The 90,760-nt window shown below is 52.1% G+C and carries 82 protein-coding genes, 1 tRNA gene and 1 other annotated feature; of the genes, 14 read left to right on the top strand and 69 right to left on the bottom strand.

What is annotated here, in order from left to right; genetic code table 11:
* The 27 genes from CFI03_RS23655 to CFI03_RS23525 form a co-directional block, all read right to left on the bottom strand.
* Nucleotides 1-1,325, bottom strand: a 1,325-nt coding sequence (locus CFI03_RS23655) for a LysM peptidoglycan-binding domain-containing protein (RefSeq protein ID WP_248760353.1), incomplete at its 3' end; no start/stop codon positions are given.
* Nucleotides 1,326-1,482: 157 nt separating this feature from the next.
* Nucleotides 1,483-2,355 (bottom strand): prephenate dehydratase, encoded by an 873-nt coding sequence (pheA, locus tag CFI03_RS23650; protein WP_248760351.1) that lies wholly within the window; start codon nucleotides 2,353-2,355, stop codon nucleotides 1,483-1,485.
* Nucleotides 2,352-3,326: a homoserine kinase gene (thrB, locus tag CFI03_RS23645; protein WP_248760349.1), complete on the bottom strand. Its 975-nt coding sequence runs from the start codon at nucleotides 3,324-3,326 to the stop codon at nucleotides 2,352-2,354. Before thrB ends, pheA begins: the two co-directional genes overlap by 4 nt.
* A gap of 58 nt (nucleotides 3,327-3,384) precedes the next feature.
* Complete coding sequence (locus tag CFI03_RS23640; RefSeq protein WP_248760346.1) at nucleotides 3,385-4,671, bottom strand: homoserine dehydrogenase; 1,287 nt, start codon at nucleotides 4,669-4,671, stop codon at nucleotides 3,385-3,387.
* A gap of 18 nt (nucleotides 4,672-4,689) precedes the next feature.
* Nucleotides 4,690-5,127, bottom strand: coding sequence for an ACT domain-containing protein (locus CFI03_RS23635; RefSeq protein WP_248760344.1), 438 nt, complete (start codon nucleotides 5,125-5,127; stop codon nucleotides 4,690-4,692).
* A 145-nt stretch (nucleotides 5,128-5,272) separates the two neighbouring features.
* Nucleotides 5,273-6,592: a GTPase ObgE gene (gene obgE, locus CFI03_RS23630; RefSeq protein WP_127494573.1), complete on the bottom strand. Its 1,320-nt coding sequence runs from the start codon at nucleotides 6,590-6,592 to the stop codon at nucleotides 5,273-5,275.
* 13 nt (nucleotides 6,593-6,605) lie between these two features.
* The gene (locus tag CFI03_RS23625) at nucleotides 6,606-7,343 is read right to left on the bottom strand and encodes a Spo0B domain-containing protein (RefSeq protein ID WP_248760342.1); all 738 of its coding nucleotides are present in this window, start codon (nucleotides 7,341-7,343) and stop codon (nucleotides 6,606-6,608) included.
* 165 nt (nucleotides 7,344-7,508) lie between these two features.
* Nucleotides 7,509-7,820: a 50S ribosomal protein L27 gene (gene rpmA, locus CFI03_RS23620; protein WP_015845972.1), complete on the bottom strand. Its 312-nt coding sequence runs from the start codon at nucleotides 7,818-7,820 to the stop codon at nucleotides 7,509-7,511.
* Nucleotides 7,821-7,837: 17 nt separating this feature from the next.
* Entirely contained in the window at nucleotides 7,838-8,173 is a 336-nt protein-coding gene (locus tag CFI03_RS23615; protein ID WP_127494577.1) for a ribosomal-processing cysteine protease Prp, read from the bottom strand.
* A 12-nt stretch (nucleotides 8,174-8,185) separates the two neighbouring features.
* Nucleotides 8,186-8,497, bottom strand: coding sequence for a 50S ribosomal protein L21 (rplU, locus tag CFI03_RS23610; protein WP_015845974.1), 312 nt, complete (start codon nucleotides 8,495-8,497; stop codon nucleotides 8,186-8,188).
* A 163-nt stretch (nucleotides 8,498-8,660) separates the two neighbouring features.
* Nucleotides 8,661-9,911: an Rne/Rng family ribonuclease gene (locus CFI03_RS23605; protein WP_248760340.1), complete on the bottom strand. Its 1,251-nt coding sequence runs from the start codon at nucleotides 9,909-9,911 to the stop codon at nucleotides 8,661-8,663.
* An 84-nt stretch (nucleotides 9,912-9,995) separates the two neighbouring features.
* Complete coding sequence (locus tag CFI03_RS23600; RefSeq protein ID WP_248760338.1) at nucleotides 9,996-10,877, bottom strand: M50 family metallopeptidase; 882 nt, start codon at nucleotides 10,875-10,877, stop codon at nucleotides 9,996-9,998.
* Nucleotides 10,870-11,853 (bottom strand): M23 family metallopeptidase, encoded by a 984-nt coding sequence (locus CFI03_RS23595; RefSeq protein WP_248760337.1) that lies wholly within the window; start codon nucleotides 11,851-11,853, stop codon nucleotides 10,870-10,872. The genes CFI03_RS23600 and CFI03_RS23595 overlap by 8 nt, the downstream gene beginning before the upstream one ends.
* Nucleotides 11,854-12,329: 476 nt before the next feature.
* Nucleotides 12,330-13,478: an FtsW/RodA/SpoVE family cell cycle protein gene (locus CFI03_RS23590; protein ID WP_201007625.1), complete on the bottom strand. Its 1,149-nt coding sequence runs from the start codon at nucleotides 13,476-13,478 to the stop codon at nucleotides 12,330-12,332.
* A 7-nt stretch (nucleotides 13,479-13,485) separates the two neighbouring features.
* A complete protein-coding gene (minD, locus tag CFI03_RS23585) occupies nucleotides 13,486-14,277 on the bottom strand; it encodes a septum site-determining protein MinD (RefSeq protein WP_127494587.1) in 792 nt (263 codons plus the stop codon).
* Nucleotides 14,278-14,290: 13 nt separating this feature from the next.
* Nucleotides 14,291-14,947, bottom strand: a complete 657-nt coding sequence (minC, locus tag CFI03_RS23580) for a septum site-determining protein MinC (protein ID WP_248760335.1) — start codon at nucleotides 14,945-14,947, stop codon at nucleotides 14,291-14,293.
* 66 nt (nucleotides 14,948-15,013) lie between these two features.
* The gene (gene mreD, locus CFI03_RS23575) at nucleotides 15,014-15,547 is read right to left on the bottom strand and encodes a rod shape-determining protein MreD (protein WP_201007624.1); all 534 of its coding nucleotides are present in this window, start codon (nucleotides 15,545-15,547) and stop codon (nucleotides 15,014-15,016) included.
* A 1-nt stretch (nucleotide 15,548) separates the two neighbouring features.
* Nucleotides 15,549-16,385, bottom strand: a complete 837-nt coding sequence (gene mreC / locus CFI03_RS23570) for a rod shape-determining protein MreC (protein ID WP_127494592.1) — start codon at nucleotides 16,383-16,385, stop codon at nucleotides 15,549-15,551.
* Between the two features lie 77 nt (nucleotides 16,386-16,462).
* Nucleotides 16,463-17,491, bottom strand: coding sequence for a rod shape-determining protein (locus tag CFI03_RS23565; protein ID WP_127494594.1), 1,029 nt, complete (start codon nucleotides 17,489-17,491; stop codon nucleotides 16,463-16,465).
* A 41-nt stretch (nucleotides 17,492-17,532) separates the two neighbouring features.
* Entirely contained in the window at nucleotides 17,533-18,219 is a 687-nt protein-coding gene (gene radC, locus CFI03_RS23560; RefSeq protein WP_127494597.1) for a RadC family protein, read from the bottom strand.
* Nucleotides 18,220-18,303: 84 nt separating this feature from the next.
* Nucleotides 18,304-18,951, bottom strand: coding sequence for a Maf family protein (locus tag CFI03_RS23555; RefSeq protein WP_127494600.1), 648 nt, complete (start codon nucleotides 18,949-18,951; stop codon nucleotides 18,304-18,306).
* 19 nt (nucleotides 18,952-18,970) lie between these two features.
* The gene (locus CFI03_RS23550) at nucleotides 18,971-19,213 is read right to left on the bottom strand and encodes a DUF4321 domain-containing protein (protein WP_015845986.1); all 243 of its coding nucleotides are present in this window, start codon (nucleotides 19,211-19,213) and stop codon (nucleotides 18,971-18,973) included.
* A 62-nt stretch (nucleotides 19,214-19,275) separates the two neighbouring features.
* Nucleotides 19,276-20,796: an SPOR domain-containing protein gene (locus CFI03_RS23545; RefSeq protein ID WP_248760333.1), complete on the bottom strand. Its 1,521-nt coding sequence runs from the start codon at nucleotides 20,794-20,796 to the stop codon at nucleotides 19,276-19,278.
* Nucleotides 20,797-20,948: 152 nt separating this feature from the next.
* A complete protein-coding gene (murC, locus tag CFI03_RS23540; protein WP_248760331.1) occupies nucleotides 20,949-22,337 on the bottom strand; it encodes a UDP-N-acetylmuramate--L-alanine ligase in 1,389 nt (462 codons plus the stop codon).
* Between the two features lie 7 nt (nucleotides 22,338-22,344).
* Nucleotides 22,345-23,721: a bifunctional folylpolyglutamate synthase/dihydrofolate synthase gene (locus CFI03_RS23535; protein ID WP_248760329.1), complete on the bottom strand. Its 1,377-nt coding sequence runs from the start codon at nucleotides 23,719-23,721 to the stop codon at nucleotides 22,345-22,347.
* 27 nt (nucleotides 23,722-23,748) lie between these two features.
* Nucleotides 23,749-26,400 carry a valine--tRNA ligase gene (locus CFI03_RS23530; protein WP_248760327.1) on the bottom strand — a complete coding sequence of 884 codons (2,652 nt, stop codon included), beginning with the start codon at nucleotides 26,398-26,400 and terminating at the stop codon, nucleotides 23,749-23,751.
* Between the two features lie 157 nt (nucleotides 26,401-26,557).
* Nucleotides 26,558-26,793: a binding site (T-box leader), on the bottom strand.
* Between the two features lie 72 nt (nucleotides 26,794-26,865).
* A complete protein-coding gene (locus CFI03_RS23525; protein ID WP_248760318.1) occupies nucleotides 26,866-28,359 on the bottom strand; it encodes an MDR family MFS transporter in 1,494 nt (497 codons plus the stop codon).
* A gap of 207 nt (nucleotides 28,360-28,566) precedes the next feature.
* On the opposite strand from CFI03_RS23525, the gene CFI03_RS23520 reads away from it, so the two are divergent.
* Nucleotides 28,567-29,169: a TetR/AcrR family transcriptional regulator gene (locus CFI03_RS23520; protein ID WP_248760316.1), complete on the top strand. Its 603-nt coding sequence runs from the start codon at nucleotides 28,567-28,569 to the stop codon at nucleotides 29,167-29,169.
* Between the two features lie 49 nt (nucleotides 29,170-29,218).
* Here CFI03_RS23520 and CFI03_RS31370 read toward each other — a convergent pair whose 3' ends face one another.
* From CFI03_RS31370 to CFI03_RS23425, 19 genes are all read right to left on the bottom strand, one after another.
* Nucleotides 29,219-30,625, bottom strand: a complete 1,407-nt coding sequence (locus tag CFI03_RS31370; protein WP_248760314.1) for a LysM peptidoglycan-binding domain-containing protein — start codon at nucleotides 30,623-30,625, stop codon at nucleotides 29,219-29,221.
* Nucleotides 30,626-30,732: 107 nt separating this feature from the next.
* The gene (locus tag CFI03_RS23510) at nucleotides 30,733-31,731 is read right to left on the bottom strand and encodes an RluA family pseudouridine synthase (RefSeq protein WP_248760307.1); all 999 of its coding nucleotides are present in this window, start codon (nucleotides 31,729-31,731) and stop codon (nucleotides 30,733-30,735) included.
* A 27-nt stretch (nucleotides 31,732-31,758) separates the two neighbouring features.
* Nucleotides 31,759-33,060 carry a glutamate-1-semialdehyde 2,1-aminomutase gene (hemL, locus tag CFI03_RS23505; protein WP_127494623.1) on the bottom strand — a complete coding sequence of 434 codons (1,302 nt, stop codon included), beginning with the start codon at nucleotides 33,058-33,060 and terminating at the stop codon, nucleotides 31,759-31,761.
* A gap of 6 nt (nucleotides 33,061-33,066) precedes the next feature.
* On the bottom strand, nucleotides 33,067-34,062 hold the full coding sequence (hemB, locus tag CFI03_RS23500) for a porphobilinogen synthase (RefSeq protein ID WP_248760305.1): 996 nt from the start codon (nucleotides 34,060-34,062) through the stop codon (nucleotides 33,067-33,069).
* 59 nt (nucleotides 34,063-34,121) lie between these two features.
* Complete coding sequence (cobA, locus tag CFI03_RS23495) at nucleotides 34,122-35,684, bottom strand: uroporphyrinogen-III C-methyltransferase (RefSeq protein WP_248760303.1); 1,563 nt, start codon at nucleotides 35,682-35,684, stop codon at nucleotides 34,122-34,124.
* Nucleotides 35,685-35,688: 4 nt separating this feature from the next.
* Nucleotides 35,689-36,663 (bottom strand): hydroxymethylbilane synthase, encoded by a 975-nt coding sequence (gene hemC / locus CFI03_RS23490; RefSeq protein WP_248760301.1) that lies wholly within the window; start codon nucleotides 36,661-36,663, stop codon nucleotides 35,689-35,691.
* Nucleotides 36,664-36,682: 19 nt separating this feature from the next.
* Nucleotides 36,683-37,321 (bottom strand): precorrin-2 dehydrogenase/sirohydrochlorin ferrochelatase family protein, encoded by a 639-nt coding sequence (locus CFI03_RS23485; protein ID WP_248760299.1) that lies wholly within the window; start codon nucleotides 37,319-37,321, stop codon nucleotides 36,683-36,685.
* A gap of 14 nt (nucleotides 37,322-37,335) precedes the next feature.
* Nucleotides 37,336-38,151 (bottom strand): cytochrome c biogenesis protein CcsA, encoded by an 816-nt coding sequence (gene ccsA / locus CFI03_RS23480; RefSeq protein ID WP_015846000.1) that lies wholly within the window; start codon nucleotides 38,149-38,151, stop codon nucleotides 37,336-37,338.
* Nucleotides 38,152-38,197: 46 nt separating this feature from the next.
* On the bottom strand, nucleotides 38,198-39,568 hold the full coding sequence (hemA, locus tag CFI03_RS23475) for a glutamyl-tRNA reductase (protein ID WP_248760297.1): 1,371 nt from the start codon (nucleotides 39,566-39,568) through the stop codon (nucleotides 38,198-38,200).
* A 195-nt stretch (nucleotides 39,569-39,763) separates the two neighbouring features.
* Complete coding sequence (gene speD / locus CFI03_RS23470) at nucleotides 39,764-40,162, bottom strand: adenosylmethionine decarboxylase (protein ID WP_015846002.1); 399 nt, start codon at nucleotides 40,160-40,162, stop codon at nucleotides 39,764-39,766.
* Nucleotides 40,163-40,524: 362 nt separating this feature from the next.
* Nucleotides 40,525-41,115, bottom strand: coding sequence for a non-ribosomal peptide synthetase module (locus tag CFI03_RS23465; RefSeq protein ID WP_127494635.1), 591 nt, complete (start codon nucleotides 41,113-41,115; stop codon nucleotides 40,525-40,527).
* Between the two features lie 181 nt (nucleotides 41,116-41,296).
* On the bottom strand, nucleotides 41,297-41,902 hold the full coding sequence (gene yihA, locus CFI03_RS23460; protein ID WP_015846005.1) for a ribosome biogenesis GTP-binding protein YihA/YsxC: 606 nt from the start codon (nucleotides 41,900-41,902) through the stop codon (nucleotides 41,297-41,299).
* On the bottom strand, nucleotides 41,899-44,409 hold the full coding sequence (lon, locus tag CFI03_RS23455; RefSeq protein WP_248760295.1) for an endopeptidase La: 2,511 nt from the start codon (nucleotides 44,407-44,409) through the stop codon (nucleotides 41,899-41,901). Before lon ends, yihA begins: the two co-directional genes overlap by 4 nt.
* Nucleotides 44,410-44,445: 36 nt before the next feature.
* On the bottom strand, nucleotides 44,446-46,149 hold the full coding sequence (gene lonB / locus CFI03_RS23450; RefSeq protein WP_127494639.1) for an ATP-dependent protease LonB: 1,704 nt from the start codon (nucleotides 46,147-46,149) through the stop codon (nucleotides 44,446-44,448).
* A gap of 171 nt (nucleotides 46,150-46,320) precedes the next feature.
* Nucleotides 46,321-47,430 (bottom strand): flavodoxin-dependent (E)-4-hydroxy-3-methylbut-2-enyl-diphosphate synthase, encoded by a 1,110-nt coding sequence (ispG, locus tag CFI03_RS23445; protein ID WP_127494641.1) that lies wholly within the window; start codon nucleotides 47,428-47,430, stop codon nucleotides 46,321-46,323.
* A gap of 91 nt (nucleotides 47,431-47,521) precedes the next feature.
* On the bottom strand, nucleotides 47,522-48,778 hold the full coding sequence (gene clpX, locus CFI03_RS23440) for an ATP-dependent protease ATP-binding subunit ClpX (RefSeq protein WP_015846009.1): 1,257 nt from the start codon (nucleotides 48,776-48,778) through the stop codon (nucleotides 47,522-47,524).
* A 27-nt stretch (nucleotides 48,779-48,805) separates the two neighbouring features.
* Entirely contained in the window at nucleotides 48,806-49,393 is a 588-nt protein-coding gene (gene clpP, locus CFI03_RS23435; RefSeq protein ID WP_127494642.1) for an ATP-dependent Clp endopeptidase proteolytic subunit ClpP, read from the bottom strand.
* Nucleotides 49,394-49,612: 219 nt separating this feature from the next.
* The gene (tig, locus tag CFI03_RS23430; protein WP_127494644.1) at nucleotides 49,613-50,917 is read right to left on the bottom strand and encodes a trigger factor; all 1,305 of its coding nucleotides are present in this window, start codon (nucleotides 50,915-50,917) and stop codon (nucleotides 49,613-49,615) included.
* A gap of 88 nt (nucleotides 50,918-51,005) precedes the next feature.
* Nucleotides 51,006-51,899, bottom strand: coding sequence for a hypothetical protein (locus tag CFI03_RS23425; protein ID WP_248760293.1), 894 nt, complete (start codon nucleotides 51,897-51,899; stop codon nucleotides 51,006-51,008).
* Between the two features lie 263 nt (nucleotides 51,900-52,162).
* Between CFI03_RS23425 and CFI03_RS23420 the strand changes: the two genes are divergently transcribed.
* Nucleotides 52,163-52,239: transfer RNA gene (locus CFI03_RS23420), tRNA-Arg, on the top strand.
* Nucleotides 52,240-52,347: 108 nt separating this feature from the next.
* Here the strand turns inward: CFI03_RS23420 and CFI03_RS23415 are convergent.
* Complete coding sequence (locus tag CFI03_RS23415; RefSeq protein ID WP_248760290.1) at nucleotides 52,348-52,749, bottom strand: winged helix-turn-helix transcriptional regulator; 402 nt, start codon at nucleotides 52,747-52,749, stop codon at nucleotides 52,348-52,350.
* 195 nt (nucleotides 52,750-52,944) lie between these two features.
* Here CFI03_RS23415 and CFI03_RS23410 point away from each other — a divergent pair, with 195 nt between their 5' ends.
* Nucleotides 52,945-53,634: an NAD(P)H-dependent oxidoreductase gene (locus CFI03_RS23410; RefSeq protein WP_248760288.1), complete on the top strand. Its 690-nt coding sequence runs from the start codon at nucleotides 52,945-52,947 to the stop codon at nucleotides 53,632-53,634.
* A 54-nt stretch (nucleotides 53,635-53,688) separates the two neighbouring features.
* Here the strand turns inward: CFI03_RS23410 and CFI03_RS23405 are convergent, their stop codons facing one another.
* Together CFI03_RS23405 and CFI03_RS23400 are read right to left on the bottom strand one after the other, a co-directional pair.
* Nucleotides 53,689-54,294 (bottom strand): P-loop nucleotide/nucleoside kinase family protein, encoded by a 606-nt coding sequence (locus CFI03_RS23405; RefSeq protein ID WP_127494653.1) that lies wholly within the window; start codon nucleotides 54,292-54,294, stop codon nucleotides 53,689-53,691.
* Between the two features lie 164 nt (nucleotides 54,295-54,458).
* Nucleotides 54,459-54,800 (bottom strand): hypothetical protein, encoded by a 342-nt coding sequence (locus tag CFI03_RS23400; RefSeq protein WP_127494655.1) that lies wholly within the window; start codon nucleotides 54,798-54,800, stop codon nucleotides 54,459-54,461.
* 132 nt (nucleotides 54,801-54,932) lie between these two features.
* Between CFI03_RS23400 and asnB the strand changes: the two genes are divergently transcribed.
* The gene (gene asnB / locus CFI03_RS23395) at nucleotides 54,933-56,777 is read left to right on the top strand and encodes an asparagine synthase (glutamine-hydrolyzing) (protein ID WP_127494657.1); all 1,845 of its coding nucleotides are present in this window, start codon (nucleotides 54,933-54,935) and stop codon (nucleotides 56,775-56,777) included.
* Between the two features lie 236 nt (nucleotides 56,778-57,013).
* Here the strand turns inward: asnB and rdgB are convergent, their stop codons facing one another.
* The 3 genes from rdgB to CFI03_RS23380 form a co-directional block, all read right to left on the bottom strand.
* Complete coding sequence (gene rdgB, locus CFI03_RS23390; protein WP_248760286.1) at nucleotides 57,014-57,646, bottom strand: RdgB/HAM1 family non-canonical purine NTP pyrophosphatase; 633 nt, start codon at nucleotides 57,644-57,646, stop codon at nucleotides 57,014-57,016.
* A gap of 4 nt (nucleotides 57,647-57,650) precedes the next feature.
* Nucleotides 57,651-58,388, bottom strand: coding sequence for a ribonuclease PH (gene rph / locus CFI03_RS23385; RefSeq protein ID WP_248760277.1), 738 nt, complete (start codon nucleotides 58,386-58,388; stop codon nucleotides 57,651-57,653).
* 160 nt (nucleotides 58,389-58,548) lie between these two features.
* Nucleotides 58,549-59,613, bottom strand: coding sequence for a GerMN domain-containing protein (locus CFI03_RS23380; RefSeq protein WP_248760274.1), 1,065 nt, complete (start codon nucleotides 59,611-59,613; stop codon nucleotides 58,549-58,551).
* Between the two features lie 132 nt (nucleotides 59,614-59,745).
* Between CFI03_RS23380 and CFI03_RS23375 the strand changes: the two genes are divergently transcribed.
* The 3 genes from CFI03_RS23375 (at nucleotide 59,746) to CFI03_RS23365 (ending at nucleotide 61,767) form a co-directional block, all read left to right on the top strand.
* Nucleotides 59,746-60,285 carry a phosphatidylglycerophosphatase A family protein gene (locus tag CFI03_RS23375; protein WP_127494665.1) on the top strand — a complete coding sequence of 180 codons (540 nt, stop codon included), beginning with the start codon at nucleotides 59,746-59,748 and terminating at the stop codon, nucleotides 60,283-60,285.
* Nucleotides 60,286-60,415: 130 nt separating this feature from the next.
* Nucleotides 60,416-61,051 (top strand): adenylyl-sulfate kinase, encoded by a 636-nt coding sequence (gene cysC, locus CFI03_RS23370; protein WP_248760272.1) that lies wholly within the window; start codon nucleotides 60,416-60,418, stop codon nucleotides 61,049-61,051.
* Entirely contained in the window at nucleotides 61,048-61,767 is a 720-nt protein-coding gene (locus CFI03_RS23365) for a sulfotransferase family 2 domain-containing protein (RefSeq protein ID WP_248760269.1), read from the top strand. The genes cysC and CFI03_RS23365 overlap by 4 nt, the downstream gene beginning before the upstream one ends.
* A 42-nt stretch (nucleotides 61,768-61,809) precedes the next feature.
* Here CFI03_RS23365 and CFI03_RS23360 read toward each other — a convergent pair whose 3' ends face one another.
* Complete coding sequence (locus CFI03_RS23360) at nucleotides 61,810-62,796, bottom strand: MBL fold metallo-hydrolase (protein WP_248760267.1); 987 nt, start codon at nucleotides 62,794-62,796, stop codon at nucleotides 61,810-61,812.
* A gap of 87 nt (nucleotides 62,797-62,883) precedes the next feature.
* Complete coding sequence (gene fni, locus CFI03_RS23355; RefSeq protein ID WP_248760265.1) at nucleotides 62,884-63,954, bottom strand: type 2 isopentenyl-diphosphate Delta-isomerase; 1,071 nt, start codon at nucleotides 63,952-63,954, stop codon at nucleotides 62,884-62,886.
* 260 nt (nucleotides 63,955-64,214) lie between these two features.
* On the opposite strand from fni, the gene nagB reads away from it, so the two are divergent.
* Nucleotides 64,215-64,940 (top strand): glucosamine-6-phosphate deaminase, encoded by a 726-nt coding sequence (gene nagB, locus CFI03_RS23350; protein ID WP_248760263.1) that lies wholly within the window; start codon nucleotides 64,215-64,217, stop codon nucleotides 64,938-64,940.
* Nucleotides 64,940-66,118: an N-acetylglucosamine-6-phosphate deacetylase gene (gene nagA / locus CFI03_RS23345; RefSeq protein ID WP_248760261.1), complete on the top strand. Its 1,179-nt coding sequence runs from the start codon at nucleotides 64,940-64,942 to the stop codon at nucleotides 66,116-66,118. Before nagB ends, nagA begins: the two co-directional genes overlap by 1 nt.
* Before the next feature lie 116 nt (nucleotides 66,119-66,234).
* Here nagA and CFI03_RS23340 read toward each other — a convergent pair whose 3' ends face one another.
* The 7 genes from CFI03_RS23340 to citZ form a co-directional block, all read right to left on the bottom strand.
* Nucleotides 66,235-67,032 carry a DeoR/GlpR family DNA-binding transcription regulator gene (locus CFI03_RS23340; RefSeq protein ID WP_248760259.1) on the bottom strand — a complete coding sequence of 266 codons (798 nt, stop codon included), beginning with the start codon at nucleotides 67,030-67,032 and terminating at the stop codon, nucleotides 66,235-66,237.
* Nucleotides 67,033-67,034: 2 nt separating this feature from the next.
* Complete coding sequence (locus CFI03_RS23335; protein WP_127494681.1) at nucleotides 67,035-67,991, bottom strand: sugar kinase; 957 nt, start codon at nucleotides 67,989-67,991, stop codon at nucleotides 67,035-67,037.
* Nucleotides 67,992-68,143: 152 nt separating this feature from the next.
* Nucleotides 68,144-68,569 carry a hypothetical protein gene (locus CFI03_RS23330; protein WP_248760257.1) on the bottom strand — a complete coding sequence of 142 codons (426 nt, stop codon included), beginning with the start codon at nucleotides 68,567-68,569 and terminating at the stop codon, nucleotides 68,144-68,146.
* Between the two features lie 112 nt (nucleotides 68,570-68,681).
* A complete protein-coding gene (gene recQ, locus CFI03_RS23325) occupies nucleotides 68,682-70,850 on the bottom strand; it encodes a DNA helicase RecQ (protein ID WP_248760255.1) in 2,169 nt (722 codons plus the stop codon).
* Nucleotides 70,851-70,943: 93 nt separating this feature from the next.
* Entirely contained in the window at nucleotides 70,944-71,885 is a 942-nt protein-coding gene (gene mdh, locus CFI03_RS23320) for a malate dehydrogenase (protein ID WP_248760252.1), read from the bottom strand.
* Nucleotides 71,886-72,021: 136 nt separating this feature from the next.
* Complete coding sequence (gene icd, locus CFI03_RS23315) at nucleotides 72,022-73,317, bottom strand: NADP-dependent isocitrate dehydrogenase (protein WP_127495444.1); 1,296 nt, start codon at nucleotides 73,315-73,317, stop codon at nucleotides 72,022-72,024.
* Between the two features lie 42 nt (nucleotides 73,318-73,359).
* Nucleotides 73,360-74,472, bottom strand: a complete 1,113-nt coding sequence (citZ, locus tag CFI03_RS23310; protein ID WP_248760250.1) for a citrate synthase — start codon at nucleotides 74,470-74,472, stop codon at nucleotides 73,360-73,362.
* Between the two features lie 275 nt (nucleotides 74,473-74,747).
* Between citZ and CFI03_RS23305 the strand changes: the two genes are divergently transcribed.
* Nucleotides 74,748-76,277 (top strand): Ppx/GppA phosphatase family protein, encoded by a 1,530-nt coding sequence (locus tag CFI03_RS23305; RefSeq protein ID WP_248760248.1) that lies wholly within the window; start codon nucleotides 74,748-74,750, stop codon nucleotides 76,275-76,277.
* Here CFI03_RS23305 and CFI03_RS23300 read toward each other — a convergent pair.
* The 8 genes from CFI03_RS23300 to CFI03_RS23265 form a co-directional block, all read right to left on the bottom strand.
* Entirely contained in the window at nucleotides 76,268-78,331 is a 2,064-nt protein-coding gene (locus CFI03_RS23300) for an RNA degradosome polyphosphate kinase (protein WP_248760246.1), read from the bottom strand. The two genes, CFI03_RS23305 and CFI03_RS23300, sit on opposite strands and share 10 nt — an antisense overlap.
* 110 nt (nucleotides 78,332-78,441) lie before the next feature.
* Nucleotides 78,442-78,909 carry an acyl-CoA thioesterase gene (locus CFI03_RS23295; RefSeq protein ID WP_248760244.1) on the bottom strand — a complete coding sequence of 156 codons (468 nt, stop codon included), beginning with the start codon at nucleotides 78,907-78,909 and terminating at the stop codon, nucleotides 78,442-78,444.
* Nucleotides 78,910-79,106: 197 nt separating this feature from the next.
* On the bottom strand, nucleotides 79,107-80,861 hold the full coding sequence (pyk, locus tag CFI03_RS23290) for a pyruvate kinase (protein WP_127495449.1): 1,755 nt from the start codon (nucleotides 80,859-80,861) through the stop codon (nucleotides 79,107-79,109).
* A 90-nt stretch (nucleotides 80,862-80,951) separates the two neighbouring features.
* Nucleotides 80,952-81,989: an acetyl-CoA carboxylase carboxyltransferase subunit alpha gene (locus CFI03_RS23285; protein WP_248760242.1), complete on the bottom strand. Its 1,038-nt coding sequence runs from the start codon at nucleotides 81,987-81,989 to the stop codon at nucleotides 80,952-80,954.
* On the bottom strand, nucleotides 81,979-82,851 hold the full coding sequence (gene accD, locus CFI03_RS23280) for an acetyl-CoA carboxylase, carboxyltransferase subunit beta (RefSeq protein WP_127495451.1): 873 nt from the start codon (nucleotides 82,849-82,851) through the stop codon (nucleotides 81,979-81,981). The genes CFI03_RS23285 and accD overlap by 11 nt, the downstream gene beginning before the upstream one ends.
* Nucleotides 82,852-82,887: 36 nt before the next feature.
* Nucleotides 82,888-83,076 (bottom strand): hypothetical protein, encoded by a 189-nt coding sequence (locus CFI03_RS23275; protein ID WP_015846041.1) that lies wholly within the window; start codon nucleotides 83,074-83,076, stop codon nucleotides 82,888-82,890.
* Nucleotides 83,077-83,172: 96 nt separating this feature from the next.
* Nucleotides 83,173-83,667, bottom strand: a complete 495-nt coding sequence (locus CFI03_RS23270) for a phosphatidylglycerophosphatase A family protein (RefSeq protein ID WP_015846042.1) — start codon at nucleotides 83,665-83,667, stop codon at nucleotides 83,173-83,175.
* Between the two features lie 127 nt (nucleotides 83,668-83,794).
* Nucleotides 83,795-87,457, bottom strand: a complete 3,663-nt coding sequence (locus CFI03_RS23265; RefSeq protein ID WP_248760240.1) for a DNA polymerase III subunit alpha — start codon at nucleotides 87,455-87,457, stop codon at nucleotides 83,795-83,797.
* Between the two features lie 124 nt (nucleotides 87,458-87,581).
* Here CFI03_RS23265 and CFI03_RS23260 point away from each other — a divergent pair, with 124 nt between their 5' ends.
* From CFI03_RS23260 to rsgA, 4 genes are all read left to right on the top strand, one after another.
* Nucleotides 87,582-87,908: a YtrH family sporulation protein gene (locus CFI03_RS23260; protein WP_127495453.1), complete on the top strand. Its 327-nt coding sequence runs from the start codon at nucleotides 87,582-87,584 to the stop codon at nucleotides 87,906-87,908.
* Between the two features lie 3 nt (nucleotides 87,909-87,911).
* Nucleotides 87,912-88,427: a sporulation membrane protein YtrI gene (locus CFI03_RS23255; RefSeq protein ID WP_127495454.1), complete on the top strand. Its 516-nt coding sequence runs from the start codon at nucleotides 87,912-87,914 to the stop codon at nucleotides 88,425-88,427.
* A gap of 76 nt (nucleotides 88,428-88,503) precedes the next feature.
* Nucleotides 88,504-88,800, top strand: a complete 297-nt coding sequence (locus CFI03_RS23250) for a YtpI family protein (protein ID WP_127495455.1) — start codon at nucleotides 88,504-88,506, stop codon at nucleotides 88,798-88,800.
* A gap of 526 nt (nucleotides 88,801-89,326) precedes the next feature.
* A complete protein-coding gene (gene rsgA, locus CFI03_RS23245; RefSeq protein WP_248760237.1) occupies nucleotides 89,327-90,439 on the top strand; it encodes a ribosome small subunit-dependent GTPase A in 1,113 nt (370 codons plus the stop codon).
* Nucleotides 90,440-90,760 lie beyond the last annotated feature (321 nt).

Genomic DNA, 90,760 nt, shown 5'->3' with positions numbered 1-90,760 from the left:
GGCCAGCCGTAACCAGGTCCCATCTCTGCCGGGGACACTGCCCCTGGCCAGCCGTAACCAGGTCCCATCTCTGCTGGGGACACTGCCGTTGGGCCGTAGCCGTAACCATGCTCTGGGCCGACATTTGCCGGAGATACAAAGCCGTAGCCTTGCGTTGGGCTGACTGCAGCAGGGCTTACATTAGTCGGAGCGGCATTGCTGCCCAGAGCCGCCGGTGCAGCATTATTCCCGGTTGCCGCTGGACTTACATTTTCCGCGCCAAGTACCGGAGACGCATTTTCGGAACCAAATACAGCCGGGGATACGTTACCCATGCCGTAACCGTAGCCAGGACCAGCCGCGATAGGCATCGTTCCGGGAGGGCACCATGGCCCTTCGCTTGCAGGGCTGACATTGGATCCTGGCCAACCGCCATGACCGTAACCAAAGCCGGGGCCAACTTGCAACGGAGATACCATTGGCGCCATATTGCCGTAGCCATGATGGGGCTGGGAAGCCGCTTCTACCGCAGGAATCCCGAATTGCTTGAACAGGTCCACGCTTGGCTGAAGCTTAGGCTCCGGCTTGGATTGCATGATTGGCGACACGTTTGGCTTCATATTAGGTTGAACGTTAGCTTCCATGGCAGGCTTCATATTCGGTTTCATGTTCGGCTTCACGTTTGCCGCTTCTTCAGCATGATTCGCTTTTTTACCCGGCGATTTCTGAATAGGCAGAGCTTTCTTTGCAGGCTGCTCTTTCGCTGCCGGGGCTACTGGAGTAACAATTGGCGCCGTTGGCGTTTTCTCGGTCGGAGCTACCGGGGCTATTGGAGCGGTTGGCGTTTTTTGAACCGGAGCTTGAGCTGCGGGCATCTGGCCTGTTGGCTTCTTGCCAACCCAATTCTGTACGCCATGCATCAGCGACATCGGATGAAGCGGATGATGCGCATTTCCTGTACCTTGCGCGGTTACACCGCCGCCGTTACCCTGTACTTCTGTTGGAGTAGCTGTTTTAGGTATGTTGACAATCTCGCCTGTCAGAAGCACATTCGGGTTCTTAAGCTGCGGATTCGCTTTAATCATGTCTGCCAGGGGCACTCCCCAAGCTTTCGACAGCTTCCAAAGCGTATCCCCTTGTTTCACTACATGTTGATGCATAATGTCCAGTCCTCCTGTTCCGCCGCCAACCTCGTTTGCCGATGGAACCTTCAGCTTCATTCCGACATCCAGCAAATCCGGGTTCGTAATGGAAGGGTTCAGCTTTAAAATGTCTTCAATCGATACATTATGTTTCTGGGCAATGAAATACAATGTATCGCCTTTCTTTACAACATGGATTTTCACTAGCGAAAAACCTCCTGTCACGTTCTTTGTATAACGGCACGGCGAATGCCTGCTATCAATCATTACATCCTATGCAGAACGTAGGCTGGTGTCTCCACCTTCACGCAAAAAAAATAGCGCTGCCCGCAAAAGGGCAACGCTATGGCTCGTCATTTCATTACAAAAGCTGCTCGTAAGTAAAGCTTGGATAGCTGCCGAGAATCCGCACCTGGCATCCAAGCGCTTCGATTTCTTCGAGCGCCGAAGGCAAAAGCACCGAATCCAGCGCCATGTCGATATCGATATAAAAATAATAATTGCCCAGCTTTTTCTTCGTCGGGCGGGACTCGATCTTCGACAGGTTGATCTTCCGCCAGGCAAACGCGGCAAGCACTTGATGCAAGGCACCGGGGTAATCCTCGGGCAGCGTAATCAGGATACTCGTCTTCTGCTTATCGGATTGCCGTGCCCTAAACGGCTCGCTCCCAACCAACAGGAAACGGGTATAGTTATTGTCGTGGTCCGTGATTCCCTGGCTTAGCACATCAAGCCCGTTGTTGCCGGCAGCGGTCATCGTGCCAATCGCCGCCCAGCCTTGGCCGGGATTTTCCTTCACGATTTTGACGCCCTCCGACGTGCTGCCCGCGGTCTCAATCTCCGCATGCGGGAGCTCGCTCCGCAAAAACTGGAGGCATTGCGCAATCGCAACCGGGTGGCTGATTACTTTCTTGATCTTGCTGAAGTCAATCGTGCCTTCTTCTCCGGCTGCTTCGGAGCCGCGTCCGATCAAATTCTGGATCGAAGGATACACCCATTCCGCCTGGATGGGCAGATCCACCTCATGAACCAGCCAGTCCACATGCAGATTAACGGAGCCTTCAATCGTATTCTCGATGGGAACAACGCTATAATCGCTTACACCGTTTACGGTCGACATGAACACGTCCGCAATCAGGCGGTGATGCTTCCAATTCATAGGTTCTCCGGCAAACAGCCGCTTCACTGCTTCATCCGATACGGAGCCGGCCGGAAGTACCGCAATCGTCTTCATCGGACAACCTCTCCTTTGATCCGTTCCATAAGAACTGGAGCAGGGGCTGCCGCATCCTCGACCGTAATAATCGGACCTGCTTCGCCTGGCTTCAGCCACATGGTCTCTGCTTCGATCCCCTCTTGCTTCAATGTGGCAAGCAGGAATTGCTCCAGCTCGGATTTGCTCTTGCTGTCAGCTTCAACAAACGCGATAAGAGTTGGCCCCGCTCCGCTAAGCGCAGCTCCAAGCGCGCCGTAATCGCAGGCCTGCTCCAGAATGGCCGACATGCCGGGAATAAGAGGTGCCCGGTATGGCTGATGCAGACGGTCACGCATCGCATGCCGGATCAGGCCAAGCTCGCCGCTAGCCAGCGCCGCAACAAGAAGGGAGCTGCGTCCGACATTAAATACGGCGTCAGCCATACTGATTTGCGAAGGCAGGGCATGACGGGCTTTTTCCGTTGCCAGCTGGAAAGCCGGGATCGCAACAAGCGTCTCCAGCTTTTCATGCGGCGCAAGTCTTACGTAATCCGCACGTTCCCCGTCCCAGGCGGATACAACAATGCCGCCAAACAAGGATGCTCCGACATTGTCCGGATGTCCCTCCAGCTTGGTCGCAAGCTGGAACAGCTTATGATCCGTCAGAGGACTGCCGATCAGCGCATTTGCCGCAGCCAGCGCGCCAACGATAGCGGAAGCGCTGCTTCCGAGGCCTCTCGCAAGCGGAATGTCGCTGTACATCGCAACATCCAGCTCCGGAACGCTCACGCCCGCTTCATCAAATACGAGCTGGGCTACTTTATATAACAGATTCGATTTATCGGTTGGGATGCCTTGCATTTGATCGCCGTACAGCCGGAAGGTTGTAGTCTCCGCTGCCGACATCTCGATCCACGCATAGAGTGAAAGCGCCATGCCAAGCGTATCAAAGCCAGGACCCAGATTCGCCGTGCTGGCCGGCACTTTCACGATTACTCGACGATTATTCATGACGGATAAAGCTCCTTTGTTTGCTTTTGCAATAAATCCTGCTTAAAGTACGGATGAATTAGCCTTCAACACGGTAAACGCTCTTCACCTTGCGAATAACGTCCAGAGACTCAAACTTCTGCAGAACTTTTTGGATGGCAGCTTTATTCGCATCATGCGTAATCACGATAATTTCGGCATCCGGATTATTCGGATTTGGCTGCTGGAGCACCGATTCGAGGCTTACTTCATACTCGGCGAAAATTTGCGTAATTTGCGCCAGTACGCCCGCGCGGTCATCCACATGCAGGAGCAGGAAATATTTCGAAGAGATCTGCTCGTCGGATTTGAGCTTCTTCTCCTTGTAAGTAAGTACGCCTTGCTTGCCGTTAACGCCAAGCTTCAGGTTTTTCACAACCGCCACAAGGTCGGAAACGATCGAGGTTGCTGTCGGCAGTTCGCCGGCGCCAGGGCCATAGAACATGGTCTCGCCTACCGCTTCGCCATACACGTAAACCGCGTTGTATACGCCGTTAACCGATGCGATCGGATGCGATTTCTTCACCATTGTCGGCTGTACGCTGATGCTGAACTGGTCATCTTGACGCTCGGCGATGCCAAGCAGCTTCACTTCGTAGCCAAGACGCTTCGCGTACAGGATATCCTCTTTCGATACCTTCGACATGCCTTGCACGGACACATCGTCAAGCGCTACCTTCGCGCGGAAGCCAAGCGTTGCGAGAATCGTCATCTTGCGCGCAGCATCCAGACCTTCTACGTCGGAGGTTGGATCCGCTTCAGCATAACCAAGCTCTTGGGCTTCTTTAAGCACATCGCCATAGGAAGCACCCTCAAGGCTCATCTTGGACAAAATGTAGTTCGTCGTCCCGTTCACGATACCCATAATCTTCGTAATCCGGTCGGAAGAGAAGCCCTCCACCAGCGTACGGATAATAGGAATACCTCCGGCAACGCTTGCTTCGTACAGGACGTCGCAGCCGTGCTCCTGCGCTTTTGCCAGAATCTCCGGGCCGTGCAGCGCCATCAGATCCTTATTTGCGGTTACGACATGCTTGCCGCGGGTGAGAGCTTCCATGATGTATTCTTTCGTAGATCCAATGCCGCCCATCACTTCAACGATAACGTCGATATCCGGATTGCTGATAATCTCCCAAGGATCTTCCGTCAGCTTGTTTGCGTCAATCGAAATGCTGCGAACTTTGCTTTTATTTTGCACGAGAATTTTCTCGATAACGATCGGGGAACCGACCTGGCTTTGCAAATCTTCCTGATGTCCTTCAACAATACGCACTACGCCAGTCCCGACTGTACCGAGACCAAGCAAACCTACCTTCACTGGCTTCATACAATTCCCTCCATCTAATCAACCTTGTCCGATAACGGCAGCTTTACGCACGCCTTCCTGGCTGCGAATGACTTCAATCAGCGTTGTTAGTTCCTCATTCAGCTGTGAAATATCTACGGATATAACGACATTGGCCAAACCCTGCAGCGGAATGCTCTGGTTCATCGTCAGCACATTCCCTTCAAGGCTTGCCACAAGAGCCAATACCTTTGATAATACACCGGATCGATGCTCCAAATCCATCGATATCGTCACGATCCGTTCTCTTTCCAGCTCCTGAAGCGCATATACGCCGTCTTTATACTTATAAAAGGCGCTTCGGCTAAGTCCTACTTTCTCTACCGCCTCATGCACCGTGGACGCCTCGCCCCGGTTAAGCATCTCTTTCACCTGGATCGTCTTCGCGATCGCCTCCGGGAGCATATCCTCACGAACGACATAATAACGGTGCGTCACTATTTCGTCCTCCCTACAAAGACAGTTGTTCTTCTATAATGGACATTATATCGGAATATAAGAGATGCGGCAATAGGTAACTGCGATGCTTTTCAACAAAAAAAGACGGCCATTGGCCGTCCTTCCGCATTTTTGCTATATTTCATTAACCATTATAATCGCTGCCCTCGAAGAATTCGAACGTAAAGTCCGCAATCTGAACCGTATCTCCGTCTCTTGCGCCTTCGCGTCGAAGCGCTGCGTCAACGCCCATTTTGCGCATCATTTGCGCAAAACGCATAATCGCGTCGTACGAGTTCATGTTCATGCGCTTCAGATAATTCTCGATTCTCGCGCCCTGCACGACAAAGATCTCGTCTTCGCGGTGAATCGTAAAGCTGTCATCCTCACGCTTCTCGAACGTGAACACTTTGCGTTCCGCGACATCCTTCACTTCTTCTACCGATACTTCTTCCGGAACCGAATCCAGCGTATCCGCCGCTTTGTACAGAAGCTCCTGCACGCCTTGCTTGGTCAGCGACGAGATCGGCACGATCAGATATTCCCGGTCGCCGCGAACCTCGTCCAGCTGCTGCTTGAACAGCTCCAGATTGTCGGCCGCCTCCGGCATATCCATCTTGTTCGCCGCAATGATCTGCGGACGTTCCGACAGCTTCTCGTTGTATTTCACGAGCTCTTCGTTAATTTTGACCCAATCCTCAAACGGATCGCGGCCTTCCGTGCCCGCCATGTCCACGACGTGCACAATAACCCTTGTGCGTTCAACATGCCGCAGGAATTCATGGCCTAGCCCTACGCCTTCATGAGCGCCTTCGATCAAGCCTGGAAGATCGGCCATAACAAAGCTGCGTCCGTCGCCAACGTCTACGACGCCAAGGTTAGGCGTAATCGTTGTGAAATGGTACGCTCCAATCTTGGGCTTGGCACCGGACACAACCGAGAGAAGCGTCGATTTGCCTACGCTCGGGAAGCCCACAAGACCCACGTCCGCCATCACTTTGAGCTCCAGCGTTACCCAGCGCTCTTGTCCTTCTTCGCCGTTCTCGCAAATATCCGGAGCAGGATTGTTAATCGTTGCGAACCGGATGTTGCCGCGGCCGCCGCGCCCGCCGCGCGCAACGACAACTTCTTGCCCGTGGCGCGTCATGTCGGCGATAATTTCCTGCGTATCGTCATCCACAATGACAGTTCCCGGAGGGATGCGGATGATCATGTCGTCCGCGCTGGCGCCATGCATCGATTTTACTTTGCCGCGCTCGCCTGCCGGTCCTTTGAAATGCTTCTGGTAACGGAAGTCCATCAGCGTTCTGAGGCCCTCGTCCACCCGGAAAATAACGTCGCCGCCATTTCCGCCGTCGCCGCCCGCAGGTCCGCCTTCAGGTACGTATTTCTCGCGGCGGTAAGACACGATACCGTTGCCCCCGTTGCCGCCTTTTACAAATATCTTCGCTTTATCGACAAACATGTTTTGCCCCCGTTCAAGCGCGCCATTCCGCTTTTAATACCAATTTCCGCTGCGGATGCTCCACATCGACCGGCAATAAAGACGCGCCTTCCAACTGCTGTTTTATTTTATCCGCAAGCTGTTGCTCGCTGGTTAAGTCGCCCTCGTAATAAAAATCTACAATCAGCATCTCCTCTTCGCGGGAGAGCTGCATAGTAAGCACTGCCGGATCGCCGTATCCCGTCTTCACCGAAAAACGGTAGGCGTTGATCAGATTGATCAAGGCTTCCGCAATAGGCTTACCCCCATCTTCCAGCTCGTTCAGGTAAATGCCTTCGTCCAGCTTCACCTGAAGCTGCATGGCATTGGTGAGGGTACGGAAGGATTGTATATAGCTGATCAGCGACGGAACGCCAAGCTTTGCGATTTGGCTCTCTTCCGTCATTCTAGCCCTTATTTTCTCCACGTATTCCACGGTTTTATCCAGCTTGTTCATCCGTATGTAACCAAACAATACTTGGAGATCGTTCATCCAATCGTGCCGGTGGTGATTCAGCGTCTTTACGCTGGCCGTTTGCAGCATATAGACGGTCCGTGCCAGCCTTTGTTCCTGTTCCTTGCGTTCTGTCCTGATCCAAAATACCGCAGCTGCTATTGTCCATAAGAGAAAAAGTGCAACCAGCCATACCGAAGAAGGCCAAATGAGCGCAGCCGCACCGGGCAGCACAACAGAAGCCGCTGCCGACTGTCTCGCCATTCTAATGCGATCCATCCTGATCGTTCCCACTTTCTGCTTGATTCCTAGCTAAACCAGTATAGCATGCGAATTCGGTAGCCGAAAGATCTAAAACCAAGGTGAAACATCTTCGCTTTCATAATACTCTTTGAATTAAACAAAAACCCCGGCCTGTTCATCAGGCCGGGGCACTTGGTGCTATTAAGCTTCTACTGCTGCGGCTACCGGAGCCAGATCAACAGGGTACACGCTCACTTTTTTGCGATCGCGTCCCAGACGTTCGAACTTCACTACGCCTTCAACCAGTGCGAACAGCGTGTCGTCTTTACCGATACCCACGTTAGTACCTGGGTGAATCTTCGTACCGCGTTGGCGGAACAAGATGCTGCCAGCGGATACGACTTGACCGTCAGCGCGTTTAGCGCCAAGACGTTTCGAATGGCTGTCGCGGCCGTTCTTAGTAGAACCTACACCTTTCTTCGATGCGAAAAGCTGAAGATCTAATTTCAACATGGTGTTTCCCTCCTTCTTTAAAGAAGTTGATCATGAATTACGACGTATTTGCCGTAAGTTTTTGCGATTGTGCCGAGCATAACGACCATCGATTCGAGCAACAGCTGCACTTTGTCGTCAATTTCCTTATCCGGCTGCTCCGGAATGTCCGATGATAGCCAGCCATCCTTCATCTTAGCGGGTAATTCCACTGTCGCCAAAGCCTCGATAGCGTTGACGGTTCCGACCGAAACGGCCGACACCCCGGCGCAGATAATATCCTTGCCGCGGTCTGCATATTTAGCGTGTCCGGAGATCGCGAAAGATACAATCCGTCTGTCAGCGGCTCTACGTTTCACTGTAACGGAAATCATAAGAAAGTCCTCTTACGCTTGGATTTTCTCGATTGTTACTTTAGTGAACGGTTGACGATGACCTTGCTTGCGGCGGTAGTTCTTTTTGGCTTTGTATTTGTAAACGATGATCTTTTGGCCTTTACCTTGTTTCTCGACTTTGCCGGAAACCGTAGCGCCGGAAACAACTGGAGTACCAGTTACGAGACCTTCGCCGTTAGATACTGCCAATACGCGATCAAACGTTACGCTTTCGCCTTCAGTTACGTTCAGTTTTTCGATGTAGATTACATCGCCCTCTTGAACTTTGTATTGCTTGCCGCCAGTTTCGATAATTGCGAACATGAGTTGCACCTCCTTATTGTCGAAGACTCGCCTAATCCAGGTGGCTGCAGCAAAAGCTGCGGCGCTTATACCCGATTGGAGCGGTTCATGCATGTCCACACAGTTATAGGATGAGACATACTAGAACATTCTATCACACTATGCCTAACCAATCAACTATTACCTAGGAATGAATTGAAGATTTCTTTCCCGTTCCTCCGCATGCCGGGCATCGCTCGGTTAATTGCCGCGCGGCATTGTCCCGGGCTTTCCGTCTAGTTAATTCAAGAAGTCCAAGTCTTGTCCAGCCGAACACCGTGCATTTGGTCCGATCCTTTTTCGCCCATTCCGACAGTCTGGACATAACCTTCTCCCGGTTGGACTCATTCTCCATATCAATAAAATCGATAACGATAATGCCGCCTACGTCACGAATCCGAAGCAGCCTTGCGATCTCGTCCGCCGCTTCCATGTTTGTCTTGAAAACCGTGTCCTCAAGTCCTGTAGCTCCAATGTACTTTGCCGTATTTACGTCAATGACGGTTAAGGCCTCCGTCTCATCCCAGACGAGGGATCCGCCGCTTTCCAGACGGATGCGGGACGAAAAAGCCGCCTCAATCTGATCGGTTACCCCAAACCGGTCGAATAAAGAAACCTTTTCCTTCCGGGCTTCAAACAGCTTCAACCGTCCGGCAAGATGCGGAGTCATCTCTTTCAGAAGCGAGACCGCTTCGCTGTAACGGGAAGGATCGTCCAGCCACACCTCATCCATATCGTCCGTCAGCGTATCTCTTACCGCCCGCCGCAGCAGCCCCGCTTCGCGGTGCAGCTCCGCAGGCGCCTTGGCATGTTCGGAGCGCTGCAGCACGCTTGTCCACAGCTGACGCAGCTGATCAACGTCGGCTCCAAGCGATTCCTCGCATTCGCCTTCCGCCGCGGTACGCATAATAATGCCTTCTTCGCCTTGCCTCAGCCGCTCGCCAATCATCCGGATCCGCGATCGTTCGCTTTCGGCCATAATTTTCTTCGATACTCCGACATAACCGGCAATCGGCATATAGACCAGCCAACGGCCAGGCAGCGTAAAATGCGTCGTTACGCGAGCGCCCTTGCTGCCCATCGGTTCCTTCATCACTTGCACAACAAGCTCTTGACCGGGCTTTACCAGCTCCGTAATGGAGGGTTTGTGCTCCGGCTGTTTCTCCAAATGCGGATGCAACAGATCATCTATGTATAGAAACGCGTTTTTTCCCAGACCAATATCTACGAAAGCGGCCTGCATGCCTGGCAGAACATTGACTACTCGTCCCTTGTATACATTACCGACTAATCCGCTGCTCTCCGACTGTTCCATAAAAAAATCGATAAGCCGACCGTCCATCAGCACGGCGGTCTGCAGCAGCTCGCCGTGTCCGTGCATTAACATCCGCTTCATTCCCGAATATCAACCGCCTTACTTTTTGTCATCTACTCTATTCTACACCAAGGCTCCTAAGCGAAAAAGTGGTCTATTTTACCTCTATCGAAAAAGTTCGATAACAGCCCGGTTCGGATCCGGCTCGGTCAAATAGCGGTCAACGATTTCTTTCTCGGGGACAACCTTGACGACTCGGCCTTCCAGTTCCATCAAATAATAGAGATGGTACTGTTCCCGCCATAATAGACGAACAGCGCCAATAATTGGTTGCTTTAAATTTACAATTATTGGTCGAGCCAGCGCGCCACGCGAGATGGCGCGCACGGCAACCTTGTCGCGGTGCATCAGGAAACGGACAAACAAATACGGCATGTTGCGGTAGTACGTCCAATTCGTCATCAGCAGGAACAAGCCAACGACAAGCAGATTAAGCTGGATTCCGGTATCCGGCCGGAATGCGGTGGACAATGCATAGCCAATCATCAGTATGCTAAGCCCAATGCTGATCCGGGAGGTCCATTTCATCATGGAATAATAATTAAAGCCATAGCTGAAGGCAGCCTGCATCAGCTTGCCTCCATCCAGGGGATAAATAGGCAGCAGGTTAAATAAGCCGATCATGAGATTTGCTTGCCACACGTAGGAAGCCCATTCCGGATCCCACAAGCCCAGCTGGCCGCAGCCCCAGGCGGCTAGTCCCATCCATACGTTTTGAAGAGGACCCGCGATGGCGATCAACGCATCCTGCTTGGCCGGGATGCTGCCCGCATCTTCGATCTCCGCAACGCCGCCAAAGGGAAGCAGCTTTACTTCCCGCACCGTCAAATCAAAGCCTCTTGCAACCACGACATGTCCAATTTCATGGACTAGCACAATCAGAAATAAAGTGAAGAGCTCGGCGAAATAGCCGGTCACAACAGAACCAATCATGACAAGCACAAACAGCGGATGAACGGACCAGCGGATGCCCTTCCATTTAATCAATCGGAATCACGCCCACGGGATCGACGTATTGGTTATTTTGCCGCACGGCAAAATAAAGAAGACTTGGCTCCTCGCTTGCCGTTTCTTTCAGCGTCCCGATTCCGTCGCCCGCTTCGACCCAATCATTTTGTTTAACGGTTGCGGCCCCCAGCTTGCCATACACCGAATCGCGGCCGTTCGCATGCTCGATTACAACCGTAACGCCGCTGCCGTTCTCCGCTTCGGATACGACCAGAACTCTGCCCGTCTCGATGGCCGATACCTGCTCCTTGGACGTGCCCGCCAGCTCAACCCCGTTCAGGAGCTCGGCAAAGGTGCGGACGATGGCACCGTCCGGAAGAGGAGACACAACGGGCAATTCCACTGAACCGTTCGCGGATTCCGCTTCTTTCGGATTATGGTTGAATATCGGAATAAAAGACGGCGCGCCGGCAAAAGTCTCCTTATACCACGTAGCGACAGCCGTAAAATCCATTTCATCCGTTAAAGCATTTTTGACGATGGCTTGCCCCTTCTGCGCAAGCGGCGATTCATTGTGAAAAACGCCCCAGATCCCTGCAAACAGAAGGGCTGCTACAATGACCTTCCATTTCAGTTCGCTGCGGAAAAAGGGCCTCTTGCCGCCTCCGTCACCCGACTCGTAGATTGAAGCGAAATCGCCTCCATAGCGGCCGCCTTTTCCGTCTCCGGACTCCCATCCAAGCCACGGATGCGGATTTGTTTTCCACAGCTTCTCCGGGTCAAGCTCGTCCCCGCCGCCCGTATCCATGTGATAGGGTACAGGTAAAAAAGACTTCTCCTCGAACCTTGCGTTCTGCTTCTCCCGGACCGGTCGATTTTTGGCCGGCATCACCTGATGCTTCTGCTCTTGCATACGCTCCTGCTGCTGCCACAGCTTGGCCTGCTTTTCCTGCTGCTCCAGCAGCTGTCTGATTTTCTCCTGTCGCCGCTCTCTTATACCGTCTTTTTTACTCATCGAATAGCCTCCCTCTCGCAAGACAAGCCGGCTGGCATTGGCGCAGCCCACATTTCCTTTCTACATAAATATGTGGCCAAGCTGACAAGTATGCGAGGGCGGCATAATCCAAAATGGCCCGAGCTTTGTCATTCCGCATTCGAATGTTCTTCCGATAGGTGCAATCCGCTTTAGCGAGCTGCTCCATTTCGGCTTAGCCTTAAAAACAAAAAAAAAGACCGAGCAGGTTATGTCTGCTCGGACATGGCGGTTTCTTCACGAGCTGGGCGAAAGGCTTCAGCTCTTTTTGAGTTGCAGGTTAAAGGCAAGGGCGGAGCATCAAATGATTCTGGAGAAACGTAGTGGTCGCTTTTGTGAGGGGATTCCAATCCTATTGGAATTGTTCAAGGAATCCCCGAGCAATGGCGATCGGAAGAACATTTGAGGCGCAGCGCGCGATCAATTAACCTACCCACCGCATACGAAAAAAAGCTGGCCTACTCGGCCAGCTCGTACTTCTCTTGGTGCGCGTTAATACTAAACAAAATACCGATACACAGCATGTTAAGCAGCAGCGAAGTACCGCCGTAGCTGATGAATGGCAGCGTAATACCGGTGATCGGCATAAGCCCAATCATCATGCCGATATTTTGGAAGATCTGAAAAACGTACATGGAGGCGATCCCGATTACGATAAACGCAGCCCGATTATCGTAACATCGGAAAGCGATTAGTATCATCCTATATATCAATAGGAAGTACAGTAATAGCAGGATCGCAGAACCCTGGAAGCCAAACTCCTCCCCGATTACGACAAAAATCGAATCGGAATAAGGATAAGGAATGAACTTCCCGTTAATCATATCGCCCTTTAAATACCCGTCGCCGCTGAGGCCGCCGGAACCGATCGCTATCTTGGCATTTTCCGATTGATGCTTATCATCGGATGAAGCCTGGCTTGGGTCCAGGAACGTGTTGATCCGTTTGTACCAGTGCTCCTTGTGATGGTCCTTCAGATAAGTTTCAATCTCTGAGTTAAACATCGTAAACAACGAGATAGACAATACGACCGCCGCAACAACCGCGGTCAAGCCAACCAGCACGTGGGTATATTTGACGTTGCCAATCCAAAGCATCCCCAAGACGATAACGATATAAATAATCGCGTTGCCAAGGTCAGGCTGGATCATGACGAGCAGGAACGGCAAAAACGCAAAGGCAGCGATGGGAAGCAAGTCCTCGATAAAGGTTAACCGATCCCCCTGTCGGCGGCCCATTATATAGGCAATACCGATAATAATAATAATCTTCATAATCTCGGCAGGCTGAAACAAGAAGCCGCCCGGCAGTTTGAACCAACCGGACGCGCCGTTAATGTTTGCCCCAAAGAAGAAGACCGCGATAAGCAGTGCGACTCCGATACCGTATAAAACGTACCAGCTTTTCAGTAATATGCGATAATCAAAGACGGTAGCCGTTATAGCTACTAAAAAACCGGCTATATAAAAAGCGACTGTTTTCACATCATAGTTGTGATAAAGCGGGTTGTTATGCGTAGCGCTTCTAACCAAAACGGTACTAATGCCCATCAGGCAGACCAAAATGGCTACGATGCCCCAGTCTATCTTTTTCAGCTTGTTTAGCACAAGGCAATCATCCTATTCCAAGAAACTTGCGGAAGCGTTTGAAGGCACCGGCCTTCTCATCGAGCAGCATAAGCGGAACCATATCCCCCAGTATCCGGCGAGCGATATTGCGGTAAGCGATAGCGGCACGCGAAGAGGGATCCATTACCGTTGGTTCTCCGGAATTGGCAGCCTTGATAACCTTCTCGTCATCAGGGACAATCCCAAGCAGATCAACGGCGAGCACTTGGCAAATTTCATCAATATCAAGCATTTCGCCGTTCTTCACCATGTTCTGGCGAATCCGGTTAATAATTATTTTGGATGGAATCTGCTCTTTCTCGAGCAGTCCGATAACACGGTCAGCATCCCGTACCGCGGCATTCTCGGGCGTTGTTACAACAATCGCGCGATCCGCTCCTGCAATCGCATTGCGGAAGCCATGCTCAATGCCTGCCGGACAATCAATGATCACGTAATCGAAATCCTTCTTGAGCTCGAGTACCATATCCCGGACTTGATCCGGCGATACGTCCTGCTTATCCTTGGTTTGGGCAGCAGGCAGCATGTACAGCTCTTCAAAGCGCTTGTCTTTAATCAAAGCCTGATTAAGCCGGCAGCGTCCTTCGGCTACATCAATCAGGTCATAAATAATTCGATTCTCAAGTCCCATTACAACATCCAAATTACGCAATCCGATGTCGGTATCGACCATACAAACCTTTTTGCCAAGCAAAGCAAGTGCCGTACCTAAATTAGCCGAGGTCGTCGTTTTACCGACTCCACCTTTGCCTGATGTTACAACAATCGCCTCTCCCATGCATGAACACCCCTTATACCTTAATCGGATTATTGCGTAAACGGAATAATTGCGTCATTTTGTCAATCTGCATGTTTCCCTCATGCAAATAAGCGAATTCCATGGCTGCATCCCCGGACATCCATTCCTCCGGAGGACGGCTGATGACATCGGCAATTCGAAGCTGGGTTGGACGCATAAGCGAAGCGGCGATAATGACATCCGTTCGGCCGTTTACGCCTGCATGGGCGACACCTCTCAGTGCGCCCATTACGTATATATCTCCGCTGCACAAGATTGTACCGCCCGGATTGACATCCCCAGCTAGCAGCAGGTCACCGTCATGCTCTATCGTTTGGCCGGAACGGATAATTCCCGTTATAACATGAGGGCCGGCGGGAGCCGTATTAGCTCCATCCTGCATCGCAGAGGACGATTCAATCGACTGAACCATTAAATTGCCCTGCGAGCGAATGACCGACTTGATCCGTTCCTTCTCATCCTCGCCAATTAGCCTTGTCCCAAGTTTCACATGCACGTGCACGAGCGGGCCGGTCAGCAGCTGCTGATGCGTTTTCTCAAGCTTATACTGCAGCTCGTCAAGCAAAACCGCAAATTCGCACTTATCGTCGAGAAGGAACACGAGACCTTCCTTGACACCTTTTATCATAATATGCTGCTTCTCGGTCACGTCTGTCCCTCCCCAACGTAATCCATTCTTTTCGCGGAGTGCAAATTCCTGCTTCCTGCCTATAAATTATTCTTCATCCGAATCCGGATTCAGCTTCAAATGGCTCTCGAAAAGACGCCTTGCCGGTACGTAGACCGCCAGCGCAAAGACAAGCTGAAGGAACAGGCTTGGCAAAATATGATCCATCAGCGCCCAGGCATACGTTTCTTTCGTAATCCGGAAAACCATATTTACGAAGTACACGATCGTGTCGTACAAAATAGAGCCGAGGCCAACCACGGACAACGCCGTGAGCAGCGTGCTGCGCCGGCGCTCCAGCAGTACGCCGGTATAGTATCCGATAAGTCCCATGGAAAAGGCGTTAACACCCATTAAATGTCCGAAGTAGACGACATCCTGCAGAAAGCCAAAGCTTATTCCGAAAAATAAAGCCCGGTGCCGACCACTGTACAAGGCTGCGAAAACAACAAAAACGAACATAAAATGAGGAACGATTCTTCCCGTCAGCTCAATCGGAATAAGCCAAGGCATGATAGCGCCCTCTATGATAAATAGGAGCAGCATGACAAGAATAAGCCGGTTGATGCCTTTGTCGCCCATCTTATTCATCTCCCGATTCCGTCGGCTGAACGACGAACACTTCGGTCAGATGATCGAACTTGGCTGCCATTTTAATCGTAGCGGTATGGGTAAGGCCAAAATCGCCGACCTGCCTTGTTTCTACCGTACCGATCACGAGACCGCGAGGGTAAACATTGCCGAGTCCGGATGTAATAACCGTATCGTCAACAATCATTTTATCGTTTTCGGCAATTTTGGTCATAATGAGGCGATCTGTTTCCTTATCATAGCTGCCGACAATGCCAAACGACTCGTTCTCTCTGCCGAGAACCGTTGCCGCAATGGCGTTTGACGTTGGAGAGGTGTCATCCAGTTCCGTAAGCGGAGTTACCGTTGCCGTGTACGGGCGGACATTGCTGACAAGTCCAACAAGCCCGTCAATTGTCGTTACGGCCATATTGGGCTTGATTCCGTTCTTTGAACCAAGGTTTATAACCATCGTATGATTGTATGGATCGTTATCAATTGCAATAACTTGGGCAATCAAATAATTGTATTTGTACATGTTCTTCTGTCGTTCCGTAAAATGCAGCTCTTTCTGCAGCCGCTCGTTCTCCTTCTGGACAAAATTGTAATTAATTTTGTCCCGCGCGTAAGCAGCAGCCGTCAGCTTCAGCTGTTCATTCTCCTCATGCAGCGTCTTGAGCTCGCGAATGTCCTCAAAGAAGCCCGCTACTAATCCAGCGGGCTTGTAGAACCATTGCTGCGCGAATCCAACAGAATCGCCGAGAAATTTCTCGGGCCAAGTCAGCTCCTTGCGGTCGCTTAGCGAGAAACCGATAACCGCAATGAACAGGATTAATCCGATCATAAGCATAAACAACCGCTTATTTCTTAGCAGCTTAAACAGTTTTAATCACCTGCCCGTTCCATATCCTAACCGCTCTGGTTCTCTTATCGTTTCGAGCGGGAAGATCCGCCTTTTTTGAACAAGTGAATGTGGTCAAGCGAACGGCCTGTACCAATAGCTACGCAATCAAGCGGATTATCCGCTACAATGACAGGCATTCCTGTCTCGCGTGCCAGCAGCTTGTCCAGGTTGCGAAGCAATGCTCCGCCGCCAGTAAGCACAATACCGCGGTCCATAATGTCGGCAGACAATTCAGGCGGGCATTTTTCCAGCGTGATTTTCACCGCGTCTACAATCGAGTTCACCGTGTCCATCAGCGCTTCCGTAACTTCTTCCGATGTAATAGGCAGCGTCTTAGGCAGGCCCGTTACGAGGTCGCGGCCGCGGATTTCGATCGATTCGGAAACATCGAACGGAAGCGCCGTACCAATCTCCATCTTCAGCTGCTCGGCTGTTCTTTCGCCAATCATAAGATTATAGAAACGTTTGATATATTGAATAATCGCTTCATCCATTTCGTCCCCTGCTACGCGGATCGAACGGCTTGTAACGATACCGCCCAGCGAAATAACGGCAACTTCCGTTGTACCGCCGCCGATATCGACAACCATGCTGCCTGTTGGCTCCCAAACAGGAAGATCAGCGCCGATTGCGGCTGCAAACGGCTCTTCGATCGTATACGCTTCGCGAGCGCCCGCTTGCTTGGCCGCATCTTCGACAGCGCGTTTCTCTACCGCGGTAATGCCGGACGGTACGCAAACCATAACATTAGGATGCTTAGGAAACAGCGATTTTTGCTTTTGCGCGGAACGAATAAAATATTTGATCATTGTTGCGGTTGTTTCGAAATCGGCGATAACGCCGTCTTTCATCGGACGAACGGCACGAATGTTGCCCGGTGTTCTGCCGATCATTTTTTTCGCTTGTTCGCCAACCGCTTCAATCGTTTTTGTGTCAGTACGCAGAGCTACAACAGACGGCTCTCTTACAACAATACCTTTTCCTTTTACAAATACGAGCGTGTTTGCAGTACCCAAATCAATTCCCAAATCTTTCGAAAAACCACCAAACATGTTAATGCTCCCTTCTAATTGCGACAATCCTACTTATTATATTACATGTAACCATGTTCCTTCAAACTGATAAACCTTCCATCCCCGATGACCAAATGGTCCAGCACTTCAATTCCCATCAGTTCACCAGCCTCCACAAGGCGCTTCGTTAATGTGACGTCCTCCGGGCTTGGCATAGGGTCTCCGCTCGGATGATTATGAACGCAAATAATTGAAGCACTGCCGGCTTTCACGGCCGCTCGAAAAACCTCTCTTGGATGAACAAGAGACGCGTTAAGCGTACCAACCGATAGCGTTTCCCGGGCAATAATATGGTTCTTCGTATTCAGAAACAGGCAGACGAAGTGCTCCTTTTTCAGGTAGCGCATCTCTTCCATCACATAGTTCGCAGCATCCTGCGGTTTACGTACCGTCACAATCTCGCCTTGTCCGCTCCGTACAATACGGCGTCCAAGCTCGATTCCAGCCCGCAGTTGGACCGCTTTTGCCGGTCCGATCCCTTTTATAGCCGTCAGCTCGCTCATGCTCATATCGAGCAAATTGCGCAAGCTTCCGCATTCTTTCAATATCTTACCAGCCAAATGCACAGCCGATTCTTGCTTTGTACCCGTACGCAGCAGAATCGCAAGCAATTCGGTATGGCTAAGCGCTTCGGCCCCATATTGCATCATGCGTTCTCTTGGTCGCTCTTCATGGGGGACATTTCGTAACAGATTGCCTTGCTCCATGTCCGTCCCTGCCTCTTCCAGCTAAAATGATATGGCATTACTTGGTGTTATGTCCAAATCAAGGTCACTTCATGAAAAGTTAATCTAGAAAACCTGAATTTCGTATTGAGCAAGCATGTCCGACAACAGAGACACCGGCAGGCCAACGACATTAAAATAACAGCCGTCAATCTTCTCGACCAGCGTTGCGCCAAGTCCCTGAATCCCGTATGCACCTGCTTTATCATCGGGTTCGCCCGTTGCGATATACCGCTTCAGTACTTCGTCTCGCATCGGCTTCATATAAACCTTCGTCATCCGATGCGCGGAAGTCTCGGCACCGGTCTCCGCAACCACGCAAGCCACTCCCGTATAAACTTCATGCTCTCGTCCTTGAAGACTCTGCAGCATGGACAATGCATCTTCATGGTCCTTCGGCTTGCCAAGCACCCGGCCGTCTACAACAACAATCGTGTCTGCTCCAACCACGAGAGAACAATTCTCTTCCCGGCGTTCCTTCAGAATCGCTGCGGTCGCGTGCGCCTTGCGGAGAGCCAGCTGCTCGACAATATGCGCAGGCGCCCAATCGGAAGGTACCGACTCGTCGGCATCAGAGGACAAAATATAAACCGGCAAGGAAAGGCCCAGGGATGCGACCAGTTCCTTCCGGCGCGGTGACGACGATGCCAGCACAAGCTGGCTGATCGGTTTAGTCGATTCATACTTGCTCAAAAGTCCCACTTGCTCCTTCATTTCCGGCCGTTTGGCCGGTTTACATTTTACGATATAACCAAATAGCGGCTAGAGCGCCAATAATACTGAACAAACTAATTTGAACATGTACATTCAGATCCAGGCTGAGCACATACAGATCAACGGCAGGAGACCAGGTTGTATCGATTGTTTTGGTCAAAAAAGAGATTCCGGATACCGGCTCAAGCCATCGCGCAACGAGTGCGCCGGCCACTAAGCCCAGCACGAGGAAAAGCAATAAAATCCAGCCGTTTTTCTTCATTATTCAACGCCTCTCGCCATTTATTGACACCTGTTCCCTATTATACTTAGGTTCGATTTCGTTTACAATGCGTTGATCGATTCATACCATTGTTTTTGCGTTGCGACCGCGTCCATCAGCGCGTCCTGGACAGCCCACAAATGCGATTGCGACGGCTTTTTATCGTATTCCTCTAGCGATTTGGCCGCCGTATTCATAGATTGAATTAATTTTATGAGAAATGCTTTTCCGGACTCATCCGTTACGCCGGCCTGCATCGCTTTTACGCTTCCCGTCCACTTCTGATACTCGGTTTTCCAGGATTCGGCAGCGGCGGAGCTAAGCGGCGACAAGCTTGGCTGCTCCAGCTGCGTTAAGGCCAATTCATCTAGCATGCCGATCAGACCGATTGTGTTGTTCATAAATGCCGCTGCCGCTTTGGCGTCTCCCGCAAACGGGAACTGCTCGGGCACTTGAATGTCGATCTGCTTGATATAGACGGGAACATCTTCGCCAAGATCATTGCTGAGGGCAAGTGCCCGATCACGGTCTATCGCCATTCCGGCATATACCCGGTAGTCGTTAGCCGTTTGCAGACCGGCAGCAGCCAGCCCTTTATCCGAAAGTTCCTTAATGGCAGCGTCTCTGCCTTCCGTGTTGCTGAATACCCCGTATTGAAGCAGCTGATACGACTGAAGCGGTATGTCCAGCTTCACCCGGCCTGCCGCCTGACCAGTCGAAGGACTCGACGTGCCTCCATTCGCATTCGTTTTATCCCCGTTCGGCGACGCGCTAGGATTCGTTACGGATCCGTTAACGGGATTGGCCAGCTTATTATTGGAATCGGATTGATCCGGCGTATTCGTAAACAGGGAGAGCAGCAAGTAGCCGAACAACGCACCCGTTGCCAGCGCTCCGGCTACCGATAGAAACACTTTGATCCAGGATGGAGGCGCGGAATAATTATGAACGGGACCGGACCAGCGATTTGCCTTCTGTCCATTGTTATTCATGTTCAGGTCCACGTCCAGCTCCGGATAGTGCTGAAGCTCGCCCCAAGGATCGGATTCCTGTTGCATAGGCACGGCATGCATCTCGGGCTGTGCGGACTTTGGCTGTGCGGGCTTTGGTGGTGCGGACTTTGAAGCGGACTTTGGTTCGGACAGCGGGATCGACTCTGCCGCGGGTTGCGCCTTTTGACGGGGATGCCACTGCGCTGGGCGATGCGGCTGCTTGGCTGTCTGTCCAGGCTCCGGCTGAGAGTCAAGAACGGCCGAGTCTTGAACAAGTTTTGGCATTGATACCAGTGAAGCGGCGGGAGCTGCCTGCATCTTCTCCGCTGCTGGAGCCGGTTTTGGATCCGTCTCGCGAATCAGATCCTCAAGCGCGCTGACATCCTCTTGAAACGGACTCATCCAGGGACTAAACGGGCTTTCCGCAGTCTCATATTCGGTTTTGGCATAGAGAGGCACAATATTCGAAGGCTTGCCCTGCTCCCGTTCCGGGGCTTGCTGAGGCTTAGCGCTGATTTCCTTGCGGCCTTTGTCTTCAACACTCTGGCCAGTGCGGTCAAATCGGTAAGTGATCCGGTTATTCTTGTTCATGTCATTCTCTCCTTGTCCCGTTCTTCTACTGCTACTCTATGAGATTCGATAGAGAATTATGATAGATTTGCCTGACTCGCTCACTAAAAAAACGCCCCGAAAAACCTCGTTCGAGGCTTTCAGGGCGTTCTTCGCCATGCTTGATTTATGGTTTATGCTTTTGCTTTCAGCGTCTTCGCAAGCGCATCCGCCGTTTTCCAAATGTCGCCTGCACCCATCGTAATAACAAGATCGCCTGGAGCAACCTTGGCGGTCAAATGCTCCAGCACCTCTTCTTTCGTCGGGATATAAGACGTGTTCGCATTGCTGTTTGTCTTGATCATCTCAACCAGCTTCCGGGAATGAACCCCTTCAATCTGCTGCTCGCCAGCCGGCGAATAGATATCCGTAATGATTACCTCATCCGCCTCCGGGAATGCCCGGCTGAACTGCTCCAGCAGGAAGAAGGTGCGCGTGTAGCGCTGAGGCTGGAATACCGCAATAATACGCTTACCCGTTGCTTTTGCTGCGCTTATCGTTGCCTGAATCTCCGTCGGATGATGCGCGTAATCGTCAATGACCAGAATGTCATTCACTTCGCCAAGCACCTGGAACCTGCGTTTCGCTCCGATAAATTCGTGAATGGCTTCCGCAACCTTATCAAATGACAGTCCTGCTTCCAGGCAGGTAATGACCGTTGCCATCGCGTTGTACACATTGTGGCGGCCCGGAACGGACAATTCGATGGTGCCAAGCGTCGAACCGCGATGCGTCATTTCAAACGATACCTTGCGGTCGCCAAGGCTGATATTTTCCGCTTTATACTCGGCATCGCCGTCGATACCGTAAGTAATCAGCTTAGAGGCTGTGTCCGCATCAAGCTTCGGAAGCAGCTCGGTGATCGTCTCGTCGTCCGCGCATACAATCGCCTTGCCGCCAAACTTCACCTGGGACAGGAATTTGACGTACGCTGCTTTCAGCTTGCCGAAATCACCGTCGTAGTTCTCCAGATGGTCAGGCTCAATATTCGTTACAATAGCAATGCTTGGGTGATACTGCAAGAATGAACCGTCGCTTTCATCCGCTTCCGCAACGACGTATTCGCCTTTGCCGGCTTTTGCGTTCGTTCCCACATTGACGATCTCGCCGCCGATAATATAAGTTGGATCCGCATCGCATTTTTCCATAACAAGCGCAATCATGGAGGAAGTAGTCGTCTTCCCATGCGCTCCGGCTACGGCTACGCCTTTGCCGGCATTCATGAGCCGCGCAAGCATTTGCGCACGGTGCAGCACCGGAATATTCAGCTCTTCCGCTGCCACCCGCTCCACATTGTCTTTCGAGAGCGCCGTCGAATAAACGACAAGATCGGCGCCTTTGACATGCTCCGCCTCATGGCCGATATAGATTTGCGCGCCTTTCGCCGCAAGCTTCTCCGTCAATTCCTGACGGGCTACATCGGAACCGGTAATTTTATATCCCATTTCTAGCATAACGCGGGCGATTGCGCTCATGCCGTAACCGCCGATTCCGATGAAATGAACATGTTCTGCCGTATTCAAAGACGGTTCACCAACCTTTTTCAGAATCCGAGTTGTACAATATGCGGGAGCGAACGTCACCTATCAAATAAAGCGTACCAGTCACAACCCCAAGGTCTGTTTCCCCGGTCAATTGTTGCAATTTGCGGAGGCCTTCGCGCCAATCCTTCTCCACGATAAGCTCAAAGGAAGACTCCGCGGGCTTCACTTCGCGGACAAGATCGGCGAGAAGCTCCGCATCAAACTTGCTGCGGAAATCAGGCTCGGTCACGATAAGCGTATCCACTATTGGTAGTATATGCTTTAGAACATCCCGATGATTCTTATTCTCTACCATCGCCATCATGACGTGAAGACGGTCATACCGGTAAGTCGAGCGAAGCGCCTGAACAAGCGATTCAGCGCCTTCCGGATTATGCGCTCCGTCAATCAGAATGCGGGGCGAACGGGATACCATCTCGAGACGTCCCGGCCATTTCGCCTCGCGCAGCCCTTCTGCGAGAGCGTCGTCTTCTACGATCAATGCGTAATATTGACGAAGCACTTCAAGCGTCATGACCGCAACGGCGGCATTCGTCCGCTGGTGCGCGCCATTAAGCGTAATCGTGAGCGGTTCAATCGAACGGAACATGCCTTCGAAACGGAAGGTTTGCTCATCCTCTTCGCTGGACAGCTCCTTGATGTTGAACTGCTCGCCTAACAGATACAGCGTACTCTTCTTCTCCGCTGCCGACCTCTTCACAACCTCAACGACTTCAGGCTGATCCACTGCGCTAACTACCGGAACGCCGGCTTTAATAATGCCGGCCTTCTCGGAGGCTACAGCCTCGAGCGTGTTGCCAAGCCGGTCCATATGGTCATGGCCGACATTCGTAATGACGGAGATGATAGGCGTAACGATATTCGTCACGTCCATTCTTCCGCCGAGCCCTGTTTCCCAAACGACGTAATCCGGATAAGTAACGGTCGCATAGAACAGAATGGCAAGAGCCGTAGATACTTCGAACATCGTAGGCGAGCCGAACTCCGTCTCCGTTAATTCCTCTACATGCGGCTTAAGCACATTGGCTAGACGAAGGAGAGTTTCTTCTTCGATATCCTGGCCGTTATATTGGAATCGGTTTGTGAATTTCGTAATGTAAGGCGAAGTAAACGTCCCTACGTCATATCCGCATTTCATCAATACGCTTGTTAGGTACGCGCAGGTTGAACCTTTGCCGTTCGTACCGGCAATATGAATGAATTTGAGCCTGCGGTGAGGGTTATTCAGTCTCTCCAGCAGCTCCTCGATACGGTCAAGACCCGGGCGGATTCCGAACGGAATAAGCCCGTTGATCCAATCGACCGCTTCCTTATAGGAACGAAGCATGCCGCTTCGTTCCGTTTCTGTTCCGTTTTCGATCATCGTAAACGTCCTTCTTCCATCAGATCATTAGCTGCGCAGCTCTTCGATGCGCGCAAGAACCTTATCGCGTTTGCTTGCGTAGTCTGCCATTTTGGCGCGTTCTTCTTCAATGACTTTAGCCGGTGCCTTCGCAACGAAACCTTCGTTACCAAGCTTTTTCTCCACGCGCTCTACTTCGGAGCTCAGCGTTGCCAGCTCTTTCTCGAGACGGGCGATCTCCTGCGAGATATCGATCAGTCCCGCAAGAGGCAAGTAAAGCTCCGCACCGGTTACGATTGCCGTCATTGCTTTATCCGGAGCGGCCAGACCAAGACCGGTCTCAAACGACGAAGTGCCGCAGAAACGTCTGATAAATTCCTCGTTGCGGCTGACAATCGCCGCCTCGGCTTCGCCGGAAGGCTTGATCATTAGCTCAACCTTCTTGCTCATCGGTACATTCACTTCCGCGCGAACGTTGCGCACCGCACGGATAATGTCCATGAGAAGCTCCATCTCTTTTACCGCTTCCGGCGCTTCAAGAGCCTCGTCGTATACCGGCCAAGCGGCTACGGTAATCGATTCGCCTTCATGCGGCAGATGCTGCCAGATTTCTTCGCTGATATAAGGCATAAACGGATGAATCAGACGCTGCGTACGGTCAAGCACATAAGCCAGAACCGACTGCGTTGCACGCTTTGCCTGCTCGTCAGTGCCGTACAGATTCAGCTTCGCAAATTCGATGTACCAGTCGCACAGATCATCCCAAATGAAGTTGTACAAAATACGTCCGGTTTCGCCGAACTCGTAGCTGTCGATCAAACGGGTCGCTTCGCGCACCGTTTCGTTCAGGCGATGCAGAATCCAGCGCTCAGCCGTACCGAGATTGCTCTTGATATCGATGTCGGATGCCGCAAAGCCTTCAAGGTTCATCAGAGCGAAACGGGAGGCGTTCCAAATCTTGTTCGCAAAGTTGCGGGCCTGCTCGACCTTCTCGATCCGGAAGCGCAGATCCTGACCCGGCGTGCTGCCCGTCGAGATCATGTAACGCATCGCATCGGCACCGTAGTTCTCGATGACGTCAAGCGGGTCAACGCCGTTGCCAAGCGATTTGGACATTTTGCGTCCTTCCGCGTCGCGAACGAGACCATGCATCAGTACGTCCTTAAACGGGATTTGATCCGTGAACTCAAGCGCCGTAAAGATCATGCGCGCAACCCAGAAATATACGATGTCGTAGCCCGTTACAAGAACATCCGTCGGGTAGTAACGTTTGAAGTCTTCCGTTTCTTCCGGCCAGCCGAGCGTGGAGAACGGCCAGAGCCCGGAGCTGAACCAGGTATCCAGAACGTCTTCGTCCTGACGAAGCGATGTGCTGCCGCAAGCCGCGCAGGCCGTTACGTCCTCGCGGGCAACATGCATCTCGCCGCAAGATTCGCAGTACCATGCCGGAATACGGTGGCCCCACCACAGTTGGCGGGAAATACACCAGTCGCGGACATTTTCAATCCAGTTCAAATAAATTTTCTCGAAGCGGTCCGGTACAAAGTTAACGCCATTGCCGGATTTTTGCGCTTCGATCGCGCGTTCAGCCAGCGGCTTCATCGCAACGAACCATTGCGTCGACAAATACGGCTCAACAACCGCGCCGCTGCGCTCGCTGTGGCCCACCTGATGCACGTGGTCCTCGATGCGGATGCAAACGCCTTGCTCCTGCAGATCCTTCACCAGCTTCTTGCGGCATTCCGCACGGTCGAGACCTTGATAAGGACCCGCATGCTCGTTCATCGTGCCTGTCTCATCCATGACGATGATTTGCGGCAGGTCATGGCGCAGGCCAACCTCGAAGTCATTCGGGTCATGCGCAGGCGTAATTTTTACCGCGCCGGATCCAAAATCCTTCTCCACGTAATCATCGGCAATAATCGGAATCTCGCGGCCAACTACCGGCAGTACGAGCATCTGGCCAATCAGATGCTTGTAACGCTCGTCTTCCGGATGGACCGCTACGGCCGTATCGCCAAGCATCGTCTCCGGACGCGTTGTTGCAACGGTAACATAACCGCTGCCGTTCTTGAGCGGATATTGGAGATGGTACAGATGGCCGTTCAGCTCTTTGTACTCTACTTCGATATCGGACAAAGCCGTGCGGGCCGCCGGGTCCCAGTTAATAATCTTTTTGCCGCGGTAAATAAGGCCCTTCTCATGCAAACGGACGAATACTTCGCGTACCGCTTTGGACAAACCCTCGTCCAATGTAAAACGTTCGCGGGAATAGTCCAGAGACAGTCCCATTTTGCCCCATTGCTCGCGAATGGTGTTCGCGTATAGCTCTTTCCAGTCCCACACCTGCTCCAGGAACTTCTCGCGGCCAAGGTCGTAACGGCTCAGCCCCTGTTCGCGCAGCTTCTGTTCTACCTTGGTTTGGGTAGCAATGCCCGCATGGTCGGTGCCAGGCAGCCACAGCGTGTCAAAGCCCTGCATCCGTTTGGTGCGGATAATGATATCTTGAAGGGTGAAATCGAGCGCATGCCCGATATGAAGCATCCCCGTAACGTTTGGCGGCGGGATTACGATCGTAAAAGGCTTTGCTTCCGGGCGCTGGCCCGCCTTGAAAAATTGACCCTGCTGCCAGAAGTCGTACCACTTCTGCTCGGCTGCCTTCGGATCGTAAGTCGTCGGCATTGTTGTCTTGTCTGACATCTTTACATCCTCCTAAAATGAATTGCCAATCTAGGTTGTTTATCAACCGTTTGTGGTGATTCATGCTTCGCAAGCATAAACCAGAATTTTACTTCGCAAGCATTGCCATTCCTGTCATTGCATGGATAGAAATACAAAAAAACCTTCCGCCCTTATAGCAAAGGACGAAAGGTTATCTTCCGTGGTACCACCTTTGTTCCGCACCTCAGACAAAGCAAGCGCGGCACTCAAACAGATAACGGCTGCGGCCGGCTTGAAATAACGGATGAACCCGCTTCATTCAAGCAACTCCGGGGCGACAAGCGAAGCAGTAAATTCCTGCGGTACCTTTCAGCGTTACAGTCCCGCTCTCTGAAGGCTTGGCTGCTTACTCTTCCCCTTCAACGTCAATATATGTTGAAAAAAATCAGATATAGCATATTTTATCCAAGATGCCCCCGAAAGTCAACTTGCGTCTACGCCTAATTAGTGGCCCATCATCATTGGCATGTCGGCTTTTTCCGTGCTTGCGCCTTCCGCGCGCTTTGGCTTCGAGAGCAGGAAACCTACTAATGTACCTACAACACCAACAATCGTTAGGATTAGGAATGTGTCTCCATAAGAAGCAGAAGCAACATGGGATGCAATAGCCGGTGTAATATCAGCAGGATTCTTAATGCCTTCCGCAGCCATATAATGCTCGGTGCGTCTAGCGAGAATCGTCGCAAGACCCGCTACTGCAAAGGACGTCATTACCTGCTGGGCTGCACTTGTAAGCGAAGTTACGCGGCCAACCAGTTCAGGAGGTGCTGCTTGAATAATATGCGTATTAAGCGGCATCATCGAGAGGCCCATACCCGCTCCGAGTAAAATGAGCGGAAGAATATAAGTGCCTACCGTTGCATCGGCTGAAATGTTAGAGAGCAAGAATGCGCCAATCGTAACAATCCCAAGTCCGCTCATAACAAGCGGACGGGCTCCAATCTTATCAAAAAGCTTCCCGCCGATCGGCATAAAGATCGCAGCAGCTAGCGCTTGCGGCAGCAGGATCAAACCAGTATCAAGAGCGGAGTAGCCTTTAGCTGTTTGCAGGAACAACGGGAACAAGAACAAGGTGCCAAAGAGTGCAATTTGAGATACCCACTGAACAACGATACCTTTGGAGAAATCCGCAGACTTGAATACACGAAGTTCCAACAAAGGCTGCTTACGGTTCAATTCAACAATAATAAAGATAATGAGCGAAATGCCGCCAACAATTAGACCGGTCAAAGTTTTGGTAGAGCCCCAGTCCGTACCGCCTTCGCTGACGCCGTACGCTAGGCCTGCAAAGGCAAGCGGCGCAAAGATCATACCAAGTAGATCAAGCTGCGGAACGGATTGGCGTGCCAATGCCGGCAGTGTACGAAGACCAAGGAGTACGGCTACCGCCCCAACAGGGATATTGATAATAAAAATCCAATGCCAAGTTACATAATCAACGAGCCAGCCGGCAAGTACCGGACCAAGAGCAGGTGCGAGCAGCATCGGAATACCGATCATTCCCATTACTGCGCCTTGTTTGCCCGGAGGGCTTAAGCGATAAGTAAACGCCATTGCAATCGGGGCAACCATACCGCCGCCCAGTCCTTGAATAATACGATAAATAATCAATTGCTCGGCAGTTGTCGCAAAAGCGCACAAAGCAGAGCCGATTGTGAACAATACGATCGAAGTAAGGTAAATCTGCTTTGCTCCGAAACGGTCAGACAACCATCCAGCCAGCGGAATAACAGCAGCTTGCGCCAATGCATAACCGGTAACGGTCCATTGTACAAGTGACAGCGATGCCCCGCCAAAGTCCTCACGCAATTTCGGAATTGCCACGTTCATGGCTGTACCGTCAAGAATTACCATGAACATCCCCACAATGATAGCCAGAAGCGGCACCATAATGGATTTAATAGACATGGAGCTGTTTGTTGCATTTGCTTCAGTCATTATATTTCTCTCCTCCTAAATATCTTTCTCTATTTATCTTTCTTGTAAAACTGCTGACGCCTTGACCTCTTCATGATCCAGCAGTAAAATGGGTAAGGCGTAAGACGACTGCGGACAATTGTCCGCTAACGTATGATACCGGACAATTGTCCGGTTGTCAATACAGCCTAGCTTTATTTATTTTTTGTTAAATTGGAGGGTGCTCGCATGAACGATAAAAAGAAGGACTCGCAAGAGGTAAGCAAGATGATCCTGCAAGCCGCCAGGTCCCTTTTCGCCGAACACGGTGTTGAAGCCGTCAGCATGCACCAGATTGCTAAATCAATTCAGATTGGACAAGGCACGTTGTACAGGCGTTATGCGAATAAATCCGACTTATGTATGGACTTAATGAATGATACCTTCGAGAGTCTGATGGAGGAAATCCGCCTGCTGCTCGAGCCGCTCGCCGATAAGCCTGTTCATGACAGACTGACGGCTGTTTTCCGTCGTCTGCTCTACTTTTCTAATGATCAGCTGGAATGGCTGAATGTGATTAAGGTCAGCAGACCTTGCAAGCCGGATGAGATGGATTTCTTTGAAAGTCCGAGCTACAGGAAATTAAACCATTTGTTTTTGTCTCTCCTCCGGGAGGCACAGAGCAAGGACGAGATTATTGCACTCGTCCCCGAGTTTACGGCCCATATGATGATTAGTGCCATGGCTCCCGAATCTCTTATCTATTATTCGAAAGTGCTGGGCTATTCGATCGAACAGATTGCGGACAACTTCTGCATCACCATGCTTGATCCGCTGTTTAAATCTAATTAAAAAGCTCCACCGTCAGCCTCGGGAGGGCTAACGGAGGAGCTTTTTTTAATTATGGGATATAAAGCAGCTGACCCTCCGCGACGGAAGATTCGTTCAAGCCGTTATACAGCAAAATTTCGCGAGGATTGAGGCTGTATCTGACCGCAATCGACTCCAGCGTCTCATCTCTTTGGACGATGCAGACACGGATTTTGCGGAATTCGTTCTCCTCCGACTGTTTGCCGAGGAATAAGGTCTTCCACTCGATATCGTCGCCGGATGAGCGGGTTTTAGCCTGCTCGGCTTGCTTGGCTGCAACCTCTTCCGCCGCCTGTCGCGCAGCCTGCTCGCGCTTGCTCGTTTGAAGCAGCGTCATTAGACCAACATTGGGCGCTTGCTCCGGATTGTTTTCCGGCTGCTTGCTGCCGACGCCTATCCGGATCTCCTGCTTCTCGTTGTCCGGCACGCGGGGAGCCTCCGGCTGCGCCTGCCATTCCGCTTCGCCTGCCGAGTCTCCGCCGAAAGAAGCAAATGCCTCCTCGTTAGGCTCATCCGCTTGTTCGGCAAATGACTCCTCCTGCCATTCCTCTTCTTCCTGTTCGAACTCGTAAGTATTCTCCCTCTGCGAAGGCGGGGGCGCCTGAGGAGGAACGGTTGGCTGATAGAACGAAGCAGCATTTTGTTGATTCGCAGGTTGATAGGACTGCGCCTCGGGCTGGGTTCCAGGCTGATTGGCCGGCTGGCTCGATTGGAACCACTGCGAAGCAGACCAGCCGCTGTCCCTCGGCGAAGCCGAAATCGTGACGGAAGCATCGGCTTCTTCGGCTTCGTCTATCCCTTCTTCCTGCTCCTCTTCCTCGAATGCCTCGAAGCTTTCTTCTTCCTCTTCTTCCTCGAACTCTTCTTCCTGAGCTCTTTGCGTTCCAGGAAGCTGGCCTGCATAGCCCGTAAAATAAGGCTGCTGCGTCACGGACTGCCACGTTTCCTGAGGCTGGGCCTCAATGTCCGATTGCGCCTCTGCCTCGAAATCGGATTCCTCATTCGAAGCCTCGCGCTCATGAACGACCGTTATCGGCTCCTCCCGCCATGCCTCTTCCGCATCGGGAAGCGGTTCAACGAGTATACCTCTAAGCGATAACACGCCGGTCACGTTAAGCGTCCGCGCGGACAATAAATCTACGTCAAAATTATCGATTTCTACCGAAATGTCGTCAAGCCGAGATACCCGGTTGAGCGGCAGCGTAATTTCGACCGGAATCCAGTGCTCCAGCGTCTGCAGGCTTCCTCCGTCCGATTGGCCGCGATACACGCCGTTTAAGAGCAGTTGCCCTTTCAGCACCGCATGATCACCCTGCTCAATCACCTGAATACGCGGGGTTAGCTCAATTTCCTCCAGTTCGTCAATCGCCGCTACCTCATCCGGCAAATGAATACGCTCATACAAATCAAATCGCAAGCCTTTGGATTGATCTGTCACGCGATATCCTCCCTCCCAATACCATAAATGAAAAGCAAATGCCTAAAGCTTGGGCTAAAGTTACATTCACTACTATCTATATGGCGCGGAAATAAGGCGCATGACTATCAATTTGTCCGTCTGCCCAGCTTGTCAAGAAGATTCGCAAGCCATTCGGGCTCCGCTGCGGCCGCTTCTACGAAATCACCCGTCCATGGATGAGGAAAAAGCAGCCGTTCGCCATGGAGCGCCTGATGCTGCAGCAGTCTCGTATCTCCGCCGTACAGCTTGTCGCCAAGCAAGGGATGGCCAAGATGGCTCATATGCACGCGAATTTGATGGGTTCTGCCGGTTTCCAGACGCAAACGGACAAGAGTAGCATCCGAAAAAGCGCGAATGGTTTCATAGTGGGTAATAGCCGGATCGCCGCCGGGCGTTACGCGTCGCCTTGAAGAATGATGACGGTCTTTGCCGATCGGAGCATTAATCGTGCCGGACGGCTTTTTCACCTTTCCTTGGACGACGGCAAGATAACGCCGATCAATCCGTTTCTCGCGCATGGCTTCATCCAGCACCCATTGGGCTAGATCATTCTTCGAATACAGCACCGGACCGGATGTATCGTCATCCAGACGATGAATATGCCGGACGGGAAGCGGATCCCCTTGCTCCAGCAGCCATCGCGCCACCGCTTCATCCAGTGTACCGGTCTGACCGGCATGGGATTCGTGAACCGGCATACCCGCTGGCTTGTTAAGGACAAGGCAGAAGTCATCCTCATAGAGGACCTCCGCTGCCTGTGTTAGAGAGGAATAGCCGCCGCTCTTTGCTTTGCGGTATAACGGATCCGAGACGGGGTCTATCGGCGGGAAAGCTAGGAGGCGAATCCTCTCTCCCTCCCAACCGATACCGCCAACCGAGAACAGACGGTTAATCCATTTTGCCGGAAATAAAGAACAGGCCAGCAGCCATTGCCGCACAAGATGCGGATGACTGCCGGCCTCCGGAATGGAAAGCTGCTCCGTTAGCTGCCCGGAAGCCGAATCCTTGCCTGTCGTCTGCCCGGCCAAATCCGCCGGCAGAAGCGAAAGCCATTGCCCCTCGCGTCGATAAGGACGTTTATGCATGGATATCAAACCTTCCCGTTCTACATTTTATAAGCTTGCAAGTGCCTGGTCATGGACGGCAATCGTTGCATCGATATCCTCGTCCGAATGGACGGCGGACACAAACATGCCTTCAAACTGCGAAGGAGCAATACTTACGCCCAGATCAAGCATCGCAGAGAAGTAAGCTTTGAATTGTTCAAGATTAGACGTCTTGGCGGTCTCGAAGTTAATGACATGCGTATCGGTGAAGAACGGACATACCATCGAACCAACCCGGTTAATCGTTGTTGCAATGCCATGCTTGGCGGCATTTTTCTCAAAGCCGAGCTGCAGACGGACGGCTTGACGCTCGAGCAGCTCGTAAGTTTCTTTCGTTAACAGCTTCAACGTTGTATAGCCGGCTGCCATTGCAAGCGGGTTGCCGGACAAGGTGCCGGCTTGATAGATCGGACCGCTTGGCGCGATCATTTCCATGATCTCGCGTTTGCCGCCGTAAGCGCCAACTGGCAGACCGCCGCCGATCACTTTGCCGAAGCAGGTCAAGTCCGGCGTAACGCCGTACAGACCTTGCGCGCAGCTGTAATTGACGCGGAAGCCGGTCATAACTTCGTCAAAGATGAGCAGGCTGCCGTATTGCTCCGTCAACTCGCGGAGCCCCTGCAGGAAGCCCGGCAGCGGCGGGACAACTCCCATATTGCCCGCTACGGGCTCGACGATAATGCAGGCGATCTCTTCGCCGAATTTTTCGAAGGCCAGCTTAGCCGATTCCAGATCGTTATATGGAACGGTTATCGTTTGTGAGGCCACGCCTTCGGGAACGCCGGGGCTGTCCGGAAGGCCAAGCGTGGCTACGCCTGAGCCGGCTTTGATAAGCAGGCTGTCGGCATGCCCGTGATAGGAGCCTTCAAATTTCAAAATTTTGCTGCGCTTCGTATAACCGCGCGCAAGACGCAGCGCACTCATCGTCGCCTCCGTACCGGAGTTAACCATACGGACGATATCAACGGATGGAACGCGTTCAACGACCAGCTCGGCCATCAGAGTTTCCAGCTCGGTTGGCGCGCCAAAGCTTGTTCCTTTTTCCGCGGTTTTCTTAATCGCTTCGATCACTTCGGGATGGGCATGCCCCATGATGAGCGGTCCCCAGGATCCCACATAATCAATGTAGCTGTTGCCATCGATATCATATACGCGGCTGCCTTTTCCGTGATCCATATAAACCGGGTTAAGACCTACGGATTTGAATGCGCGCACCGGGCTGTTCACGCCGCCGGGAAGCACCTGCTTCGCACGGGCGAAAGCCTCTCTCGAACGGTCATCGCGTCTATTGCCAATCGATCTGCTCATCCTTCGTTATTCTCCTCTCAGCCAGCGCGAAGCATCCTTCGCATGGTAAGTAATGATCAGATCCGCGCCGGCGCGCTTCATGCTGATCAGCTTCTCAAGCACAATCGCCTTTTCGTCAATCCAACCGTTTGCCGCAGCGGCTTTCACCATGGCATACTCACCGCTTACGTTGTAAGCAACGATCGGCAGATCAAAGCTGTCGCGAAGCTGGCGAACGATATCAAGGTAAGAAAGGGCAGGCTTGACCATGAGCATATCCGCGCCTTCGAACACGTCGGAATCCGCTTCGCGCAAAGCTTCGCGGGCATTAGCCGGGTCCATCTGATACGTCTTGCGGTCGCCGAACTGCGGCGCGGACTTCGCTGCATCCCGGAAAGGACCGTAGAAGGCGGAAGCATATTTAACCGAATACGACAAAATCGGAACATGGCTGAAGCCCGCTTCATCCAGTCCTTCGCGGATAGCCGATACAAAACCGTCCATCATGTTCGATGGAGCAATCACGTCCGCACCCGCTTCCGCCTGGGAAACGGCCGAGCGAACGAGCAGCGACAACGAAGGATCGTTATCCACAACCGCCGTTCCCGTAGCTTCATCCAAATGCACCATGCCGCAATGTCCGTGATCGGTAAACTGGCAGAGACAAGTATCCGCCATAACGATCAGCTCAGGCGCCCATTTCTTGATCAGGCGCGTAGCTTCCTGAACGATTCCGTTCGGATCATAGGCCGAAGTACCTTCAGCATCCTTATGGTCAGGCAAACCAAAGAGCATAATCGCTTGAATGCCAAGAGAAGTAATCTCGCGGATCTCCGCTTCCAGAAGATCAAGGGAGAAGCGGTATACGCCGGGCATCGAGCTAATCTCTTCTTTGATGTTCGTCCCGTATTTCACGTAGATCGGATATATAAAATCATTCGCCGTCAGTACGGTCTCGCGTACGATATTGCGCATAGCGGCCGATTGACGCAATCTGCGGTGTCTCACAATGGGAAATGCCATTTCAAATTCCTCCTCTAATCCTGCTAGCGATGCGATGGGTATGCGATAATTGCCGGTAATTAAGACGGATCAGCCTTCAAACGTTTGGTGATTTGAAGCTGAACCAACGCTTCAACCAGTGCTTCGATTGTAGCATCCTCCGGTTCAATTGTAACGGAAAGTCCGGCTTCGGAGGCCGTCTTCGAAGTCACGGGGCCAATGCTGGCCACATCGATGCCGGTCAGCTGCGCGACCGGATCCTCGAATCCGTTCCTTCGAAGCACCTCAAGCAGATTCGTTACCGTCGAGGAGCTGGTGAATGTAATCGCGTGAATTTCCCGATTGCGGATCCATTCAAACGCCTGCTCATCCTGCGAATCCGCAATCACCGTCTCGTAAACATCCAACTCAATTGGGACAAGACCCTTAGCCTTCAACTCAAGCGGCAAAATCTCGCGCGCGAGATCGCCACGCGGGAGAAGAACCTTCTCTCCCGGCTTCAGCTGGCCTTCCAGCTGTTCGAGCAATCCTTCTGCCTGAAACTTGGCCGGCAGCTGATCCGCAATCAAGCCACGCTTGCGCAGAGCTTCCGCAGTCCGTGGACCAACCGCCGCAATACGGGCGGCATGGAAGCGCCGGATATCCACGTTAAAGCGATCCAGCCAGTTGAAGAAGTACTCCACGCCGTTCACGCTCGTAAACATGATCCAATTATACGACTCCGCATCCGCAAGAGCGATACGGATCGCTTCGGCAGCAGCCTCCTCCCGGGGCTCGCGCGTCTCAATTACCGGCAGTTCGCAAGGCTCGCCGCCAAGCTCTTCAATCCGGTCAGCCAAGTCGCTGGCCTGTGCCCTGGCCCGCGTGACAAGCACACGCACCCCAAAGAGCGGCTTTTGCTCGTACCATTTCAGCTTGTCCCGCTGGAGTACCACATCGCCGACAACAATAACCGCCGGCGGCTGGAAGTTCGCCTCTTTCACGATCCGTTCAATCGACTCCAGCGTGCCGACAATCGTCTGCTGCTCCACGCGGGTCCCCCAGCGGATAAGGGCAACCGGCGTTGTTCCCGGCTTGCCGTGGCGGATAAGCTGCTCGGCGATATAACCGATCTTGGCTACACCCATCAAGAAAATAAGGGTGCCCGTCGCATTGGTCACCTTGCCCCAATGGATGGAGCGGTCGAGTTTCTCCGGACTCTCATGCCCCGTAACAATGGACAAGGAAGAAGCTAGGTCCCGGTGAGTCACCGGAATACCGGCATAAGCGGGCACCGCGATTGCCGACGTAATGCCCGGAACAATCTCGAACGATACGCCATTCTCCTGCAGCAATTCCGCTTCCTCGCCGACACGGCCGAAGATCGTCGGATCCCCGCCTTTCAGCCTTGTGACCGTATGCCCTTCCAAAGCCAGATCGACAAGCAGCTGGTTAATCTCTTCCTGCTTCATCGTATGGCGGTCAGGAAGCTTGCCGACGTAAATTTTACGGGCACCTTCCTTCATATATCTAAGCAGCCTTGGGCTCGCCAGGCGGTCATAAACAACAACGTCGCTTCGCTTCAGACATTCCAGTCCGCGGACCGTAATAAGCTTTGGATCTCCCGGTCCGGCGCCAACGAGATAGACAACTCCTTTATTCATCGCGTTATCCCCCGAATTCCGCCAAAATGCGATCCGCGCCTCTTGCCTTCAATGCCTCCGCAACATCGCGGCCCAGCTGCTCCGGATCGGTTCCCTTCCGGATTTCCTTCAGCATCACTTCTCCGTCAGGAGAGCCAACCATGCCGGTCAGCTCAAGCTCGGCGTTGTCGAAGCTCTCTTCCCCGGACTTCTTGTGCACCACGGCAAAAGCGCCGATCGGAACCTGGCAGCCGCCGTTTAGCGCGCCCAGGAAGCTTCTCTCCGCGCGGACGGACAGCGAGGTTTCGGTATCATTCAGCAAATCGAGCAGCTCGCGCACCCCGGCATCCGCCGTACGGCACTCGATGCCAAGCGCTCCTTGTCCAACCGCCGGGATCGACAGATCAACGGGGATAAACGCCGAGATTCGGTCCTCCCAGCCCATGCGGGTAAGACCGGCCGCGGCCAGTACAACCGCGTCAAAGCCTTCCGTCTCCAGCTTCCGGATCCTCGAATCGATATTGCCGCGGATGGAATCAAGCTCAAGATCCGGGCGTATATTTTTAAGCTGGCTGGAGCGGCGCAGACTGCTTGTTCCGACACGCGCGCCGGCCGGCAGATCATCAAGCGAGCTCCCCTGCTTCATAATCAGGCAATCGCGGGGATCAACCCGTCTCGGAGTTGCGCCGTTCATCAGTCCTTCCGGCAGCTCATAAGGCATATCCTTCATGCTGTGGACAGCCATGTCGATCTCGCCGTCAAGAAGGGCCTGCTCGATCTCTTTTACAAACAAGCCCTTTCCGCCAACCTTGGACAACGTGACATCCAGAATGCGGTCACCCTTCGTCACAATTTTCCGAATTTCAAAATGGTAATCAAACCCGTGTTTCTCGCTGATTCGCTTCAACTCGTCAATGACTTGACCCGTCTGCGTCAACGCAAGCGCGCTCTGGCGTGTCCCTACCACGATTGTACGCGGTCCATTCTCATGAGCTCCCATTATTGTCTTCCTCCCGTCGTCAATCCAAGGGCCTCTTTGCCCGAAGTCGTTCTACCCAAGCTTTCGGCTCCATGTCCGCATGATCCCGGAGCGGCACCTCTTCGGCGGCAAGCCTTAGAAGCGTTTCCCTCTCGCCAGGCTCAGAGACATCAGCCTTCACGTAATCGCGCAGCCGCCTGAGCTGCTCCACGCTATATCCGTATTCTTCGCCGTATTGCCGTTCCAGCTCCCGCTTAATCCTTGCAGAGAGAGCCGGGCTTGCGCCAGTTGCGGAGACGGCAATCAACAGATCCCCGCGGCGTACTACCGAAGGATTCAGAAACCCTCTTCCTGCGTCCCCATCAACCGTGTTAACCAAAGCTCCGGCCCGCCTGCCATCGTCAGCGATCCGTCGGTTAAGACCGGAATCATCCGTAGCGGCAAACAGCAGGCGGGCATCAGTCGCATCTTCCGGCTCATAGGTCCGGCAATTCCACTGAAGAGATCCGCAGGCGACAAGCTCCTGCAGCCGGGCGGTAATCCGCGGACTGACAAGAATGACGGTATCCGCTCCCGCCTCCATGAGGCCTATCGCCTTGCGCTCGGCAATCCGTCCGCCGCCTATGATGACGCAACGTTCGCCGCGAAGCTGAAGCATTACCGGGTAATAGCCGTTCATGCGCATCCCCTCTTCTAGTGAAACGTCGACAAATAACTGGATAACAAATTAATAATCAACATAACGAATGCAATCAGATGAAGTCTTGCAAGCTGAGTGCCTGGACGTCTCAGCATCGCCCTTTGAATAATATAATTGACGTAAAAGATCAAAGTCGCAAACGAGGTTAGAACCTTCCAGTCAAGCAGCAGCTGCGGGCGTCCTTCCGCAAGCAGCACGGTAACGGCAACCGATAAGGACATCGCAAGCAGCGGCACTCCGATGATAATCGCCCTATCCGAGAAACGTTCAATCCTATCGAGACTTGGCAGCCTCCGCGTGAACGGAGTCCATCGTTTCCCTTTCAGCTGCTTGTGCAGGAACAGGTACATCCCCGCGAAGATGGATCCTATCGTCAGCGATGCGTATGCGCATAGCACCAAACTAATATGTACAAGGAGCAAGTCGCGCATCGCCTGCGAAACTCCAAACTGTTCATCCATTCCAGGCCGGCTGTACAAGTTAAGCGCCAGCACGGAGAAGCTGATGATGTTAACCAGAAAGACGAGAAACTCGATTTTGAAAAACTGGCTGATGACCAGGGATATCGTAACTAGCAGCCACGAAAAGCCTAGCCAATATTCAAAGGACGAAATTGCCGTTATCTCGAAATGGGTCACGAGCCGGCTCACCAGAATGACGGTTTGCAATATCCATACAAAAATAAGGAGCCCTGTTCCAATCCGCTTCGCTCTCCGGTTCGCATCCATGAAATCGGAGAAGTAAAACAGAAGGCTCAGGGCGTAAATATAAAGTATCGCGTCGTAAAGCCACTTTTGCGTAAAAAACATAAGCTTCCACCTTGCCGCCCTTCGCGATTATTCGGGTAGCGCGCTGTTATCGAAGGATGGACGCCAGTGCCGAAGCTGCCGGACGTGCAGGCATCGTTTTCTTTTTCGCCGCAGACGCCGTGTCTGCTTCAGCTTGTTTCGACTGGGCCAGCTCATCTTCAAGCGCAAACAACTTAACGAACATATCCATTGCTTCCTCGGAATGTTTCTCTCCGGCCATTTCTTTAATCCGCAGGATCGGATCTTGCATCATCTGGTTCACAATGCTCTTCGTCAGCTTGCGGATTACCTTCAGTTCATGCTCGTCCAGATCCGGCAGCTTGTTCGTCAGGCTGTTAAGCGTCTCTTCATGAATGTGGGCAGCCTTTGTCTGGAGCGCACGGATTAAAGGAACAACGCCAAGCGTCTTGTACCATTGCTCGAACTGCTCCGATTCTTGTTCAATCATCGTTTCGATCTTCTCCGCTTCCTTCCGGCGCTGCTCGATATTGCTTGCTACAATACCTTCCAAATCGTCAATGTCGTACAGGAACACGTTCTCGACCGCGGCAATCGCCGGATCGAGATCGCGCGGAACGGCGATATCGATCATGAACAAAGGCTTCGACTTTCGGCGCTTCATCGCTTCGGCTACCGCTTGGCGTTCCAGTACATATCCATCCGCTCCCGTGGAGCTGATCACAATGTCCGCTTCATGAAGCTTGCTTGCCGCGTCTTCCATCGAGCAGGCAATCCCGTTAAACTTCTCCGCCAGCTGGGCTGCTCTTTCATACGTACGGTTCACCACAATAACGCGGTCAGCGCCATTCGCATACAAATGCTTCGCCGTAAGCTCGCCAGTCTCGCCGGCGCCGATGACCATAACCGTCTTCTTGCTGAACTGGCCAAAAATCCGCTTGCCAAGCTCAACGGCCGCATAGCTGACCGATACCGCCGATTCTCCAATCGTTGTCTCCGAATGAGCACGCTTGGCCATCGTAACCGCTTGTTTAAACAGCATGTTGAACAGGGTTCCTGTCATCTTCTGCTGCTGCGCAAGCGCAAAAGCATCTTTTACTTGTCCCAGAATTTGCGTCTCGCCGATCACCATCGAATCAAGCCCGCTTGTTACCCGGAATAGATGCTCGATAGCCTTGTCATCCTCATGCATATATAAATGGTTAGTGAACTGCTCTCTAGGCAGCTTGAACCACTGCTCCATAAAGCTGCGGATATAATGCCCGCACAGATGGTGCCTGTCCACTACCGCATACAGCTCGGTACGATTGCAGGTCGCAACAATGACACATTCCATAATGCTGCTCGTGTTCATCAGCTGTTTCAATGCTTCCGGCAATTCTTTCTCGGCAATCGCAAACCGTTCTCTTACTTCAACGGGAGCGGTCCGGTAGTTCAAGCCGACTACGATAATGTGCATGCGCGTTCACCTGCCTTTCTTCAAAATTAACTTTAGAATGATTATAACATAGTTCGACAAGCCGTACGGCTTCATATTGGCTTCATTTATGAATAATGTTTGAAAACCCTCATTGCCATTATTCCCTGTTTCTACAAAGAAAATAACCATGGACCGAGGTCTATGGTTATCTCTATATCTTTTCAATTTAAAAGCTTAAACAAGCTCAACTTGTTGCATTTTTGGTTCTTCTACTTTCAACTCGCCCATGCCGCGAACAAGCTTCTTAGCATGAGTAGTCGTTGGCTTCAGTACAGCGATCATGTAGTCAATCGCAAGCTGTGGATCCACAGTTTCACCGCATGTGTAGCAGTCGAGAGCGGCGAATCCTTTCTCAGGATACGTATGAATCGAGAGATGACTCTCCGACAGCAATACAAGTACTGTTGCTCCTTGAGGCTCAAATTGTTTCGATTGCACCGATAATACGGTAGCGCCGCATGCTTCAGCAGCCTCCACCATTTGGGCTTGCAAAAATTCAGCGTTGTTCAGCAGATCAAAGTCTACTCCCCAAGTATCAACAGCAACGTGTCTTCCGAAAGTTGAATATTCCATCTTCCGGTTCCCCCTTCCTAGGAATAAAATGTTTAAAAAAATTTCATCCGCTAGGACCTACGTCATTCACTTCCCGAGGGAATAATCTCTCGCAACATAACCATGTCCTGAGTGAATCCTGGTTCCTATTTTGTTTAGACCAATGTTTTCAACGAGATTAAAAATAACATCTATTGGGCAGAATTGCAACCCTTTTTTTCGGGAAGAAACGAAAACTTTTTTCCGCTTTAATCCCGTATACACAGTATGTAGGTGAGGCGGTTTCGGTACCTTGCGATGCGTCCATTCCGATATCATTTTTTTGTGAACAAAAGCAAAAAAAGAAGCCGCATTCGGCGGCTCCCAGGTTCAAGGCTTATCGGTTAAGCTTCAAATACAAACAACTTCTTGGTCAGCATCGCAAGTCTTTCGTCGATGCCGGCAATCTGCAGGCGGTCCTTCGTTTGATTGCGCAGGTCAAGCAACTCGTTAATCGCGTTGTTGACCAGCTCGATTTCACGTTCGATCAAGCGGCTCCGGAACACACGCTCCAACTGGCCGACCGTATCCTTGTATTCGAATACGACCCGTGTGCCCGACGATGTGCTTTCAACGATTTTGCGGACGCTGCCATTTGTATAATGGTAGATCATCGTATAATGGCTGTAGATACGATTAACAACTGCGTCTCCACGGAAAGCCGTTACGGCTTTGCGCATGGCGTTGGTCAGCTTGGGTTGAATCAGGCGGCAAGAGAGTTCACATACATAGTGGTCTTGCTGACGTTCAAACGTCAGTGTGACTTCTTCCTTCCCTGCTACGTCTTCGAGAACCAGCTCCTGGTTTCCGTTATCGAGGACCTTTACGTTCATGCATACCTGCTGGTCATCGAAAAACCGAATAAATTGCTTCATCTCATCGCTCGTCAATTGCAGTTTGGCACTTACATACTCTGTGGCTAGCCGCTGAGCCATAAAAATCTCCTCAATTCTTTAAACTTGCGCTTTTGTTCTTAATGCCTAAGTATATTATACGTGATCAGAGCTTTTTATTCCTGCCGTTCAGCCTCGATATTCTCGCATATTTCTGAAAAATCCCGTAGATTTCACGAGGAAAGCTGTATTTCTTGCTGTATCCTCTGCATTATAGAGGAAGTTATTGATCTATCTCCGTTATATGCCCAATCGCTCCGTTAATGACCTCCCACAGCTTCTCGCGGCCAAGCCCCGTCTCCGAAGAAAACATGACCAGCGAGTCGCGCGGATCCGCCTCAAGCGTCTCTTTGATAACCTTTACATGCTTGTCCCATTTGCCTTTCGGGATTTTGTCCGCTTTCGTGCAGACGATGCAGGTCGGCACGTTGTAATGCTTAAGCCAATGATACATGAGCACATCGTCCTTTGACGGAGCATGGCGCATATCGATAACGAGAAGCTGCAGCTTCAGTTCCTTGCGGTCGCGAATATAAGTCTCGATCATTTGCCCGAACAGCTCTCGCTGCGTTTTTGATACTTTCGCATAGCCATAGCCGGGAAAATCGACGAAATAGACCATGTCATTCACGCGATAATAGTTAAGCTGCTGCGTCTTGCCGGGCTGCGAGCTTGTTCTCGCCAGGTTTTTACGCAAGATCAATTTGTTAATGAGCGACGATTTGCCGACATTGGAACGCCCTGCCAGAGCAATCTCTGGCAAGGCGTCAACTGGATATTGCGAAGGTCTTACTGCACTTATGATAAATTCTGATTGGGTAATTTTCATCCGATTACTGTTCCTGCTTTCTCTTCGGTGTTAACCGGCAGCAGCGCATGCTGCAGAACTTCGTCCATATGGCTGACAGGAACAAAAGTCATTTCACTGCGTACGCTGTCCGGAATATCGCTTAAATCGCGTTCATTATCCTTCGGCAGAAGCACCTTTCGGATGCCTGCCCGGTGAGCGGCGAGCGATTTTTCCTTCAAGCCGCCAATCGGAAGCACGCGGCCGCGCAGCGTAATCTCGCCGGTCATTGCGACTTCCTTCGATACATACCGGTTCGTCAGGGCGGAGATCAAAGCGGTTGCCATCGTTATGCCGGCAGATGGTCCGTCTTTGGGAATCGCGCCTTCCGGAATATGAATATGGATATCCTTGTTCACATGGAATTCGGGATCGATACCAAGCTCAATGGCCTTGGAGCGCGTAAAACTGAATGCGGCCTGCGCCGATTCTTTCATCACGTCGCCAAGCTTGCCGGTCAAGGTAAGCTTGCCGCTGCCCGGCATAACCGTTACCTCGATCACCAGCGTATCTCCGCCAACCTCGGTCCAAGCGAGGCCTGTTACGGCACCAATCTGGTTCTCGACCTCGGCCGTGCCATGGCGGAACTTCGCAGGTCCAAGCCATTCCTTCAGCAGCTCCGGCGTTACCGTCAATGTCACTGCCGAAACCACCGCTTGGTCTTGCTTAGCCTCGGCTTCTTCCGCAACATCGTCTGCGCCGAAAGCAGCCTCCAGCGTATTCAGCTCGGGAGCTTCATAAGGCTGACCGGCCAAATCGCCTTCGCCCCTCTCCTTGCTGCCTGCCCGGGACTTGGAGCCCTCCGATACAATATGCTTCGCGGCCTTCCGGCTCAAAGCGGCGATCTGCTGCTCCAAATTCCGTACGCCGGATTCACGCGTATATTCGCGGATCAGCTGCAAGACCACTTCATCCTCAACGACAAGCTGATCTTCCGACAGTCCATGCTCCCTGCGCTGCTTCGGCAAAAGATAACGTTCCGCGATCTGCTGCTTCTCCAGCTCCGTATAACCCGGAATGTAAAGCACTTCCATCCGGTCGAGCAGCGGACGCGGAATGTTGTGCAGCGAATTGGCCGTCGTGACAAACATCACGTTAGATAAATCAAACGGCACTTCGATGAAATGGTCGCTGAACGTATTATTCTGCTCCGGATCAAGCACCTCAAGCAGCGCGGATGAAGGGTCTCCGCGGAAATCGCTTGCCATCTTGTCGATCTCGTCAAGCAGAAAGACCGGATTATAGGATCCCGCCGTCTTCATCCCTTGAATAATCCGTCCGGGCATAGCGCCTACATACGTACGGCGGTGACCGCGGATTTCCGCTTCGTCGCGAACGCCGCCCAGCGAGATTCGAACGAATTTGCGGTCAAGCGATTTGGCGATCGAACGGGCAAGAGAGGTTTTGCCGACACCCGGAGGCCCTACGAGGCAAAGGATCGGCCCTTTCATCTTCTTCACCAGTTGCTGGACCGCCAAATATTCAAGCACGCGCTCCTTCGGCTTCTCCAGGCCGTAGTGATCGTTGTTCAGGATCTCTTCGGCCTTGCTTAGGGATAAGTCGTCTTCCGTATGCTTGCTCCAAGGCAATGCTAATAACCAATCGATATAATTGCGGATAACGCCGCCCTCGGCGGACGTTGCGGGCATTTTTTCCAGACGATCGATTTCCTTCTCGACTTTCTCCCGCACATTGTCGGGAACTCCCGCTTCAGTTAGTTGATTGCGTAGCTCCTCGACCTCGCCGGCGCGCCCTTCCTTCTCGCCAAGCTCCTTCTGGATCGCTTTCATCTGCTCGCGCAAATAATATTCCTTCTGCGTCTTCTCCATCTGCTTTTTGACGCGCTGGTTGATTTTGCGTTCGAGCTCAAGCACCTCGCGCTCGTTGTTCAGGATATCAAGCAAACGCTCAAGACGCTCCCGAACATCGATGGTCTCGAGAATATCCTGCTTATCCTTGATCTTCAGCGACAAATGGCTTGTAATGACATCGGCCAGCCTGCCCGGCTCATCGATATCCGATACCGCCGCAAGCGTCTCCGGCGTAACCTTCTTCGATAGCGAAATATAATGCTCGAACTGGCTGAGTACCGACCGCATAAGCGCATCCACTTCGGGATCGTCAGTCTCCGGCTCAGGAAGCTCGAGCACCGTTACTTCGTAAAACTGTTCATTTGGCACGTAATCCACTACCTCGGCTCTTACAACGCCTTCAACAAGCACGCGGATTGTACCGTTGGGCAGCTTCAGCATCTGTCTGACCTTCGCAATGGTGCCGACGCGGTAAATATCGTCTTCTGTAGGCTCTTCGATATTGACTTCGGATTGCGAGCACAGAAGAATCATATGATCGTCGATCATGCATTTCTCCAGCGCCCGCACCGATTTGTCCCTTCCCACATCAAGGTGGAGCACCATGCTGGGATATACAAGCAGCCCCCTTAAAGGAAGCAGGGGAAGCCGACGGCCTTTTGTTTTTCCGGATCCCACACCAGCACCTCCAATTGTTTCGAATACCCTATTTTATCATTCCACGGAATCCGCCTGCAAATAGGGAACCCCTGAAGCGATAAAAAGATCGGAACCGACATGGTTTTCAACCTCTGCGACAACGGTTTCGCCAATTGGGAAGACATATCTGAACACCTCGTCAACCCGGTCTACCGGAATGACCTTCAGCCCTTCCAAACCTGCAAAAATCGCCTGCCAGTTCTCGCGCGGTATAATAACCGTCTCCGCCCCAGCCTGGAACGCCGCTTCTACCTTCGCCAGCACGCCGCCTACCGGCTTCACGTTGCCGTGTATGCCAACCTCGCCGGTCATCGCCAGCTTATTGTCAATCGGCACCTCTTTGATCGCCGAGGCAATTGCCGTTGCCATGGCAACACCGGCGGATGGCCCGTCGATTGGCGTGCCGCCAGGGAAGTTGATATGCAGGTCAAAGTCCTGCGGGTTCAGTCCGTAACGGCGGAGCATCGTCAGCACGTTTTCAACCGAGCCCTTCGCCATGCTTTTCCGTCTAAGCGTCCGGGAACCGCCTCCCAGTTCTTCCTCGTCGACAACGCCGGTAATCGTATATTGACCTTTGCCGGCAGCCGCAGGAATAGCGCTGACTTCGATTTCAAGCAATGTTCCCATATTAGGACCATACACCGCTAAGCCGTTAACGAAACCGATCTGAGGCGCTTCCGGCACTTTTCGGTCCGGACGAGGCGGAATTTGGCTGCTGTTCACAACCCATTCCACATCCGCTGCCGTGATGGCATCCCGTTTCTCGGATAAGGCAATACCGGCTGCAAGCTGAATGACGTTAACCGCTTCGCGTCCGTTCGTCGCATATTTCTTCACGACGTCCACGGCATCCGGGCATGGACCAAAGCCGATTTTTTTAACGGCATTTTCGGCAATCGATGCAATCTCGCTTGCGAGCAGCGGACGGAAATAAATCTCCATGCAGCGCGAGCGGATAGCCGGAGGCAGATCCTGCGGCGAACGCGTTGTCGCGCCTACAAGACGGAAGTCGGCCGGCAGACCGTTCTGGAAAATATCGTGGATATAAACCGGAATATTCGCATCCTCCGAATTGTAATAAGCACTCTCCAGGAACACCTTGCGGTCTTCCAGTACTTTTAACAGCTTATTCATTTGAATGGGATGCAATTCACCGATTTCGTCGATAAACAGGATCCCGCCATGCGCCTTCGTCACCGCACCCGGCTTCGGCTGCGGAATGCCGGCCACGCCCATCGCCCCGGCTCCTTGATAAATCGGGTCATGAACGGAGCCGATCAGCGGATCGGCAATACCGCGCTCATCGAACCGGGCCGTTGTGGCGTCAATCTCGGTAAACTTTGCTTCATTCAGAAACGGCGAGGAAGGATTCTTTTTCGCTTCCTCCAGTACAACGCGGGCAGCCGCCGTCTTTCCGACTCCCGGCGGTCCGTAAATAATGACATGCTGCGGATTGGCGCTGCAAAGCGCCGCCTTAAGCGCGCGCAGACCGTCTGTCTGCCCGACGATATCCTGCATTGCCTGCGGCCGTGTTTTCTCCGCAAGCGGCTTGGTCAGCGAGATGGAGCGCAGCTTGCGCAGCTTATCCATCTCCTTGCGCGACTCCCGATCGACCGCGGAGCGGTTCGTCTTCTGATTGCGCAGCAAATTCCAGAAATATAAACCAATCACCACAGCAAAAAAAACTTGGATCAGCATCAAAACCATACTTAAACTCATTAACATCTTCTCCTCTCAAAGCGAACTATTCCGGCAAAAGAGTACGTAATTGGTAGTATTGCCCCTTGCTGCAGGGAATAATCGCTTCCGGAAGAAAAAAGAGGCATTCCTCCGCAACCGTCGAATGGGGTTGCTTCCGAATGCCTCTTTTATCAGATGGCAGAGAGTTCGTTATGCATGCGCATGATTTTTGCGTCCCGGAATTTCGCCAGTCGCTTCGAATACGCGTACGATCTCGTCGATTTCTTTCTTAAGCTCGTTAAGAAGCTCTGCTTCCGGCACTTTGCGGATCATTTCTCCGTAACGGAACAACATGCCTTCGCCTCGTGCACCGGCAATGCCGATATCCGCCTCGCGAGCTTCGCCCGGGCCGTTAACCGCGCAACCAAGAACGGATACCTTGATTGGCACCTTCACCTTGGAGATATACTCTTCCACTTCGTTGGCGATCGAGAAGAGATCGATATCGAGGCGTCCGCAAGTCGGACAGGAAATAAGGGTTGCCGCGTTCGTAATCAGACCAAAGGTCTTGAGCAGCTCGCGGGCAACTTTCACCTCTTCCACCGGATCCGCGCTCAAGCTAATGCGAACCGTATTGCCGATCCCCATCGCGAGCAATGCGCCAATGCCAGCAGAGCTCTTGATGGTACCGGAATGAAGCGTACCGGCTTCGGTAATGCCAAGATGCAGCGGATACTTGATTTTCTCCGCAGCCATGCTGTAAGCCGCAATCGCCATCGGTACGTCGGACGCCTTCAGCGATACGATAATATCATGGAAATCCAGCTCCTCCAGAATGCCGATATGGAAGAGCGCGCTCTCCACCATCGCCTCCGGCGTAGGGTAGCCGTATTTCTCTAGCAAATGGTTCTCAAGCGAGCCGGCATTAACGCCGATTCGGATCGGAATGCCCCGTTCCTTGCAGGCCTTCACGACAGCTTCAATCTTCTCGCGACGGCCGATGTTGCCCGGGTTGATCCGGACCTTATCAATGCCGTTCTCGATCGCCTGAAGGGCAAGACGGTAGTCGAAATGAATATCGGCAACAAGAGGAATATGAATCCGTTTTTTAATTTCCTTAATCGCATCGGCTGCTTCCTTATTGTTGACGGTAACCCGCACAATCTGGCAGCCCGCTTCTTCCAGACGCAGGATCTCGGCTACTGTAGCCTCTACATCAGCCGTTTTTGTTGTACACATACTCTGAATGATGACTTCATTGCTGCCGCCAATCGTCAGGTTGCCGACTTTGACCGGCACAGTATCCTTGCGCAAATACATAAAATGATCTCTCCCATGAACGTCAAAAGTCCACCCTTTGACGAGCGAAAAAATCCGCAGCCAAAGGGTGGAGGCAATGACGGTAATGAACTTAGGCGCTTTCTTCCTTCTTCTTGCCCTTTTTAGCAGTCAGCTCCGGCATGATTTTGTCTTTTACGTTTTTCTCCGTAATGAGACAAGTGCTCACGTCGTCGCGCGAAGGGACTTCGTACATCACTTCAAGCATAATGCCCTCGATAATGGCACGCAAGCCGCGGGCGCCCGTGTTCCGTTTGATCGCTTCTTTAGCGATTGCTTCCAGAGCGGCAGGTTCAAAGTCCAGCTTCACGTTATCCATCTCGAGCAGCTTCTGGTATTGCTTCACCAAAGCATTCTTCGGCTCGGACAAAATACGCATCAGGGCTGCTTCATCAAGCGGCTCCAAAGTCGAAATAACCGGCAGACGGCCTACGAACTCTGGGATCAAGCCAAATTTAAGCAAGTCTTCCGGCAGAACCATGGACAGGTATTCGCCCGGCTTCAGGTCCTTTTGAACTTCGCCGGTCGAGCTGAAACCGATCACTTTTTTGCCGATCCGGCGTTTGATCAACGATTCCAGACCGTCAAATGCGCCGCCGCAAATAAACAGGATGTTCGTTGTATCGATTTGAATAAACTCTTGGTGCGGGTGCTTGCGTCCGCCTTGCGGTGGAACGGATGCAACCGTGCCTTCGAGGATTTTGAGCAATGCTTGCTGCACGCCTTCACCGGAAACGTCGCGAGTAATCGACGGATTCTCGGATTTGCGCGCTACTTTATCAATCTCATCGATATAGATAATGCCGCGCTCGGCCTTCTCTACATCGTAATCCGCAGCTTGAATGAGCTTCAGCAAAATGTTCTCTACGTCTTCGCCGACATAACCGGCTTCCGTGAGCGAAGTTGCATCCGCAATCGCGAACGGTACGTTCAGAATTTTTGCCATTGTTTGGGCAAGCAGCGTTTTACCCGAACCTGTAGGACCTACAAGCAGGATGTTGGATTTTTGAAGCTCAACGTCTTCAATCTTGCTTTGCGAGTTGATCCGTTTGTAGTGGTTGTATACCGCAACGGAAAGGGATTTCTTCGCAAATTCCTGACCGATTACGTACGAATCAAGAATAGCGCGGATATCCTTTGGTTTCGGAATATCCTTCAGATCAAGCTCTTCCTCATGCCCAAGCTCCTCTTCCACGATTTCCGTGCAGAGCTCGATGCATTCGTCGCATATATAAACGCCGGGACCGGCGACCAGTTTACGTACTTGCTCCTGGGATTTTCCGCAGAACGAGCATTTCAGCTGGCCCTTCTCATCATTGAATTTAAACATGCCATATTCACCCCTTCGATTAAATCCTTAGGATACCGGAGTCGTTATTACTTTGTCAATCAAACCGTAATTCAGAGCGTCTTCCGCGCTCATGAAATTATCGCGGTCCGTATCGCGGTCGATCTTCTCGTAAGGCTGACCGGTACGCTCCACATAGATTTGATTCAGCTTTTGCTTCGTCTTCAGGATCCAGTCCGCGTGGATTTTAATATCCGATGCCTGGCCGCGAACGCCGCCAAGCGGCTGATGAATCATAACTTCCGCATTCGGAAGGGCGAAGCGTTTGCCTTTCGCGCCTGCAGTAAGGAGCAGCGAGCCCATGCTTGCCGCCATGCCCATGCAAATCGTGGATACGTCAGGCTTAATATATTGCATTGTATCATAGATCGCCATGCCGGCCGTTACCGATCCGCCAGGCGAATTAATGTACAAGTGGATGTCTTTCTCCGGGTCGTCGGCCGCCAGAAAAAGCAGCTGTGCGATAACAGAGTTTGCTACGTCATCATCGATAGCGCTCCCGAGAAAAATGATTCTGTCCTTGAGCAAGCGCGAGTAAATATCGTAAGACCGTTCTCCGCGATTCGTTTGTTCTACTACGATAGGTACCAGATTCATGCGACCAACCTCTTTTCTATTATGGCTTTTTGGTTCATGTTTTCTATTGTATCACGTCAAATGATCAATGTCATTTTTCCATAATACAGTATACGGTGAGCATCGCTCGATATGTACTGAAGATCATTCTTCAGGTAAGGCTCTTGCATTATGTAGGGTGAAAAGAAGGCACGTATCTGACGATGACGTGCCTTTTTTCCTATTTATTCAATTGATCTATTACGCTCCAGCAACTTCTGCTGTTTTGCTGTTTTCAACGAGGAATTCAATCGTTTTGCGAAGCTCGATGTCTTCTTTCAAGCTGTCGATTTGACCGTTTTTCTCGAAGATGTCGCGAAGCTCAGCCGCAGGACGGTTGTAAGCTTTCGACAGGGATTCGAGCTCTTCGTTTACGTCTTCTTCGGAAACCTGAATGTTTTCCGCTTTAGCGATTGCATTCAGAACCAGGTTGTTGCGAACGCGTTTTTCTGCGTCTTCTTTCATTTGGTCGCGCAGAACTTGCTCGCTTTGGCCGGAGAACTGGTAGTACAGGTCGATATTCATGCCTTGCATGCGAAGACGGTTCTCGAAATCGCGGAGCATAAAGTCAACTTCAGTGTTGATCATTGGTTGCGGTACTTCTACTTCGGCAGCTTCAGCCGCTTTTTCGATTACAGCGTTTTGAAGGTTGCGTTCCGCTTCGCCTTCTTTGTTTTCTTTCAGCTTGGAGACAAGATCCTGCTTGTACTCTTCAAGAGTATCGAATTCGCTGATGTCTTTTGCGAACTCATCGTCGAGAGCCGGCAGGTTTTTGCGTTTGATTTCATGCAGTTTTACTTTGAACACAGCTGGTTTGCCAGCCAGGTTCTCAGCATGGTAGCTTTCAGGGAATGTTACTTCAACATCCTTGAAGTCGCCTGTTTGCATGCCAACAACTTGATCTTCGAAGCCTGGGATGAACGAGTTGGAACCCAGTTCAAGGGAGTAGTTTTCCGCTTTGCCGCCGTCGAATGCTTCGCCGTCTACATAACCGTCGAAGTCGATTACAGCGATGTCGCCGTTTTGAGCAGCACCTTCTTCAACAACAGTCAGCTCAGCGTGGCGTTGTTGCAGGCGCTCCAGTTCAGCGTTAACTTCTTCGTCGCTAACCGTCGCTTCAAAGGATGGAACTTCCAGACCTTTGTACTCGCCGAGAGTGACTTCAGGGCGAACGATAACTTTAGCTTTGAATTTGAACGATTGGCCTTTGGCGAATTGTTCAACGTCGATTTCCGGACGGTCAACAGGACGTTGTTCCGTCACTTTAACTGCTTCTTCGTAAGCTTGCGGCAGCAGGATGTCGATTGCATCCTGGTACAGGCTTTCCACGCCGAAACGGGATTCGAACATTCCACGAGGCACTTTACCTTTGCGGAAGCCAGGTACGTTTACCTTTTGAACGACTTTCTTAAATGCTTGATCAAGTGCTGCAGCGACTTTCTCAGCATCAACCTCAACGTCGATCGACACGAGGTTCTTGTCTATTTTTTCCCAAGTTGCTTTCATTTTATGCTTTCCCCTCCAAAATTACGCATCACGCCAATTAGTATTCGCTTCATAAACCACTCTATTATAATCAACCTTGGCCATCATTTCAAGGCTGATGATCATCTTCGGTAGATTGCTGCATGGCAGCTACCTGCCGAAGAGTCCTGCATGCCTGCTCGTAACGGAACCTCAATGGTTCGGTTATGCCGTAAGCCTCGCGGATATCGTCATCGTTCGCGGAGCCGTAAACCGTGAGCAGCAAGGTTAAATGGAGCGCGGCCGCATAGCTGTCGACCGTCTCGTCGTCCTCTCTCTGCATCCACTGGTAGGCCGAAGTTCCATACAGAAATTGGAGACTTTCCTTCCACAGTTCCCTGGCAAAATGAGGAAGAGTCGGATCGTCCGCTTCCGTCACGGCTTCCACCCGCTCCAGAATCCGGATGACGGGCTGCGGAAAATCATCGAGCGCCAGCGGCGTCGCCTCTATGTCAAGCTCCACCTTCTCGCCCATCCGGTCAAGCATGACAATTCCCGATATCTCCCGCTTCTTCAAGCATTGCAAAGCCTTGAATTGCACAACCGGGTGAATGGTCTTGCCGTCCAAGCCCGTAAGCCAGTCCAGCATAACCTGGTCCACTTCCGGCGAGTGTATGTATGCCGCGCGTTCCAGCGCCAGGATCTGCTGGTCGATCATCGGATGATGCTCCATAATATAGAGCACTTGCTTAATATAAGCCTCATCCTGCTCCGGCGGGTTCAGGAGCTGCTCCCGGAAGCTCTCTTCGCTCTCTCCCACTTCCTCGTCCGCGCCGCTTGGCGTACCGGCGCCTTCGGAGCCCGGAAAGGCCATTTCCAGCCAGGTAAGGAGGCTGCCCCATTCCTCGTAATGCCGTTCATCCTCGCCGCGGCACTGCAGCAGGAAACGGAGCAGGTTTTTGGCTTCGCCGTATTGCTCGGATTCCAGCATGCGCGTGAGCTGAATTTGATAATGATCCAGCATCTTCGGAAATAAATATACGTTGTCTGGTGTAGTTATGGTATCACCGCCTTATCGGTCAAACCGCATCATTCGTCTGCCTATTGCTTGCGTTCGATTATATCACGGAACCTATAAATATAAAAACTTACTTCCCTTTAGTCTTGATTTTCTATTCGCGCCTATGCTATATTTACCAAGCGAATTTGATTCGGGTACGGTTTAAGACTTTTTAAAAAAAACCGCTTGCCAAGTTTATCAACTACATGCTATACTCATTCTTACGTGTCCCAGTAGCTCAGCCGGATAGAGCACACGCCTTCTAAGCGTGCGGTCGGGGGTTCGAATCCCTCCTGGGACGCCATTTTTATGCCTGTTAATAACCCGCAATTCCTTGTTCATCAAGGGATTGCGGGTTTTTTGCGTTGTTTTCGGACACATCCCAAGGAATTCCCCGCAAGCCGTAATTCCGTTACGCTTCAACCCCGCAGCTGCTAATGGACTCGCTATTCCTGATCATTACGTTGTTGGTTTCACGATTGGTCAGAACGGTTTTCTCATGGGTCACGCCCCAGTCCCTCATCAGTACGATAAGCGGCCTTAACGATTCGCCAAACTCGGTTAGCGAGTATTCCACCCTTGGCGGTATCTCCTTGTAAATTTCCCTGTGGATGACGCCGTCGCTTTCCAGTTCCCTCAATTGCAGCGTAAGCATGCGCTGCGTGATCCGGGGAAAGAGTCTGCGCAGCTCGTTAAAGCGTTTAGGCCCTTCCGTCAAATGGTACAGAATAACGCCTTTCCACTTGCCGCCGATGACGTCTACCGTAACGGTAACCGGGCAACCGAAATTAATGATATCCGTTTTATTGTCCATGATTAAACTCCTTCGCTTTGAAACTATAAGCTGTTTTTCCTTGCCAATCCTTTAGTATCTTTTTTAATACTATCACACAATATTGATATTATCCTACAAAAATGTGCGTACTTGTTGCCATGCATACGGGAATGTAAGATCTGATTTATCAACGCGTTGATCAATAACCGGATACATGGAAGGAAGGCACTAATAATGAATAACGTACAAATCGTGAATACTGCGCAAAAAAAGAAAGAAATTTTGGATGCATACGCATTCCGGCATGCCACGAAGCAATTTGATCCCGACCGGAAAATCTCCGACGAGGATTTTCGGTTTATATTGGAAACGGGAAGACTATCTCCGAGTTCCGTCGGGTTTGAGGGATGGAAATTCCTCGTCGTTCAGAACGAAGAGCTCCGGATGAAGATCCGCGAAGTTTCTTTCGGCGGACAAGGACAGCTCCCTACCGCAAGCCACTTCGTCATTCTTCTTGCCCGCAAGGATGTAAGATACGATTCCAAATACGTCGAGTACATTTACAAGAATATCAAGGGCTTGTCGGATGAGGCATTCAAGCACATTCCCTCGGCGTACAAGAACTTCCAAGAGAATGATATTCGCATCCTTGATAACGAAAGAACGCTGATTGACTGGGCATCCAAGCAAACGTATATTCCGCTTGCCAACATGATGACGGCCGCTGCGCAAATCGGCATCGATTCATGCCCGATGGAAGGATACAACAAAGAAAAGGTTACGGCTATTTTGAAGGATGCGGGCATCCTGGACGAGGAAGTTTACGACCTGTCGGTCATGGTAACTTTCGGATACCGCGCTGCGGAGCCGAAACATCCGCAAACCCGGCGTCCTTTAGATGAAGTTGTCGAGTGGGTGCATTGAGAAAGAGACCCGCAGCGCCTTATTCTGCAAGGCGCCTGCGGGTCTCTGGTTGATTTATACGGTAGCTGCGGATTTGCTCGCAACAAATTGATAAAGCGTCTCTACATGCTCGTCCGTCATTTCGCAGCTGTTGTCGTAAACAAGAATGGAAGATTGCGGGATATCCCAATGAATATCCGGCACAAAGGCTACGCGTTTCTCGAAATGCGACCAGTTGTCCAGCTTCCATTGGTCGCGTTCGGTCTGGCGCCCGATAATGCGGTTCTTCTGAAGCTCAATGTTCTCCAGCGTAACCACGATTACTTTTACGTCCACTTGCTCTCTCGTCAGGCCCGCACCCGAGATGACTTCCTCGATCCAAGCATTATTTTTAAGCTCTGCCGTAAAGGGAGAGATCATAAACACATTTTGTCCGGCAGCTAAATTCTCGATGCAAATATCTTTGGTTGTGTCGTATTCCAAATCGCGAAGGTTTTGTTTGTAGAAATCCGAATCCCGGTCGTTCTTGTCGAGCCCGTTGCGTTCCAGCATCGCCTCAACGAAACGTCCCCCTACCGTATCGCGGTCCAGAAAAGCAGCCGGAATGCGCTCCGAAATTTTTCTGGCTACGGTTGTCTTGCCTGTGCCTGCCACACCTACGAAAAACACTAACTTTTGCAATGCTTGATGCCTCCAACTTAATACTAGTTTTATCCTTCCATTGTACCACTCCTTGCCCAATAAAGGTATCACAAAGGTAACAAAATCCGTCAGTTTCGGACATTCCCCTTACAAAAAAAGGATAATGTTCTCCTGAGAGCGTCATTATCCCTTGTTGGTCTATTTTATAGACGGCCCGGATCCAAAATTCCCATCGCCTCTACGTGCTTCCTGGTCGTCTCGGTTCCATGCTCGTGTATAAACAGATAAATATCGCGGAGAATGGCATCGTACCCCGCATTCATCCGTTTGTCGCTTGGAAGGTCCTGCAGCGTTCCCACCGCGTAATTGTAATGCCCGGTTATCGCCTCATCCATGCTGGATAAATCCTCGAACATCACCTGCAGCTGATTAAATTCCTCATCGTTTGCCAAAACCTCCAGCTCGTAGGAGGCCGCTCCCTGATCCCGCAAAATTTGCCCGGCCTGGACCGAGACATAATATTTTTTACGCTCATCGCCTGACATAGGTGAATACTCAGCTCCTTTTCACAAACATGCTCTTTTAGCATCCCCCGGCGGACAGACATTTTATCCCTTTTTTCCGCATATAACGGATATTATCGCTACAGGAGTCCAGCAGAAGAGAGGAATGAGATTATGTGTGGAATAACCGGCTGGATCGATTGGACCCGGGATTTAACCCAGGACAGCAGCAGCCTGATCAAAATGACCGAGACATTAGCGCTGCGCGGACCTGATGCGTCGGGTACATGGATTTCATCCCACTGCGCGCTTGGCCACCGAAGGCTTAGCGTTATTGATCCCGAGAATGGCGCTCAGCCGATGATTCGGCGCTCGGGCGATGACACATATGTCGTTGTCTATAACGGCGAGCTTTACAACGCGCTTGAGCTGAGGAAAGAGCTGGAGGACCGCGGCAGAACCTTTACGACCCACTGCGATACGGAAGTTCTTCTGGTGTCTTACATGGAATGGGGCAAGGCCTGCGTCGAACGGTTCAACGGCATTTTTGCCTTTGCAATTTGGGATGTTACCGAACAGGAGATGTTCCTGGCCCGCGACAGACTAGGCGTCAAACCGTTGTTCATCAGCTTTGCGGATGGACTTTTTATTTTTGGTTCCGAGCCAAAAGCCATTCTGGCCCATCCGGCTGTCAAAGCCGAAGTAGGGGCCGAAGGGTTGGCGGAAATCTTTATCATCGGTCCTGCCCGCACGCCGGGCCAAGGGATCTACAAAGACATTACGGAGCTGCTGCCCGGGCAATGCATGACGGTTACCCGCTCCGGCGTCCGCAAGACGAAATATTGGAGCCTTGAGACTATCCCACACGAAGAAGATGTGGAAGCGACCGCCGAGCATGTAGGCGAGCTCTTGAAGGATACTACCGAACGCCAGCTGGTATCGGACGTGCCGGTTGGGACGCTGCTCTCCGGAGGTCTCGACTCCAGCGCCTTAACCGCGTTAGCCGTGCGTTATTACGAGCAGACCGGCCAAGGCAATGTAAACACGTATTCCGTTGATTACCGGGATAACGACAAGCATTTCAAGGCGCATGCCTTCCAGCCGAACAGCGACGCTCCTTGGATTGAGCGCATGGTTTCCCATCTGGATACGATCCATCATCCCATCCAGTTCGATACGCCGGAGCTGGTTGGCGCGCTGCGCGATGCAACGCTGGCACGCGATTTGCCGGGCATGGCAGACGTCGACGCCTCCCTCCTGCTGTTCTGCCGCGAGATTAAAAAGGGGGCCACCGTTGCGATTTCCGGTGAAGCGGCGGACGAAATCTTCGGCGGTTATCCGTGGTTCCACCGCGAAGAAGCGCTAAGCGCCAATACGTTCCCTTGGTCCCTTGCTTCTTCGATGCGGGCCGATCTTCTTGCGCCGGATGTTGCGGCATGGATCAAGCCGATTGATTATATCAACGACCGTTATGCGCAGGCGATTGCCGAGGTGCCTCATCTGGACGGGGAGTCCGAGACGGTACGAAAAATGCGCAAAATGTCGTACCTGAACATTACCCGCTTCATGCCTACTCTGCTCGATCGCAAGGACCGGATGAGCATGGCCGCCGGGCTGGAGGTGCGGGTGCCGTTCTGCGATCACAGGCTCGTGCAGTATGTCTGGAATATCCCTTGGGAAATCAAAACGGCCGGCGACCGCGAGAAGGGTATCCTTCGCCGGGCGTTACGCGGCGTGCTGCCCGAAGACGTGCTGACGCGCAAGAAAAGCCCGTATCCGAAAACGCATAATCCGAATTATCTCGCGGCCGTCAAAGGCCTTGTATTGGATATATTAAACGATCCTTCCTCTCCGCTGCTCCCGCTCATTAATGCAAGCAAGATCAGAGAGCTCGCCGAGTCGGATTCGGCAAAATCGAATATACCGTGGTTTGGTCAGCTGATGTCCGGACCGCAGCTGTTTGCTTATTTGTATCAGGTGAATACTTGGCTGAAGGAGTATGGAGTTAGCGTGAAGTGATAATCGCTGCGCATTCGAATGTTCTTCCGATCGCCATTGCTCGTGGATTCCTCTGATTAAATGGAATAGAGGTAGGAATCCCCTCACAAAAGCGAACACTTAAAAGCTTTCTGCAAGAAAGCTACTTCGTAAGCATATACCCTGTTTCTCCAGAATCATTCGATCGCTCCGCTCACCAAACCTTAAAAGAGAGAGAAAAAACGTCACCGGATTAAACCGGTGACGTTTTTTCATGGTTACTTATTGGAAAGCTTTTCGATCAGCTTAGCGAGAGCATTGCCGCGATGGCTGATCCCCTGCTTCTCTTCCTTGGACAGCTCCGCCATCGAGCGGTTAAGCTGAGGAAGCCAGAATAACGGATCGTAACCGAATCCGCCTTCCCCACGAGGCCGTTCGGCAATATAGCCGTCAACCGTGCCTTCCGTCTCGATAAACTCGCCGGTTGCCGGATCGTATAAGGCAAGCACGCAGACGAATTGCGCGGGGCTTAACAGCCGCGTGCCGTCCGCAAGAGGTTCGGCCGTATCCGGCGCATTCAGGCGCTTCAGCTCTTCCAGCAGCTTGACGTTATTCGAAGCATCCGTAGCGCCTTCTCCTGAGTACCGAGCCGAATAAACTCCCGGCGCTCCATCAAGCGCCTTTACCCGCAAGCCGGAATCATCGGCGAGCACGGGGACGTGAAACGCGTCTCCTGCCGCTTTCGCTTTAATCCGGGCATTGGCGGAGAACGTATCGCCATCTTCCACGATATTCGGGAAATCGGGATATTCGTTCAGGCTGACAACCGTCCGGCCAAGCTTCGCGAAAGCATGGGCGAATTCCCTAACCTTGCCTTCGTTTTTCGTTGCGATCAATATAGGCTGAGCCATTTCGTTACCCTCCGATCCGGTCCGCGATCTCTCCCAATACCGAACGCTGCTTCTCGATCAATTCCTCGATCCCGCCTTCCGCCAGCTCGAGCAGCTTGTTCAGCTCTTCTCGCGAGAACGGCGAGTCTTCGCCCGTGCCCTGCAGCTCGACGAATTTGCCTTCTCCGGTCATGACCACATTCATGTCGACCTTCGCTTTGGAATCCTCGTCGTAGTTCAGATCCAGCAGCTCGCGCTCCTGAATAACGCCAACGCTAACCGAGGCGAGAAAAGCCGTAATCGGATATTTGGCAAACTGCGTTGTTTTCGACAGCTTGTTAACGGCGAGACATAGCGCTACGAAAGCGCCCGTAATCGACGTTGTGCGCGTACCGCCATCCGCCTGGATAACATCGCAGTCCAGGGTAATCGTCCGTTCGCCCAGCGCCTGCAAATCCACGACAGAGCGAAGCGCTCGTCCGATCAGACGCTGAATTTCCATCGTACGGCCCGACAGCTTCCCTTTTGCCGACTCCCGATGATTACGGGTATGGGTAGCTCGCGGCAGCATCGAATATTCGGCCGTAATCCAGCCCTTGCCTTGTCCCTTCATGAAAGGCGGAACCCGCTCTTCAACGCTGGCGGTACAAATGACCTTTGTCTCGCCTACCTCAATCAGAACGGAGCCTTCCGCATATTTGTTAACTCCTGTCGTTATCGTAACGGGCCGAAGCTGGTTCGGTTGCCGACCGTCTGTCCGCATTCTTAGGTTCCTCCTGAATCATTCGCTTTTGCTTATGTACTGGCTATGCAATCTTTCCTATTTTACCAAAGCAGCCTGCGAAAAGCATCTTTTCCGACAAAAAACAGTCCCGACCGGTCTGAGCGACCAGTACGGGACTGCTTTTAAAGTAGATGGTTTCTTAGCTTTTTATCGCATTGACATGATGAGGACGGGATACCGGCTTGCTGTAATCTACGTTATTCTCGTCGGTTACCGTCTGGCCGTTCATCGTAATTTGAACTTGCGCGGCACCAGTGTTCTCCGTAATCGACAGGACGATCGCTTCGAGCATCTCGGCCGGAGCAGGGAGACCCGTCTCAAAAGCCTGATCCTTCAGATCTACCGTCACCGTATCATCCTTCTGTTTGATGCTGTTCACTTCAACATCGTTAGTAAGAACCGCCGTCAGATTCTTGGCGTTCAGCGGGCCGGTAATAAGCTGCTCCATAGCCGCTTGCGCGGAGGACTCGTCGGTACGGTTAATCAAACGCGTAACTGGGACATAATACTGTTCGTCATTGGCGGTTTGCGACGAGAAGTAGAGAGTTACCGGCGTGGAGTTCAAATAGTTGACTCCGTCAGCAGCCTCAAGGTTGATCCCTACGGAACGCGTAAGCGGCTCGTCAAGCGGGAAGCCGCCCTGCGGCATTTCCGGCAGCTTCGCGCCGTCATACCACACTTCAACGCCTTTTGCTCCCATTGCCGTCAGTGTCCAAGTAATGGCTTCAACGATTGTACGCTCGTCCGTTGCAGGGTAATCCGTAAACGTTCCGCCGAATTCAACCGTAGCGATTTGCGTTTTTTGATCGATGTGAAGCGACTTCACTTCCGTGCCTTTCGGCAGTACCGCACGGAAATCTTCCGGTAGCTGGCTTGCGAAGCTTCCCCCGTCCACCATAATTTCGAGAGCTTTCTTGCCGGCTTCCTCTACCGCATTCTGCGTAAGCGGAGCTTTCAGCGACACCGGAGCGAGGTAACCGTTGCGGTCTTCCAGATACACGGTCAGGTTGGAGTCTTCATCTTGTCCAGGCATAACAGCCTGTCCCGTATTTGTGCCATCTACGTTACCTGTTGATGCGGTTTGCTGCGGCGGGTCGATTTCTCCTTTCGCATCCTGCGAAATCAAGCCGCATCCTGTTGCAAGAATGGGAAAAACCAGCACACCGCAAATTGCTGCACGGCGAATCCATCTTGTTTGAGTCATTGAAATTTCCTCCCAAATAGTGTATTGCCTGTTCGGCGACTTTGTACATTTGTTGATTTGTAGTACTATGTATACGAGCCCTTCCCTTTTTTAGACCAGTTTTGTCCACAAAATCTGAGGGGGTTAACGAAATTGTTCAAACAAGTCACTTACAGCTTAAACAGCCGCGAAGTCGCGGAAGCCACCAATGAATGGCTCGACAAACGCGGGGTATCCAAAACATCTATTGCACAGCTCGTGCATTTTCTTCAGAAGGATTATTATCCCGAACTGACGCTGGACGAGTGCATCGCTAACGTGGAAGCCGTTCTGTCCAAAAGAGAAGTGCAGAATGCCGTATTAACCGGCATCCAGCTCGATCTTCTGGCGGAAGAAGGCAAGCTGATGGCTCCGCTGCAAGAGATGGTCCGAAATGACGAAGGCCTGTACGGATGCGATGAAATATTGGCTCTTTCCATCGTTAACGTATACGGCAGCATCGGGTTTACTAACTTTGGCTATATCGATAAGCTGAAGCCGGGTATTCTGAAAAAGCTGAATGACAAGAACGACGGTCAAATCCATACTTTCCTGGATGATATCGTTGGAGCAATTGCCGCTGCAGCCGCAAGCCGTCTGGCTCACCGCAAGCAAGCGGGGCGCGAAGAAGAAGCGGAAAGATTAAAGGAATAGAAACTGGCGAAAAAAGCTGTCCTGCATTGCAGGACAGCTTTTTCTATGATGCAGCTCCTCTCCGAACCTTTTCTATAATCTGGAATAGTTTAGTAGTAAAAGCAAAATGCGAGAGGAGTGGCCAGCAAGAATGAAAGAGAGGAATGAGAGACATATCAAATGGCATACCTCCTTAATAACCCGAGAAGACAGAGAGCGACTGAATGGTCACCGGAGCTGTATCCTTTGGCTGACCGGCCTGTCCGGTTCCGGCAAATCCACTTTAGCTGCGGCTATAGAGAATGAACTGCATAAACAGCACTGCCGCACCTATATTTTGGACGGCGACAATCTCCGGCACGGAATAAACCGGGATCTGGGCTTTGGTCCGGAGGATCGGTCGGAGAATATCCGCAGGATTGGCGAAATAGCGAAGCTGCTTGCCGATGCCGGCATGATAACGATAGTAGCCGCGATCTCCCCTTACAGACAAGACCGGGACAACGTACGCGCAGCGTGTGAACCGGGCGATTTTATTGAGGTATACGTGCAATGCACGTTTGAGGAATGCGAGCGCCGAGATCCGAAAGGCTTGCACAAAAAAGCACGATCCGGGGAAATCAAACATTTTACCGGCCTTTCTGCCCCTTACGAACCGCCCCTTCAGGCAGAGCTTGTACTCAAGACGGATGAACGCTCCGTAGCCGAATCGGTTATCGAAACGATGGCCTACATTCGGAACCGGCTGCTTGGCCGCCCAAGCCTCGAAAAAGAGATGGAACCATGACAAACGAGCTGCTATTTTATTTGCATATTCCGAAAACGGCCGGCTCCTCTTTTACCCAGGTGATCACCGATAATTGTCCGAACACCGTTCATTTCCATACGCTGACGGACGGCATTCAATTAAACGAGGAGCTTATCGACGCGGATGCCTTATGCGGACATTTCATTTACGGCATTCATCATTTTACGAAGCGGCCTTACCGGTATATTACGATGCTTCGCCATCCTCTCGAACGGACCCTCTCCCATTTTTACTTCAAGTATAAAAATCCTGCATACGAAGTCTCTTATGATAAAGAGCTTACCTTCGAGGAGTATGTTCTTAACCCTTACTACGATGCCGAGTACTGCAATCTTCAAGCCAGGATGATAACGGGCGAAATCAATAACCCGTATCCAAGTTTCAAAAAAGCCCGCTCTCATCTAGACAAACATTTTGCTTTTGTCGGCCTTGCGGAGCAATATGACATTTCGTTATTTCTGCTTGCGCAAATCATGAACTGGAAACCGCAGTATTATCCTAAAGTCAATGTAACGCCTAACCGCCCGGCATACAGCACCTTATCCAGCGATGCCATCAAAAACGCCATTCTAAAAAACGAGATTGACCGGAAGCTGTATGAGCATGCCTGCAACCGATTTAACGAAAGCGTATTGGACTTGTCATCCGAACAAACGAATCAGCTCAAAGCCTATTTAAGAGCGGCCAGAAGTTAAAATAAAAAAAGCCTCACAACCGTGAAGCCTTTCCCTATTCCTTTATTCGGCAGTCCGGAACATGACCGTATCCGGCGTACCTGTCCGAATCACTTTCCCCCGCTTCTCCAAATAATGGAGATGGGCAATCGTCTCCGACATGGCAAAGCGCAAATTATGGGGATTCGTCCTCAGATGACCGCCAAATTGATGCTCGCATACTTCAAAAGCACTGCTTGGCTCCCTAAGCATATCCCACATTTTACTCAGCCGACGTTTATGATGCTCTTTTATTTCAAAGATCCGGTTGATAAAATCGTCAAACGGCTCCCGATGGCCGGGGAAAGCCAGCTTCACCTTGTAACCTAACAGCTCGTCCAGACTGTTTAGGAAACAGCCGAGCGGATCCTCTTCCTCACCCGGATTAAAAGCAATATTCGGCGTGATATGGGGCAATACCTGATCCCCGCATATAATGATTTCCTTATTGGGCTCGTAGAAGCACAGCTGCCCGAAAGCATGTCCCGGGGCATCAATCATTTGCCATTCCGTTCCGCCAAGCCGAATCGTTCCGCCAGCTTTCAGGTAGGTCACTTCAGGCTGCGGCGATACTTGGCGGACAAATCCGTCCAGATTGTTCTTAATGTCGAGCGTCAGCTCATCCGGCATCCCGTGGATGGCGAAATGCGCGCGGAGCTCCTCCGAGTACGTACTGCTCTCTCCCCACAAACGACGCGTATAACCGTGGGAACGTTCCGATATATACACGGGCGCGCCCGTCCGCTCTTGGAAATACCCGGCAAGACCGTAATGGTCCGGATGCTGGTGCGTAAGCACAATGCGTTTGATTTGCTCCATGCTTAAACCATGGTTAAGGAATACCTCCTCCCAGGCCGCAAGCGCGTCATCCGTATGCAGACCGGGATCAATAACGGTATATGCCCCGCCGTCCTCTGGAATCAAATAGCTGTTAACCCATTTTAATGAAAAAGGAAGCGGAATTTTCGCTTGAATCCATCCGCCGTCCCACACCTTTGTCTCCACCGTCATGGATGCTGTGCCCTCCCTATACGCCATTCAACCATCGTATACCCAACCGACAGTCTAGTATTCGCCTAACTTCCCGTACTTAATTGCTTACCGCGCTGGAATAAGCCGGGTTGTATGCTGAAGATCGGTAATCGTCGCGGCGCCGATTCCGAACATGGCTGCGCGCAGCTCAAATTCAATACGCTCGAACTGCTCAATGAGCTGCTCGACCGATACCCTTGTCTCTCCGTTTGCCGCTCGCGGAAGAAGAGCCCGTCCAAAGCCTGCAATATCGGCCCCAAGCGCAATCGACTTCGCCGCGTCTACGCCATGCTGAAGACCGCCGCTCGCAATGACCGTCGTATTCGGAAGGCGGCTTTTAACTTCCTTTATGCTCTCGGCGGTCGGAATCCCCCAGCCGGCGAAAGCTTCGGCCGCGAGTCTTCGCATCGGATCATTCTGGCGGTATTTTTCCACCTGGCTCCAGGACGTTCCGCCCGCTCCCGCTACATCTATAAAGGCTGCGCCTGCCGAAGCAAGAGCCGCAGCCGTACCGGCGTCAATTCCCCAGCCTACTTCCTTAACTCCCACAGGCACGGACAAAGCGCGGCACACCTCCTCAATCCGGGGCAGCAACGAGCGGAAGTTCGTATCCCCCTCAGGCTGAAACACTTCCTGCATGCTGTTCAGATGAAGAACAAGCGCATCTGCCTCCGCGATTTCCACCGCCTTGCGGCAGGCATCGACCCCATAACCGTAATTGAGCTGAACGGCGCCCAGATTTGCGATCACGGGTACGGATGGCGCGATATCTCTTATATAAAAGGAAGCCGCCAGCTCCTCTTGTTCGATTACGGCCCTCATTGATCCCAGGCCAATCGCCCAGCCTCTTGTTTCCGCCGCTTCGGCCAGGCGCCGGTTAATCGCTCCTGCTTCGTTTGTGCCTCCAGTCATCGAACTGACCAGCAAGGGCGTTCGCATGCGGCGCCCCAGCCATTCCGTATCCAGCCTGATATCGTCAAACGCGATTTCGGGAAGGGCATTATGACGGAAACGAAATTGGCCAAATCCCGTCTCAATTCCTTCTCCCGTTACGTTCTCCTGCAGGCAAATGCGGATATGCTCGCTTTTGCGTTTCGATGTGGAAGCGCTTGCCCCCGATATTTGCTCTACTGTCATATAGGGCAATCCTCCTATTTGTATAGCCAACCTCCGCCGTATGCTAAATGGCCACAGGCATTTAAGCATAAGCTTTAAGCTTTGCGAGAATACTTTTGTTCATCATAACCCAGCGATCGGGAGCGGAGCAAGGATAGGACAAGACCTGACTTTATTTTTGACGTTTACAATCATTAAAATGAAATTTACAATCAATTTTGTTGTTAAAATGAATAATATAATTTAGAATAGAGTCAAATGAGATTGAGGGGGCATCTTCCATGGACGTACGGATTTTTGACACGCAATTAGAGCTGGACGCCTTTGCGGCCGAGCTATTCACCGATATCGTTAAATCGAAGCCAAACGCGGTACTAGGACTTGCAACAGGATCGACACCCGTAGGCATTTATGCCAAAATGGTAGAGAAATACCGCAAAGGCGATGTATCCTTTGCCGATGTTACGACGTTTAACCTTGACGAATATGTCGGGCTGAAGCCTTATAATGACCAAAGCTACGCTTATTATATGAACAAGCATTTATTCGCTCATATCGATATTCCGGATACGCAGACTTTTCTTCCAAACGGCATGGCGGAGGATCTTGATGCGGAATGCGCGCAGTATGACCGCATGCTGCTGGAACGGCAGATTGATGTCCAGCTTCTCGGAATCGGCCATAACGGCCATATCGGCTTTAACGAGCCGGATCATGCTTTATCGGGCGAAACCCACGTCGTGAAGCTGAAGGATGAGACGCGGGAAGCGAATGCGAGATTTTTCGCCAGCATGGACGAAGTGCCGGAATACGCGATTACGATGGGCGTTGGCTCCATTCTGAAAGCAAATTCGATTGTTCTCGTGGTACGCGGCGCGGATAAAGCGGATATCGTCAAACAAGCGTTGACCGGCCCCATTACGACGGAGGTACCGGCATCCTTGCTCCAGACGCATCCACGCGTAACCGTGCTTCTTGACCGCGAGGCGGGAAGGATGTTGGGATAATGACACAACCAGGCGGCAATTCGCTGCTCATTCATAACGTAAAAATTGTTCTGGAAGACCGCGTGACGGAAGGCAGCGTAAGCATCAAGGATGGTATTATTGCTAGCGTTATTGAGGGCAAGCTAGAGACAACGGGCTATGATCAAGTTCTGGACGGACAAGGCGCTTGGCTGCTTCCAGGCTTTATCGATGTCCACGTGCACGGCGGATTCGGCGGAGATTTCATGGATGCCAATGAAGAAAGCTACGACACGATTACGAAGTTCCATGCTTCCCAAGGCACGACCGGGATGCTGGCTACAACCGTAACAGCTTCGCAAGAAGCGATTGAAGCGGTATTCCAAGCAACCAGCGCTTATATGAAAAAAGATATGCCGTACGCTCCGCTGCTTGGCGTCCACCTGGAGGGACCTTTTATCAGCCTCAAGTGGATTGGAGCCCAAAATCCGGCCTTCCTGTCGCCTCCGCGTATCGACTGGCTGGAGGATTGGACGGCACGTTATCCTGGCATTCTCAAGCTGCTGACGCTCGCTCCCGAGAATGAAGGCGCCATCGACGCAATCAAATGGCTGTCCGACCATAACGTCGTTGTCGCATGCGGCCATACCGACGCAACCTTTGAAGTGATGACGCAAGCGGCGGAAGCTGGACTTACGCATGCCGTTCATACTTATAACGCCATGCGCCCGCTTCATCACCGCGAGCCGGGCACCGTAGGCGCCGTGCTGACCGATGACCGGATTTACGCCGAGCTTATCGCTGACGGCCATCACGTGCATCCGGGAGCGATCAAGCTGCTCGCTTCCTCCAAGCCGGAGGATAAGCTTATTCTTATTACCGATGCGATCTCCGCGGCCGGAAGACCGGATGGCTTGTATGACCTTGGCGGACTTCCCGTTATCGTGAAGGATGGCGTAGCAAGGCTGCAGGAAGGCAATCTGGCCGGCAGCAGCTTGACGATGATTAACGCTTTCCGTTACATGCTGGAGAATTCCGGGTTATCCGTCCATGAGATCAGCCGTTATGCCAGCGCCAACCCGGCAAGACAGCTCGGCTTGTTCGAGCGAACCGGCTCCATCGCGGTTGGCAAACAAGCGGACCTGGTGCTTGCCGAACCCGATTTCGGGAAAGTACGGTCGACTTGGGTAAACGGCAGACAAGTCTACTCGGTCGGGTAAAACAAAGAGCGGTTGAAGGGGATGATCTCCCTTTCAACCGCTCTTTGTATTTTGCGGCTAGGCCGCGCGAAAGTCATCCTTACGACTTTCACGCGGCCCTTATTCTATTGGGCAAGCTATTCCTGCTCCGCTGCCACATGGACAACGATCTGATGCTGTCCGGCTTTGTCCGCCAGATCTCCCGTTAACGGCACATCCGTAATAAAAGCCTGCAGCTCGGGCAGCGCAGCGATCGAGAATAACGAGGTTTTGCCTACCTTTGTCTGGTCAAACACCGCATACGTGGTATGCGATCGTTTGATAAGCGCCTTGGCAATCTGGGCTTCCTGTTCGGAATAGGTCGTAATGCCGCCGGCAGCGGATATGCCGTCCACTCCGATGAACATTTTGCCGATATTCAGATGCGCGACCATTCCCTCGCCAAGCGGCCCGCATAGCTCAAAGCTGTTATGCCGCATAATGCCGCCGGTTACGACAACCTGGACGCTGCTGCCCGCAAGCTCCATCGCGATATTGACGGCGTTGGTAACAACGGTAATCCCGCTTCTCAGCTTAAGCAGCTTGGCAATCAGATAGTTCGTTGTTCCGCCCGACAAGCCAATCACATCGCCTTCTTCTATAAGCGATGCCGCTTTGGCGGCGATACGCTCCTTCTCCAGATACGACAGCCCTTCCCGTTCCGCAAACGCCGTGTCGCGGACCGTATTCATGCCGTCATACATCGCACCGCCGATGGTTCGAATGATCGGATAAGTCGCTTCCATTTGCTCCAGATCGCGTCTAGCCGTCGCCTCCGAGCAATCAAAGCGTTCCACCAGCTCTTGAATCGTAATGCGTCCTTGCTGCTTGAGCAGCTGCAATATCGCTTCGCGGCGGCGCTGCCCTTTGGATCCAGAAACGTTCCAATCAGCCATTGTTATCGCTCCACCCACGCTTTAGAGGACATTCGCTGTTCAACGGCGCTCCACTCCGGAAGAGCCTCCCAATCACCGCGCATTTGCACGACAAGCGATCCGTTGATGCTGGCCAGGCCAACCGCTTCCACCGGCGTCATGCCTTTCATCACGCCAGCGAGGAAGCCCGCGCAGAAGCCGTCGCCTGCTCCAACCGTATCGACTACCTTCTCGGCCGGATAGAACGGGACGCTTACTTCTTCGCCGTTATCAAGCACAACCGTCGTATCGCCAAGTCCTTTAATAACCGTAACCGCTTTGAGCTGCTTCAGCTTTGCCTTCACTTCCTCGAAATCATCCGTCTGGTACAAAAGCTTCAGCTCGTCCCAACCCGGCAGGAAGTAATCCGCTTCTTCGGCAAGAGGGAGCAGCACTTCTCGCGCTTCTTCAATCGACCATAGCTTAAGGCGCAGATTCGGGTCAAAACAAATCTTTATGCCAGCCTCTTTTGCAATCTGCACGGCCCGAAGCACCGTTTGCTTCGCGCTTTCGCTAAGAGCCGTCGTAATTCCCGTAATATGCAGCAGCTTGGCTCCGCGGATATAATCCGCATCCAGCTCTTCCGGTGTCATCCGACTTGCCGCGGAATGCTTGCGGTAGTAATGAACGGCAAGGCGGCCCGCTACCTGTTCGCGGAACATCATGCCTGTCGGGGCTTCGTCGCTGAATTTCACGCGCGATACGTCAACGCCTTCCCCGCGAAGCGTTTTCACAATCATACGGGCGAATGGATCGTTGCCAAGCGCGCCGAACCAGCCTACGGAGCATCCGAGTCTTGCAAGTCCGATTGCCACGTTGCTTTCCGCGCCGCCAAAGCCTTGCTCCAGCGTTGCTGCCCGTTCCAAAGCCTTATGCTCCTGCGGCATGAACAATGCCATCGATTCCCCAAAGGTTACTACGTCTGGTGATGACTGATGCACGATTTCCCCTCCTAAAAAGAATTACTACACAAATAGTCATAAAAGTGACTACTGTAGTAATTCTTACTTCGTAAGCATTAACTTAAAGAATTACTACACAAGTAGTCGTTCACTGACTACTGTAGTAATTCTTACTTCGTAAGCGTGGATTGTTACTTGTATATAGGGAAAGCCATGAAATAAATAACAACCACGTAAAGAACCAATACGATCAAGCTGAACGTGCGTGCTTTCGCGATATGACCCGTCGCGCTTTGTCCGTCCTGAATGGAGGATACGATACGCTTAAGCGGCTTAGACATAATGCCGGAGATCGCAGCGATCGCAAGGAACAGTACTGTTACGATAATCATCCAGGCAACGGAATAATCCGCCTGCGACATCAGGTAACCGCCCGTCAGCAGCTGAATAATAAGCGCATATTGCACAATCCGGTTTGCCGATACGAGACCGTCAGCCAGTCCGCCTTGTCCGAGGCCGGCAAGCTTAGTCGCTTTGCCAATCATGATCGGAAGGACGATATAAAAGCCCATCCCGACTGCCCCTAACAAGTGTAAAAAGAAAAACACATCATTCATGAAATACCCTCCTGCATATGCGTAATCTACCAATAAGTATACTAAATGCCTGTCTGAAACACAAAGCCGAGCCTTAAGGAATACGGCATTTCAAGGGCATTTTCGGCAATGTTCAAGATTTCGTCTTAAAGCCGTGTTTGGCGATTACTCCATGGATGGCGAAATAGTCGACTTCCTCCGGAAGAGCATCTTTAAGAGGCCTCAGCTTGTCCCAGCCCAGCTCCCCGATGACCTGTACAATCCGGTCCTCGTACTGCTCCGGAATGATCCGGCTCCAATCGAGCTCATGCCCTTCTTCCGCACAGCGGATCAAATGGCCCTCTATCGTTACCCGGCTGAGTCCACGCTCTTCCGCGATAGCCGCAGTCTCCAGACCGGCATTAAACCGCTCCAGCGTCTGAACATGGCTTGGCGTTTCCTCCGAGGATGCCGGAGGACGCGCTGCCGGCTGCCGCCTTGGCGCTGCGCTGATGCTAGCCGTAGCGGTACCGCCCTCGCTTCCGGCATGCGCCTGGATAATGGCGAGCACTTCCTCGCCGTATTTGCTTGCCTTGGCTGCGCCAATCCCTTTCGTCTGCATCAGCTGCTCTTCCGTAACAGGCCGTACATCGGCCAGCTCCTTCAGCGTCGCATCGAAGAACAGCATAAACGGAGGCACATTCTCTCTTGCCGCCGCTTCCTTGCGCCATTGCTTGAGGGCGTCAAACAGCGGAGAAGAAGCTGCTCCGCCGTTACCCGAGGCGCTTCGGCGAACGCTGGTCCGCAGGCGCTGCATCACGGTCTCCTTGCCCTCCAGGATCGGCAGGGCGCTTGCCGTAAGCGATACGGTCGGATACTGCCCTTCGCTCATCCGGAGATACCCTTCCGCTACCAGCCAATACAGCCAATCGGCAATTTCCTTCTCCGGCCAATTGCTGAAGAGTCCGTAAGTGGACAGTCGGTCGAGCCCGAACTCGAGCAGACGTTTGTCCCGCGAGCCTTTGAGCACCTTGGCCGCCATCGTAACGCCAAACCGCCCTTTCATCCGGCCTACGCAGGATAAAGCTTTCTGGGCTTCGGCCGTCCGGTCAACCAGCTCGCTTTTATCCAGGCAGTTGCTGCATTTTCCGCAAGGCTCAACGCCCTTCTCGCCGAAATAATCAACGATGTATTGCTGAAGGCAGCGCTGCGTGCGGCTGTAGTTCATCATGTTATGAAGCTTGGACAGCTGGACCGATTTCCGGTATTCATCGCCCATGCCTTGTTCAATCAGGAAACGCTGTACCTGGACATCCTGCGGTTCGAACAGCAGAACGCATTCGCTCTCCTCGCCGTCCCGGCCGGCACGTCCCGCTTCCTGATAGTAGGACTCGATATCGCCCGGCATCTGCCAGTGAATCACGTAACGAACGTTGGGCTTGTCGATCCCCATGCCGAAAGCGTTGGTTGCTACCATAATGCGGAGCTCGTCAAACCGGAAGCGCTCCTGCGTCTCCGCCCGCTCCGTATCGGACAGCCCGCCATGATATTTACCCGCCGCAATCCCTTTTCGAACCAACAGCTCCTGCACCTGCTCCGCTTCTTTCCTCGTAGCCGTATAGATAATGCCGGATTGATCCTCGCGCTCGCGCAAAAATTGCTGCAGGAAGTTTTTCTTGTCCCCTCCGCTTACAACCGAGAGAGACAGGTTAGGCCTTGCAAAGCCGGTCACAAAAACATTCGGTTCCCGCAAACCAAGCATTGCCGTAATGTCCGCCGCTACCTCCTGCGTCGCTGTTGCCGTAAATGCCGACACTAGCGGACGGTTAGGCATTTTGCCGATCCAGCCGGCCAGCTGCCGGTAGCTTGGACGGAAATCATGCCCCCACTGCGACACGCAGTGGGCTTCGTCGATCGCAATCATCGGGATGTGGAGCTGCTCGGACAAGGTCGTAAACATAGGAGCATCCAGCCGCTCCGGCGCCACGTACAGCATCTTGTACTCGCCTCGAAGCGCATTACGCAGGATGGTCCGGTACTCCTCCGCCCCAAGAGAGCTGTTCAGAAACGCAGCCGGCACGCCAAGCCGGTTTAAAGCATCAACCTGATCCTTCATTAACGAGATGAGCGGCGAAATAACGATAGAGGTCCCGGGCATAAGCAAAGACGGAATCTGATAACAGATCGACTTCCCTCCGCCTGTTGGCAGAATGGCAAGCGTATCGCGTCCCTCCAATATTCCTTCGATAATATCCTCTTGGCCTGGACGAAACGTATCGTATCCGTAGACCTTTTTCAGCTCGCTCCGTGCCTGCTGTAGCACGTCGATTCCCCCTTCCGTAATCACAATAAGGACCCTGGCAGCTAAGTGTCAGGGTCCTCCCAAACGAAACTTTATGAGTGTATGGCCTATCGGTTAGCCCGTCACTACTTTAATTACATTTTGAACGGATTCGGCCGATTTGTCCAGAGCCGCTTTTTCCTCCGCGGTCAGTTCAAGCTCCATAACCTTCTCGATACCGTCTCCGCCGATAATCGTAGGCACGCCCATAAACAGATTGTTATAGCCGTACTCGCCTTCAAGCAGGGCAATGACCGGCAGAATGCGTTTCTTGTCTTTCAGAATCGCTTCCGTCATTTGTACAAGCGATGCCGCAGGCGCATAGTAGGCCGAACCGTTGCCAAGCAGGTTTACAATCTCGCCGCCGCCAACGCGGGAACGCTGTACGATCGCTTCAATGCGGTCAGCCGGGATCAGCTTCTCGATCGGGATACCGCCGACATTGGAATAACGAACGAGCGGCACCATATCATCGCCATGTCCGCCAAGCACAAAGCCGCGTACATCCTCTACCGAGACGTTCAGCTCCTGCGCGATAAAGGTGCAATAACGCGCGGTATCCAGAACGCCGGATTGGCCGATCACACGATTTTTAGGAAAACCAAGCGTCTGGTAAGCCACGTAAGTCATGGCATCCACCGGGTTAGAGAGGATAATGACATAAGCATTTGGACTTGTCGCCTTTACGCTTTCGCAAACCGAGCGGACGATTCCTGCATTGGTGTTAACCAGGTCATCTCGGCTCATGCCGGGCTTGCGGGCAACGCCGGCCGTGATAATAACGACGTCGGAGTCCTTCGTGTCGTCGTAATTGGATGTACCCGTAATGTTGGCATCCAGGCCTTGAACGGGCGTGGATTCCAGCATATCAAGCGCTTTGCCTTTTGTCGGATTCTCCAGTTGCGGAATATCGACCAGCACAATATCGCCAAGTTCCTTCTGTGCGGCCATCAGAGCCGTGGTTGCGCCTGTAAAGCCTGCGCCTACAACTGTAATTTTTCTGCGTTTAATAGCCATTAATGTAACCCTCCTATACTTGTATTAACATCTGCATTATTGCCAAAAGTCATCCAAATAAGATAGAAGATAAGCGTAAAAGGCTGGTTTTATGGCAAAAAAAGAGGGGGCAAAAATGCCCCCCGCTTTGTGTAAACTACATGTTTTTAATTACTTCGTCAGCAAATGCCGAGCATTTCACTTCAGTAGCGCCTTCCATCAGGCGTGCGAAGTCATAAGTAACGGTTTTGTTGTTGATCGAAGTTTCCATGCCTTTGTAGATAAGGTCAGCCGCTTCTTGCCAGCCCAGATGCTCAAGCATCATAACGCCGGACAGAATAACGGAACCTGGGTTAACTACGTCTTTGTCTGCGTATTTAGGAGCTGTACCATGAGTTGCTTCGAAGATCGCATGGCCAGTCAGGTAGTTGATGTTAGCGCCTGGAGCGATACCGATACCGCCAACTTGAGCAGCCAGAGCGTCGGACAGGTAGTCGCCGTTCAGGTTCAATGTAGCGATTACGTCGAAGTCAGTAGGACGAGTCAGAACTTGTTGCAGAGCGATGTCGGCAATCGCGTCTTTTACGACGATTTTGCCAGCAGCTTCCGCTTCCGCTTGTGCTTTGTTAGCAGCGTCTGTGCCTTCTGCTTCTTTGATGCGGTCGTATTGACCCCAAGTGAAAGTTTTGTCCGCGAACTCTTGCTCAGCCACTTCGTAGCCCCAGTTCTTGAACGCGCCTTCTGTATATTTCATGATGTTGCCTTTGTGAACCAGAGTAACGGATTTCTTGCCATGCTTGATCGCGTATTCGATCGCAGCGCGGGCAAGACGTTGGGAGCCCTCTTTGGATACTGGCTTAATGCCGATACCGGAAGTTTCAGGGAAACGGATTTTGTTAACGCCCATTTCGTTTTGCAGGAATGCGATCACTTTCTTCACTTGCTCGGAGCCTTCTTGGTACTCGATACCTGCATAGATGTCTTCCGTGTTCTCGCGGAAGATAACCATGTCAACCAGCTCAGGACGTTTAACCGGGGATGGTACGCCAGCGAAGTAACGAACAGGACGAAGGCAAGTGTACAGGTCAAGCTCTTGGCGAAGCGCTACGTTCAGGGAACGGATACCGCCGCCGATTGGAGTTGTCAAAGGACCTTTGATTGCAACGATGTATTCGCGGATCGCAGTCAGCGTGTCAGCTGGCAGCCATTCGCCGAATTCGTTGAATGCTTTTTCGCCTGCGAATACTTCGTACCAAGCGATTTTTTTGCTGCCGCCGTATGCTTTCTCTACAGCTGCGTCAAGAACGCGTTTCGATGCGCGCCAGATGTCGCGGCCTGTGCCGTCGCCTTCGATGAAAGGAATGATTGGGTTGTTAGGTACTTGGAGAGTACCGTTATCAATTGTAATTTGCTCGCCTTCTGTTGGAAGGGCGTATTTCTCGAATTGTGCCATTAGAATAAATCCTCCTTAAGGTATGTAAGCTGCGCCTTGTAATTAGCGCTGCTCGATTGGAATATATTTCGCGTTAACCGGGCCGACATAATCAGCGCGAGGGCGAATCAGACGGTTGTTTTCGTATTGCTCAAGGATATGCGCGCTCCATCCCGAAACGCGGCTGATTGCAAAGATCGGCGTGAACAGGTCGCGAGGAATACCCAATGTAGTGTAAACCGATGCCGAGTAGAAATCAACATTTGGTTTCAGACCTTTTTGGCCGGTAACCATGTCTTCGATCTTAATGGACATCTCGTACAGCTCCATGTTGCCTGTCAGTTTGCCCAGTTCGCGGGACATTTTTTGCAGGTGCTTCGCGCGCGGGTCGCCGTCTTTGTAGACGCGGTGGCCAAAGCCCATGATTTTTTGTTTGTTCGCAAGCGCGTTGTTAATGTAGCCTTCAACGTTCGCCATCGAACCGATTTCTTCGAGCATGACCATTACCGCTTCGTTAGCGCCGCCATGCAGAGGGCCTTTAAGCGCGCCGATTGCGGAAGTTACGCCGGAGTAGATATCGGACAATGTCGCAACGGTTACGCGTGCTGCGAATGTCGAAGCGTTAAGCTCGTGGTCGGCATGCAGGACCAATGCTTGATCCAATGCTTTGATCGCTACTTCAGCCGGCTCTTCGCCAGTCAGCATGTACAGGAAGTTATAAGCGATCGATACGCCTTTTTTAGGAGCAATAGGCTCTTTGCCTTCGCGGATGCGGGCGAAAGCGGCAACAACTGTCGGAAGCTGAGCTTGCAGCTTGATTGCTTTCAGCTGATTCGCCTCCGGAGACATGTCGTTTGCGGATTCGTCGTACAGAGCAAGGCTCGATACCGCTGTGCGAAGCGCTGCCATCGAGTTAGTGCCTTGCGGATACAATTTTATTTGTTCGATCACTTGCGCAGGGATAGCCGCGTATTGATCCAGCTTTTGCTGCAAGCCTTCGAGCTCGGAACGATTAGGAAGCTTGCCGTACCACAGCAGGTAGGCAACCTCTTCAAATGTCGCATTTTCTGCAAGATCATCAATATTAATGCCGCGATATGTCAAGACTCCATCGATAATGGAGCTGATCGACGAAGAAGCGGCCACAATTCCTTCAAGACCTTTAGTTGCTGTCATTCGTTCTCTCTCCTCTAACTTGAAAAGTTATTCGCCAAAAATAGTAAACCTCTCGTCGCTATTAATCATAAATGATTTTATCAGCGAAGTGAACAAAACCGGACATAGAAATGCTTTATCAGCGCTATAAAGTTTTTTTTCATTCCCTTTCTTCCACAAATTTCGCACGAATTGCTCCAGACGCATTTTTCCCTATTCCGCTCAAAAATACTCGCTTAACGTAATCATATTTCAATGTGATAGAATAGAAGAAATAACTAGCACGGAGGACCACGATGACAGAACAACGAATTGGCATCATTGATATCGGCTCGAACTCAGTCCGCCTTGTCGTCTATGAGCGGACCGCTAACGGCGCGCATCGCGTCATTGACGGAGGCAAGCGTCCTGCCCGTCTCGCGGAGCGGGTTGATGACAACGGCATTCTGGCAACGGATGCGATTACCGAGCTGCTCGGCACGCTAAACCATTTTACGATGATCTGCGCTCATAACCGGACCGGACATATCCGCGCGGTGGCCACAGCCGCTATCCGCAATGCGGCAAACCAGGCAGAAATATTGGAAACGATTAAATCCGAAACCGGCCTTACGATAGAATTGCTAAGCGGCGAAGAAGAAGCCTCCTACGGCTTTCTTGGCATGATTAACGCCATGGATGTGCAGGACGGCTTTCTTGTTGATATCGGCGGAGGAAGCACGGAGGTATCCCTTTTCCGCGGCCGTCAGCTTGTCCAATCGGTATCTTTCCCGTTTGGCTGCGTCAGCCTCAACCGGAAATACGCGGTAAAAGGAACGCTGAACGAAGAGGGACTTAAAAGCATTGAAGCGCTGGTCTCCGAAGCCGTCAAAAACGAGCCTTGGCTGACGAAATCCCCCTCCCTGCCGCTGATCGGGGTTGGCGGAACCGCACGCGCTATGGGTAAAACTCATCAAGCGGCGACGAAGTATCCTTTTACCCAAACACACAACTATCCGATGACGGGGCCCGATGCGGATGCCCTGTTCCAGGAGCTGTACCTAACGCCGCTCGACAGACGCAAGAAATTTCCGGGTCTGTCCAAGGACCGCGCAGACGTCATAGTGCCCGGCATTGCGGTGCTGCGCACCTTGTTCCGCCTGCTGAAGACCAGCCATTACCGCATCTGCGGCTCCGGCCTTCGCGACGGTCTGTTCCATGCGACCCGTTTCCCCGGGCGTTCCCTTCATCAGGACGTGCTCGCATTCAGCCTGCAGAACGTAAGCGCTTTGCATCCGGCTGCGCCGAAGCAGCATGTGATGCAGGTAAACCGTCTGGCCCTGCAGCTCTACGATGAGCTTAGACCCGTGCATCTGCTTCCGAACCGGGCCAAAGTGCTGCTTGATGCCGCCTCCACCTTGTTCCGGATCGGCGCATCCATTGATTATTATGAATACGCGAAGCATACGTTTTATCTCATCGTGAATTCCCATTTGAACGGGCTTGCCCATCGGGAAATTCTCATGATTGCGGCTATTGCCTCTTATAAAAGCAAAAACCGGACCCGCCAGCAGCTTCTTGAGTACAAGGAACTGCTGGGCGAATCCGATTATGATAGCATCCATAAGCTTGGCATTCTGCTTCAGCTCGCGGCAGCGCTTGACCGCAGCGAGACGCAAGCCATCGGCCGGCTGGAAGCAGTCCAGTCCGGCAGCCAGCTTTTGCTTAATCCTGTGCGTTCCGAAGGAACATTGGCGGTTGAAGCCCGGGAAGTCGAGGAGCTGTCCTCCGATTTCAAAAAGCTCTGGGGACTAACTCCCGTCCTGGCCCTTCCCGACTATACGTAATTTTTCCACTGCGGAATCGATCTGGCTTCGAATTGACTGCGGAACGGCATCATTTCGTTCTTCACATGAACGTAGGTGCCGTTTGGCTGCAGCTCGCGGGCTTTCACGTTATCGTCCAAATTAAGCTGCAGCATATTGATCAAGGTTTTGCGCAGGTTCTCGTCAAATACCGGACTCATCAGCTCGATCCGGCGCGTCAAGTTCCTCGTCATCCAGTCCGCACTCGACAGGTAGACTTCTTCATCTCCGCCGTTATGGAAGTACATCACCCTCGCATGCTCCAGGAACCGGTCCACGATGCTGATTACGCGAATATTCTCGCTGCGTCCGGCCACGCCCGGTCTTAGGCAGCAGACTCCCCGGACAATCAGGTCGATCTTGACCCCGGCCTGCGAAGCTTCGTACAGTTTATCGATCATTTCCTGGTTGGAAAGGGAATTCATCTTCGCAATAATATGTGCCCCTTTGCCTTGCTTGGCGTTAGCAATCTCGCGTTCGATCAACCGGAACAGCTTCTCCTTCAAGTCTGTCGGAGCAACGCCAAACGCCTTCCATTCGTATGGCGAAGAGTACCCGGTTACTTCGTTAAACAAAGCCGAGGCATCGCTGCCGATAATCGGATGGGAAGTAAATAAACCGATGTCCGTGTAAAGCGTTGCCGTACTGTCGTTGTAGTTGCCCGTTCCGACATGGACGTAACGGCGCAGCGTGCCGCTTTCCCTGCGGACAACGAGACAAATCTTGGCATGCGTCTTAAGGCCGACAAGGCCGTAAACGACATGGCAGCCCGACTTCTCCAGCTGGCGCGCCCAGGCGATATTCCGTTCCTCGTCAAACCTTGCCTTAAGCTCCACAACCACAGTTACCTGCTTGCCGGCTTCCGCTGCCTTGGACAATGCCTGCACAAGCGCGGATTGTCCGCTGACGCGGTATAACGTCATTTTGATTGCGAGCACGTTAGGGTCTTCCGCAGCCAGATCGATAAAATCGTTGACCGCTTCAAACGATTCGTAAGGGTGATACATCAGCACGTCGCGCTGACGGATCACTTCGAACATATCATCCGTTTCGTCGAACTCATGCGGGTACACCGGCTCCAGTCGGCTGTAGCGAAGGTTGTCATAGCCCGGCAGCGAGTTCGCGAATTTCATCAGGAAGCTGAGATCCAGTGGCCCGTCAATCTCAATCAGGTTATCTTCAATCTCCAGCTCTTCCTTCAAAATCTCAAGCGCCATCGGATGCATGCCTCTTGCGACTTCCAGCCGCACCGGAATCCCCCAGCGTCTTCTGCGCAGCTCCTTCTCGATCTCCTCCAGAAGGTCTTCCGCCCCGTCTTCATTCAGCGTAAGATCGGCATTGCGCGTAAGGCGGAACGCATGAACGGCGAACGGAACGTAACCATTAAACAAGGTCGTAATATGATTTTCAATAAGATCCTCGAGCAGCACAAACTCCATCTTCTTGCTGTTTGTCCGGCCTGGCACAGGCACGAAACGCTGCAGAATCGAAGGAACCTGCACAATGGCGAATAGCGGCTCATCATCCTTGTCCGAATCCTCCCGCTGCAAAAGCACCGCCAGATACAGCTCCTTTGTATGTACGAGGGGGAACGGGCGGCTCTGGTCAACGGCCATCGGGGTTAACACGGGGAAAACAATTTCCTGAAAATATTCCGACACCGCCTTGGATTGGCTGACGTTCAGTTCCTTGACGGATGAAATAATAATGCCTTCCCGACCGAGAGAGCGGAATACTTCCCGGTACGTTTTGTATTGATCATAGACCATCTGGGTCGTCCGTTTGATCAGCCTTTTCCAGAGTCCCGCTGGCGTATAGCCCGTGAAATCCATCTTCGTATAGCCCGCGCGGATCTGGTCCTGAATGCCCGCTACCCTTACACTCATGAATTCATCCAGGTTGCTGGATACAATGGATAAAAATTTGGCGCGTTCAAGCAGTGGATTATTCGACTCCTGTGCTTCCTGGAGCACTCTGCGGTTAAACTCAATCCAGCTCAAATCCCGGTTCACATAGTGGGACAATTGTCTTGTCATTCCTCACGCCTCCCCAATTATGCCCCTATTATGACTGATGACTATTATAGGAATATTAACGATTTGTAAAGATCAGGTTAACGCTCCGGTTGCTTCGGTCGATTGCTCCATTAAGCCATGGACTGGAGCAAGGCATATAATTCAGGCAGGCCCTTATCTAGTCTTGCAGGCCGCCATTTCTCGTTTACCCAGACATGCTTCGTTCCGCCGGCTACCAGCCTCTCCCCCGGAAGATCCTCGTAATGATTAACAATAGCGGGATGGAATTGGTCCAGGCTTACCTTGCGAATTTCCGATTCAAAGGATAGACGCACTGGCGAAAAATCGGATATGCGCGTACAAATCAACACCGTATCGTCATAACGGGCAGGAAGCTCGTACTTGCACTGAAGATCCACTACCGGAAGCAGCAGGCCTTGCTGCTCGATAGTTTTGTAATCATACCCCGCTGAACGAATCAGCTCGGTACGGCCGATTTCAAACCAGGTTATGTAATTTCCATGAAAAACAACCCCCATTTGATCCGTTTCCTGATAACGAACGCGCAGAGGATGAAGGAACCATTGCTGTGATGGCATGATGAAGCTACCCCCTATATTATTACGAACTTGAGGCGAAAAAAATTAGCTTTCTTTACAAAACGCAAACATAAATCGTGCAATAAACCGTGCATATATGTATATGTATTTCCCTAAACGTGAAACAAAAGCGACGGTGAATGCTCACCCTCGCTTCTGTTCTTCTCTGCTTCTTAAGAGAAATATGAAATTCGTTCTTACAGAACTTTAGCTTGTCCGGAGTAAACAACGCCAGTCTCGCCGTAGACCGTTACTTCCGTACCGTCCATCAGCAATTCCGTTGCATTCGAGATGCCCAGAATAACCGGAATACCCAGGTTAATGCCGCATACAGCCGCATGGCTTGTAATGCCGCCTTGCTCTGTAATAACGGCAGCCGCTTTTTCGAAAGCAGGCATATATTCTTTATCCGTCGATACCGTAACCAGGATCGAACCGGAAGTTACGCGTGCATTTGCTTCTTCAGGCGTGCGGGCAACAACGATGCGGCCTGTAGCCGTTTGGCTGCCGATGCCTTGTCCTTGAGCCAGAAGCTCGCCAACATGGTGGATCTTGATCAGGTTTGTTGTACCTGCGCGGCCAACCGGAACACCTGCCGTAATAACGATTGTGTCGCCAAGGCTGATCAAGCCAGTGCTTCTTGCGCCATCAACCGCATTCTCGAACATGGCGTCCGTTGTTTCAGCGATTTCGCCAAGAACCGGTTTAACGCCCCAGATCAGAGCCAGACGGCGCATAACCTTCTCATCGTTTGTTACCGCGATGATTGGCGCTTTCGGACGGTATTTGGATACCATGCGAGCCGTGAAGCCGCTTTGCGTCGAAGTCACGATAGCCGCAGCGTTCAGGTCCAGAGCGGATACCGCAACCGCTTGGCTGATTGCTTCCGTTACGGAAGTTTGTTGAGCGTTAGCTTGTTTCGTGAAGATTTCACGGTATTCCAGAGCCGCTTCCGCACGCTCGGCAATACGGGACATTGTTGTTACCGCTTCAACCGGGTATTTACCGGCAGCTGTTTCGCCGGAGAGCATGATCGCATCCGTGCCGTCGAAGATCGCGTTCGCTACGTCACTTGCCTCAGCGCGTGTAGGACGCGGGTTGCGCTGCATCGAATCCAGCATTTGAGTAGCCGTGATAACCGGTTTACCGGCACGGTTACATTTTTCGATCATTGTTTTTTGTACCAGCGGTACTTCTTCAGCCGGAATCTCAACGCCAAGGTCGCCGCGGGCAACCATCAGGCCGTCGGAAACTTCCAGGATTTCATCGAGATTGTCAACGCCTTGTTGGTTCTCGATCTTGGAGATGATTTGGATGTGGCTTGCATTGTGGCGCTCAAGCAGCTCGCGAATTTCAAGCACGTCGCTTGCTTTGCGAACGAACGATGCCGCTACGAAGTCGATGCCCATTTCGATACCGAAGATGATATCGTTAGCGTCTTTTTCCGTAATGCCCGGAAGGGAAATCGCAACGCCGGGAACGTTAACGCCTTTTTTGCTCTTGATTTGACCGCTGTTGTTGATGCGGCAAATAATTTCAGTGCCTTGAACTTCTTCAACCGTCAGGCCGATCAAGCCGTCATCGATCAGAATAGTCGAACCTACGGAAACGTCGTTAGGAAGGTTGTCGTAAGTAATAGGCACACGGTTAATGTCGCCCAGAATCTCTTCCGTTGTCAGAGCAACGCGCTCGCCTGCTACCAGCTCGATCGGCTCTTCTTTCAGCTTGCCGAGACGAATTTCCGGACCTTTGGTGTCGAGCAGAATCGCTACGTTAGTTCCAAGCTCTTTGTTTGCGATACCGATGTTTTTAATACGGTTGCCGTGCTCTTCAAAGTCGCCGTGGGAGAAGTTCAGACGGGCAACGTTCATACCCGCTTTAATTAGTTTTTTCGTGTTTTCCAACGATTCGCTGGAAGGTCCAATCGTACATACAATCTTAGCTTTACGCATGTTTAAGTATCCTCCGTTTAGTGCCTGCTATAGTCATTATAGTCAATAATCAAGATCTTGAGCCGCAGCTTGTACGACAGTGCAAAAATTTTATACCTTTGCCGATTCCGTCATTTCGGGAGCTTCAGCCTCTTGCGGGGCCTCCGCAGCTTCCTGCGCTGCGGCTTCCGCTACTTGGAATTCGCCAACCTTGCGGAATTTATGGTAACGGTCTTCAATGAGTTGCTCGGGTGTCATCGGCAGAAGTTCCGCCAAATGTTTCCACAATTTCTCTTTCATCCGTTCCGCCGTGAACGCTAGATCGCGATGCGCGCCGCCTTGCGGCTCTTCTATGATGTCCTCGATCACTTCGAACTCGAGCAAATCCTTCGCCGTAATTTTCATCGCTTCGGCCGCAATATCCGCTTTGGATGCGTCCTTCCACAGAATGGAAGCCGCGCCGTTAGGGGAAATCGCAGAGTAGATCGCATTCTCCAGCATCAGTACCCGGTTGCCTACGCCGAGGGCAAGAGCCCCGCCGCTGCCGCCTTCACCGATAACGATGCAGACGATTGGCACGCCAAATCCGGCCATCTCTCTTAAGTTGCGGGCAATCGCTTCCGATTGGCCACGCTCCTCGGCCGTGTTGCCTGGATAAGCGCCCTTAGTATCGATTAATGTAATGATCGGGCGTTTAAATTTGTTCGCTTGCTGCATAAGACGCAGCGCTTTCCGGAATCCTTCCGGATGGGGACTGCCGAAGAAACGGGCAATATTATCCTTCGTATCCTTGCCGCGCTGATGGCCGATTACCGTTACCGGCAAGCCGTTCAGCTTCGCCAGCCCGCCGACAATCGCCAGATCGTCGGCAAATAAGCGGTCGCCATGCAGCTCGATAAAGTCCGTAAATACCGCCTGAATGAAATCAAGCGAAGTCGGACGCTGGTGAAGACGCGCAATGTGCATCTTCTGCGCCGGGGTCATTTCGTTGTACAACTCTTCTTCCATCTGCTTGCACTTTTCTTCAAGACGCGTTATCTCTTCGGAAAAGTCCATGCCGTTGCTCTCAGCCAGCGTCTTCAGCGTTGCGATCTTCTCGCGCAAATCGCTGATCGGCTTCTCGAACGGAAGCATCTGTTCAGCCGCCATGGGATAATCCCTCCCTTACGGTATGCATATCCAGCAGCTTGCCAAGCGTTGTCTTCATATCCTTGCGGTGAACAACCAGGTCAAGCTGTCCATGCTGCATGTTGAACTCCGCCGTCTGGAAGTTGTCCGGCAGCTTCTGGCGAATCGTCTGCTCGATTACGATACGGCCGGCAAAACCGACAAGTGCGCCGGGCTCGGCCAAATTATAGTCGCCAAGACTCGCAAAGCTCGCGGAAACCCCACCCATCGTAGGATCCGTAAACACCGAAATGAACAAGCCTCCAGCCCCTTGAAACATGGAAAGAGCGGCGCTTGTCTTCGCCATTTGCATTAAGCTAAGTATACTTTCCTGCATGCGGGCGCCGCCCGATGTCGAGAAAATAAGAAGGGGCAGCTTTTTCTCATGCGCCGCTTCGATTGCTCGTGTTATTTTCTCGCCAACGACAGATCCCATGCTTCCGCTGAAGAAGTCAAAGCTCATGACCGCAACAACAACCGGATGGCCGTTAATGGTGCCCTCGCCCGTTACAACGGCTTCGCGCAGATTCGGATTTTTCTGCCGCTGCTGCTCGAGCTTCCCTTTGTACCCGGGGAATTCGAGCGGGTCGACGGATTCCATATCCGCATCGTATTCAAACAAACGCCCGTCATCAAGCGTCATTCCAATCCGTTCCCAAGCACTCAGACGGTAATGATGCCCGCATGACGAGCATACCTTCAAGTTCTTATCCAATTCTTTGCTGTACTGAATGGTGCCGCATTTGGAGCACTTATTCATTAGACCTTCCGGTATGTCGCGTTTAGGCCGCTCAGAAGGGATGGTCGCATACTTCTTCTTTGAAAATAAGTCCTTAATTTGCAATGTGTGACACCTCTCAAGGCGCAATAGTATAAGGTATTACGGCTGCATTATGGAGTTGAATACTTCCTGTACTTCCTCCAATTCACCCGAAGGAACCAAAATCTCATATTGCTGTTTAGACAGATTAACTGGACGGACTTTTACGAGAAAGCCTTCTTCCGTAAGCCGCTTCTTGATGTTGTCCGCGATTCTAGCGGTTGGAGCGATGTAAATGACCGTCCACATTATGGTACCTCCTGAAAACTTTGCCCATAGCAAAGTTCGCATCTTCTAACAAGTCAATCCCGTTAAAGGCCATATGATGTCATAATGATACCACAGTCATGGCGAATCGGGCAAATGGTATCGGATGGCTTTTGGGTCCTGATGCGCGATCCTTGCTGATGCCGCCGCCGCCAGTCCTGCGACAAGATCGTCGAGAAACACGTGAATTTTCTCGCCTTTCAGATTCAGCTGACGAATAATGCCGGGCTTTACTTTATCCAAATATCCGAAGCTCGTCAAGCCGATCATCCCATAAACATTCGTTATTCCTAGTGCCAAAGTCTCATCTACGCCATACAGGGACTCGTCGGTTTCCATGATAGCCTGAAGAGGCTCCGGCAGCAAACGGCGTTCGGCCAGCTCGTCAAGAGCGATTCCGGTATACAGGACATACTGCACTTCGCGCTTTTCCAAAACGGCTCTTACGCTCTCTTCGCATTCGGCCACGGTCAAATCCGCATTGTAAGGACGCTGCAGCGTATATACAATTTCCGCAATATCATCCACGCTTACTCCACGCTTTTGCAACCACTTTTCGATTCCGGACGTCATGTCCATCCCTCCCGCATATGCTTGTACGTTTTCATGCAACGTAAGCCGGGAAAAAGCAGCGGCAGCAGCCGCTTAATCCCACTTGTAACATTAAATGTATGCGGGAAGCGATAGAGTTGTGCATAAATTATCTGACAATTACGGCTCCTTGCCCAAGAAGCTGCTCAATGGCGCTGAATAATTGCGGAGAAGGCTTGGTGCGGTACGTTTCGCTCAGAGCAAGCGAACGCTGCTCCCGTTCATAGAACAGCACCGTATCCAGCTGGCCGTGATGGTCGGCCAACAGCTTCTTCAGCTGTTCCAGCACGTCGGGATGCTCGCGCGAAGCGATGATCTTGATATAGACGCGCTGGCGCTTCTTCTCGGCAGGCGGGTTCGGGCGCTCGGCCGGCACCGATGGCCTTGCAGGCTGCGGCTTCCGGGCTGCGGGTGCCGCCGTTGCAGCCTGAGCCGTGCCGGCTCCTGCCGCTTTGCCTTGCGAAGAATTCTGAGCGGGCGGCTGATTGGCGCCTCCTGCCGGTCTCGAAGCACGGGAGCTCGCATGCTTCCGCATCCGCCTGACATGCTCGGCCAGCTGCTCCGCCGTTGCCGTTCCTTCCTGAATGGGCACAACATCCTCGATGATCAGCTTAAAGTCCTCGTCCTGATGCTGGACGGTAGCGTGAATAATCGCGAGCCCGCCTTTCGCAATACGATCCCCGCAGCGCTTCCATACAGCCGGGAATACAACTCCCTCAGCACGCATAACCCTGTCCTCTACTTCAATAAAGCCCATCGCATTTCCTTTTTTATTCGTAAACGGTTTAAGGGAAACCACTCTCGCTCCGATAACGGCAGCAGCTCCTTCAGCTGCCTCCCCAAGCTCTACGAACCGGTCAAGGCCAAGCGGCTCCAGCTGTTCCTCTACCGCATCCAGCGGATGGCCGGACAAATAGAGGCCAAGCAGCTCCCGTTCCAGCTCCAGCTGTTCGCCCGTCGAATACGGCCTGATATCCGGCAGCTCGACATCCCAGTTCTGCACTTCGTCAAAACCGAACAGCTCGATCTGCAGTTCCTCGCGCTCCTTGCGCCACTTCAAAGCGGCATCAACGGTTTCTTCGAGAGCGGCAAGCTGCTGCGCCCGGTGGCCGGGCAGCGATTCCATCGCTCCGGCTTGAATAAGCGATTCCAGCACCCGCTTGTTGACGACGCGCAGATCCACGCGCCGGCATAGGTCAAGCAGGCTGTCGAAAGGCCGTTCCCGGCGTTCTTTCTCGATAGCCTCGATAGCTTGAGTACCAACGTTTTTGATAGCCGCAAGGCCAAAACGGACGGCTCCCTCCACCGGCGTAAACGTAACGCCGCTTTCGTTCACGTCGGGAGGCAGCACCTCAATGCCCATCCGTCTGCATTCGTCCACGTATTCGGCGGTTTTCCGCTGATTGCCGGTAACGGAAGCAAGCATCGACGCCATAAACGGAATCGGATAATGCGCCTTCAGCCATGCCGTCTGAAAAGCGAGCACGCCGTAGGCCGCGGCATGGGCGCGCGGGAAGCCGTAGTCCGCAAACCGGACGATCATATCGTAAACCAGATTGGCATCCTCGCTGCTATACCCTTCGCTTACGCTGCCCTTCACGAAATGCTCGCGCTGCTCGTCGAGCACCTCCCGCTTCTTCTTCGATACGGCGCGGCGCAGCAAATCCGCTTCGCCAAGCGAGAAGCCGGCCATGGCCGACGCAATCTGCATGATCTGCTCCTGGTACACAATAATGCCGTACGTATCCGACAAAATCGGTTCGAGAGAGGGATGCGGGTATTTGACGGGCGCAAGCCCATGCTTGCCCTGAATGTAATTCGGAATAAACTCCATCGGACCCGGACGGTACAAAGCGAGCACCGATACGATGTCTTCGAATTCGCTTGGCTTCATCTCCTTCAGTACACGCCTGACGCCGGACGACTCCAGCTGGAAAATCCCCATCGTCTCGCCGCGCCCGAGCATCGCGTAGGTGTCCGGGTCATTATCCGGCACTTTGCGGAAATCAATCTCCTTGCCGTATAAGCCTTTCACCCAGGCAAGCGAACGCTCCACGATGGATAACGTTCTCAGGCCGAGGAAGTCCATTTTCAATAGGCCGACCGCTTCCAGATGCTCCATCGAATATTGGGTCAGCGCCGTCCGCTCGCTTCCCGCCTGCAGCGGGACGTAATCGGTTAACGGACCGCCGGAGATGACAACGCCGGCCGCATGGGTAGAAGCGTGGCGCGGCATGCCCTCCACCTTCAATGCCATCTTGATCATGGCGTCGGTTCTCGGCTGCCGCTGGCAGGCTTCGCGCAGGCCTTCGCTGATCCGAAGAGCTTCCTCGAGCGTAATGTGGAGCTGATTCGGAATCATTTTCGCCGCCCGGTCCACCTCCGCGAACGGCACATTCATCGCGCGCCCGACGTCTCTGACCGCGGCTTTGGCGGCCATTGTGCCAAAGGTAATGATCTGCGCCACATGCTCATCGCCGTATTTGGCCGAGACATAAGCGATTACCTCGTCCCGGCGCTCGTCGTTGAAGTCGATATCGATATCCGGCATCGTAATCCGCTCCGGATTCAGGAACCGCTCGAAGAGGAGCTTGTACTTCAGCGGATCCACGTCGGTAATCCGGAGCACGTAAGCAACCAGGCTTCCCGCCGACGAGCCCCGTCCCGGGCCGGTCCGGATGCCTTGCTCATGGGCAAAGCGGACGAAATCCCATACGATCAGGAAATAATCGCTGAAACCCATATTTTCAATAACGGAAAGCTCGTAAGCAAGCCTTGCCTCCGCCCGCTCCCGGAAAGCCGGATCCTCCGACCATTGCGGCAGACCGGCGTAACGGGAAGCAAGACCGGTTCTGCAAAGCTCCGCCAAATACGCCGACGAGCTCATGCCGCTTGGCACCGGACGGAAGACCGGCAGCGCTGCCCGCCCAAACGTCAGCTCCAGCGAGCATTTGTCCGCAATCTCGGCAGTATGACGAATCGCTTCAGGCGCATGGCGGAATAAGAGCTCCATCTCCTCGCCGCTTTTCATATACAGCTGATCCGTCCCTATCTTCATCCGGTCCGTATCGTCTACCGACTTGCCCGTTCCGATGCAAATCAGAACATCCTGCACGGCGGCATCCTCCGGCGTCAAATAATGTACGTCGTTCGTTGCCGTAAGCTTAATGCCTGTTTCCCGAGCCAATTCGATCATGGCCGCCGCTACTTTTTTCTGATCCAGCATGCCGTGATCCTGCAGCTCCAGATAGAAGTCGTCCCCGAAGACCCGCTTGTAGCGCAAAGCTGCCGCCAGCGCTTCCTCCCGGCGGTCGTGAAGCAGATGCTGCGAGATCTCCCCATGCAGACAAGAGCTTAAGCAGACCAGTCCTTCGGAATGGGCCTCCAGCACTTCCGGGTCGATCCGCGGCTTATAGTGAAAGCCTTCCAGATGGCCAATCGAGACCAGCTTCATCAGATTGCGGTAACCGGTCTCGTTTTTCGCTAGAAGAATTAAATGATAGATCGGATTGTCCTTGCGCGACCCCTTCTCGAAACGGGAACCCGCCGTAAAATACATCTCGCAGCCAATAATCGGCTTGATGCCCTGTGCCAGGCATGCTCTATAAAAAGGAATAGCTCCGTACATGACTCCGTGATCGGTAAGGGCAAGCGACTTCATCCCTAGCTCGGCAGCCCTTGCCACCAAATCGCGGATCCGGGCTGCGCCGTCAAGCAAGCTGTATTCGCTATGCACGTGCAAATGCACAAACGAGGAATCTATGTTGTTCATCCGCTGGCACCCACTTTCGGTTCTTATTCCTTCTATTTTATCATAATAGACCGCACAGCGCCCATAGAATGGTAGTGAGGCAGCCGGACAGGCTGGACTATGCGCTAAAAGGCAGGTGTACGTTGTGAACGTCATTTTATCCAAGGCCGGGCTTGATTTTTTTATCGCCTTTGGCGTTGTTGTCGGAGGATCCATGCTGGCTGGAATCGGCTCGGTTTTTCTGCTGCTGCCCCCTACTTCCATGATGCTGAGTACGGCCGGCAATCTCAAAATATGGGCGATTGTCGCAGCCGTCGGAGGCTCTATCGATCCGATGCGCGTTATCGAAAGTAATATCGTAGAAGGGCATTTGTCGCCGGCCGTCCTTCAGATTGCTTATATTGCCATCGCTTTTCTAGGCGCCCATATGGGAACGGAATTGGTCAAGCTTATTTGCAAGGGGGCGGCTTGATGCATGCGCGTACCTCAGTTTGAGCGGTATGTCAAAGGGGTGCAGATGCTTGGCGTATTGCTGCTTGGCATGCTGCTTGGCGCAATCATCTACAACTCCATGTACCACGCCCAATTCGAGGCGTTAGTGAATCTGAAGAGCGATCTGGAAGTAAAGCTCGAGCAATCCGAAACGGATATTAAAAATTTAACGATGTTCAAAAATCAGCATACCGTCATCAAAAGCGTCGTGCCGCGGATCGAAGAGGAAGCCGGCCAAAATACCGACCGCCCCAAGCTTGATAAAGTAACCGAAGCGGAATTAATCAAGCGGATCAAAGCCGATCTATCCGTTTTCCTCGGGCAAAGCATTTATGAGATCGACACGGACGCCCAGCTTGCGCGCAGACTGTTAAGCAACAAGATTTATACCAACGTCCTTGAAAAAGACTATTCTATCGACATCACGACCATTCTGGTCGTGGAAAACAGGCTGCAAGTATGGGTGAAGGTCCGGCTCTACTCGAGACCTCCTTCTTAATCGCATTTATTTCCGGTTTTGGGTGAATTCATGCTACAATAACGCCATTGAGACTACAAAAGGAGCTGTAGCAAACATGGATTCACTCCTGCAATGGGTGTTTGCGCCGGGCATCATGATCACGCTCGCGCTTACCGTCTTTTTCAGCTTTAGATCCCGACGCTCGACGGACACGCGAGCGCGCGGCCTTCATGCTTCCCGGATGAACATCAGCATGGGCTTTATGCTTATGTTTATCGCCGGCGTTCAGCTGTTCCTCTCCGGCACTTCGACGGCCCGTATCGTGATTGGGGCGATTTTTCTCGTAATCGGATTTTTCAATTTGTTTGCGGGGCTGCGTAACCATAGTATTTTTCGGACGATGCAGCAGTAGAGCGCGTTATGAAAATGGATGGCACTGCGTGGGGCGAATATTTCTTCGATCGCTGTTGGTTCCGGATTCCTCTTATTATACGTAGAAGAAGGTAGGAATCCGGCAACCAAAGGCGAGCGCTACGCTTCTCAGAAATATTCGCCCACTCCGTGCTCTCATTTTCATAAAAGTCTACTGCTGCCCGTCTTTTGGGCAGCAGATAAAGCCGACCTGGCATTTCGCGGGTCGGCTTTTTTGTTTGGGTAACGGAAAGTTTTCTTTTACTCAAAGTTGGCCTAGAGAATACGGTCTTCTTTTGCATATACTAAGCACATCTTACTACGGGAGGCTGATGTTAAATGATGAACCTATCGATTGTTTGCGCTGTTCATGTATCTCGGCCTATTCGGAACGCCTTCTAACCATTTAGAGACGCGCCGCGGGACCGAGAGGTCCTTGCGGTTTTTTTTGTGCCTTCCGCAGGGGAATCCCTGCGGTTTTTTTGTTTTACACCATCCAATAAAACGATTAAAGAGGAGCATCCGATTTGAACAATACCGATACCCTGCACCAACATCAACAACATCTGGCCTACGGCTGGAATACCGATTGGAACCATAAAATGGAGCAAATGCCGGAAAGCACGCGAGAGCTCGTGCCCGCGCGGGTGATCGCCCAGCATTCCCATTCTTATCAGATCATGACGCCAGACGGCGAGCACACGGCAACCGTTACCGGCAAATACGAATTTAATGCGGCCCTCAAAAGCGATTTTCCCGCCGTGGGCGACTGGGTTATGGCCGAAAAACTGCCCGGCGAGACACGTTCGGTTATTCATCGCCTACTGCCGCGTCAAAGCGCAATGATCCGCAAAGCAGCCGGAAGCACCGTGGATGATCAGGTCGTAGGCGCCAACATGGATTATTTGTTTATTACAAACGCACTGAACCAGGATTTTAACGTACGTAAAATGGAGCGTTACCTGATTGCCGCATGGGAAAGCGGCGCTTCACCGGTTATTCTGCTGACCAAAGCCGATCTATGCGGTGATCCGGAGGCTTTCGCCGCACAAATGGAGAGCGCGGCCCCCGGCGTACCTGTGCACCTCATCAGCGCCTTGCAAAACCAGGGCAAAGAGCAGCTTCTTCCTTATTTGCAGCCGGGCAAAACCATTGCCGTCACAGGCTCGTCCGGTGTCGGCAAGTCTACTCTGCTGAACTGGCTTGCGGATGACAACGTCATGGAGACTCAGGGCATCCGAGAAAACGATGCCCGCGGCCGCCATACGACAACGCATCGGGAGCTGTTTCTTCTGCCGAACGGAACGCTTGTCATGGATACGCCGGGCATGCGCGAGCTTCAGCTGTGGGATGCGCAGGACGGATTGGAACAGGCTTTCTCCGATATCGAAGCTCTGGCTGCCGGATGCCGTTACCGGGATTGCCGACATGAATCCGACCCCGGCTGCGCGGTCCTTCAAGCAATTCAAGACGGAACGCTTGAAGCGAAACGGCTTCACAACTACAGAAAGACCGCCAAAGAGCTCTCCCGTCTTGCGCGCAAAGAAAACAGCCTTGCGAAAAAAGCAAAAAAAGCAGCCGGCTCCTCCTCCCGCAGGAGTGAGCACAGAACAAAAGCCGGCGATTGGGACTATGATTAACTTGCCACTCTTCCCTATTGCTATATCAGCTGAAAATAGATTGCACGAAATGCAGTCTATCAGCCATTTTGGTGGGAAGCCGAAGTGGTATAATGCACGGAATGCAGGATATTGTGCCCAACTGAACCAATGACGGCTACTTTTCTCGAATATACTGCATTCCGTGCAGGATATTTCGGATAACAGAGCAGATTCGCGCCATTATCGTGCATTTGGTGCAACGTAGTCGTGAGACAGAGTAGAACCCGAATGAAAATAAAAAAAAGGGGCTGTCTCAAAAGGTGATTGTTCAATGTAAAGACGGCTCGCATAAGTAATTAA

The sequence above is a fragment of the Paenibacillus sp. ATY16 genome (genome assembly GCF_003399985.2).
GTDB classification, from domain to species: domain Bacteria; phylum Bacillota; class Bacilli; order Paenibacillales; family Paenibacillaceae; genus Pristimantibacillus; species Pristimantibacillus glycanilyticus.
The sequence above is the reverse complement of the archived record's forward strand: the minus strand, read 5'-3'. Positions and strand labels throughout refer to the sequence as shown.

Bases quoted from the DNA above. Each gene is read 5' to 3' on its own strand.
- CFI03_RS23555 (WP_127494600.1), bottom strand. From the start codon at position 18,951: ATGAAGGAGCAAGTGGGACTTTTGAGCAAGTATGAATCGACTAAACCG.
- mdh (WP_248760252.1), bottom strand. From the start codon at position 71,885: ATGGCTATTAAACGCAGAAAAATTACAGTTGTAGGCGCAGGCTTTACA.
- hemL (WP_127494623.1), bottom strand. From the start codon at position 33,060: ATGAGCAGATCGATTGGCAATAGACGCGATGACCGTTCGAGAGAGGCT.
- obgE (WP_127494573.1), bottom strand. From the start codon at position 6,592: ATGTTTGTCGATAAAGCGAAGATATTTGTAAAAGGCGGCAACGGGGGC.
- cobA (WP_248760303.1), bottom strand. From the start codon at position 35,684: ATGAATAAAGGAGTTGTCTATCTCGTTGGCGCCGGACCGGGAGATCCA.
- CFI03_RS23255 (WP_127495454.1), top strand. From the start codon at position 87,912: ATGCGCGTACCTCAGTTTGAGCGGTATGTCAAAGGGGTGCAGATGCTT.
- CFI03_RS23520 (WP_248760316.1), top strand. From the start codon at position 28,567: ATGAACGATAAAAAGAAGGACTCGCAAGAGGTAAGCAAGATGATCCTG.
- CFI03_RS23565 (WP_127494594.1), bottom strand. From the start codon at position 17,491: ATGTTTGGTGGTTTTTCGAAAGATTTGGGAATTGATTTGGGTACTGCA.
- CFI03_RS23250 (WP_127495455.1), top strand. From the start codon at position 88,504: ATGGATTCACTCCTGCAATGGGTGTTTGCGCCGGGCATCATGATCACG.
- CFI03_RS23415 (WP_248760290.1), bottom strand. From the start codon at position 52,749: ATGGACAATAAAACGGATATCATTAATTTCGGTTGCCCGGTTACCGTT.
- hemA (WP_248760297.1), bottom strand. From the start codon at position 39,568: ATGCACATTATCGTAGTCGGCTTGAACTACCGGACCGCTCCCGTTGAA.
- CFI03_RS23465 (WP_127494635.1), bottom strand. From the start codon at position 41,115: ATGGCTCAGCGGCTAGCCACAGAGTATGTAAGTGCCAAACTGCAATTG.
- fni (WP_248760265.1), bottom strand. From the start codon at position 63,954: ATGACAGTAGAGCAAATATCGGGGGCAAGCGCTTCCACATCGAAACGC.
- CFI03_RS23330 (WP_248760257.1), bottom strand. From the start codon at position 68,569: ATGAATGATGTGTTTTTCTTTTTACACTTGTTAGGGGCAGTCGGGATG.
- CFI03_RS23545 (WP_248760333.1), bottom strand. From the start codon at position 20,796: ATGAACAAGAATAACCGGATCACTTACCGATTTGACCGCACTGGCCAG.
- CFI03_RS23595 (WP_248760337.1), bottom strand. From the start codon at position 11,853: ATGAGTAAAAAAGACGGTATAAGAGAGCGGCGACAGGAGAAAATCAGA.
- CFI03_RS23510 (WP_248760307.1), bottom strand. From the start codon at position 31,731: ATGCATAAACGTCCTTATCGACGCGAGGGGCAATGGCTTTCGCTTCTG.
- mreC (WP_127494592.1), bottom strand. From the start codon at position 16,385: ATGCTTATGATCGGATTAATCCTGTTCATTGCGGTTATCGGTTTCTCG.
- CFI03_RS23380 (WP_248760274.1), bottom strand. From the start codon at position 59,613: ATGACTCAAACAAGATGGATTCGCCGTGCAGCAATTTGCGGTGTGCTG.
- CFI03_RS23360 (WP_248760267.1), bottom strand. From the start codon at position 62,796: ATGACGGTGGAGACAAAGGTGTGGGACGGCGGATGGATTCAAGCGAAA.
- rplU (WP_015845974.1), bottom strand. From the start codon at position 8,497: ATGTTCGCAATTATCGAAACTGGCGGCAAGCAATACAAAGTTCAAGAG.
- thrB (WP_248760349.1), bottom strand. From the start codon at position 3,326: ATGAATAATCGTCGAGTAATCGTGAAAGTGCCGGCCAGCACGGCGAAT.
- CFI03_RS23285 (WP_248760242.1), bottom strand. From the start codon at position 81,989: ATGGCGGCTGAACAGATGCTTCCGTTCGAGAAGCCGATCAGCGATTTG.
- tig (WP_127494644.1), bottom strand. From the start codon at position 50,917: ATGAAAGCAACTTGGGAAAAAATAGACAAGAACCTCGTGTCGATCGAC.
- yihA (WP_015846005.1), bottom strand. From the start codon at position 41,902: ATGAAAATTACCCAATCAGAATTTATCATAAGTGCAGTAAGACCTTCG.
- ispG (WP_127494641.1), bottom strand. From the start codon at position 47,430: ATGTATTTGCGCAAGGATACTGTGCCGGTCAAAGTCGGCAACCTGACG.
- CFI03_RS23535 (WP_248760329.1), bottom strand. From the start codon at position 23,721: ATGATCGAAAACGGAACAGAAACGGAACGAAGCGGCATGCTTCGTTCC.
- cysC (WP_248760272.1), top strand. From the start codon at position 60,416: ATGAAAGAGAGGAATGAGAGACATATCAAATGGCATACCTCCTTAATA.
- rpmA (WP_015845972.1), bottom strand. From the start codon at position 7,820: ATGTTGAAATTAGATCTTCAGCTTTTCGCATCGAAGAAAGGTGTAGGT.
- CFI03_RS23340 (WP_248760259.1), bottom strand. From the start codon at position 67,032: ATGGCTGATTGGAACGTTTCTGGATCCAAAGGGCAGCGCCGCCGCGAA.
- CFI03_RS23485 (WP_248760299.1), bottom strand. From the start codon at position 37,321: ATGAACGGCTATTACCCGGTAATGCTTCAGCTTCGCGGCGAACGTTGC.
- CFI03_RS23300 (WP_248760246.1), bottom strand. From the start codon at position 78,331: ATGACAAGACAATTGTCCCACTATGTGAACCGGGATTTGAGCTGGATT.
- CFI03_RS23425 (WP_248760293.1), bottom strand. From the start codon at position 51,899: ATGCTGGATCATTATCAAATTCAGCTCACGCGCATGCTGGAATCCGAG.
- CFI03_RS23550 (WP_015845986.1), bottom strand. From the start codon at position 19,213: ATGAAGAAAAACGGCTGGATTTTATTGCTTTTCCTCGTGCTGGGCTTA.
- pyk (WP_127495449.1), bottom strand. From the start codon at position 80,861: ATGCGTAAAGCTAAGATTGTATGTACGATTGGACCTTCCAGCGAATCG.
- rph (WP_248760277.1), bottom strand. From the start codon at position 58,388: ATGCGGACAGACGGTCGGCAACCGAACCAGCTTCGGCCCGTTACGATA.
- CFI03_RS23265 (WP_248760240.1), bottom strand. From the start codon at position 87,457: ATGAACAACATAGATTCCTCGTTTGTGCATTTGCACGTGCATAGCGAA.
- CFI03_RS23625 (WP_248760342.1), bottom strand. From the start codon at position 7,343: ATGGATCGCATTAGAATGGCGAGACAGTCGGCAGCGGCTTCTGTTGTG.
- CFI03_RS23275 (WP_015846041.1), bottom strand. From the start codon at position 83,076: ATGTGGACGGTCATTTACATCGCTCCAACCGCTAGAATCGCGGACAAC.
- mreD (WP_201007624.1), bottom strand. From the start codon at position 15,547: ATGGGCGACAAAGGCATCAACCGGCTTATTCTTGTCATGCTGCTCCTA.
- nagA (WP_248760261.1), top strand. From the start codon at position 64,940: ATGACACAACCAGGCGGCAATTCGCTGCTCATTCATAACGTAAAAATT.
- CFI03_RS23305 (WP_248760248.1), top strand. From the start codon at position 74,748: ATGACAGAACAACGAATTGGCATCATTGATATCGGCTCGAACTCAGTC.
- clpP (WP_127494642.1), bottom strand. From the start codon at position 49,393: ATGAATCTGGTACCTATCGTAGTAGAACAAACGAATCGCGGAGAACGG.
- ccsA (WP_015846000.1), bottom strand. From the start codon at position 38,151: ATGTTTTTTACGCAAAAGTGGCTTTACGACGCGATACTTTATATTTAC.
- CFI03_RS23410 (WP_248760288.1), top strand. From the start codon at position 52,945: ATGAATAACGTACAAATCGTGAATACTGCGCAAAAAAAGAAAGAAATT.
- CFI03_RS23530 (WP_248760327.1), bottom strand. From the start codon at position 26,400: ATGTCAGACAAGACAACAATGCCGACGACTTACGATCCGAAGGCAGCC.
- clpX (WP_015846009.1), bottom strand. From the start codon at position 48,778: ATGTTTAAATTCAATGATGAGAAGGGCCAGCTGAAATGCTCGTTCTGC.
- minD (WP_127494587.1), bottom strand. From the start codon at position 14,277: ATGGGAGAGGCGATTGTTGTAACATCAGGCAAAGGTGGAGTCGGTAAA.
- CFI03_RS23270 (WP_015846042.1), bottom strand. From the start codon at position 83,667: ATGACGTCCGGAATCGAAAAGTGGTTGCAAAAGCGTGGAGTAAGCGTG.
- pheA (WP_248760351.1), bottom strand. From the start codon at position 2,355: ATGAAGACGATTGCGGTACTTCCGGCCGGCTCCGTATCGGATGAAGCA.
- CFI03_RS23605 (WP_248760340.1), bottom strand. From the start codon at position 9,911: ATGAAGCGGATGTTAATGCACGGACACGGCGAGCTGCTGCAGACCGCC.
- speD (WP_015846002.1), bottom strand. From the start codon at position 40,162: ATGGAATATTCAACTTTCGGAAGACACGTTGCTGTTGATACTTGGGGA.
- CFI03_RS23615 (WP_127494577.1), bottom strand. From the start codon at position 8,173: ATGATTTCCGTTACAGTGAAACGTAGAGCCGCTGACAGACGGATTGTA.
- asnB (WP_127494657.1), top strand. From the start codon at position 54,933: ATGTGTGGAATAACCGGCTGGATCGATTGGACCCGGGATTTAACCCAG.
- CFI03_RS23640 (WP_248760346.1), bottom strand. From the start codon at position 4,671: ATGAAGCCAGTGAAGGTAGGTTTGCTTGGTCTCGGTACAGTCGGGACT.
- CFI03_RS23295 (WP_248760244.1), bottom strand. From the start codon at position 78,909: ATGCCATCACAGCAATGGTTCCTTCATCCTCTGCGCGTTCGTTATCAG.
- citZ (WP_248760250.1), bottom strand. From the start codon at position 74,472: ATGACAGCAACTAAAGGTCTTGAAGGAATTGTGGCCGCTTCTTCGTCG.
- nagB (WP_248760263.1), top strand. From the start codon at position 64,215: ATGGACGTACGGATTTTTGACACGCAATTAGAGCTGGACGCCTTTGCG.
- CFI03_RS23400 (WP_127494655.1), bottom strand. From the start codon at position 54,800: ATGTCAGGCGATGAGCGTAAAAAATATTATGTCTCGGTCCAGGCCGGG.
- CFI03_RS23365 (WP_248760269.1), top strand. From the start codon at position 61,048: ATGACAAACGAGCTGCTATTTTATTTGCATATTCCGAAAACGGCCGGC.
- rdgB (WP_248760286.1), bottom strand. From the start codon at position 57,646: ATGGCTCAGCCTATATTGATCGCAACGAAAAACGAAGGCAAGGTTAGG.
- icd (WP_127495444.1), bottom strand. From the start codon at position 73,317: ATGGCACAATTCGAGAAATACGCCCTTCCAACAGAAGGCGAGCAAATT.
- CFI03_RS23525 (WP_248760318.1), bottom strand. From the start codon at position 28,359: ATGACTGAAGCAAATGCAACAAACAGCTCCATGTCTATTAAATCCATT.
- lonB (WP_127494639.1), bottom strand. From the start codon at position 46,149: ATGAGTTTAAGTATGGTTTTGATGCTGATCCAAGTTTTTTTTGCTGTG.
- radC (WP_127494597.1), bottom strand. From the start codon at position 18,219: ATGGAGCAAGGCAATCTGTTACGAAATGTCCCCCATGAAGAGCGACCA.
- hemB (WP_248760305.1), bottom strand. From the start codon at position 34,062: ATGGCATTTCCCATTGTGAGACACCGCAGATTGCGTCAATCGGCCGCT.
- hemC (WP_248760301.1), bottom strand. From the start codon at position 36,663: ATGGGAGCTCATGAGAATGGACCGCGTACAATCGTGGTAGGGACACGC.